We start from the raw sequence: 114,503 nt of genomic DNA on the forward strand, positions 1-114,503 counted from the left end.
CGGCGGTCAGGATCGCGTCATCGTCATGAAATCCCCCGGCGACGTCGCGCCACACCTGGTCGCGCAGCGCCGCGAGCGGATCATAGGGGGGAAGGGCGGGTTCTTGCTCGGGGGCGTTGGTCTTGCCGAAGATTCGATTCCACAATGCGCCGAACATGCGTTTGTCTGCCTCCCGCGATGCACTTTACTCCGCCCCAACATGGCGTGGCTTCGGGCAAAGGAAAAGGGGGCATTTCACCCATGAATCGCGACAGCTTCACGGTCCGCCGCAGCGATGCCTCATCTGCATAAGGCGTGTCAGGGTTTTTGCAGAAAATCGAAACGGCCAGCCCGATCCTCCAGTCGACCGCCCAACGTCAGTATTCTATGGGTGGTCGGGTGGGGGTTCAAACGAGTCACGTGCCTCGTTTGAAGGCTGGTGCGGCACAGAAAATGCGTTCCCGCATTTTCTAAAATTAAGGCGCGGGTTCCAGCACCACGTCCCAATGATCTTCCGTCACCGCCATGCGCTTCGCCTCCTCGGCATCGAACGCCGCCTTGTCGGGGAACATCCGTGCCTTGGCCGCCGACATCGCTGCCTTGTACGCTTCACCCGCGCCCACGCCGTCGGCGCCATGCGTGTAGACGATGGTGGTGCGTACGTCCCACCGCGTGCTGCCGCCCATATGGGTGAAGGGCATCTCGACCGTGACTTCGCTGATATAGCCCTGCCGCATCATCTCGCGCAGCAACGCCTCATGCTGCTTGTGATAGGTGGTCAGGAACTGGCCCATCCCGCCCCATTTGACGCGGTAGTAATTTTCCACCTTCAACGGGCCGTCGGCGGGTGCCGCGGTCTGGGCGGTGGCGGGCGCGGTGGCCAGGCTGGCGAGCAGGATCAGGGCAGGGGGGAAACGCATCGGGCAAGGGGCCTTTCGCAATCGAAGATCATCTGCCCCTACAGACGGATCAGCCGCCAATTTCCGCGCCCGTGGCGCAATCGCGCTTGCTCGCTGCCGCGTCCCGCCCCACCATGGGGGCATTCTCCTCCCGCAAAGGACCGCCGATGACCCGCCACCGCCTCTGGACCGTCCTGACCCTGCCCATCCTCCTGTCTGCCGCGCTGGCCGCCTGCAGCGGCGAGAAGAACAGCCCGGCCGACAACGCCGCCGACAATGCGGTCAACGCGGTCGAAAATGCCATGGCGAACGCCGCCAGCGCGACCAATGCCGCCGCGCCCAGAGCCGACGCCTTCAGCCCCTATGTCGGCAAATATCCCTTCGACAAGGTCGGCGCCCATAGCTGGAACGATGATCCCGCCGTGGTCGCGGCGGTAAAGGCGGCGGTGGCGGACAAGGCGGTGCGCAAATGGGTGCTGGAGGATGGCGGCCCGTCCTCGCCGATCGCGACCGTCGACGGCAAGATCGCGGCCTGGTCGTGCGAAACCCATAATTGCGGTCCGCACCAATGGCTGACCCTGGTCGATCCGGCCAGCGGCACGGCCGAGGTCTGCTATTATGACGAGGCCGTCGATGCCCAGTCGACCCGCTGGTTCAAGGCCGGCAAGGAAGAAAAGCGTCCGGGCCAATGCCCTGACGTGTCGAGCTGACGGGACAGGGGCGCCGCATGATGCGGCGCCGCCTCTGCCGCTATTGGACGACGACCCGCACCCGACCCAGATTCTGGATGCGGGCATAGGGGGTGGCGGCGTCGCCCCTGCGTTCCGACGCGATGCGCAGCGCGGGGAAATAGGTGCCGGGCGCGGCGAAGCTGTGGCGTGTGGTCAGGGTCAGGCTATTTCCAGAGCCGCCAGGAAGCTTGGCCTTCTCCGCAAAGGCGCCGCTGCCGTCGAAATCCCATTCCGCCGACACGATCCGGCCGGCGCCCGGCGGCACGCTGATGGTCGCGCGGAAGGTCACGGGCGTGCCCGGCTTCACCACCGCCTTGGCCGCGCCATTGGCGGTGACGCTGGCGACCGGCTGGATGCCGCCGCGCGCCGCCGCATCGGCCGGCACGATCACCTGGCCATGATCGATGCGATAGGCAGTATTGGCGGGCGGGGCGACGCCCTTTTCCACCCAGGCGGACAGGTCGCGCAGCGCCTGTTCCAGCACGCCCAGATAGCTGACCGTGCGGGTCGGGTCTTCCTGATGGCTGCTGTCGCCATGCAGCGCATGGTCGGTGAACCAGATGCGGAAATTCTGGTCGGCGCCCGCGCCCTGCGCAGCGATCACCCGCTGGCGATACCAGTCGCCCTGCCAGGGCATGGCTTCGCGATCCCACAGATTTTCGACCAGGATCATCTTGCCCTGGAACTGCCCGGTCATCGGCGGCTGGCCCATCGGCTTGCCGGTGGTCGCGGCGGTGAAGAGCGGGCCGAGCAGGAAAGGACGCTGCGGATAAAGCGGCTTGCCATCGCCCCCGCGAAACTGGTCCCAGACCGGATAGCCGGCATTAGCCTGCGGCACCTGATGCCAGTGATAGGTTTCGGCGGCGAGGAAATTGCTATTGTCGACCCGCACCTGGTCGCCAGCCTTCAGCAGGTCGACCACGGCATCATCCACCACGCCCAGGATCACGACATCGCCAGCGATGCGGTTGATCGTCAGCCGCTTGCCCTGTGCCGCGCCCGACCCGACGATCAGGTCGCCGCCGACGAAATAGGTGGCGGGCGGCGGGCTCGACAGGCGGAAGGCGACGATACGCTGTGCCGCCCGGCCCTGCAGCGCGGCAAAGGCGTTGTCGACATTGGCCGCGCCATCGGTGATGCGGGTATCGAGCTTCAGTTCGGCTGCCTGCGCCGCGCTGATCGGTGCAGCGATGGTCGCGTCATGCTGCAACCGATAGCCGTCGAAACTCTTGGGGTCGTCATGGCCGAGATAGCCCGGCTTGGTCCAGAAATCGGTGAAATAGCCGGCATCGGCCATCACCATCCCACCATAAAGGGCGGCAAAGCCATGGATGCCCATCGTCTTCCAGCCGAACCAGCTGGGCGTCGGGAAGCCCATCGCCGTCGCCTCGCGCAGCACAGATGCCTGTTGCGGCGTCAGCCCGGCATAGGGATCACCCGAGCCGCCCGGTTCGACCGCGTCCAATATCTGCGGGAACTTGTCATTGAGAACCCGCATCGCGCGCATCCGCACGGAGAACATGTTGGGCGGCGCCATCGGCGATCCCAGCACATAGGGGACGACGCCGTCCCATACGCCGGTGGTATTCTCGATCGAGCCGACGGTGCGGAAGCCGCCGCCGCTGCCGCCAAAGGCATAGCCATAGGGGCGCTTGCCGCCGTACATCTGCTGCGCGACGACCCGCGAATAGCGCGCTGAAGCGGCATTGGCGCGATAGGCGGCGATGGTGAAATCGTTGGGCTTGCCCGGCATGCCCACCTGGTCACGGCCGCCGCCATTGGTCTCGACATAATAGCCGCCCGACGCGATCGAAAAGCCGATATAATTTTCCTCGCCGTCGGTCAGCTTCTGCGCCAGATTTTCGTCATCCGGGACCGGGGTGATGTGCTGGAAGAAGCGGCCCTGATAATGCGCCTTGTCGGGAAAATAGAAGGAGAAGCGGGTTTCCGTCCCCTTGAACCCGCCATGGACATAGCGGTGTCGCACCGGCGCATCGCGCCATTCGTCGATATCGATATAGGGCTGGGTGAAGAGCGGATCTTCGGCGGCGCTTGCAGGCCCGGCAGGTGCGCTGCCCTGCTGCGCCCCCGCCATGCCGGCCATGAGCACCGCTGACAGGGCTGTCACGCCCATTGCAATTGATCGACGCATCGCTTCCTCTCCCTTTTTGCCGGTTCAGGCTGCTGCCTCCAGCGCGGCCCTGCCGGTCCGTTCGTCCCAATGATCCGCATCGCCGCCGAGCGCGCCATTCAGCATCGCGCGCTTCAGGAACAGGTGACAGGGATGTTCCATGGTGAGGCCAATGCCGCCATGGAGCTGGATCGCCTCTTCCGCGACCAGCCGATAGACGGCGCAGGCCAGCGCCTTGAGCGCGCCCAGAGCGATGATATCGACGTCGGCCTGCTGCGCCCGGCTCCAGAACAGGGCGTCGGCGGCGGTCAGTTGCGTCCGCATGTCGGCGACGCGATGCTTGAGCGCCTGGAACAGCGCCAGCGGCCGGTCGAACTGTTGCCGCGTTTCGAGATAGGCGACGGTCATGGCCAGCGCCGCCTCCGCGCCGCCCAGGCTGTCGCCCGCCAGACAGAAGAGGCGCAGCGCCTCGATCCGATCGGCCAGCGCGCGGGCGGCATCGCCCTGCGCCAGCGTGAGGCCGGGGCCTTCAAGGACGACATCGAACAGGCGACGGCTCTTGTCCCAGCCTTCCCGATAGGTGACGGAAACCTGCTCGGCCGGCACCAGCGCCACTCGATCGGCCGTGACGTGCAAAACATGGCTGGCGGTATCGGCATCAGGCACGCAGGTCAGGCGCTCAGCGCCATCCAGCCCGCCCGCCAGCGATGCGGTCATCACCTCGCCCGCCATGGCGTCGGCGATCAGCGCGTCGCGCTCGGCCAGGCCATCGGCGGCCGTCAGCGCCTCGATCGTCAGCATCTGCGCCAGCACGGGGCCGGGCACCAGCGCCTTGCCCACGCCCTGATGGATGACGCCCGTCGCCTCGCGGCCGAGGCCCAGGCCGCTCAGTTCCTCCGGCACGCCCATCATCAGCCAACCCATTTCGGCGATCAGCGCCCAACTCTGCGCCGCATCCGGGGCCAGATCGCTCTGGCCGAAGGCCTTGTCGGCCGCATCCTGCACTTCCGCGCGGGTCATGGTCATGCCGCGCCCTCCTTCAAGGTCCAGCTTTTGGGTTCACGCGGCATGCCGACCAGTCGTTCCGCGATGATGTTGCGCTGCACCTCGTCGCTGCCGCCGGCGATGGTCCAGGCATAGCTGTTCATGAAATCGGCCATCCAGTTGCCGGTCTCCATGCCGCCGCCAAAGGTGATCGGGCTGTGATATTGCGCGTCGATGCCGCCCAGCCGAATCCCGAGCGATGTGAATTCCCGCAGCGTGCGGGAGTAGGACAGCTTGACGATCGACGCGTCGCCGACCCGCTCGATCCCGGCGATGCGGTTGGCGAGGAACTGGTCGGCGACGGCGCAGGTCGCATCCACCTTGGCGCTCAACCGGCCGAAGTCGCGGACTATGCCCTGATCGTCCTGCCGGCCCTGCGCGCGGATCAGGTCGCCGAGCCGCCACAAGGCGCCACGCAGCCGGGCGCTGAGTTCCAGCAGGGTCAGGCCGCGTTCGGACGAGAGGGTGGATTGCGCCACGGCCCAGCCCTGCCCCTCTTCGCCCAGCCGGTCGCTGACGGGAATCTCGACATTGTCGAGGAACAGCTCGGCAAATTCCTCGTCACCATGAATCTGGTGGATCGGCCGCGCGGTGACGCCCGGCGCCTTGAGGTCGAGCAGCAGATAGGTGAGGCCGGCCTGTTTCGGCCCGTCATTGCTGGTGCGCACCAGCAACAGGCATTTGTCGGCGAACTGGCCCATGGTCGACCAGAGCTTCTGGCCGTTCACCACATATGTGTCGCCAACCCGCTCGGCGCGGGTGCGGACATTGGCAAGGTCGGACCCGGCATTGGGCTCGGAAAAGCCCTGGCACCAGATTTCCCCGGCCAGGATGCGCGGGATCAGCAGCGCCTGCTGCGCCTCGCTCGCCCATTCGAACAGGGTGCAGGCGGCATGATAGGTCGACATGAAGGACAGCAGCAGCCGCGGCGTATCGGCTCGGGCCAGTTCCTCGTAGAGGATCTTCTGTTCGGCAAGCGAGCGACCGCCGCCCGGCCATTGGGCCGGCCAGTGCGGCACGGCATAGCCGCCCTCGACCAGCTTGGCGAACCAGTCGCGCTGGATTTGCAGGAACGCGGCCTCGCTGCTGCTGCGCTCGCGCCAGCCCTGCGGCGCATTGTCGGCCAGCCACTGGCGCACTTCCTGCCGCAGCCTGTCGAGCGCGTCGGTCAAAGCCTGCCCCTCCATCCCATTCCGGTTCCTCTCATCCCCGACGCTAGGCCCAATTGCGCCGCCCCCCGCAAGATAGCGGCCGGTGATATCCCCAAGGCGATGGGGCTAGATCGCCACCTCGATCATGTCGTCGACGATGCGGACGGGATAGGTGGCGATCGGTTCGCTCGCCGGGCCGGTCAGCGGTGCGCCGGTCTCCAGGTCGAAGCGGGCGCCATGGGCCGGGCAGGCGATCCAGCCGAGACGAATGCGGCCGCAGGCGAGCGGTTCGTCGGCATGGGAACAGAGCGCGGCGATGGCGTGGATCTGGCCGTCGCTGTTGCACAACAGGATGGTCTGGCCGTCGATGGTCACGCTTTTGGTCTTGCCCAGCGGCACCGCATCCAGGGAGGCTGCCATTTTGAAATCGCTCTCGCTCATGACCGAAAGCTGCCCAAGCGCGCTGGTCGCGGCAAGGGCCTGCCCAAGCCCATCACCGGGGCGTTCTCTTGCCCGCCGCCCTGTCGCGGCGCGCTGCTCTTAAGTATCGCATCCCTGTTCGGCAGGGGATGCGTGGACCGATGGATTTTGAATGGACGCAGGATGAAGAGGCTTTTCGCCAGCGGTTGCGCGACTTTCTCGCCGCGACGCTGCCGGAGGATTGGGAGCGTTTCTCGCAGCATGGCCCGGCCTCCCCGGCGCTGACCGACTATGCCCGCACCTTTTGCGGGCGGCTCGCCGACGAAGGACTGCTGACGCCGCATTGGGCGAAGGAGATTGGCGGCCAGGGGCTCGATCCCTGGCATCAGACCATATTGGCCGAGGAAATGTGGATCGCGGGCGAACCGCGCGGCGGCCAATATATGAACGTCAATTGGGTCGGGCCGACGCTGATCCGCTATGGGTCGGATGCGCAGAAGGCACGCTATCTGCCCGCCATCACCGAGGGCCGGGCGCTCTGGTGCCAGGGCTTTTCCGAACCCGGTTCCGGCTCCGACCTCGCCTCGCTGCGCACCCGCGCGACCCGTGACGGCGATGCCTATCGCGTGTCGGGGCAGAAGATCTGGACCAGCTATGCCGGGCTTGCCGACACCTGTTTCCTGGTCTGCCGCACCAGCGACGATCGCAAGAAGGGCATTTCCATCCTGCTGGTGCCGATGGACACGCCCGGCATCACCGTGCGGCAAATCCCGTCGCTGATCGGCGAAGGCGATATTCACGAAGTCTTCTTCGACGAAGTCGTCGTGCCGGTGGAGGCGCGGCTGGGCGAGGAAGGTCAGGCCTGGGAGATTATCGGCTATTCGCTCACCAATGAGCGGCTCGGCATTCCGCGCTATGCGCTCGCCCGCGCGGCGCTCGACCGGGCGGTGGCGTTGCTCCAGGCGCAGGGCGAATTTGCCGGCGAGGCGGTGCGGATCGAGGCCGCCCATGCCGCCGCCCTGTGCGAAGCCGCGCGGATGGCCAGCTATGCGCTCGTCGATCGCCGTTGCCGCGGCGAGGCGATCGGCGCTGAATCCAGTTCCGCCCGCTTCGCCACGGTGATGGCAGAACGGCGGGTATGCGAATTCATCGTCGAATATCTGCAGCAGGCTCTGGCCGACGCGCATCCCTATCTCAAGATGCATCATCAGCGCGGGATCGTCGCGGGCATCGCCGCCGGCGCGGCGGAGATTCAACTCAACATCATCGCGACCGATGTGCTCAAATTGCCGCGGGAGCCGCGCTGATGGACCTGTCCCTGACCGATGACCAGATCGCGATTCTCGACGCGATCGACACGCTGACCCGGCCCTATGCCGGCGCGACGCTGCATGAGGCGGGCTTTGCCCTGACCAGCGAGGCGCTCGACCGCGATCTCGCCGAAGGCGGCTTCCTCGACATCGGCTTCGATCCCGATCTGGGTGCTATCAGCGCGGCTCTGGTGGTCGAACGGCTGGCGCGTCTGCCCCAGACGGTGGAGGCGGCAGCCAGCGCCCTCATCCGCCCATTGCTGGGTGATGCGACGCCGCGTCCGCTCTGCCTGGTGGAGGAAGGGAAGGCGCACCGCCCAATCCGCTTCCTTGCCCCCGGCGCGACGGTGTTGCTGGTCGGGCCGGATCGGGTGCGCAGCTTCGTCGCAGCGCCGGAGCATGTCCGGGCCCAACCCGAGGCCCTTTATGCCTATCCGATGGCCAGCCTGATCGCCCAGCCGGACGACCTCATCGATCACGCCGTGTCGGCCGACGATGTCCGCACCCGCTGGCGCGTGGCGCTGGCAGCGGAGGCGGCGGGTCTGCTCGCCGCCGCGCTCGACAGCACGGCCACCTATGTCACCGATCGCCAGCAGTTCGGCCGCCCGCTCGCCACCTTCCAGGCGCTGCGCCATCGCCTGGCCGAGGCGCAGGTGCGCGCCAACGGCCTCTACTGGCTGGCGATGAAGGCGGCGGCCACGCTCGATGCCGGGGACGCAGCGCTGGCGGCGCTGCACGCGCAGGAATCGGCGCGCAGCTGCGTCTATGATTTCCACCAGTTTCTGGGCGCCATGGGCATGACGCTGGAGCATCCGCTGCACCTGTGGACCTATCGGCTCAAGGCGCTGATCGGCGACCTGGGCGGACGCGGCGGCCAAGCGCTGGCGGCGGCCGATGCGCTCTGGGGGTAAAATCCTTGAGAGAGCCTGATTCACGCCATCGGTGAAAGCGCGGCGCGCTTCCACCTCAGACGATCAGGCTCTAGGCCAGCTTGGGCTTGATCTCCTCGATCACCCAGCGGGCATAATCCTCATATTCGCTGATGCTGCGCACCGCCGGGATCGGCACCGAACTCATGGTGACGCCCAGCGTCCCGAACCAGCCCAGGCGGTCGATGATCTCCGGCGCGGTCATGCCCGGCCGGGCGCGCGGATCATCGACCACGGCATGCCCCTCACCCACCCGGCTGGTGGCAAAGCCGTACATCACGTCGAACGGACGGCCGTCATAGCCCGGCTGTGACTTGATGAAGTCGATCTTCGCCGGAATATCCTCAGGTCTGGTGAGATAGGGCCACCAGCCGCTGGCATGGCGCGCGGCGCGCTTCAGCACCGCGTCGGCCTCCCCGCCCATCCAGATCGGCAAATGTGGCTGCTGCACCGGGCGGGGCGCAAAGGCGACATCGCGGAAGGAGACGAACTCGCCCTCAAACTGCGGATCGTCGCTGGTCCACAGCTCGACGATCGCGGCGAGATATTCGTCGCACATTCGCCCGCGCTGGTGGAAGGGGACGCCGAGCAGGTCGAACTCCTGCTCCAGCCAGCCCGCGCCGAAGGTCACCATCGCCCGGCCGCCCGACAGCCAGTCGATCGTCGACAGCGCCTTGGCGGTGATCGCGGGATGCTGCAGCGGCAGGATCGAGATCGAGCTGTTGATGCGGATGCGGCTGGTCGCGCCAGCATAATAGCCCATCGCCGCATAGGCATGGAAATGATGCGGCCCCGACAGGTCGACATGGGCGCGCGGGATCAGGAAATGTTCCGGCACGCTGATCATGTCGTAACCCAGATCATCGGCCAGCTTGGCCAGCCGCGTCTGGTCCGCGCCCGTGACCGACAATTCCCAGGGCTGCATCGTCGCCTTCAGCTCGATCAGCCGCGGCATGCCGAAGGCGAATTTCATGACCCCGCCTCCCGTCGGCTCAGAAGCCCAGGTCGAGCACCGGCCCGTCGAAATTGCCGGCCAGCTTCTGCGTCGCCGCGCTCAGCTTGTCCATGGGTTCATGCCGGATATAGCCGTCGATGATCCGCTGATAATTGCTGATCAGCCCTTCGATCACCTTGGACAGGCGCATGAAGTCGAAGCCCTCGGCATGCAGCCCCTTCTGCTGCAGCGGGATGTTGGAATAATCCTGGCGCGGGATCATCGGGAACTGATCGCTGTCATAGGGCAGCATCACCGGTTCCATCACCACCGGCGGCTCCTGTCCTTCGGGGAAATGGGTCAGCGACCAGAGTTCGAACATGCAGCTTTCCGGGCCGAGCGGGCGGATGCGATAGGCCGCCATGCTGGAAAGGAAGGGCAGCAGGAAATAGTTGGGGAAGATGAATTCCACCGACTTGACCGGGGTTTCCACCGCCAGTCTGTTGAGATCGGGCGTGGGTTCGCCGCGCGCCTGCCCGGCCTGGGTCACGCAATGATTGACCATGCCGAACCAGTGCATGATCGCCTGTTGCGGGTCTTCGGGCAGTTCGACGTCGATCAGCGTGCGGGCGACGGCGACATCCTTGGCATGGCACATGCCGGCCATGCCCTCGCTCAGCAGCTGCATATGGTCGACTTGGTCGACGATATTTTCCTTCATCGACCGGTTGGGATTGATCGGCACGCCGATCCCGCCCGTGTCCATGCCGTACATCATGTTGTAGAGGATCGGCACCTTCTGCTGCAGCTGCGGATGGGTGCGCATGACATGATAGCCTTCCATGAAGGCTTCCATCGCGACCTTCCAATTGGCCGGCAGCACCGTGCCGAAACACCATTCGGCGCGCATCTTGTCGGCATTATAGGCGTCGAGCCCCACCGCGAGCGGGCCGAGCTGTTCGCGCAGCGAGGGCGCGTCATCGTCGAAATTGATGAAGACGCAGCCCATCTCGATCTCGGTGCGGCACGGGCGCAGGGCCAGATCCTGCTCGTCCAGCTGATGCTCGGAGAACATGTGCCGGCCATAGACGAAGGTATTCTTGCCCTCGATATTCCAGCGCCAGCCATGGAAAGGACAGATGAAGCCCTTGCCCTTGCAATTGCCATGGCTGCCCTCGGTCAGCGGCACGCCGCGATGGCGGCAGGCATTATGATAGGCGCTGATCCCGTCCTTGGTCCGCACGATGATGACGGACTTGCCCAGATTGCTATATTCGATCCAGTCGCCGACCTCGGGCACCTGCTCCACGCGGCAGGCCATCTGCCAGACATGGGGCCACAGCTCCTCGCATTCGCGGCGATAGAAATCCGCGTCATAATAGCGTGCCGTGGGAATGCGCTCGGGATCGCTGATTTCCAGCGGGAAGCCCGCGCGCGTCATTTCAGCAGCCTCAACCATGCCATGCCTCACCCAGATTTCTTGCTTGGATGAAGTGGTAAAGGCTGGGTCGGGGAGCGCCAAGGCAGCGCCCCAACCCATCGCCCTACCGATGGACGGCCGCGCCCAGTTCGTCCAGCACCTCCCGGCTATGCGCGCCCAGTTCCGGCGCGCCGCCCGCGACCCGGCCCGGCGTCTGCGAGAACCAGGTCGGCACGCCGGGGAAGCGCACCGGCCCCTGCGGCGTCTCGACCGTCTCGAAAAAGCCGATGGCGTTGAGATGCGCATTGTCGAACAGTTCATCCGTGGTGCGCAGCGGCGCGGCCGGGATATGCAGTTCCTCCAGCAGCTCCAGCCATTCCTGCGTCGTCCGCTCGACAAAGGTTTCGCCCAGCAGGCCATAGACCCGGTCGATCTGCTTCGCGCGCTTGGCCAGCGTGTCGAACTCGTCGGTCGCCCAGGGCGGGTTCACCGCCGCGACGAAGGCGTTCCAATGCTTGTCATTATAGACCAGCGCGGCGACATGGCCGTCCTTGGTCGCATAGGGCTTGCGATTGCGGGCGACGACGCGGTGATAATGGGCCGGCCCCAGCGGCGGCTCGAACAGCATGCCGCTCGCATGTTCGGTCAGCATGAAGGACGCCATGGTCTCGAACATGGAGACTTCCACCTCCTGCCCCTCGCCGGTGCGCTCGCGGTGGAACAGCGCCATCATCGTCGCATAAAGGCCAGTGAGGCCCGCCACCTTGTCGGCGATGATCGTTGCCATGAAATCGGGCTTGCCGGTCATCAGCTGCTGCAAATGCGGGATGCCGCATTCCGCCTGGATCGTGTCGTCATAGGCAGGCTTGTCACCGTCCGGCCCGCGCCGGCTATAGCCATAGCAATTGGTGTAGACGATGTCGGGCCTGATCGCCTTCACCGCCTGATAGTCGAAGCCCAGCTTGGCGATCGCCTTGCCGCGCATCGAATGGATGAAGACGTCGGCGGTGGCGATCAGCGCGCGGAGCGTCGCCTTGTCGCCCTCCTGCCGCAGGTCCAGCACCAGGCTGCGCTTGCCGCGATTGACGTTGGTGAAGACGCCACCCAGCTCGGGCGTCGGCCCGGCATTGATATAGCGCGTCGCATCGCCCGCCGGCGGCTCGATCTTGATCACATCGGCGCCCATGTCGGCCATGATCTGGGTCGCATAGGGGCCGAATACCATCGCCGTCAGGTCCACCACGCGGATCCCGGCCAGCGGCCCTTTCGGCATGTGCGTCGCGTCCATCATCCTCTCCCCTTCACTGCCTTGGGGCTAGGCCAAGGGCGCGGCGAAATCCACGCGCAACCCCTTCGCCCCACCGATATGTGGGGCCGCCCGATTGTGCGCGCGGGAGGCCGGATGATACCCGCAGGCGATCATCCAGACGCCAGCAGAAGGCCCCCAGAGACGTGGATTTTGCCCTGACCGAAGACCAGAGGAACATCCGCGACGCGGTGTTCCAGCTCTGTGCCCAGTTCCCCGACGATTATTGGCTGGAACGGGACAAGGATGCCGTCTTCCCGTTCGATTTCCACCGGGCGATGGCCGACGCCGGCTGGCTGGGCATCGCCATGCCCGAAGCCACCGGCGGCGCGGGTCTGGGCATTACCGAAGCGGCGATCATGGTGCAGGCGGTGGCGGAGGCCGGCGGCGGCATGACCGCCGCATCCGGCATCCACGGCCCGGTCTTCAGCCTGGAGCCGATCGCCCTGTTCGGCACGGACGAACAGCAACAGCGCATGATCCCGCCGATCATCTCCGGCGCGGAGAAGATGTGCTTTGCCGTGACCGAACCCAATACAGGGCTCGACACGACCAAACTCAAGACCCGCGCCGAGCGGGTCGAGGGCGGCTACCGCGTCAATGGCGAGAAGATCTGGATCACCAACGCCCATGTCGCCGACCGGATGATGTTGCTTGCTCGCACCACGCCGCTCGATGAAGTGAAGAACAAGACGCAGGGCCTGTCGCTCTTCTTCACCAAACTGGATCGCAGCAAGATCGAGCATCAGTTGATCCCCAAGATGGGCCGCCACGCGGTCGGCTCCAACATGCTGTTCATCAACGACCTCTTCATCCCCGAAGAGGATCGGATCGGCGAGGAGGGACAGGGCTTCAGGATCATCCTCAAGGGGCTGAACCCGGAGCGCATATTGCTCGGCGCCGAAGCGATCGGCATCGGCCGCAACGCGATCCAGCGCGCCGCCCGCTATGCCCGCGAACGCATCGTCTTCGACCGGCCGATCGGCATGAATCAGGGCATCCAGCATCCGCTCGCCAAATGCTGGATGCAGCTGGAGGCGGCCAACCTGATGGTGATGAAGGCCGCTACCCTGTTCGACAAGGGCGAGGATTGCGGCGTGGAGGCGAACAGCGGCAAATATCTCGCCGCCGAATCCGCGTTCGAGGCCTGCCATACGGCGATGCTGACCCTGGGCGGCATGGGCTATGCCCAGGAATATCATGTCGAACGGCTGCTGCGCGAAGTGCTGATCCCGCGCACCGCCCCGGTCAGCCCCCACATGATCCTCAATTTCATCGCCGAAAAGGTGCTGGAATTGCCCAAATCCTATTGAGGCGAAAACGATGACGCTGCCGATCAAGATGCGGTCCTGGCTGTTCGCGCCGGGCGACAGCGAGAAGAAGATGGCCAAGGCGGCGGACAGCGCCGCCGACATCGCGCTGTTCGACCTGGAGGATGCGGTCGTCACCGAGAACAAGCCGCTCGCCCGCCAGATGGTGCATGATTTCCTCGCCGCCAGGCCGGAAGGGCGCGAGCGGCTCTGGGTCCGGGTCAATCCGCTCGATGGCCCCTATACGCTCGATGATCTCGCCGCAATCATGCCGGCGCGGCCGGGCGGCATCATGCTGCCCAAAGTCTATGGCCGGCAGGATGTCGAATTGCTCGACCATTATCTGACCGCGTTCGAGGCGGCGCATGGCATCGAACGGGGATCGACCCCGCTGATCGTGCTGGTCACCGAAACGGCAGAAGCCATGTTCCATACCGGCGATTACAAGGGCGCGCCGCGCGTGGTGGCGCTGACCTGGGGCGCGGAGGATCTGGCCGACTCGATCGGCGCCAGTTCCAACCGCAATGCCGATGGCAGCTATGGCTTCACCTATGAACTGGCGCGCTCCATGTGCCTGCTGGGCGCGGCCACCGCCGGCGTCACCGCGATCGAGACGATCCAGGGCGACTTCCGCGATCTCGACGGGCTGAAGGCGCGGGCCGAGAAGGTGCGGCGCGACGGCTATCGCGGCATGCTGGCGATCCACCCGGCGCAGGTCGATGTCATCAACGCCGCCTTCACCCCGACCGAAGAGGAAATCGCCGAAGCGCAGGCGATCGTCGACATCTTCGCCGCCAATCCCGGCGTCGGCGCGATCGGCTACAAGGGCGGGATGCTCGACCGGCCCTATCTCAGCCGCGCCGAGCAGTTGCTGCGCCAGGCCGGGGCGTCGTGATCGACCTCACCCCCTATCTGCGGCGCGGCGACCGCATCGTCTTTGGCCAGGCCTGCGGCGAGCCGGTCAGCCTGGTCAGCGCGCTGATCGAACAGGGGGCGCGGATCGGCGACCTGTCCGCCTTCATCGCCACCAGCTTTTCAGGCCTGTTCACGCCGGAGAGCGCCGACAGTTTCCGCCTTTCCTCCATGGGCGCGATCGGCGCGCTGCGATCGATGACGAAAGCCGGCAAGCTGCAGGTCATCCCCATCCATGTCAGCCAGGTCGCGCCGATGATCACGGCCGGCATCATCGGCTGCGACGTGGCGATGATCCAGCTCAGCCCGGCCGACGCCGATGGCAATCATAGCTGCGGCCTGATCGGCGACTATGTCCGCGCCGCCGTGGACAAGGCGCGGGTGGTGATCGCGGAGATCAACGAAGCGGTGCCCTATGTGCCGGGCGAACTGATCCCGGCCTCGGCGATCGACGTCGCCATCCCCGTGTCGCGCCCGCCGGTCGAGGTGGCGCCCGCGACAATCAGCGAGACCGACGAGGCGATCGCCCGCCATTGCGCCGCCTATATTGGCGACGGATCGGTGATCCAGACCGGGGTCGGCGCGGTGCCCGACGCGATATTGCGACTGCTGGGCGACCGGCGCGACCTGGGCGTGCATTCGGGCATGCTGGGCGACGGGCTGGTCGAACTGGCGGAGGCCGGCGTGCTGACCAACGCCCGCAAGGAAATCGACACCGGCGTCTCGATCAACGGCGCGCTGATCGGCACCCGCCGCCTCTATGACTGGGCGCACAACAACCCGGCGATCCGCATGTGCGCGACCAGCTACACCCATGATGCCGCCGTGCTGGGGCGCTTATCCCGCCTCGTCACCATCAACAGCGCGCTGGAGGTGGACCTGACCGGCCAGGTCAATGCCGAACAGTCTGGCGCGGCCTATCTGGGCGGCACCGGTGGCCAGGTCGATTTCGTCCGCGCCGGCGCCCGCTCGCCCGGCGGCTGCTCGATCATCGCGCTCTCCGCCTCGGCCAAGGGCGGCAGCCTCAGCAAGATCGTGCCAGCCTTGTCCGGCCCGGTCACCACCGCACGCAGCGATGTCGACATCATCGTCACCGAATATGGCGCGGCGGAACTGAAAGGGCAGACACTCGCCGAACGCACCCGCCGCCTGATCGCCATCGCCGACCCGGCCTTCCGCGAGGAACTGGAGCGGTCGGCCCATATCATCCAGCAGAGGGGGTATTGATGCCCGACGCTTCAACCGACGCAGTCCTGTTCGAGGCGCGGCCCGACGGCATCGCTATCCTCACCATCAACCGCCCCGACCAGCGCAATGCCCTGGGCCGCGACGTGCGCGAGGGGCTGCGCGCCGCCTGGGACCGGTTCGAGCATGATCCCGCGCTGCGCGTCGCCATCCTGACCGGCGCGGGGGACAAGGCCTTCTGCGCGGGCGGCGACCTCAAGGAAATGGTCGACACCGGCATGGCCGTGCCGCCGCGCGCCATGTTCCCGCTGCCCTATGACAGTATCGAACTCAGCAAGCCGACGATCGCGGCGGTGAACGGCGTCGCCTTTGCCGGCGGCTGGATGATCGCCCAGGCCTGCGACCTGTGCGTTGCCAGCACGGCCGCGCGCTTCGCCATTACCGAGGTGAAGGTCGGGCGCAGTTCGCCCTGGGCCGCGCCGCTCATTCACATGATCCCGCAGCGGATCATGATGGAGATCATCCTGACCGGAAAGCCGATCACCGCCCAGCGCGCTTACGAGATCGGCCTGGTCAATCGCCTGGCCGAGCCGGAAGCGCTGATGCAGGCGGCGCTCGATCTGGCGGCGGAGATTTTGGAGGGTGCGCCCTTGTCGGTGAAGGCCGGGCGCGACACGGTGATGCTGGCGACCGAGATGGGCCGCGCCGCCGCGCTGCAGGCCGCCCGCGCCGCCTCCGAACATACCTATAACAGCCAGGACGCGCAGGAAGGACCGCGCGCCTTTGCCGAAAAACGCACGCCGCAATGGACCGGGCGCTGAGCCCGACTGTCTGAAATCGTCAAGTCCGGGTGACGCGGGCATGGCAAAAGGGTGAAATGGAGAAGGAATAGGCCATGAACGAGATCAGCAGCATCGGCACGCCCGGCGAGGATCTGATCGAGCCAGTCATCGTCCCGGTCGAAGCCTATGTGTCGAAACACTATGCCCGCGCCGAGCAGGACCGGCTGTGGCGCAAGGTCTGGCTGCAGGCGGCCCGGCTGGAGGATATCCCCCATGTCGGCGATTTCGTCACCTATGACATTCTCGAAGATTCGGTCATCATCATGCGCACCGGGCCGGATGAGCTGAGCGCCTATCATAATGTCTGCCCGCATCGCGGCCGCCGCCTGATCGACACGCCCGCAGGCCAGCGCAACGCGCGTGGCAACCGCAAGTCGATCATCTGCGGCTTCCATGGCTGGACCTTCGACCGCCAGGGCCAATGCACCTTCGCCAATCATGCCGATGACTGGCAGGGCAAGCTGACGGCGCAGCGCACCGCGCTCGGCAAGGTCAGTGTCGATAGTTGGGGCGGCTGGGCGTGGATCAATCTCGATCCCGATTGCGGCCCGCTCACCGAGTATCTGGGCGTGGTGCCCGACATGCTCGATCCCTTCGGCCTTCAGAATATGCGCTATCGCTGGCGCAAATGGATCATCTTCGACTGCAACTGGAAGGTCGCGATGGAGGCGTTCAGCGAGACCTATCATGTCCAGACCACCCACCCCGAATTCAACGCCTTTGGCGAATTTCGCGGCTGGGCGCGCAAACATGGGCTGCACACCAATATCGGCTATGAAGCGCCCAAGAATATGGACGAGAACCAGGCCAAGCTGCGCATCGGTTCAGGCGAAGACCCGCGCCTGTCGACCGCCGAGATGCAGCTTTTCACCTGGGAAAATGCAAACACCAACACCACCATGACATTGGTCGCCGCCGCCCAGCGGCTGAAGGACGAACTGCCCGAGGGCACCCCTGCGCCGCAGGTGCTGCAGCATTGGCTCGCCACGGCGCGGGCCGATGACGAGAAGCGCGGCGTCTTCTGGCCGCTGGTCGAACCCGCCCATACCGCCAAGAGCGGCACCGCCTGGCAGATCTTCCCCAATTTCCAGATCGGCCATGCCGTCAACAACATGCTCTGCTATTCGGCCCGCCCCTATGGCGCGGACCCGGACAAGTGCATTTTCGAGGCGGCAGTGTATGAACTGTTCCCGGAAGCGGAAACGCCCGCCACCGAATGGGAATATACCAGCGCGGAGCAATGGCCGCCGGTGCTGCAACAGGACTTCACCAATATGCAGGCGGTGCAGCAGGGCATGAAGAATGTCGGCTTCCGCGGCACCCAGCCCAACCCCTATATGGAGCGGGCGGTGGCCAGTCTCCATTACAACCTGTCCCGCTACATGGGGACGGGCGCACCAAAGCCGCTGGACTGACCGACATTGCCGCGATCATGGCCCTTCGCCGCCGATCATCTGTCTGGCGGCGGAGCGCTTTCGCGTCTCCATTTTCACCAATGACTGTCTTCGACGACCGCCCTCCAATGGAAAGGGGCGCTCCCGGCAGGAGCGCCCCTTTCCGTTTTCATCCGGATTGCGCCCCTCAGAAAGGCAGCTTGTAGAGGTTCACCGCATTGTCCTGCAGCACCTTCTTCTTCACTGCAAAGTCATAGCCGCCCAGCACATCGGTCAGATGCGCCTGCACGCCCGGATAGAGCGAGGTCGGGTGCGGGAAGTCGGTTTCGAACATGACCTTGTCGACGCCGATCGTTTCCAGCAGCAGCTTGGGCGCGACCTTCTCGAACCAGAAGGTGACCCAGAAATGGTCGCGGAAATATTCCCACGGCCGCTTGTTGAGCAGGCCCTTCTTGCTAGGCAGCATCTCGTCAAACTGATGCTCCAGCGCCTCGATCGCGAAGGGTACCCAGCCCGCGCCGCTTTCGATCAGGCCGATCTTCAGCTTGGGATGGCGGTCCAGCCGGCCCGACACCATCCAGTTGCCCAGCGTCGCGGCATTGCCGATCGAGAACATGGTCGCGACCACCGACAGCGTCTGTTCAAAGCCGAAGCCGTCCCAGGTGAGCGTATTGGGATCGATCGCCGCATTGAGGTGGAAATTGAGCGGCAGGCCTTCGGCTTCGCACATTTCCAGGAAGGGGGTCCAATAATCATTGAGGAAGCTCGGCACGCCGACGCGCTCGGGCGTGTCGGGCAGCACGAAGCCGCGCAGGCCCATGTCGACGCAGCGCCGCGCTTCGGTCTCCATCGCCTTCTGGTCCCAGAAGGGCAGATGGGCCATGTTGAAGATGCGCTCGCCCGACACCTGCTGATATTCGGCCGACGCGTCATTATACATCTGGATGATCGCGACCGCGAGGTCGGGATCGCCCAGCGACATCAGCGATCCGGCCTGGGTCACGCCCGAATTCTGGAAGCCGATCTGGGCATAGATGCCCATGTCGTCCATCGCTTGCAGCCGCTCCTTGATCAGGTGACCGCCTGGATGCGCTTGCGCCAGCTTGGGGAAGGCAAGACGGCCGAGCAGCTTGTTATTGTCGGCGCGAATGACGTTGCCGCCCATCGATCCGAAATTGCGGTCGCCCACATACCAGCGTTCGACCCCGTCGGCGTCCTGCTTCACATAGGGCACCTTGGCCTTGTACTTGGCCGGCGCGCGCGAAGTGAAGAGGTCGGGCGCCTCGGTGATATGGGTGTCGGTGTCGACAATCTTGATGCCGGCCAGCGACGGGTCGAGCCCGCCCGACTGGGTGCTGTAATCGACCTCGCGGATGACGCCGCCTTCGGTATAGCCTTCGGCCGACCAATATTTACGCGCGGCCTGGGCGTCGGCGACGTCCTTGTCCTTCACGTCAGCCATGCTTCACCTCCAGCGCGCCCTGCCAGCTGGCGGATTCGAAGATCGGCTGGACGGAGGCGGCCGGCGACTGTTCCTCGACCGAGCGGCGGACCGCTTCGCTGAGCGTGCGCTGCAGGCCGGCGGCGTCGATCTGGTCGGACGGTTCATAGACGAAGCCGATCGCCAGCGGCTGGCCGTCGGGCATGTGGGGCAGCAGCATGGCGGTGACGTCGGCGATCGAACCGAAGCCGGCAAAGCCGCTGATATGGCCCTCGTCCCGGCAGCGCTGCACCTGGCCGGCGACATCGGCGAAGACGAACTTGCGCTCCTGCGGCGCTTCGGCATTGAGGCGGCGGATCAGGCCGTCGCGGCGCGGCTGCTGCACGGTCGACAGCATCAGCAGACCGGCGGCGGAGTCGGTCAGCCGTTCCTGGCGGCCACCGGCCAGGCCGTTATTGGCCGAGGTGCGCAGCGCCTTCTTGCCGGCGCGCCAGTGAACGATCTGGATGTTGAGGCCGACCATGCCGAACACGGCAATGCCAAGGCCGGTCTGGGCCGACAGGCGATCGATCAGGCCGTTGAGGACGCCATCGCGCACCATGCGCGGCTGGATCGCGGCACCCAGCATCGCGGCGCGCGGGGTCGGCGAATAGGCGCGCGAACCCGGATCCTTGTGGAGCAGGCCCAGATCGACCAGGCTCGACAGCAATTCGGACGTGCTCGACTGCGGGCGGTCGAAGCGACGGACAATGTCCATCACCGTCGCCTGCGGATGATCCTCGTCGAAAAATTCCAGCACCTCGACCACGCGCTTGGCGATCTTCGCCTTGTTAGACTCGGTCTTGGCTACCCTCGGCTTATGGGACTCGATCAGAGCCATGGTTCCTCTCCTTCGTTATTGAACATGGTTGTTCACTAACGCCGGGAGGCTGTCAACAAAAAATGAGATGCCCTCGTTTATGTGATATTCTCTGTCTCATTCTCCGCTTCCGGCGACATATTCGCAAACAGCGTCTGAAGCGCGCGACGATCGGTCTTGAGCGACGGGGTGCGCGGCAAGTCACTGACGAACAGCCATTTTACCGGAATATGGGTGGCAGGAAGATGCTGGCGCACATGCGTTTCCAATGCTGCGATCGCAGGTGCAGCAAAATCGGCGTGAAGCCGGATCGCGGCCGCCGGCACTTGCCCCAGCCGGTGATCCGCCATGCCTGTCACCGCCGCTTCGGCGACGGCGGGGTGCAGCATTAGCGCGCGTTCGATCGACTCGGGCAGCAATTTGAAGCCGCCGCGGATGATCGCCCCGTCCGCCCGGCCGCGCAGGAACAGGAAATCATCGGCATCGATCAGGGCGATGTCGGACGTGCGAATCCAGTCCGGGCCGATTCGCGGCGCAATGACTTCCAACAGACCTTCGATGTCGGGTGGTAGCGGGACGCCACTATCTGGATCGACGACGCGTAGCTCAACACCCGGCATGGCGCGGCCAACCGACCCGATCTTGCGGGCGCCCCATTCGGTATGGAGCGCGGCGGTCATCGACGCTACCGGGCCGGCGAACTCGGTGGCGCCATAGGAGAGCAGGATGGGAATGCCGTAGCGCGCCTCGAACGCCTGTTGCACGCCGGGATCGAGCGGCGCCGCGCCGCAGCCGATTGCGCGCAGGGAAGCGAGGTCATCGACCGGTAAGTCGGCATCCAGCACCGCCTGCACGCTGGCCGGCGGCAGGCCGCCATGGCTGGGCCGCCAGCGCCGCACATGGGCATGCCAGGCGGTGAGCGAGAAGCGCTCCAGCAGCTCGACCCGCTGCCCGCGCAGCAGCATCGGCAGCGTCGAATAGAGGCCGGTGATGTTGCCGAGCGGGAAATAGAGGAGGAAGGGCGGTGCGGCCTGGGGATCGTCCGCCTGCTGCCGGGTCAGCGGGGTTGAGAGGAAATGCCGTTCCAGCAGCGCATAGGGCACGGCAAAGCTTTTCGGCGGTCCGGTGGTGCCGCTGGTCAATATTTCGATCTGCGGCGCGGCGAGGCCGTGGCGCTGCTGAACTTCTGGCGAGGCATATTCATGACCCGGCAGGGCGGTGGCGGCCATGCCGTCGATTGCAACCGCGACCATGCCTTCCGTCGCCAGCACGGCCCGGATCTCCGGCCCGATATCCTCGACAAAGGCGACCAGCGCAGCGGGGGCCATCCGCGTCAGGTCGCGGGCGATCGCGGCGTCCGACTGAAAGGCATAGATCATGCGGATCGTCCGCCCCTGCGCGATCAGCCCCAGCAGCGCGGCGAGCGCCGCCGGCCGATTGCGCGCGACGAAGGCGACCGCGGCATCCGCCGCAATGCCGCTCGCATCCAGTGCCGCATCGATCTCTTCGGCTACTGCGCGCAGCGCTCCCCAAGCGATCCATTCGCCCTCATAAAGGATCGCTGCCTGATCGGCGGGCCGTTGCAGGGCGTCGGCGGCGAGCGCGCGCAGACTAGGGTGATCCGTCTCCATGGCGCGATATTGCGGCAGGGCGCCGCGCTGGTCAGCCATCGTCTGCAACGCCCTGGCGATCAGTGCTGCGTCCGCCTTTGCCGCGCTTCGGCCCGGTCCTACCCTGCCACCCATGCCCGGCCATGCCGCCCTGATCGACCCCGATGGCCTGACCCTTCCCTGGGCCGGGGAGGTGCAAGCCTATGGCCTGATCGATCTCGACCGGGCGCCGCGCACCGATGTGCCGTTGCACCTGCCACCCTTTCCGCTGCTGGGGATCGGTGACCCGACCCACCCGCTCGCGCCCCGGCTTGATGCGCTGGTCGAACTGCCGATGTCGCTCGGTGCGATCACGCAGCAGATCATGGCCCAGCCCGAAGCGGCGCGCGTGCTGGTGCAATTGTTGCGGCTGATCGAAGGGCTCGACCCGGCCCAGGCGCTGGTCGCGGAATCGCTTGCTTATGGCCTGCTTCAGCGCAGCGCCGGCCATGCTCGCTGGCTGGCCGCGCAAGTTCCCGCACCGGTGCAGGCACCCGGAACGATCGGCGTGGATCGGGACGGCGACCGGCTGTCGATCCTGATCGATCGGCCCGGTGCCCATAATGCCATCGACCGCGATCTGCGCGACGGGCTGCGCGCGGCGTTCGACATTGCCGCGCTTGATCCCGATATCAGCCATGTCAGCCTGCGCGGCGCGGGCCGCAGCTTCTGCACCGGGGCGGACCTCAGCGAATTTGGCACCACGCGCGATCCGGGAACCGCGCATGATATCAGGATGCAGACATTGCCGGCCCATGCGCTGCTGCGCTGCGCCGATCGGCTGACGGTTCATGTGCAGGGCGGCTGCGTCGGCTCTGGCCTGGAAATGGCGGCCTTTGCCGGGCAGATCACGGCCAGCGCCGACGCCTGGTTCCATCTGCCCGAACTGGCGATGGGGATCATTCCTGGCGCAGGCGGCTGCGTCTCGCTCAGCCGCCGGATCGGGCGTCAACGCGCGGCGCTGATGATCCTGTCGGGCAAGCGGATCAACGCCCGCACGGCGCTAGGCTGGGGTCTGGTCGATGCCATAATGGACGATTGATCCACCGATCCACGTCATCGCGACATCGTCGGTCCGCAGGCGGTTCCGCGCCTGCACCCAGGGGCGATCCAGCAGGCACAGGTCGGCCGGCGCGCCGACGGCGACCGCACGCTGCCGGCGCAAATCCAGCGGATCGGCGAGATAGAGGGCGAGCGCCGCCTCGGGCGTCAGCGCCTCGTCCTGCCCGATGATCGCGCCGTTCGGAGTTTCGCGCGACACCGCCGCGCGCATCGCCGCCCAGGGATCGGCGACGCCATAGGGGGCGTCGCTGCCCGCTGCCAGCACCAGCCCGGCGCGGGTGAAGGCGCCCAGCCGATAGAGCAAGGGCCGTTCACGCGGTTCGACATCGCGCAGATACTGATCGCCGCGCTCGGCGATGAAATGCGGCTGGCTCACCACCTGCACCTCCAATTCGATCATCTGCTCCAGCAGCACATCGGGGGTGACGCCGGCATGCTCGATCCGGTCGCCCGGTCGCGCGCCGGCCTGTGCCAGCGCGGCGAGGGTGAAGACCAGTTCGGTCTCGGTCGTGCAATGGCTGGCGATCGCTCGCCCCTGATCATGGGCAGCGCGCAGGAAAGCGACGCACTGGTCGAAGTCGGGCAGGGCATTTTCATGCAGGTGCAGCTTGGCCGGGCCGACCGCGATGCCGGGCGGGGGAGGCGTGTCGGCCAGCGCCAGCGTGCCGGCGGCGACCAGATGCTGCGGCAGGTGCCCGGCCCTTCGCTCGACGGCGAACCAGGCAAGGCTCGCGCCATCATTGCCGGGCGACATGTCGGTAACGCCGGTGACGCCATGGCGGGCCAGTTCGGCCCCGACCGCGTCCAGCGCCGGCGGCGTGCCGCCCAGTACCCCGCGCAGCCAGCCATCCTCGTCGAACAGCCGTCCGGTCCAGCGCCCGTCGATCCGCTCCAGCCCCGGCGGCGGCGCATCCAGCGCCAGCAGCAGGTCCAATGCCCGGCTGTTGAGCAGCCACATGCGCCCCGACCGATGCTGGATGCGCACCGGCCGTTCCGCCTGCCACCGGTCGATCGCCATCGCATCGGGCAGGCCGGCGACGCTCTCATGATAGCCGATGCCGCGCAGCCAGCCTTCGCCCGGCTGTGCCAGCGCGGCGGCCAGATCGGCTTCACTGGTCACGGCCGGCGGTCCGCAGGGCAGCGAGGCGCGGGCGACCGCATAGGCCGCAAGATGGATATGATGGTCGTGCAGGCCGGGCAGCAAGGCGCCGCCGCCCGCATCCATCACCGCTTCGCCGGGCAGAGGGGCCAGCGCGCCGATCGCCGCGATCCGCCCATCGGCGATACGCAGGTCGGCCCGGCCCACGCCCCATAGTTCGGCGTCGCGGATCAGCATAGCCAGGCCTCATTATCCTGCCCCAGCGCCGCAACCGGTCCCATGGTTCGCGACTCTACGACAGGAAAGGCATCGCCCTCGGCCGCGGCCCAGCGTTGCAGCGTCGCGGTGAAGCCCGCGTCGTCGCGCGCCCGTTCCCAGCCGATCGCCTCGGCCACCACGGCGCTCATCGACAGCAGCAGATGCGCGCCTGTACCGCCATGCCACTGTGCCAGCCCTAGGTGTGCAGCATGGATCCCGGTGATCGGGTCGGCGCAGGCATCGCCGCCAAAGCCGATCCGCCCGCTCGCCTGTCGCAGTGCGGCGCTCAGTCCCCCGGCGACACTGCAATCATCGCCAAAGCCGATCCAGTGGGCGGCGTCGCCCTCCGCGCCATGGCCGGTGATCGTCACCCAGACCAGCCCCGGCACCGCGCGCACCAGCGCGTCGGCATCGATCCCCAGTTGCGTCAGCGCGCGCGGCCGGGCGGCGGCGATCACCATGTCGGCGCGGCGGATCAGCGCGATCAGCGCCGCCCGATCCTCCGCATCGCGCAGGTCGATCGCGACATTGGCCTTGTGCTGGTTCAGCCGCCCGAACAGCAGCGGATCGCCCGCGCGCATCCGGTCGGGCCGGTTGCGGCTCTCCACCTTGATGACTTGCGCGCCGGTCAGTCCCAGCAGATGCCCGGCCAGCGGCCCGGCCCAGAGCGCCGACAGGTCGATCACCAGCGGCTGACGTTCGCGCTTCGGCCGCGCACCTCCTGTCATCATCACGCGACAGGCCGGGCTGGCCGGCACCTCGTCGATCGCCGCGATCGCAAGGCCCAGTTGCCGTCCCTGTGTCACGATCGCGCTGGTCTGCGCAGTAGCGAAGCCTGCGACAATATCGCTGTCACTTTCGATGCCGACATCGCCAAACAGAGCCGGCATCAAGTCGCGGTCGTCGGCCCGCGCCAGGGTCAGCGCGACCTGTCCGTCGATCGCGTCATAAAGCCGGCATCCACCCCCGGCCGAGCGCCGACCCGGTATGGAAAAACCGTTCAGCGCCGCCCGCTCGCCCAGCAGTTGCGCGCCGCTCAAACCCGCCAGCGCCGGCGTTCCCGCCAGCGCCCGGATCGCCTGCAATTGCGCCTCGGCCCAGCCGGCAAGCGGCAGGGCGAGAGCCACGTCAGGCTGCGAACAGCTTCTTGATTTCCCGGCGGAGGAGCTTGCCCATTTCATTATAGGGCAGGCTCTTAGCAAAGAGCACGCGTTCGGGCACTCGCGAAGAGCGAAGCCGGGCACGGATGACCTGCTTCAGCTCCTCGTCGGCCGGCGCGTGATGGCCGTCGCGCACGACCACGATCAGGCCGACCGCCTCGCCCCATTCGGCCGAGGGGATGGCGACCGCCGCCGCTTCGGCAATGGCGGGCAGGGCCAGCATCACATCCTCGATCTCGCCGGGCGAGATATTCTCGCCACCGCGCACGATCACATCGTCGGCACGGCCCGACAGGAACAGATAGCCCTCGGCATCGATATAGCCGGCGTCGCGGGTCGGGAACCAGCCCTCGGCATCGAGCGCGCTGCGCTCGCGATATTCGCCCGACACCTGGTCGCCGCGGACATAGATTTCGCCCGGCTCGCCGGCGGGCAGGCAGCGGCCATCCTCGTCGCGAATCTCGATCTCGACCGTCGGCAGCGGCCGGCCGACCGACGCCAGCCGAGCACGGGCGGCGGGATCGGTCGCGACATGGGCGGCCCGATGTTCGTCCGGCCCCAGCAGGGCGACCGTCGAACTGGTCTCGGTCAGGCCATAGGCATTGGTGAAGCCGGTATCGGGAAACAGGTCGAGCGCGCGCTGGATCAGTTCCAGCGGCATCTTGCCGCCACCATAGGCGACCGCGCGCAGATTGCTGAGGTCGGGGCGGACACCCTTGTCGACCGTCTCGATGATGCGCGACAACATGGTCGGCACGACGAAAGCATTGCTCGCCCGCTCGCCTGCCGCCAGGTCCAGCCAGGCGGCCGGATCGAAGGCCGGCAGCAGCAGGATGCGGCGCAGCGCATAGATGGAGCTGAGCAGGGCGGCGATGCCGGCGATATGATAGGGCGGCACGCTGACCAGCGCGGCATCCTCTTCCGGCGCGGCGCCGAACTCGACCGTACCCAATATATAGGAAACCAGATTGGCGTGGCGCAGGATCGCTGCCTTGGGCGCGGCGGTCGTGCCGCTGGTGAAGAGCTGGATGGCGACGCCATCGCCTTCGTCCGCTTCTGCCGGCGCATCGGCCGCAGCGTCCAGCGCGGCGGTCACGAAATCGGCGCGCGCCAGCACCTTGTTGTCGGCCGAGGGGCAGAGCCGTTCGACCCGCGCGACATCGCCGACGATCAGCGCCGGGGTGATCCGCGTCAGCAGCGCGGCGAGGTCGGCGTCGGCCAGCCGATAGTTGAGCGGCACATAGGGCACGCCGGCGATCGCCGCGCCGAACAGCGCCATCGCCGCCGCCTCGCTGCTCTCGTCGAGCAGCGCGACATGGCTGCAGCCACTGTCCCGGATCAGTGCGGCAGCACCCCGCGCGCCGGCCAGCAGCCGGGCATAGCTCCAGCGCTGGCCGTCACAGACCAGGCCGATACGGTCGGGCGCGGCATCAGCCGCCATTTCGAGGAACAGGGCGATGTTCATGGGATGGGCGTCAGTCCGAAGCGGGCAGGGGCTTGGCGTCCTTGGGGCTCAGGGCGACGCCGTCGACCGACAGCGAACCCTTGCCCGGCTTGACGCACAGCAATTCGAAATTGCCGGCCGCATCGACATAGCGCTTGCCCATCAGTGTGCCGGCGCTGAAATCGGCGGCGGGCGTGCCCACGGTCTCAGGTTTGGCCTCGCCCATGGCGCTGCCGCCGCATTCGATCGTGCCGGCGCCGCTGCGGATCACCATCACTTCGGTGTCGCACACCGCGCTCTTCAGTTTCGTACCCGGTTTCATATCATTCCTGCCTTCCAGCCCCCCGACGTCGCCCCTTCAGGCGATAGCGCCGCTGGCCTTCCATTGTTCAATCTGGTCCCACTCGACGCCCAGTTCCATCAGCACCAGTTCGGTATGTTCGGATGCCTGGGGCGAGCGCGTGGTCTGCACCGGCTGGCCGTCAAACTGCACCGGCCCGCGCACCAGCCGCAGCGGCGCGCCGCCATCGGCGCCCTCGACCTCGATGATCATGTCGTTGGCGATCGCCTGCTCGTCAGTCAGCAGATCCTTGAAGCTCTGGATCGGTGCCCATTGCCCCTTCATCGTCTTCAAATGCTCGCGCCAATAGGCGAAGGGCTTCTGACCGAAGGCCTTGACCAATATGTCGCTCGCCGCGCCGGCATTCTCGATCAGCGCCAGCACATCCTTGAAACGCGGATCGTCTGCCGCCTCGGGCACGCCGACATGGGCGAAGGTGTCGGCGATCAGGCCGGTTGGGCTGACCATGCACAGGTTGATCGTGCCGCCGTCCGAGGTGCGGAAATTGCCCATGAAGGGGTTGCGCAGCGACCCGCCGGACGACGGCATGCCGTTGCGGGTGAGGATGTCGGTCTCCATCACCTGCGCAATCAGCGCGCCCGATGCCCACCAGGCGCTCGACAGCAGCGACACGTCCAACTCGACCGCCTCGCCGGTCCTTTCGCGGTGGAACAGCGCGCCGGAAATGCCGCCGGCAATGAACATGCCGCCGATGGAATCGCCAAAGGCAGGAATGCCCTGGGTCAGCGGGCCGGGCAGTTCCTCGGGCGTCATCGCATGGGCGACGCCGCTGCGCGACCAGAAGCAGGTGCCGTCGAAGCCGCCGACCTCGCGCTCCGGCCCCTTGTTGCCCAGCGCGCTGCCACGGGCATAGATGATGTTCGGATTGACCGCGCGGATATGCTCGATGTCGAACTTGTTCTTCTGCCGCACCTGGGGAAGATAATTGGTGAGGAATACGTCGGCGCTCTTGGCCAGCTCATAGAGCACGGCCTGGCCTTCTTCGGTCGACAGGTCGATGCCGACACTGCGCTTGCCGCGATTGGGATGCTCGAACAGGGTATGGCGCAGTGGATCGAGCTGCACCCCGCCCATGTTCAGGAACCCGCGCTGCGTGTCACCGCGCACCGGATGTTCAATCTTGATGACGTCCGCGCCCCAGTCGGCCAGGATCGCGCCGGCAGCCGGCACATAGGTGAACTGCGCCACTTCCAGAACGCGCACCCCCTTCATCACCTGGGTCATAAAATCAGCCATCCCCTCATTCGCCGCATGATGCGACCTGTTGGGGAAAGGGTAGAAGCTGCGCCGGTCGCCGCAAGTCCGCCGGGCCTGCTATCGCTATCGCGATGCGCCCCGGCCCCCTAGCGCCGCGGCGATATTGCCGGCGTCGGCCGGGCCATGGCTTGAGCCGCCTTGCCGCTGTGCCATAGCCGGTCCGAAAACAGATGTGGGAGACATGCCATGAAACTCGACTCTTCCCTGTCCGCAGTGGTGACCGGCGGCGCGTCGGGCCTGGGGCTGGCGACGGTGCGGGCGCTGCGCGAAGCCGGCGTGAAGGTCGCGATCTTCGATATCAACGAGGATAGCGGCCAGGCGATCGCGGCGGAGGTCGGCGCCACCTTCTGCCAGGTCGACATCATGTCGGAAGACAGCGTGCTCGCTGGTTTTGAGGCGGCGCGGGCGGCGCAGGGGCAGGAACGCATCCTGGTCCATTGCGCGGTCGTGTCGAAGGGCGGCAAGACCGTGTCGAAGGACAAGGAGACGGGCGGCTTCAAGCGCATGTCGACGCAGGACTATGCGATTTCGGCTGAAGGCGTGCTGGTCGCCAGCTATCGCATCGCCTCGATCGCGGCGCTCGGCATGGCGGCGCTTGACCCGCTGGAGGATGGCGAGCGGGGTAGCATCCTGTTGACCTCCAGTGCTGCGGCGCAGGATGGGCAGGTCGGCCAAGTCGCCTATGGCTCGCTGAAAGCCGGGGTCAACGGCATGGTATTGCCGATGGCGCGCGACCTGATGGAGCTGGGGATTCGCGTCAATGCGATCATGCCGGGGATCTTTGCGACGCCGCCCATGCTGCGCTTCAAGGACATGAACCCGGCCATGTACGAAAGCCTGAACAACAGCGTTCCCTTCCCCAAGCGCCTTGGAAAGCCCGAGGAATTTGCCGGGCTGGCGCTGGAGATCACGCGCAACAGCTACATCAACGCCCAGCTGTTCCGCATTGACGGCGCGATTCGCTTTCCGCCGCGCTGAAGCAACGGCGCTGCATCCATTGGGCGAAGAGGCCGCGTTCCATATGGACGCGGCCTTTTGTCTGCCCGCTCAAGCTGCTGTTCGCACATGCAAAAATAAATACTAAGCTAGGTTGACATTATTCTCGGCAATAGCTAACCTAGCTTAGTGTTAAGGGGATATATCTCCCCGACCCGTTTTTAGTTGAAGAGGTTGTGCCATGACTCGTTTCGCCAAGATCGCCCTGTCGCTCTCCCTCGCCGCTGCCGCCCTGCCGCAGGTCGCTGCCGCTGGCGAAGCCGTCCAGATCAGCGCGGCCACCGCTGCCGCCGACTACAAGGGCAAGATGCTCTACACCGCCAGCGGCGATCGTCTGGCCGCCATCTATCGCGTCGCTGCCGACGGCAACGCCCAGATCATCCTCAACGGCAAGATGGTGAACGTGCCGGCGTCCAGCCTGACCGCCGCCGACGGCAAGCTGACCACCAGCCTGTCGAAGAAGGATCTGCTGACCGCGCACTAAGAGATCGCCGGGCGCGGCCTCCCCTGCGCCGGCCGATAGCGAATGGGCCGCTCCTCGCCGGAGCGGCCCTTATGGGATGGCCCGCCCCTTTTCACCAGCATCAGGTATGATGCTGGTGCTTGAAAGGGAAAGGAGCGGACCGATGTCTATTGTGATCCTTGGCGTTGATTTGGGCAAGAATGCCTGCAGTGTCGTAGGCGTTGATGCAGCAGGCGCTGTCATCGTGCGTAAGTCGATGCGCCGACAGACACTTATCGATTACGTGACCAAGCTTCCGGCTTGCGTGATTGCAATGGAGGCGTGCTGTGGTGCCCACCACCTTGGTCGACTTTTCGCCGCGCAGGGGCACGAAATCAGATTGATGTCGCCGGAGTACGTGCGCCCGTATGTTAAAGCGCAGAAGAATGATGATCGTGATGCGGAGGGGATTGCCGAGGCCGCCTCGCGCCCGACGATGCGCTTCGTCGAACTCAAGACTCAGGAGCAGTTGGACATCCAGACCCTCCACCGCGTCAGGTCCCGCCTGGTAGCCGAGCGCACAAACCTCATCAACCAACTGCGGGCGATCCTGCTGGAGCGGGGGACCATTTGCCCGGCCGGACGGCGCAAGCTGGAGCTGGGCATTGATGCCATGCTGGCCGCCGAAGATACGACCCTATCACCACGCTTGAAGCAACTGGTGGGTGAACTGCGTGCCGAATGGCACGAACTTGATACCAAGGTCGAGGCACTGAACGGCGAGTTTGTCGAACTGGCTCGCAATGATGCAGCTGCCCGGCGGCTCACGTCCATCCCCGGCATCGGTACATTGAACGCAACCGCTTTGATTGCAGCCGTGGGCGATGCCAGCAGCTTTGCCAAAGCGCGAGACTTGGGTGCCTGGCTCGGCCTGGTACCCAGGCAACATACTACCGGCGGCAAGCCCCGGCTGCTCGGCATCTCCAAGCGTGGCAACACCTATTTGCGCACTTTGCTCATCCATGGCGCCCGGGCAGCATTACCGTCACTGGCGCGCAGCGAAACCCCGCTGGGACGTTGGTTAACAGGAATGATCGAGCGAGGAGTTCATCGCAACGCAATCGTCGTCGCATTGGCGAATAAACTGGCGCGGATCGCTTGGGCAGCCCTCCGCAAAGAAGTGAGCTTCGAACGCGGCTATCCAGCAGCGGCATAACGGATCGGCTGCGTGCTTCTGCACGCGTAGCCCAACGATGTTTGCAGGAAGGATCGTGAAGATGGCCTGACAGTCGATCGGCGTCTGGAAAGCCCGGGCAAAAAAATGGCACCTGTTGCCGGTTCCCTTATTGTGGCTCCAGACGTGCGGATGTCCATCTTGGCCACGGGATGCTCCCGTGAGACCGCATACGTTGACGCAGACTGATCAGAACACCGTAAAATCCTACTTGCAAACGGGGCGGGCCATACGTTTTTTTATGTCCGGTAATGGGCGCGCCTGGGCACCGGCGGCCTTCAGGGCTTGACGATATTTTCCGAAATCGTGTCGAGCAGGCTGTTGAGGCGCTTCAAATCCTCGGCCGAGAAGCCGGCAAAGGCGACCTCCTCATTCTCCTGCGCGATGCCGGATAGCTGCATCGTGATCGCCTGGCCGCGCTCGGTCAGGAACACGGCATGGGCGCGCCGATCATCATCCTTCTGCCGCCGTTCCAGCAGGCCGTCGGCACAAAGCCGGTCGATCAGCCGCCCGGCCGATGCCTCGGCCATTTCCAGCAGATTGGCGATATGGCGCTGGGTCGTGCCGGGATAGCGCGCGACCGCCGCGATCACCGTCCATTGCGAGCGGGTGACGCCCAGCCGCACCACGCTCTGGTCGAAATGCGCGCGCAACTGACGCGCGATGATCGTCAGCTTCATCGTCGCGTTGCGCATCAGCGCCGGCGGGTTGTCAGCGAGTGTCTTGTCCTGCAGGCTTTCCATTGTGCGCGCAGCATAGCGCCATCGCGGCGAAACGAAAGCAGCCTCCTCCTGTTCGGCGCAGCGCGGCGGCCGGACGATCCGATCAGACACGTTCGATGATGATCGCGGGCGCCATGCCCCCGGCCGCGCACATGGTGATCAGGGCATAGCGGCCGCCACTGCGCTCCAGCTCGTCGAGCGCGGTGCCGATCAGCACCGCCCCGGTCGCGCCGATCGGGTGGCCGAGCGCGATGGCGCCGCCATTGGGATTGAGCTTGGCGCGGTCGACGCCCAGATCGCGGATGAATTTCTCCGTCACCACGGCGAAGGCTTCATTGACCTCGAATATGTCGATGTCGGCCACACTCAGCCCGGCCTTGGCCAGCACCTTGCGCGCGGCCGGGACCGGGGCATTCAGCATCAGCGTCGGATCGTCGCCGACATTGGCGGTCGCGACGATGCGGGCGCGGGGCTTGAGCCCATGGGCGCCGGCATAGGCTTTCGAGGCTAGCAGGATCGCGGCGGCGCCATCGACCACGCCCGACGAGGTGCCGGCATGATGCAGCGGCTCGATCGCCAGATCGGGATATTTCTGGTTGATGAGCTGGCGGAAGGTCGGCCCGTCCTGGCGCGAGGGCATGTCCATGAAGGCGGCGAAGGCGGGTTTCAGCCCGGCAAGCTGCTCGGCCGTGGTGTCGGGGCGGGGATATTCCTCATGGTCCAGCACCACGCTGCCATCCTCGTCATGCACCGGCACGGTCGACCGGGCGAAGCGACCTTCCCTGAGCGCGATGCCGGCGCGGCGCTGGCTTTCGGCGCCGAACGCATCCAGATCTTCACGCGTGATCCCTTCCATCGCGGCGATCGCATCGGCGGCGACGCCCTGGTTCGACTGGGGGTGCTTTTCCTGCAAGCGCATATTGCCGGTGCCGAGGCCGCCAGCGGCCTTCACCCCCGCCTCGCGCAGCGACTGGCCATACCAGGTGACATAGGACATCATCTCGGTGCCGCCGGCGATCACCAGATCCTCCATGCCCGACATGATCTGCGCCGCGGCCAGGTTGGTGGCGGTCAGGCCGCTGCCGCAGAAGCGATCCAGCGTCACGCCCGAAGCCTTGACGTCATAGCCCGCGTCGAGCGCCGCCATCCGGCCAAGGTCGCCGCCCTGTAGCCCCATTTGCGCACTGGTGCCCCAGATGATGTCGTCGACATCGGCGGTGTTCAGATTGTTGCGATCCTTGAGCGCCTTCAGCACCGCCACCGCAATATGCTGCGGGTGCATGTGCGACAGCGCGCCCTTGCCCATCTTGCCGATGCTGCGCGGGGTGCGGACGGCATCAATGATATAGGCGTCGGTCAAGCATCTTCTCCCGGTCTCTTTTCCCGCAGGCGCGGCTCTCGCATCCTATCGCATGGAAGCGGGATGGTCCCCAATCGCACCGGCGATTGATCGCGCGCCGATTGGCCTGCGCCGCCCGGCTGGTGCAGGCTGGGCGGGCAGATGATGAGGAGGGAGACGGATGGCGCAAGGCGAAGTCGCGCAGGCGACGGGGGGCAGCTTCGCGCCGCTGCGCGAACCGGTGTTCCGCCGCATCTGGACCGCCAGCCTTCTCTCCAATTTCGGCCAGCTGATCCTGGGCGTCGGCGCGGCATGGGAAATGACGCGGATGAGCGCGTCGCCCAGCATGGTCGCGCTGGTCCAGACCGCGCTGATGTTGCCGCTGATGCTGGTGACATTGCCCGCCGGCGCCTTTGCCGACATGTTCGACCGCCGGCGGATCGCGATGAGCGGCCTGGCCTTCTCCATGGCCTGCGCTGCGCTGCTGACCTTCCTGGCCTGGACCGGGCATAGTTCGCCCTGGATGCTGCTCGCCTTCTGTTCGCTGATCGGTGCGGGCGTCGCGCTCTATTCGCCGGCCTGGCAGGCGTCGATCAGCGAACAGGTCGGGCCGCGCCTGCTGCCCGCCGCCGTCGCGCTCGGCACGATCAGCTATAATGTCGCGCGCAGCTTCGGCCCGGCGCTGGGTGGCATCATCGTGCTGGCGGCCGGCGCCCATGCCGCCTTTGCGATCAACGCCATCTGCTATCTGCCGCTGTTCCTCGCCTTCTTCGTCTGGCAGCGGCGTCATGTGCCCGCGCGCCTGCCGCCCGAACAATTCCACCGGGCGATGGTGTCGGGCATGCGCTATGCGCTGCATGCCGGGGCGATCCGCACGGTGCTGCTGCGCGCCTTCCTGTTCGGGCTGGCCGGGGCGTCGGCGTCGGCGTTGGCCCCGCTGGTGGCGAAGGATCTGCTGGGTGGCGATGCCAGTGTCTATGGCCTGTTACTGGGCGCCAGCGGGGTGGGCGCCGTGCTGGGGGCCTTGCTGGTCGGGCCATGCCGCGACCGGTTCGGAACGCAGCGGACGACCGCCGTGCTGGCGCTGGTCAGCGGGATCGCGCTGGCACTGGTTGGGTTCAGCCGCCATGTGCCGCTCACCTGCCTGGCGTTGCTGGTCGCGGGGGGCGCCAATATCCTGACCATCGCCCTGTTGAACGTCGCGGTGCAGCTGTCGGCGCCGCGCTGGGTGACGGCGCGGGCCTTGTCGCTTTTCTCCTCGGCGCTGACCGGCGGCATCGCGATTGGCGCGCTGCTTTGGGGGCTGGTGGCGCAAAGCTGGTCGGTCGACATCGCCCTCTATGGATCGGGGCTGGCACTGGCCATATTGCCGTTGCTGGGCTGGCTGCTGCCACTGCCCGAAACCAGCGAGGCGGATGTCGAGCCCTTCATCATTGCGGGCGAACCGGAAGTCGGGATGGCGCTCACCCGTCGTTCCGGCCCGGTCATCATCGAGATCGACTATGATGTCGATCCCGACCAGGCGCGCGATTTCTATGCGGCGATGGTGGAGGTGCAGCGCACCCGGATGCGCAATGGCGGCTTCAACTGGTCGATCGCGCGCGACATCGCCGATCCCGCGCTGTGGACCGAGCGCTATCAATGTCCGACCTGGGGCGATTATCTCCATATGCGCGATCGTTTCACCCAGGCCGACAAGCTGGCGCAGCAGGTGGCGCGCGCCTTTGACCGCAAGGCGGGCGAGGTGCGGGTGCGGCGGCGGCTGGAGCGGCCCTTCGGATCGGTCCGCTGGCGCGCGGACTCGCCCGATCCGCGACAGGATACGATCGGATATCTTGGCCCCTGAACGGCGCGCGGCAACGCCGAGGCGATGAGTCAGCCGCCGGCCGCTTATCTGCGCGCGAGACCGCGGTTCTCGGCCTTATCATGCCGCCCATAGGGAGGGCCGGACCACCGGCACCGATCATGGGAGGCAAGGATGATCCATCGGAAGACGCTTATTCGTTCGTCGGGCATTGGCGCGGCCATGCTGCTGGCCACCGTGTCGCACCTGGCCGTCGCGCAGGAGGCGGCGCCGCCGCCGGCCCAGAATGACCAGGATCTGATCATCGTCACCGCCCAGCGCCGCGCCGAATTGTCGCGCGACGTGCCGATCAGCATCACCACCGTCACCCAGGATCAGCTGACCAGCGCCGGCGCCAGCCAGCTCACCGACATCGCCACCGTCACCCCGGCGCTGCGCTTCGACAGCGCGGCCGCCTTCGTCCAACCGACCATTCGCGGTGTCGGCACGGCGGTCGCCAGCTCGGGCGGCGGCGCCAATGTCGGCATCTATGTCGACGGCTTCTATTCGCCCAACCCGCTGGCGGCCGATTTCCAGTTGATGAGCCTGAAAAGCGTGCAGGTGCTGAAAGGACCGCAGGGCACGCTGTTCGGCCGCAACACCACCGGCGGCGCGATCCTGCTGACCACGGCCGATCCCAGCAGCGACGGCTCGGGCGAGTTCGAGGTCAGCTATGGTCGCTTCAACAGCCTGGCGGTGCAGGGCTATGCCACCTTCGGCGTGGTCCAGGATGTGGCGATGGATGTCGAAGGGCTGTTCCGGCGCGGCAATGGCTTCGTCCATAATATCACCACCGGCAGCGACCGGGACGGGCGCTACAGCAACTGGTCGGTGCGAACGGGGATCAAGGCGGACCTGAGCGATTCCGTGTCGCTGCTGCTGCGCTACACCCATAGCGACACCGATGATCCGACCCTGCTCAACACCAATATCTATGTCGGCGACGATATTGGCGGCGCGGGCACCAACCTGCCGCCCAGCCTCTACGCGACCAAACATGATGAAGTGGCGACCGGCGGCCCGACCGAATTCCTGTCGAACAATGACGTGATCCAGGCCACGCTGAAGGCGGACCTGGGCTTTGCCGACCTCACCTCCTACACCCAGTATCGCGACGAAAATTCGCTGATCGTCGAGGATCTGGACAGCACGGCGGCGAATATCTTCCTGCTGCACATTCCAGTGCGCAGCCAGACCGTTTCGCAGGAATTGCTGCTCACCTCGAAGCCGGGCGGACCGCTGCAATGGACCGCCGGCCTCTTCTACTTCAACAACAAGGACCGATGGGGCACGCGGGTCGGCACGCCGACCGCCGGCGATCCGCTCGCCAGCATTGCGCTGGGCGGTTCGGGCACCAACAGCAAATCCTATGCCGCCTTTGCCGACCTCACCTATGCCTTCACGCCCGACCTGTTCCTGACGGTGGGCGGGCGCTACAGCCACGACAGGATCGGCGACGCCTATTACATCATCCCCTTCTCCGGCGTGCGCACCTATGTGCCCGACCTCAAGGGCAACAAGTTCACGCCGCGCGCGGTGCTGCGCTACAAGCCCAGCGAGGAATCGAGCGTCTACGCCTCCTATAGCAAGGGCTATAAGTCGGGCATTCTCGACGTTGGCGGCAATACCGGCAACAAGGTCGCGCCGGAGGATATCGACGCCTTTGAAGCGGGCTTCAAATATGATGACCGGCGCCTGTCGGTCGACCTGTCGGCCTATTATTATGATTACAAGAATCTGCAGGTGTCGCTCTATCGCGGCAACCCGCCCTCGGCCCAGATCATCAACGCCGCCTCGTCGGAAATCTATGGTCTGGAAGGCCAGCTCTCCTATCGGCTGACCGACCGGTTCCAGTTCAATGTCGGCGCCGCCTATACCCATGCGCGCTACACCAATTTCGAGGATGCGCCGATCTATACGCGCTGCACGCTCGCCAGTTGCGCGGCGCAGGGGATCAGCTTCGTCGTCGTGCCGACCCAGCTCAACGACGTGCATATGCAGCGCACGCCCGACTTCACCGGCAATGTCGGCGCGCGCTATACGCTGGACCTGGCCGGCGGGTCGCTCGCCTTGTCGGGCAATCTCTATTACACCTCGAAATTCTATTTCGGCCCGTCCGGCACCCAGTTCGCGCAGAAGGGCTATGAGGTGCTGGCGCTGCGCGCGGAATGGACCGACGCCAGCGACCGTTTCTCGCTGGCCGTCTTCGGCGATAATGTCACCGACAGCCGCTACCGCACCCAGGTGCTCAGCAATAATTTCGGCATCGGCAATGTCTGGAGTGCGCCCGCGACCTGGGGTGTCCAGGCCGGCGTCAAATTCTGATCGGCACGGCAAGGGAGAGGATGGCGATGGGCAAGCACTATCGGGTGATCCAGTGGGCCACCGGCAATATCGGCGGCCGCGCCCTGCGAGCGGTGATCGAGCATCCGGGGCTGGACCTTGTCGGTCTGTGGGTCAGTTCGGCGGCCAAGGCGGGGCAGGATGCCGGCACGCTCGCCGGCACCGCGCCGCAGGGCATCGTTGCGACCAGCGATGTCGACGCACTGGTCGCAACCCCGGCCGATTGCGTCCTCTATATGCGGCAGGGGACCGACATGGACGAACTGTGCCGGCTGCTGGCATCGGGCAAGAATGTCGTCACCACGCGCGGCGATTTCCATCATCCCGCCTCCATGGACCCGGATGTTCGCGCCCGGATCGAGGCGGCCTGCCAGGCCGGCAACAGCTCGATCTACAGCACCGGCTCCAGCCCCGGTTTCGTGACCGAGGCGCTGACCATTCCCTTGCTCTCGCTCTCGCGCCGGCATGACTGCCTGACGATCGACGAGTTTGCCGACATGGAAAGCCGGGATTCGCCCGACCTGCTGTTCAACATCATGGGCTATGGCGTTGCGCCGACCGCGTTCGACCAGCGCAAGGTCGATTATGTGAAGCATGATTTTGCCGGCTCGCTCGCCCAGCTGGCCGACGCCGCCGGCATCGCGGTCGACCGGTGGGAAGCGTTCGGCGAAATGGCGGCGGCGACCCGCAATGTGACGATCGCGGCCGGCACGATCGCCGCCGGCACCGTCGGCGCCCAGCGCATCACCATATCGGGGATGCAGGGCGACAAGGCCGTGCTGCGCTTCCGCGCCAACTGGTATTGCACCCGCGACATCGACCGCCCCGACTGGGAATTGCGCGAGTCCGGCTGGCGTATCCGGGTTGAGGGCGACACGCCGCTCGACGTCCACATCACATTCCCGGTCGCGCCGGAGGATTATGCCGCCTTCACGCCGGGCCTGACCGCCCATCGCGCGGTGAATGCCATTGCGGCCGTGTGCGATGCGCCACCGGGCATCCGCACCACCGCCGACCTGCCGCAGATCATCGCGCAACTGGGATGAGCATGGACAGGATCGACTTTACCGGCCGCACCATTCTCATCACCGGCGCTGGCGGGGGCCTGGGCCGTGCCTATGCGCTGGACATCGCCGCGCGGGGCGGTGCCGTCATCGTCAATGATCTGGGCGGATCGGTGACGGGGGAGGGAGCGTCCGCGACCATGGCCGATGCCGTCGTGGCGGAAATCGTCGCGGCGGGCGGCATCGCGCTCGCCAATGGCGATGATGTGTCGTCGCCCGACGGCGCGCAGGCAATGATCGACCTCGCCATCGCCCGCTTCGGCCGGATCGACGCGGTGATCGCCAATGCCGGCAATATGCGCTTTGCGCCGGTCGAGGATCTGACGGCGGCTGATCTCGATGCGCTGCTCGCCGTCCATGTGCGCGGCTCCTTCAATGTCGCGCGCGCTGCCTGGCCGCATATGCGGGCGCAGGGCGGGGGTCGGCTGGTGCTCACCACATCGGGCGGCGGCATGCTGGGGATGGGGCAATTGTCCGCCTATGGCGCGGCGAAGGGCGGCGTCATGGGGCTGATGCATAATCTGGCGGAGGAAGGGCGTCCCCTTGGCATCCTCTGCAACGCGGTGATGCCCAATGCCGCCAGCCGCATGTCGGCGGGCATGAGCGAGGGGACGCTGGGGCATAATCCCTGGGGCCGGGCGCTCGGCCCCAGTTTCGATCCACGCTTCACCGCCGGCCTGGTCGCATATCTGGCCCATGAGCGCTGCACCTCGACCCACAGCATCTATTCCGCGCTCGGCGGCCGGATCGCACGGGTGTTCGTCGGCGCGACCACGGGATGGGACCATGGGCTGGACGCGCCGCCGACCGCCGAGGATGTCGCCGCCCATATCGACAGGATCCGTGACGATGGCGCCGGCTATGCCATCCCGACCGATATCTTCGACGAGTTCCGCATCGTGGCCGAGGGGCGGGGCTAGAGCATTCTGAAGTCGGCTGGAACAGCCGACGACTCGCAGAATGCGGCAAACAAAAGGAAATTAGAGCATCCTCCGATCCAACCTCATCGGAGGATGCTCTAGAAACCCGCCACCATCGCTTCGCTCAGCTGCCACAGTTTCAGCGCCTGCGCATCATCCTGCGCGGCCGCCGATGGCGTCAGTTCGGCGCGCTGATGGAAATAGCCGCCGCTGCTGCGCCCCGGTTCCTCGGCACTGGCCAGCCAGACCAATGTGTCGGCGGCCTGCGCCGGCGTGACCGATCGGTCGAGGATCGATTCCATATAGGCCTGCATCGGCGCGTCGCAGTGGCTGGCGAAATTGCTGGCGACGACGCCGGGATGCATGGCGTGAGCGACGATGCCGTCATCGGCGACGCGGCGGGCCAGTTCGCGGGTGAAGAGGATATTGGCGAGCTTGGCATGGCAATAGGCTGCGCCACCGACGAAATTATTGGCGAAGCTCAGGTCATCCCACTGGATGCCCTGGCTTTGTTCATGCCCGGTCGAGGACACGGCGATCACGCGCACCGCGCCCGGCCCCCGCCTGGCGGCGGCGGCGCGCAGATTGGGCAGCAACTTCTGCGTCAGCAGGAAGGGGGCGAGATGGTTGGAGGCAAAGGTCGCCTCGAACCCTTCGGGCGTGATCGTCCGCTCCGCCACCACGCCGCCGGCATTGTTGAGCAGCGCATCGATCTCCGGCGCAAGCGTCGCGACCTCCCGCGCGACCCGTGCGGTATCGGCCATGGAGGAAAGATCGGCGCGCAGCATCGTGAAATCGCCGCCGGCCTCGGCCCTGAGATCGGCCTCTGCGGCGACGCAGCGGGTGGCGTCGCGGCCGATGCCGATCACCCGCCAGCCCCGTTGCAGCAGGGCGCGGGCGGCTTCCTTGCCGACGCCGGCGCTGGCGCCGGTGACGATCGCGGTGCGTTGGGTGTCGCTCATGCGTAGACGGGCTCCATAGTGGGGGGACGGCGTCCCAGGGTCAGGAACAGGGCAGCGCCGGCCAAAGTGACGCAGGCGCTGAGCGCCAGGAACGGCGCATAGCTGCCCCAGATGCTCAAGGTGAGGCTCAGCGTCAGCGAACCCAGCGCCGCGCCGCCCGCGATCGCCGCGCCGACGAAACCCATGACCAGGCTGAACACGCCCAGGCCAAAGCGGCGCGAGACGAGATAGGCGGCGATGTCGCCCTCCGCGCCCTGCGCCAGCCCCATCATCGCGACGGAGAGGGCGAGGACGATGGTCGCATCCAGCGGCGATGCCATCAGCGCCATGCCGATCGCCGGCATCGCCAGCGCCAGCGCGGCGACATGGTGCGGCGGCATCCGGTCGAGCGACAGGCCGCAGGCGAAGCGACCGAGCAGCACGCCGATCGCATAGATGGAAATCAGCCAGGTCGCGGTCTGCGATACGGCGCCGCTGTCCATCAGCACCAGCTTCATCTGGGCCGAGGCGAGTCCCTGTGGGAAATTGACCAGCACCATGCCGACGATCAGCACCCAGAAGGCGGGATTGCGAAAGATGACGGGGCTGCCGACGGGCGCGGGCGTCCCTGCTTCCTCGGCCTCCTCATGGGGATGCACGCCGATATGGGCGGGCGTCAGCAGCACGGCGATCAGGCCGAAGACCAGGGTGACGCCGCCCATCAGCAGATAGCCGTTGCGCCAGCCCTGGCTCTCGATGAAGCCGCCGAGCAGCGGAGCGATCACCGCGCCGACCAGCGGCGGACCGGTCATCACGATCGAGAAGGCCAGGCCGCGTGCCCGCTCGAACCGTTCGGCGACGATGCGGGTATAGACCGGCGATGTGGTGAGCGTGCCAAGGATGATCTGCAGCACGGCGACGGCGAAGAAGGCGCGGATGCTGCCGGACTGGAAGGCGAAGCCCAGATAGGCGAGTGGCCCGGCCAGCACGCCCACGGCGGATACCGCGCGCACGCCGAAGCGGTCGGTCAGCCGCCCGGTGATCGGCTGCATGATCAGCATCAGCAGGCCGAAACTGCCGAGCAGGGCGAATTGGGATTTCTCCCAGCCAAACTCGCCGATCATCTTCGGCGCGAACAGGCTCATCGTGTAGGCGGACAGGCCGATGCCGAAGCCCAGTCCCATCGTCGCGGCGAGCAGAGGTCGCCAATGCGTCCGCAACTCACCCCAATAGGCCGATCCCATATCCCTCTCCTCATCTGGTGCCGGCCCCCTCTTGCGGGTGGTCCGGGTTGCTAGTCCGATCTGGTCCTTATGCCGTTCAGGAACAGGCGCACGGCGGCCCGCACCCAGTCGTCCACCTCGGCGGCGCTCATCGGCTGGGGCGATCCCACCAGCCGGATCGGTCCACCCAGCACCATCGTCATGAACAGGCTGGCTGCCATGTCCGGCCGGTCCACGCAAATCGCCCCGGCGCTATCATGGTGGCGCAGCAGGTCGGCCAGATGGTCGTGCACCGGCTGGGCGCCCTGGCTGTAGGACAGCATCAGCAGGTCGGGGAAGCGATAGGATTCGGTGGTGATGATCCGCCGCAGCCGAACGCCCTCGGGTGTCGACAGGTCGGCGATGCGCAGCCGGGCGATCGCGACCAGCGTGGTTTCCAGATCGTCGCCAGCGATCGCCTCCAGCGCGGCGCGCGGCGTGGCGGTGCGCGCGATCGCCCGGCCGACCGCCGCCATGAACAGGGCCGCCTTGTCGGGATAGCGGGCATAGATGGTGCGCTTGGTCATGCCTACGGCGGCGGCCACCGCCTCCATCGTCGTCAGCTCGAACCCCTTGTCGAGGAACATGTCGAGCGCGGCGTCGAGCATTTCGGCCTGGCGCGCCTGCGCCTGCTCGCGGGTCGGGCGCCCGGCGGCGGGGCGCGGGTCTGAAATCGGTGTGTCCATGACCAGCATCATTATGGCCCTTGCCGCATTTTGCGAATCATGCATAATGAAACGAATCAGGTGCTATTAATGCACCGGAGCCACAAGGGCAAGGAGCAGGATATGGGCGCGCAGGCCGATCGCCTCACCGGACTGGTCAGTTCGGATTATCGATTCAACATTCCCCACGCCGAATTGCGCGACGCGCAGATCGCTGCGCTGAACGAGCGGTTCCAGGAAAAGAAGGACGGCATCCGTCTGCTTGGCCACCGCGCGCGGGAAGCGGGGATCAGCGAGGTGACCTCGCTCGACGACGCGGTGAAGCTGCTGTTCCCGCACACGGCGTACAAGAGCTATCCCGAAAACTGGCTGATGCAGCAGCGCTGGGACAAGCTGACCCAGTGGCTCAACACCATTTCCGCCCATCCCGTGACCGACATCGATCTGGACGGCATCACCGATGTCGATGACTGGATCGCCCGGCTGCAGGCGGCCGGCCATTATGTATCCTGCTCCAGCGGCACCACCGGCAAGTCGGCGATGCTGATCGCGTCGCAGGCGGACATGGACTGGTCGAAGGTCGATACCGTCAATGTCTTTGCCTGGGGATCGGGCGTGCAGCCGGCGCAGGATCGCCGCATCATGGGCCTGGCCCCGGTCGCCAAGGTGCCCAAGAACGAGATTATCGGCGAAGCCCAGCGCGAGGCCTTTGGCGATCCCGCCAAGGAGATGTTCCAATATCCGGTGCCGCCGATTACCGTCGGGTCGCTGACCCGCATGGTGGTGCTGCGCAAGGCGATGGCGGACGGCAGCGCGCTGCCCGGCGACATTGCCGAGTTCGAGGAAACGTCCCGTTTCCGGCAGGAGGCGATGGACGCCGCCGTCCATATCGCCGCCGATGCGATGATCGAGCATCGCGCCGACAAGCTCTATATCGCGGGCATGTGGAACGCGCTCTACCATGTCGCCAAGGCGGTGCGGGAGCGGGGCTATAGCGCCAAGGATTTCAACCCGGACAACTGCATCTATATCGGCGGTGGCCTCAAGCGCGCGCAACTGCCGGACGATTATCAGCAGTTCGTGCATGAAACCTTCAACATTCCCGAAGGCCGGCACTTCCAGAATTATTCGATGCAGGAACTCAATAGCGGCATGCCCAAATGCCGCGAGGGCGGGCGTTATCATGTGCCGCCCTGGATCGTGCCGATGATCCTGGACAAGGATGGTGATGCGCTGATCGCCCATGATCATGACGGCGAGGTTGAGGGGCGGGCCGCCTTCTTCGACCTGTCGCTCGACGGCCGCTGGGGCGGCGTCATCACCGGCGACCGGATATCGGTCGACTACAGTCCCTGCGCCTGCGGCAATAGCGGGCCATCCATTCGCGACACTATTGCCCGCTATGCCGATCTGGAAGGCGACGACAAGATCGGCTGCGCGGGCACCGTCGATGCCTATGTACGAGGTGTGGCATGAGCGTGCTTGAACAGACGGCGCCGGTCGAAACGGCGGCCGAACCGATCCGCGTCGATCATTTCGTGCGTGGCAGACTGGTCGAGGGCGGGGCGGTGCGCCATCGCTCGCGCGACCTGGGCGTCGATTTCGCGACGCCGCAGATCGACCTCAATGCGCTGGTCGCGCCGCGATCCGAACTGCCGCCGCTGCTCGACGTGCCGGTCAGCGAGATCATCGATTTCCTGGTCGAGGCCGGGCAGCGAATGGATTTCGAGACCAATCCCTATTTGCAGGCGGCGCTGGAGCATACGGTCAAGGTCAATCCGCTGCCGCGCCGGGTGGTGGAAAATCTGTTCCGCCGAGCCAAACATTTCCTGACGCCCGAGGGGCTGCGTTGCAGCATCGAATCGAGCTTCCTCAATCCCGCCGCGCTTGACCGCTGGGTGGAGCGCACCGACATGCACGGCAATCGCGGCGCGCTGCGCGCTTTCCCGCCGCGCATGGTGCATATGCTGGCCGGCAATTCGCCCACCAGCTGCATCTCCTCGATCGCGCAGGGCGCGCTGGTGAAGGCGGTCAATGTCTTCAAGATGCCGTCGAGCGACCCGTTCACCTGCGTCGCGATGCTGCGCACCATGGCCGATGTCGATCCTAATCATCCGGTCGTCCGGTCGATGTCGGCGGTCTATTGGCGGGGCGGCGACGAGCGGATCGAAGGCACGCTCTATCGCCCGCAATATTTCGACAAGATCGTCGCCTGGGGCGGCGGCGACGCGATCAAGAATGTCATCAAATATCTGGGGCCGGGCATCCAGATGGTGTCGTTCGATCCCAAGACGTCGATCTCGATGATCGGGCCGGAAGGGTTCGATCCCGCCGTCATCGACGATGTCGCCGATGCCGCCGCCACCGACGTCGCGACGATGAACCAGGAAGCCTGCCTCGCCAGCCGCTTCATCTTCGTCGAGGGCGACCGGGCCGGGGTAGAGGCCTTCTGCGCGAAGCTGCAGGAGAAGCTTGGCCTCGATCGCGAAACGGCGTCCGCGGTCGCACATCCGCTGCCGGTCGAGGTGCGCGACGAGATCGAGATGCTGACCCTGATGGGCGACGATACCAAAGTCTGGGGCAAGCCCGATGGCCGGGGCCTGGTCATCCTGACCGATGAGCCGGTCGATTTCCATCCGAGCAACAAGACCGCCAATGTCGTCCATGTCGCCTCGCTCGATGCGGCGGTCCGCCATGTGAATGTCGCGACCCAGACGATCGGCATCTATCCGCCCGAGCGCAAACTGGCGCTGCGCGATCGCCTCGCCAGCGCCGGGGCGCAACGCGTCGTGCGGCTCGGCGGCGCGGCCAAGCATGTGATGGGCGGCGCTCATGACGGCATGTTGCCGCTGCAGCGCTTCGTCCACTGGATGAGCGACGAGGACGCCTGATCCTCTCTGGCCGGGCGGGGAGGGGCCATCGCGCAAGCGATCCTTTCCCGCCCGCATTGCCTCCCGCGTCGAACCGGTTTCAAATCCTGCCCGGACAAGACGGCTCCAGCCGCATGATCGTCGCGCGCCACGACCGCGCCGCAACAGGTGAGGACAAGCGCATGGCAGACAGCGACCCGCATTTCGACACGGCTTCCGCCGTCACGCCGCCCGAAGCGCTGCCCTCCATGGCCTATCGCGCCTATTTCCTGCTGCTGATGGTGCTGGTGTCGGCTTCGGTCCAGGGCGAACGCTATCTGATGGTGGTGATGGTGGAGCCGATCCGCCACGAACTGGGCCTGTCCGACGCCGCGATCGGCATGGCCAAGGACATGATCATCGCGATCGTCTATATCCTCGCCATCATCCCGCTGGCGCGGCTGGCCGATGGCTGGTCGAAGCGCAAGATCGTCGCCATCGCCGCCACGGTGTGGAGCGCCGCCGTCATCGTCTGCGGCCTGGCGAAGAGCTTCTGGATATTGCTGATCGGTCGGGCCGGCATCGGCCTTGGCGAAGGCGGCTTCACCCCGCCGTCCCAGGCCTGGATCGCCGATCTTTTCCCGATCCGCCAGCGCGCGACCGCGCTGTCCATCTTCTTGCTGGGCGCCTCGCTCGGCACCTTCCTTGGCCCGGCCGTCGGTGGCTGGGCGGTGCAGGCCTATGGCTGGCGGGAGACGCTGATCTTCGCCTCCATCCCCGGCTTCATCCTGGCGCCGATTGTCTGGTTCACCCTGCGCGACAGCCGATCCGGTCTGGCCGACGGTGCCTCGGCCGAACAGGCGCGGCCCGTGCCCTTCCTTCAGACCGCGCGCGAATTGCTGGCGATCCGCACCCTGCCGCCGCTGATTGCCGCCGCCTCGCTCAATGCGCTGCTGACCATGGGCTTCATCAGCTGGGCGCCGGCCTTCATGGAACGGACCCATGGCATGCCGGCCAGCCAGGCCGGGTTGCAGATGGGCGGGGCGCTCTTCTTCGGCTCGGCGATCGGCCATACGCTGGGCGGACCGCTGGCCGACTATCTCGGCCGCCGCGACATGCGCTGGTATGTCTGGATATTGATGCTGTCGGGCGCCTGCGCCACCGCGATCGGCTGGATGATCCTGACCGGGCCGGGCGATCGGGTCTTTCCGCTCTATGGCCTCAACATGCTGCTGGGCGGCCTGTCTGCGGCGCCGCTGATGGCGGTGGTGGCGGGGCTGGTGCCCTCCCGCTCGCGCGCCACGGCGATCGCGGTGCTGATGGTGTCGATCCAGGTCGTCGGCCTGGGTGGCGGACCGGTGCTGGTGGGCGCGCTCAGCGATGCGCTGCGCCCGGTCTATGGCGAGGATTCGCTCGGCATGGCGATGCGCTGGGCGCTGCTGGTCGGCATTCCCAGCACCATCCTCGCCTGGTTCGCCAGCCGCAGCTGCCGCAAGGATTTCGCCGCGGCCGGCGGCTGGGACCGCAGCACCATGCCCGCCGCCATCCACTGACGCGAGGAACGCTGCCGATGCCCGCTTATATGATCGTCACCCGCGAAGGCCCGATCGCCGATCAGGAAGCGATGGACACCTATAGCGCGATGAACCGCGCCAATGCCGCGACCTTCGTCGCCCATTACGGCATCCGTCCACTCGCCGTTTATGGCGCGCAGCAATTGCTGGAAGGCGACGGCGCGGACGGCGCGATCATCCTGGAATTTCCCGACGCCGCCAAGGCCCGCGCCTGGTATGACAGCCCCGAATATCAGGCGGCCTTGCCCTATCGGATGAAGGCAGCGCCCTATCGCGTGCTGCTGGTCGAGGGACTTTGAGATTCTCCATCAAGGACGCATCATGACCGACATTACGCCCCGAATTTCCCATCTGCCGCGCGACCAGTGGACCGACGACGCGCGCGAGGTGTTCGCCTTCTGGGGCGAGCCCAATGCCTGGGAGGAGGGGTCCAAGACCAATGTCATGATGGTGATGGCCAACCATCCGCCGCTGGGGAAGGTCTATAATATCTGGGGCAAGCATCTGCTGATGGCGAACAGCCTGTCAACGCGTGCGCTCGAACTGCTGATCCTGCGCGTCGCCTGGCGGGTGAACTCGGCCTATGAGTGGCATAATCATGTCGGCTATGCGCTCAACGCCGGCATCACCCTGGAGGAAATCGGCGCGATCCGCGATTTTCCCGAAGGCGGCGACTGGGCGGAGCAAGACGCACTGGTGCTGCGCTCGGTCGACGAACTGATCGAGGATGGCAAGATCAGCGACGCCACCTGGGACGGGCTGGGCGCCCATTTCGACACGCGGCAGAAGATGGACCTAGTCTTTTCGATCGGCCATTATGTCATGACCAGCTGGGCGCTCTCCTCCTTCGGCGTCGGTATCGAGGGTGGCGCCGATCCGATCGGCTTCGACCTCAAAACCGGATCGGGCAGGACGCCGGGCAAGACTTTCAAGCCGGGCGAAAGTGACAATTGGACCGACACGCGCGGTTACTGATCCCCGCCCTTCTATCGCGCCGGTGATATGGCGGCAGCGGGCCGCTTTTGCGCATTGTCCGCCGCCAAAGGCGCGATAGCAGGGGAACAGATATTCGCTGTTTCAAAGGGGACATACCATGGCCACCGACATCCTGCTGCCCAAGATCGGCTTTTCCATGACCGAGGCGCAGATTGCCGAATGGCTGGCCGAAGACGGCGCGACCGTTACCGAGGGCCAGCCGCTCTATCTGCTGGAAGCCGACAAGTCGGCGAACGAGGTCGAGGCCCCGGCCAGCGGCACGCTGCGCATCATCGCCCAGCCGGGCGAAACCTATGAGGTCGGCACCGTTCTGGGCACGATCGAATAAGATGGTGCTGCGCGTCGGCATCGTCAGCGCCGCCTGGGGCGCCTTCGCGCATCTGCCTGCCTGGCGCGCCATTCCCGGCGTCGAGGTAACGGCGATATGCACCTCGCGCGAGGAAACGGCCCGCGCCGCGCAGCAGCGGCTCGGCCTGCCGCGCGCCTTCTGGAATGCGGAGGAGATGTGCGCGGATCCCGACATCGATATTGTCGACCTCGGCACCCGACCCAGCGTCCGCCTGCCGATGGTGCTGGCCGCGCTCGCCCATGGCAAACATGTCTATAATGCCAGCCCCCACGCCCCCGACTGGGCCGGGGCCAAGGCGATCGATACGGCCTGGCAGGGCGGCGCCAGCATCGGCGTCGTCGACGCCTTCTCGCACTATCTGCCCGCCCTGCGCCAGATGAAGGCGATGCTGGACGACGGCCATATCGGCGCGCCGCTCGGCGGCACCTGTCATTTCAACATCTCGCTGTTCAACCAGCCCAACAAGCTGTTCCCCTATAACTGGTTCGCACAGGCCGGGCAGGGTGTGTCGGCGGTGCGCAACAATGGCAGCCATGCGCTCTATCTGCTGCTCCACCTCCTCGGTCCGATCGCCGAGCTGGTCGCCGACGACAGTCAGATACTCAAGCGCTGGACCTTCCCGGACGGCGACACCATCACGCCCGAAACCACCGATCTCGCCAATGTCATCCTGCGCTTCGAAAGCGGGCTGGTGCTGCAGATGCAGATCAGCTGGAGCATGGCGCTGCATGACGGTTTCCTGCTCGACCTGTTCGGCGACAAAGGGCGGATGGTCTCGACCTCGCCCACTTTCCCGACCGCGCGCGACGGCACGCTGCGCGCGGGGCAACTGGGCGGCACGCTGGAGGATGTCGCGCTGCCTGACGCGTTCAAGACGACGCCCGGCATCGCCCTCGACTGGCAGAGCGAGCCCCAGCCCAGCTATCCGATGGCGCTGTCGATGCAGGCCATGGTGGATGCGATCCATGAACGCGGCACCGCAGCCCCTGACTTCGCCCGCGCGCTGGAGGTCGAACGCATCCAGGAAGCGATCCGCATCTCCAGTGCCGAACGCCGCTGGGTGCGCGTGGCGGATATTATCTGACGCGCCACCACCGTTCGTCATGCCAGCGAAGGCTGGCATCTCTCTTCTTTTGGCGATGGGCTTGAAAGAAAAGAGAGATCCCAGCCTTCGCTGGGATGACGGTATGAAGAAGGCTGTCGCCTACGCATCTATCAGTGGCCTTCTATCGCCCTGTAAACTTCGCTGTCCGCTTCTCCTTGAGCGCGGCGATGCCCTCGCGATGATCGGCGGTGCGGACGCTGAGCGATTCATAGGCGATGCCGGTTTCCATCACCGCGCCGGCGATCCGCTTCAATTCCATGTTGGTCAATATCTTGGTCCAGCGGATCGCATTGGGCGCGCCGGCCAGCAGCTTGGCGCAGAAGGCATCGACCGCCCCGTCCAGCTGATCGGCCGGCAGGCAATGGTTGATGAGGCCAATCTCCACTGCCCTGGCCGCACTCAGCAGTTCGCCGGTCAGCAGATATTCCTTCGCCTTGGCAAGGCCGATCCGCTGTGCCCAGATGACCGCGCCGCCATCGCCCGCGACCAGGCCGATGCCGACATGCGGATCGCCGATCTTCGCGCCCTCGGCGGCAAAGATGATGTCGCACAGCAAGGCGATCGACGCGCCCAGCCCGACCGCATGGCCGTTCATCCGGCACACCACCGGCTTTTCGATATCGAGCAGGGCGGACACGATCCGCTTCGCCTGCCGCGCCTCATGATCGAACAGATGCGGATTGGCGGCATTATGCTCCATATGGGCGATGTCGCCACCGGCGGAAAAGGCGCGGCCCGCGCCGGTCAGCAGCACGACGTCCGACCCATTGTCGCGGCCGGCAAAGGCGAGTGCCTCGGGCAATTCGTCATGCAGGTCGAGATTGACCGCGTTCAACGCTTCCGGCCGGTTGAGCGTCATCACCAACAGCCGCCCCCGCCGCTCCAGCAGGATGGTGCGATAATCGGGCAGGTCATGGCTCATGCGTCTCTCCTTGCGGCCTGCTCTAGCATGGCGCCGCGTGGCGCGAACGTCGCCGTGGCGATGAGCGTGGCTGCGCCCTCCCCATCATCGCCCCGGCACGATAGCCCGGACGCACAGAAAAGGGAGAGCGGCGCATGGACGGGTTCGACGAGATATTCGACTGGGTGGTCGTGGGCAGCGGCGCCGGTTCGATGAGTTCGGCCCTGGTCATGCGCCAGGCCGGCAAGTCGGTCGCCATCCTGGAAAAAACCGACAAGATCGGCGGTACCACCGCCAAGTCGGGCGGCGTCATGTGGATTCCCGCCAATCGCTTCATGCTGGCCGATGGCGAGGCGGACAGTGCCGAGGCGGCGATGACCTATCTCGACGCGCTGCAGGCGCTCGACGGCCATCCGGCCCCCGGCACCTCGCGCGAGAAGCGCCTCGCCTATGTGACTCAGGCGCCGCGCGCGGTCGATTTCCTGGTGGATCAGGGGGTGGCGCTGCAACGCGGTTCGACCTTCTGGCCGGATTATTATGATGAGCAGCCCGGCGGCTGCAAGACGTCGCGCACCGTGGTGGCCAGGCCCTTCAACCGCAAGGAACTGGGCGACTGGGCCGACCGGCTGCGTCAGGGCTTTGCCGAATTCAACGTCACGCTGGTCGAGGGGATGGAGGCGCAGGGCCATCGCCGCACCAACAAGGCGTCGGGCAAGCTGATGGCCAAGATCGCGCTGCGCACCATTCGCGACAAGCTGCTGGGCCGCAAATATACCACCGCCGGGGCCGCGCTGCAGGGGCGGATGCTGAAAGCCGTGCTGGCCGCCGGCGCCGATGTCCGCACCGACACGCCGGTAAGCGAGATCGTCGTGCAGGAAGGGATCGCCACCGGCGTGGTCACGGTGAAGGACGGCAAGCCCTGGCGGATCGGCGCGCGGCTGGGCGTGCTGGTCAATGCCGGCGGCTTTGCCCGCAACCAGGCGATGCGCGACCGCTACATGCCCGGCACCCGCGCCGAATGGTCGCAGACGCCCGAGGGCGATACCGGCGAGATGCAGCAGGAACTGGAGCGGATCGGCGGCCGGCTGGCACAGATGGACCAGATGGTCGGCTATCAGCTCACCCCCGCGCCCGGCTGGGACAAGGGCTATGTCGCGCCCGGCGCCCAGTCGATGACCGGCAAGCCGCACGCCATATTGGTCGATCAGGGCGGCACCCGCTTCATGAATGAAGGGGGCAGCTACGAGCTCTATTGCGAGACGATGGTCCGGCGGAACGCGGTGGTGCCGGCGGTGCCCAGCTGGGCGATCCTGGACCGTCAATATGTCGAACTCTATGCCGTTGCCGGCCGCTTCATCGACAAGGCGATTCCCGAAGGCTGGGTGGAAAGCGGCTATTTGCACAGCGCCGACACGATCGAGGGGCTGGCATCCAGCATCGGTGCCGATCCCGCCACCCTGGCCGCGACGGTGGCGCGCTGGAACGGCTTCGTCGCCGCCGGCAAGGATGGGGACTTTGATCGCGGCGCGCGCGCCTATGACAATTGCGGCTTCGTGGGCGATCCCTTTTCCGCGGAACGCTCCATGGGATCGATCGAGAAGGGGCCTTTCTACGCCGTGCCGGTCGTGCCGGGCGATGTCAGCACCTATGGCGGCATCGTCACCGATGAACGCGGGCGGGTGGTCGATGGCGCGGGCGCGCCGATCCCCGGCCTCTATGCCACCGGCGTCACCACCGCATCGGTGATGGGCAATGTCTATGTCGCGGCGGGCGCCAGCATCGGGCCGTCGATGGTGTTCGGCTATATCGCGGCACGCCATGCGGCCGGGCTGGAAAATCAGCCCTAGCGCGGATTCGATATTTCGTCAGTCGACGGTTCAGGTTGGGAACGAGCACGCTTTGCCGATCGCCGCACCCACAGCCCCAGAAGCACGATTGGGAGGGGCGATACCGGGATGGATGCCCAGATCGGGAGAATGGCCGAGGCGAACTTTATCCAAAGGAAGAGCCCGAGGCTAAAAGCGATGCTCCAAACGGCGTTCCACATGCCTTCAGTCTATATCTGCTGCAATCCACTATCAAGAAACTGCCGGCACATAGTGGAATAGCCCCGGAAAACCATTGCCCCCGACGCGGGGGGAGTGCGCCGGGGGCCTGGTAAGATGTCTCGGCCTGAGGGGGCTGGCCGGGACCATTCACAGATAGGAAGCCGCTGGCCGCTTTCAACCCGCGTCGGGCGGAGAATTTTCATCCTGCGCATCGAACCGGGCCGGACGCGAGAGCAGGAAGGGCAGGCTGGGCGAGGCGATCTTGGTCTGGCCGCCATCGGCGTGGATCAGCGTCACGCGACCGACCCCTGGCGAGGCCACGACCGCGACCACCGTATCGACCCATTGGTGCAGCACTGCGCGCGAATGGGCGAGTTCGTCGCCACCGGTGCGGGCATCGCCCTCCGCCTCCAACTCGGCCTCCAGTTGCAGCACGCGCTCGGCCGCCTCGCGCGCCTTTTCATTCTTGTCCATGCGTCCGTTCCAGAATTTAGAGTAGGTTTATCCCGATCTTGCCGAAAAATTGGCCGCTTTCCAGATGGCGGCAGGCATCGGCCAGACGGGTGAGATCATAGACCGCATCGACCACCGGCCTGATGCGATGTTGCGCGCAAAAGGCCTGCATCGCCGCATGCTCGGCGCGGTTGCCGACCGAGATGCGGGCGACCGGATTGCCGCCAACATCGGCCAGGTGCCAGCTGAACTCGGACCCCAGCATGCCGATCGCGGCGATCACCCCGCCGGGGTTGAGCAGCGATGCGGCGGTTTCCACCTGGCTGGCGCCGACCACATCGACGACGATGTCGACACCGCGCCCGCCCAGCGCCTGGCGGATCGCCGCTGGCCAGTCGGGATCGGTGCGATAATTGACGCTGATGTCGGCGCCCAGCGCGCGGGCGCGCGCCAGCTTCGCGTCGGAGGAGGAGGTGATGGCGACATGGGCCCCGGCCGCCTTGGCGAATTGCAGCGCCGCGATCGAGACGCCGCCCGTGCCCTGGCATAATATCCATTCGCCCCGCTGGATCGGGCGGGGCAGGAACAGCGCGTTCCAGGCAGTGAGGCCGGCGCAGGTCAAAGTCGCCGCCTCCAGATCGCCGAGCGCATCCGGCACGATGCACAGGCTCTCCGCCGGAAAGACCGCATATTGGCGGGCGACCCCGTCGGCGCTGCCGCCCAGCATCGCCATGCTCGGCTGTCGTCCCTCCAGCCAGCCCAGCGCGAAGATCGGGTTGACCCGGTCGCCCGGCTTCACGCGCGATACGCCCTCGCCGACCGCGACCACCTCGCCGGTGGCGCAGGACAGCGGGACATAATCGGGTTCCTTGGCGAGCCCCGCCATCATGCCGCGGGCGATGATCAGGTCGCGGAAATTGAGCGTCGCCGCCTTGAGCCGCACCAGTGCCTCGCCCGGCCCCGCAACCGGGATCGGCACGCTGTGGATCGCGATCCCCTCAATCCCTTCGCCGCCCCTGGCGATGGCGGTCAGCATGTTCGTCATCGCGCGCTCTCCCTGCTGCCAGCTTGGGCCGATCGGACCGCATTGCAAGCATCGCCGGCCGCATATCGGTGGAGCGAAATCGCGCGGAAAAGCGACGCATTTTCACGCCTTTTGGGGCGCGAAGCCACATATCGCCGGGGCGAGTTGACCCCCGATGCCCGACGGCCAATGCAGGGGGCACATTCCATAGCCATCGAGGAACCCATGGCAGAGTTGAGCAACGCCCCGGCGCCGAGCCAGGAAGCGCTGGTGGACATCTACCGCCGCATGATCCGGATCGAGCGCAACGACGACGCGATCCGCAAGACCATCCGCCTGGGGCGGCTGGTCATGCCCTATTATTCGGCGCGCGGGCAGGAAGTGATCCCCGCGACGATCTCGTCGCTGCTGACCGACGACGACAAGATCTGCACCATCTATCGCGGCATCCACGACATGGTGGCCAAGGACATGCCGCTGCGCCCGCTCTGGGCGGAGATTGCCGGGCGCGTCGACGGCACCTGCAAGGGCAAGGGCGGGCCGATGCACCTCACCCATCCCGAAACCGGGGTGATGGTGACGACCGGCATCGTCGGCTCCTCCATGCCGATCGCCAATGGCCTTGCCTGGGCGGCGAAGCTGGATGGATCGAAGCGGGTGACGATCGCCTATTTCGGCGATGGCGCATCGAACATCGGCGCCTTCCACGAAGCGCTGAACCTGGCGTCGGTGTGGAAGCTGCCGGTGATCTTCGTGTGCCAGAATAACGGCTTTGCCGAACATACGCGCTACGAAAATGGCACCTCGGTCGACTTCATCGCCAAGCGGGCGATCGGCTACGGCATGCCCGGCCATACGGTCGACGGCAATGATCCGCTCGCCATGTATGCCGCCGCGCATGAAGCGATCATCCGCGCCCGCGAGGGCGAGGGGCCGACCCTGCTGGAGTGCAAGACCTTCCGTTTCCTCGGCCATGTGCTGGGCGACGACGACAAGTACATGACCAAGGAAGAAAAGGCCGCGGCGATCGCCAAGGATCCGCTGCCCGCCTTCAAGGCATGGCTGGTGGCACAGGGTCACGCGACCGAGGATCAGCTGGCCGAGATGCAGGCGAAGATCGAGGCCGAGGTCGAGGATGCCCAGGAATTCGGGCTGGCCAGCCCGCTGCCGTCGGTCGACGAACTGCGCCGTGATGTGTTTGCCCAGGAGATGCCCGCATGACGGCCAAGAAGATGAACTCGCTCCAGGCCGTCAATTCGGCCCTCGCCCAGGCGATGGCGGAGGATGACAAGGTGCTGGTGCTGGGCGAGGATGTCGCCGACCGTGAAGGCGGCGGCGTCACCGGCGCGACAGCCGGCCTCTCGACCCGCTTCGGCGACGATCGCGTCAAATCGACGCCGATCTCCGAACAGGCGATCATCGGCGCGGCGATCGGCGCGGCGCTGGCCGGCTACAAGCCGGTGGCGGAGATCATGCTGATGAACTTCACCACCGTCGCCATGGACATGATCTTCAACCATGCCGCCAAGCTGCGCTTCATGTCCGGTGGGCAGAGCACGGTGCCGATCACCATCCGCACCCTGACCGGCGCGGGCTGGCAGACGGCGGGCCAGCATGCCGACCATCTGGAAGGCTGGTTCGCCCACACCGCCGGCATCAAGGTGGTCGCGCCCTCGACCCCGGCCGATTACAAGGGGCTGCTGCTCTCCTGCATCCAGGATCCCGATCCCTGCATCTTCATCGAATCCGCCGGCAGCCTGTTCATTCCGGGCGAGGTGGACGAGGTCGCGAAGCCGATCCCGCTGGGCAAGGCGCGGATCGTGCAGGAAGGCACCGACATCACCATCATCTCCTGGTCGTCGCAGGTGCTGCGCTGCCAGGCCGCGCTACCGGCCTTGGCGGAGGCAGGCATCTCGGCCGAACTGGTCGATTTGCGCACCGTATCGCCCTGGGATCGCGAAGCGGTGCTGGCCTCGGTCGCCAAGACCGGCCGCGCGCTGGTGGTGCATGAAGCCGTGCGCGATTTCGGTCCGGGCGGCGAAATCGCCTCGACCATTGCGGAGGAACTGTTCGGCCAGCTCAAGGCCCCGGTCCGGCGTCTGGGCGCCCCCAAGTCGCCGGTGCCCTTCGCCAAGGTGCTGGAGGATGCCTATATCGTCTCGCCCGAGCGCGTGGCCGAAACCGTCAAGGCGCTGATGGCCTGAAGATCGGAAGGCGGTCGGGGCAGCAATTGCTCCGGCCGTTTTCTTCCTACCGTCCCGCTTCCCCCACCGGCAACACGGTGGTGAATTTCGTCACCGACAGGGCGAAGTGGGAGGAGGCGCCGCCGACCGAGGGGTGTTTGAGCAGGTTGCGCATCAGGAAATGCTCATAATCGGCGACGTCGGAGGCCACGACCCGCATCAGATAATCCCATTCGCCCGACATGAGGTAGCATTCCATGATCTGCGGATGCGCCTCGACAAAGGCGTGGAAGGCGTCGACGCTTTCGCTGGTGTGGCTCTTCATCCGCACGCTGCACAAGATGTTGACGGCGTGGCCCAGCTTCTCCGCATCGGCGAGGCGCACCGCGCCCTTGAGCACGCCCATCTCCTCCAGCGCCCTGATCCGTCGCCAGCAGGAGGGAGCGGTGCTGCCGACCCGTTCGGCCAGGTCCGCATTGCTGAGCGAGGCGTCACGCTGAAGCTCTGCGACGATGCGGCGGTCGAGCGCATCGAGATTGACGGATTTGTTCATGATATCGCCGATCCGTGAATTGATTTCCCAAAATCCTTCATAAATCCTGCCCGATTGAAAGGCAATTACGCCGACTCTGTGAGAGATTGGCGTGATGGTAGAGGAGCTTGATCCGCCCGCAGGCGCTGCGGCCGACTGGACGATCCCGCAGGCGTGGGACCGCTACAGCCCGGCCGAGCATGCGATGTGGGACAGGCTGTTCGCGCGCCAGTCCGCCATGCTGCCCGACCGGGTGGTGCCCGAATTCATGGCCGGGCTCGACATATTGCGCATCAACCGCCCCGGCATCCCCAATTTCGAGGAATTGTCCGATCGGCTGATGCAGGCGACCGGCTGGCAGGTGGTGGCCGTGCCGGGGCTGGTGCCGGATCGGGTCTTCTTCGAGCATCTGGCCAATCGCCGCTTCGTGGCCGGCCGCTTCATTCGCACGCCTGAGCAGATCGATTATCTGCAGGAGCCGGACATCTTCCATGATGTCTTCGGCCATGTGCCGCTGCTCGCGAACCCGGTCTTCGCCGACTATATGCAGGCCTATGGTGAGGGGGGGCTGCGCGCCGCCGATCTGGGCGCGATCGAGCAGCTGGCCCGGCTCTACTGGTATACGGTCGAATTCGGCCTGATCCGCCGGCCCGAGGGGCTGCGCCTCTATGGTGCGGGCATCGTCTCCTCCTATGGCGAATCCGTCTTTGCGCTCGACGATCCCTCGCCCCATCGTCTTGGCTTCGACCTCAAGCGGCTGATGCGCACCCGCTATCGCATCGACGATTATCAGCAGAGCTATTTCGTCATCGACAGTTTCGAGGATCTGCTGCGCCAGACGGTCGAGACCGACTTCGCCCCGCTTTATGCGCAACTGGCGGGGCAGCCCGATTTCGCGACCGACGCGATCGCCGACACCGACATCATCTACACCCGTGGCACCCAGGCCTATGCCCGTGCCCGCGCTCCTGAGGTACTATGACAGACACGACCCTTCTTGCCCCGGCGCCCGGCCGGTCCCTGTTCGGTGCGCTCGATCGCCAGGCGCCCGACGCGCTGCTGGGGCTGATCGCGCAATATCGCGCCGATCCGCGCGCCGACAAGATTGACCTGGGCGTCGGCGTCTATCGCGACGAAGCGGGCGCGACCCCGGTGATGCGCGCGGTGAAGGCGGCCGAAACGGTGCTGCTGGCCGAGCAGGGCAGCAAATCCTATCTCGGGCCGGAGGGCGACACGGGCTTTGTCGATCTGCTCGCCGCCATCGTCTTTGGTCCGCTCGCCGGTTCGGACCGGATTGCCGGGGTGCAGACGCCGGGCGGCACCGGCGCGCTGCGGCTGGGCGCCGACCTCATCGCCCGCGCCCGTCCCAGCGCCACCGTGTGGATCGGCGATCCGACCTGGCCCAATCATGCGCCAATCTTTCGCGAGGCCGGACTGACGCTGGCCTCGCACCGTTTCCTGGATGGCGCCGGCGCGGTCGATTTCGACACAATGCTGGCCGATCTGGCCGCCGCGCAGGCCGGCGACGTGCTGCTGCTCCATGGCTGCTGCCACAATCCGACCGGCGTCGATTTCAGCGCCGATCAATGGGCGGCGATCGCCAATCTGTGCGCGGCGCGCGGCCTGATCCCGTTCATCGACCTCGCCTATCAGGGCTTGGGCGACGGGCTGGAGGCGGACGCCGCTGCCACGCACCAGATGCTGGCCGCCGTGCCCGATGCGCTGGTCGCCTATAGCTGCGACAAGAATTTCGGCCTCTATCGCGAGCGGGTGGGGGCGCTGTGGGTACAGGGGGCGAATGCCGCGCTGACCACGCTCGCCTTTTCCAACATCGTCGCGCTGGCGCGCGGCATCTGGTCGATGCCGCCCGATCATGGCGCGGCGATCGTGCGCACCATCCTGGAACGGCCGGCGATGCGCGCCGAGTGGATGGGCGAGCTGGACCAGATGCGCACCCGCATCAATGCGCTGCGCGCTGCGCTGGCGGCGGCCCATCCGCAGCTGGCCGCCATTGCCGGCCAGCGCGGCATGTTCGCGATGCTGCCGGTCAGCACTGCCGACGCCGCCGTCATGCGCGCCGACCATGGCATCTACATGGCCGGCAATGGCCGCATCAACATCGCCGGGCTGCGGCTCGACACCATCCCCGCCTTCGTTGCCGGCCTTTCGCCGCATCTGCCTTCTGCCTGAGGAACCCGTTATGACCATCGATCCCGCCAACCCGCTGGGCCTCAACGGCTTCGAGTTCGTTGAATTCACCTCGCCCGAGCCCGAGAAGATGGCCGCCCAGTTCGAGCAGCTGGGCTTCACCGCGACCCACCGACACCCGACCAAGAATATCACCCGCTACAAGCAGGGGCGGATCAACCTGATGCTCAATCGCGACGATGCCGGACGCGTCGCTGCCTTTCGTGGCGAACATGGCCCCTCGGCCAGCGCCATGGCCTTTCGCGTTGCCGATCCCGATGCGGCGCTGCGCTGGGCGCTCGACCATGGCGGCAAGCCGACCGACGAGAATGATACCGTGATCCAGGGGATTGGCGGCTCCTACCTCTATTTCATGCCCGATGGCGGCGATCCCTATGCCGACTGGGCGGAATATCCCGGCTGGCGGGAAGCGGAAGCGCGCAACAATGTCGGCCTCGACCTGCTCGACCATCTGACCCACAATGTGAAGCGTGGCCAGATGCGGGTGTGGAGCGAATTCTACCGCACCCTCTTCGGCTTCGAGGAGCAGAAATATTTCGATATCAAGGGCAAGGCGACCGGCCTGTTCAGCCAGGCGATGATCGCGCCGGACAAGGCGATCCGCATTCCCCTGAACGAGAGCCAGGACGACAAGAGCCAGATCGAGGAGTTCATCCGCGACTATAATGGCGAGGGCATCCAGCATATCGCGCTGACCACCGCCAATATCTATGACACGGTCGAGCGGCTGCGCGCGCGCGGGGTGCGGCTGCAGGACACGATCGAGACCTATTATGAACTGGTCGACCAGCGCGTGCCGGGCCATGGCGAGGATCTGGAACGTCTGAAGCGCAACCGCATTCTGATCGACGGCAATGTCGGCGAGGAGGGCATCTTGCTGCAGATCTTTACCGAGACGATGTTCGGCCCGATCTTCTTCGAGATCATCCAGCGCAAGGGCAATGAAGGCTTTGGCAATGGCAATTTCCAGGCCCTCTATGAATCGATCGAGCTGGACCAGATCCGTCGCGGCGTGATCACCGTCGATGAGTGACGCGCCGCCCCGGATGATGAGCGGCTTCGGCAATCATTTTTCGACCGAGGCGGTGGCCGGCGCGCTACCGGTGGGGCGCAATTCGCCCCAGCGCGTGCCCTATGGCCTCTATGCCGAACAATTGTCCGGCACGGCCTTCACCGCGCCACGGGCGGAGAACAGGCGCAGCTGGCTCTATCGCATGCGGCCAGCGGCGGCGCATCCGCCCTTCGCGCCCTATGATGCTGCAGCCTTGCTGCGCAGCGCGCCGTTCGACGAAGTGCCGCCCTCACCCAACCGGGTGCGCTGGAACCCGCTGCCGCTGCCTGCGGATGACGTCGATTTCATCGACAGCCTCACCAGCTATGCCGGCAATGGCGATGTCGCGGCCGGGCAAGGCTGCGCCGTGCATCTCTATGCCGCGACGGCCTCTATGATCGACCGCGCCTTCGTCTGTGCCGATGGCGAGATGCTGATCGTGCCGCAGCAGGGCGCGCTGCGCATCGTCACCGAACTGGGCGTGATCGATGTCGCGCCATTGCAGATCGCGCTGATCCCGCGCGGCGTGCGCTTCCGGGTCGAACTGATCGAGGGCGCGGCGCGCGGCTATGTCTGCGAAAATTACGGCGCGCCCTTTCGCCTGCCCGATCTCGGCCCGATCGGCGCCAACGGCCTGGCCAACCCCCGCGATTTCGAGGCGCCGGTTGCCGCCTATGAGGATGTCGAGCGGCCATTCGCCCTGATACAGAAGTTCATGGGCCGCCTGTGGATAACCATGCTGGACCATAGCCCGTTCGATGTCGTCGCCTGGCACGGCAATCTGACGCCGCTGCGCTATGATCTCACCCGCTTCAACACGATCAACACGGTCAGTTTCGACCATCCCGACCCGTCGATCTTCACGGTGCTGACATCGCCCAGCGAGACGCCGGGCACCGCCAATATCGACTTCGTCATCTTCCCGCCGCGCTGGATGGTGGCGGAGGACACATTCCGGCCGCCCTGGTTCCACCGCAATGTGATGAGCGAGCTGATGGGGCTGATCCATGGCGAATATGATGCCAAGGCGGGCGGTTTCGCGCCCGGCGGCGCGTCGCTGCACAATGGCATGGCCGGCCATGGCCCCGACCGGGCGAGCTATGACAAGGCGATCGCCGCCGACCTTGCGCCCCAGCGCATCGTCGACACCATGGCCTTCATGTTCGAAAGCCGGATGGTGCTGCGCCCGACGCGCTGGGCGATGGAAAGCCCGCTACTGCAACCCGATTATGATGAATGCTGGTCCGGCTTTCGCAAGGCCCAGCTTCCCCCGATGAACGAGACCCCATGAGCTATTGGCAAACCGACGAAACCCATGATCCCGCCCGCACCAGCTGGGTTGCGAGCGCGCAGGATCATGGCGACTTTCCGATCCAGAATCTGCCCTATGGGCTGTTTTCGCCCGCAGGAGCTTCGCCGCGCGCGGGTGTCGCGATCGGCGACGCGATATTGGACCTGGCCGCCTGTGTCGGCGCCGGGCTGATCGATTGCGCACCGCTGCTGGAAGACCAGCTCAATGGGCTGATGGCGCTGCCGGTGGCGGAGCGGGTCGCCCTGCGCCGCCGGATCAGCGCGCTGCTGTCGAACCCGGCCCATCGCCCTGCGGTCGAGCCGCTGCTGCACCGGGCGGCGGACTGCACGCTGCACCTGCCGGCGCGGATCGGCGACTATAGCGACTTCTATGTCGGCATTCATCACGCCAACAATATCGGCCGCCAGTTCCGGCCCGACAATCCGCTGCTGCCCAATTATAAATATGTGCCGATCGGCTATCATGGCCGGGCATCCTCGATCCGTCCGTCGGGGGATCCGTTGGTCCGCCCGCGCGGCCAGCGCAAGCCGCCCGAGGCCGAGGTTCCGGTGGTCGGCCCGACTGCCCGGCTCGACTATGAGCTGGAACTGGGCGTGTGGATTGGCACCGGCAATGATCTGGGCAGCCCGATCCCCATCGGCGAGGCGGCCGATCATGTCGCCGGCTTCTGCCTGCTCAACGACTGGTCGGCGCGCGACTTCCAGGCGTGGGAATATCAGCCGCTGGGGCCTTTCCTCGCCAAGAATTTCCATTCGACCATTTCACCCTGGGTGGTGACGCCCGAGGCGCTGGCGCCGTTCCGCATCGCCCAGCCGCCCCGGCCGCAGGGCGATCCCGCGCCGCTGCCTTACCTCAGTGATGCCGACGACCAGGCCCATGGCGCGCTGGCGCTGACGCTGGAAGTCTATCTCTCCACCCGGGCGATGCGCGACGCGGGCCAGCCACCGATGCGGCTGAGCCAGGGGCCGGCGAGCAACATGTACTGGACCGTCAGCCAGATCGTCACCCATCATGCGTCCAATGGCTGCAACCTGATGCCCGGCGACTTGCTGGGCAGCGGCACCATTTCCGCTCCGACGCGCGACGGCTATGGCAGCCTGATGGAGATCAGCAGTGGCGGCCGCGAGCCGATCAGCCTGCCATCGGGCGAGACGCGCTGCTTCCTGGAGGATGGCGACGAGGTGACATTACGCGCCACCGCGTCCGCCCCCGGCCATGTGTCGATCGGCTTTGGCGAATGCCGCGCGATGATCGTGCCGGCGCGATGAGCGACCTCACCCTTCATGGCTATTGGCGGTCGAGCGCGAGTTATCGTGTGCGGATCGCGCTGGCCCTGAAGGGCGTCGACTATGCACAGGTCACCCATGACCTGCGCAGTGGCGCGCAGCGGGCGCCCGACTATCGGGCGCTCGCGCCGCAGGGGCTGGTGCCCGCGCTGGTGGCGGGCGAGACCGTGCTGACGCAAAGCGGCGCGATCCTCGAATGGATCGAGGCACGCTGGCCGCAGCCGCCCTTGCTGCCCGCCGACCCCGGCGAGGCGGCGATCGTCCGCGCCATGGCCGCCATCATCGCCTGCGACGTCCATCCGCTCGGCAATCTGCGCATATTGCAGGCGCTGCGGCAGGATTTTGGCGCCGATGAGGATCAGGTCCGCGCCTGGATCGCCCGCTGGACCGGCGAGGGGCTGGCCGCGCTCGAAACATTGGTCGCGCGCCATGGTGGCACCCATGCCTTCGGGGACAGCCCGAGCTTCGCCGACTGCTATATTGTGCCCCAGCTCTACAATGCCCGGCGCTTCGGCGTCGACCTGACGCCCTTTCCGCGGCTGTGCGCCGTGGACGCGGTGGCATGCGCGCTCCCCGCCTTTGCCGCCGCGCACCCCGATCGCCAGCCCGACGCCGACATATGAGCGACGCCGACACGCGCCTGTTCGCGACGCCGGCGGGCGTGCGCCTGTGCCCGATCGACCAGATTGCCGACGGCAAGGCACGCAATTTCGTGCTGCAGATGCGCGCCGGTCGCTTCCATGGCTTTGCCGTGCGGGATGGCGATCAGGTCGCCGGCTTTGTCGATCAATGCCCCCATGCCGGCCTGCCGCTGGCGCAGCAGCTCGATGATTATCTGACCCCGGATGGCAGCCATATCCGCTGTAGCTGGCACGGCGCCATTTTCCGCCGCGACGATGGTGTCTGCGTCGGCGGGCCGTGCGTCGGTCAGCGCCTTACGCCCTGGCCACTCGCCATCGCCGATGGCTGGATTGTCACCGCTGCCCAAAGCGACTAGGAACCGGCCCAGGGACGGCGCTTCGCATCGTCCCGACATGATCGCGCCGGTGCCCCCACGGGGGCTTAAAATGGGAAGGCGGTGCGGATGCCATGGCATCCAAGTCCGCAGCTGTCCCTGCAACTGTGAGCGGCGAGCGTGATGAACAGCGCCCTCCCCAGCCGGGAGGGCAGCCACTGGGCCGGACGCTAAATCATGCGAGGCCTGGGAAGGCCGTTCCTCCCGCTATGACCCGCAAGCCAGGAGACCTGCCGGCGTTTAGGTCGCTCTTGCTTTGGTCCAGGGGATGGCCGGGGCACGGTGTTCCGTCTGAGCGACAGGTTGGCGGCTGGAGCCGCGCGGTCACGCATCTGCGGGCGAACAAGCGCCCGTCCGCGATGCCGGCCGGCCGTGCGCGCGCGCCCGGTTCGCTCCCGCCCCGGTTGCTCCGGCGCGCGAGTATTTGTCATGGCCAACACTGCATCTGCCAAGATTCCGACCACCGTCATCACCGGCTTTCTGGGCGCGGGCAAGACCACGCTGATCCGCCATCTGCTGGAAAATGCGAAGGGGCGCCGCCTCGCCCTCATCATCAACGAATTTGGCGATGTCGGCGTCGACGGCGAACTGGTGAAGGGCTGCAACGATGCCGCCTGTCCTGAAGAGGATATTGTCGAACTGGCCAATGGCTGCATCTGCTGCACCGTGGCCGACGATTTCCTGCCGACCATGACCGCGCTGCTCGACCGGCCGAGCCCGCCCGACCATATCATCATCGAAACCTCGGGGCTGGCCCTGCCCAAGCCGTTGGTCAAGGCGTTCCAGTGGCCCGACATCCGCACCCGCGCCACCGTGGACGGCGTCGTCGCGCTGATCGACGCCGATGCGGTCGCCGCCGGTCGCTTCGCCACCGACGAGGCGGCGCTGGCCGCCGCGCGTGCCGCCGACCCCAATCTGGACCATGACAGCCCGCTGGAGGAGTTGTTCGAGGATCAGCTCGCCTGCGCCGACATGGTGGTGCTGAACAAGAGCGACCTGGTCGATGCCGACACGCTGGCCGCAGTCGAGGCGCAGGTCGATGCCGAGACGCGGCCCGGCGTGAAGATCGTCCGCGCCGCCCATGGCGCGGTTGACATCGGCGCGCTGCTCGGCATTGTCGCGGCGGCGGAGGATGATCTTGACGCCCGCCCCTCCCACCATGAGGCGGAGGGAGAGGATCATGACCATGATGATTTCGACAGCTTCGTCGTTAGCGGCGATGCGGTCGCCGATCCCGACACGCTGGTGCAGGCGCTGTCCGCGCTGATCGCCCGGCATGATGTGCTGCGCGTCAAGGGCATGGTCGCGGTCGCCGGCAAGCCGATGCGCCTCGTCGTGCAGGCGGTCGGCCCGCGCATCCAGCATTTCTTCGACCGCCCCTGGCAGCCGCAAGAAGCGCGTCGTACCCAGCTGGTGGTGATCGGCCAGAAGGGGCTGGACCGCGCCGCGATCGAGGCCGACATTCAGGCCGTGCTCGGCTGATGCATCTTCTGTCCGCCACGCCGGGAACGATCAGCGACGGCGAGGAGGCGATCGACCTCGATCAGCCGCCCGGCGACATCGTCATCCTGACCGTGGCGGACAGCGACCTGGCCTGTTTCGCCGCTGCCGCCGCGCGCCTGCCCGATGACGCGCCGAGCGTGCGGCTGGCCAATCTGCTGCAGCTCAAACATCCCTATTCGGTCGACCTCTATGTCGAGAAGGTGATCGCCAAGGCGCGCTTCGTCTGCGTCATCCTGCTCGGTGGCAAGAGCTACTGGCCCTATGGCGTGGACGAGATTGCGCAGGTCGCGCGCGAGCGGGGCATCGCCTTCGCCGCGATCGCCGACGGGCGGGAGGGTGATCCGGCGCTGGATCGTGCCTCCACTGTGCCGGCAGTGATGCGCGAGCAGCTGCGCGACTATCTGCGCCAGGGCGGCACCGCCAATGCTTTGTCCTTCCTGCGCTGCGCCGCCCGGCTGACCGGCGCGGATGCGGGCGAGCCCGACCATCCGCTGCCGATCGCTGACGCCGGCCTCTACCTACCCGGCCATGACCGGCCCGGCGTGGCCGAACTGCGCGCGACCTGGGTCGAGGGGCGGCCGGTGGCGCTGCTGATCTTCTATCGCGCTTTGGTGGTGGCCGGCACGCTGAGCGCGGTCGATGCGATGGTGGCGGCGCTTGGCGCGCGCGGCTTCAATGTCGCCGCCGTGCATGTGCGTGCGTTGCGCGAACCCTTCGTGCGCGACTGGCTTGGCGGGCTGCTGGCCGACATCGCGCCCGACATCATCGTCAATGCGACCAGCTTTGCCGCCTCCTCTTCGTCCGAGCCGCGCGTGCCGGGCATATTGGAACAGGCCGACTGCCCGATCCTGCAGACTGCCTTTGCCGGGGTCGAGGAAGGCAGCTGGCGCGGGTCCGCCCGTGGCCTTGGCCCGCGCGACCTGGCGATGAATGTCGCCCTGCCCGAAGTGGACGGCCGCCTCTTCACCCGCGCCGTCGCCTTCAAGGCGGCCGAGCGGTTCGACGCGCGGACCCAGTGCGGCATCGTCGTGCCGCGCGTGGCGCCCGACCGGGTCGCCTTCGTCGCCGATCTTGCGCGCAACTGGGCGGGGTTGCGCCGCACCGCGTCGGCGCAGCGCCGGGTCGCGCTGGTGCTGGCCAATTATCCCAATCGCGATGGCCGCATCGGCAATGGCGTGGGTCTCGACACGCCGGCCAGCGCCGCCGCCATCCTGCGCCGACTGGGCGAGGCCGGCTATGCGATCGGCGACGCCCCGCGCGACGGCGCCGCGCTGATGCGGCTGATGACCGGCGGCGTCACCAATGACCGGGCGTCGATCGACCGGCCGGGCGAGGTCAGCCTGTCGCTCGACGTCTATCGCGCCGCCTTTGCCGCTCTGCCGGTCAGCGCGCGCGACGCCATGGTCGATCGCTGGGGACCGCCGGAGGATGATCCCTTTGTGCGCGACGGCGCCTTTCGCCTCGCCGTCCATCGCTTAGGCCATGTCGCGATCGCGGTGCAGCCGGCGCGCGGCTATAATATCGATCCCAAGAGCAGCTATCATGACCCCGCGCTGCCGCCGCCGCACGCCTATCTCGCTTTCCATGTCTGGCTGGCGCAGGATTTCGGCGCGCAGGCGCTGGTCCATGTCGGCAAGCATGGCAATCTGGAATGGCTGCCGGGCAAGGCGGTGTCGCTTTCGGCCGACTGCTTCCCCGAAATCTGCGCCGGGCCGGTGCCGCAACTCTATCCCTTCATCGTCAATGATCCCGGCGAGGGGACGCAGGCCAAGCGCCGCATCGGCGCGGTCATCCTCGACCATCTGACCCCGCCGCTGACCCGCGCGGAAAGCTATGGGCCGCTCAAGCAGCTCGAAGCGCTGGTGGACGAATATTATCTCGCCGCCGGCATGGACCCGCGCCGGCTCGACCGGCTGCGCCGCGATATCATCGACCTTGCCCGCAGCCAGGGGCTGGACAAGGATGCGGGTGCCGCCGGCGACGATGACGACGCGCTTGCCGCGATCGACAATTATCTGTGCGAGCTGAAGGAATTGCAGATCCGCGACGGGCTGCATGTCTTCACCGCCTCGCCGGATGGGCGGCTGCGCCGCGACCTGCTGATCGCGCTGGCGCGCACGCCGCGCGGCCTGGATCATCCGGGGCAGGCGTCGCTGTTGCGGGCGCTGGCCGACGATCTGGGGCTGGGTTTCGATCCGCTCGACTGCGTGCTGGGCGCGCCATGGCATGGGCCGCGTCCAGCGGCGCTGGCGGACTTATCCACAGACCCTTGGCGCACCCATGGCGACATGGTCGAGCGGCTGGAACTGCTGGCGGCGGCGCTGGTCGACGGCGCGGCGCCGGTCGGCCCGGCCAGCACCGCCGTGCTGGCGGCGATCGCCGATGATCTGGCGCCGCGCGTCGACGCCTGTGGTCCGCGCGAGGCGGCGGCGCTGCTGGCCGGGCTCGACGGGCGGTTCGTGCTGCCCGGACCTTCGGGCGCACCGACGCGCGGCCGACCCGACGTGCTGCCGACCGGGCGCAATTTCTTTTCGGTCGATACCCGCGCGGTGCCGACCGCCGTCGCCTGGGATTTGGGGCAGCGATCGGCGCAATTGCTGGTCGACGATTATCTCCAGCGCGAGGGCGACTATCCCCGCGCCATCGCCCTGTCCGCCTGGGGCACGGCGAACATGCGCACCGGCGGCGACGATATTGCGCAGGCGCTGGCGCTGATGGGGGTGCGGCCGCGCTGGGAATGGAGTTCGGGGCGGGTCGTCGGCTTCGAGATGATGACCCTGGCCGAGCTGGGCCGGCCGCGCGTGGACGTGACATTGCGCGTCTCCGGCTTCTTTCGCGACGCCTTCCCCGAACAGATCGACCTGATCGACAGCGCCGCCCGCGCGGTGATGGCGCTCGATGAGCCGGACGAGGATAATCCCGCCGCCGCCCGGCATCGCGCTGAACAGGCGGCGCTGGTGGCGGATGGTGCCGATGCCGCCGACGCCGCGCGCCGCGCCGGTGCCCGCGTGTTCGGATCGAAGCCCGGTGCCTATGGCGCGGGACTGCAGGCGATGATCGACGAGAAGATCTGGCACAGCCGCGCCGACCTGGCGGACGTCTATCTCGACTGGGGCGGCTATGCCTATGGCGCGGGGGTGGAGGGCGACAGCGAACGCAGCCTGTTCGCCACCCGTCTGGCCCAGGCCGATGCGGTCGTCCAGAACCAGGATAATCGCGAGCATGACCTGCTCGACAGCGACGATTATTATCAGTTCGAAGGGGGCATCGCCGCCGCCATCGAGCATCTTAAAGGTGCCAAGCCGCTCAGCTATCATAATGACCATAGCCGCCCGGAGCGGCCGGTGATCCGCACCTTGGAGGACGAGATCGGCCGCATCGTCCGCGCCCGCGTCACCAACCCCAAATGGATCGCTGGCGTCATGCGCCATGGCTATAAGGGTGCGTTCGAGATCGCCGCCTCGGTCGACTATCTCTTTGCCTTCGCCGCCACCACCCATGCGGTGCGCGACCATCATTTCGACGCCGTCCACGCTGCCTTCATCGAGGATGAAGCCGTGCGCGCCTTCATGGCCGACGCCAATCCCGCTGCCCTGCGCGAGACCGCTGCCCGGCTGGCCGAGGCGCTGGAACGCGGCCTGTGGAAACCCAGATCGAACAGCGCGGGCATGCTGCTCGCCCAGCTTGCAGGAGAGTGACGATGGTCGAACGCACCGACGAACAGCATGCGGAAAAGATGAAGAAGAAGCAGGCCGCCCATGACAAGATCATGGCGACCAAGACCCAGGAAAAGGGCCTGCTGATCGTCCATACCGGCAAGGGCAAGGGCAAGACCACGGCGGCGCTGGGCATGGTCGTGCGCATGATCGGCCATGGTAAGAAGGTCGGCGTGGTCCAGTTCGTCAAGGGCGCGATGACCACCGGCGAGAAGGCGGTGTTCGATGCCTTCCCCGAACAGGTCGAATTCAAGCCGATGGGCGAGGGCTTTACCTGGAACACGCAGGATCGCAGCCGCGACATCGCGCTGGCGCGTGAGGCGTGGGACGAGGTGAAGCGCATGGTCGCCGACCCCGACTATGCCCTGGTGCTGGCCGACGAGCTGAATATCGTGCTGCGCTACGACTATCTGCCGCTGGACGAGGTGCTGGCGGTGCTGACCGGCAAGGACGCGATGAAACATGTCGTCGTCACCGGCCGCAACGCGCCCGAGGCGCTGATCGAGGCGGCCGACCTGGTCACCGAAATGACCATGATCAAGCATCCCTTCCGCAGCGGGGTGAAGGCGCAGGCCGGCATCGAATATTGATGCAGGCCTTTGATCCCGATTTCTGCGCGACGCTGACGGAGCTGCTGACCTGGCGCCGCGACGTGCGCCATTTCCGCACCGATCCGCTGGACGAGGCGATGGTGCTGGAGCTGCTGACGCTGGCGCAACTGGCGCCGTCGGTCGGCAACAGCCAGCCCTGGCGCTTCGTCCGGGTAAAGACGCCGGCGCTGCGCGATGCGCTGGCCGATCATGTCGATGCCGAGCGGGAGCGGGCCACCAGCCAGATCACCGACGCGACCCGGCATGATGCCTATCGCGCGCTGAAGCTGCACGGGCTGGGCGAGGCGCCGGAGATCATCGCGGTCTTCTGCGACGATGCGACATCGGCCGGCGCGGGGCTGGGCGCGGCGACCATGCCGCAGACCCGGCTCCATTCGGTGGTGCTGGCGATCCACACGCTGTGGCTGGCGGCGCGGGCGCGCGGGCTGGCGCTCGGCTGGGTATCGATCCTCGACCCGGCCTTCGTCGCGCGGGCGCTGGCAGTGCCCGACGACTGGACCTTCGCCGCCCTGCTATGCCTGGGCCATCCCGAAGCGGTCGCCGACACGCCCGAGCTGGACCGGCTGGGCTGGCAGGCCCGGCTCGATCCGCTGGCGCAGATCAGCGAGCGCTGACCATTTATTGCGGGGCGACCTCGAACATGTCCTCGATCCCCGGCTCTTCGGGCATGTCGTCGCGCTCGGTCGCCTGGCGCGCCCACATGGTGGCGTAGAGACCGTCGGCGCGGACCAGATCGGCATGGCGGCCCCGCTCGACGATGCGGCCGGCGTCCAGCACGATGATCTCGTCGGCATCGACCACGGTCGACAGGCGATGGGCCACCACCAATGTCGTGCGCTTGCGGCTGATGTCGCGCAGCACGGTCTGGATTTCTGTCTCGGTGCGGCTGTCGAGCGCGCTGGTCGCTTCGTCCAGTACCAGCACGGGCGGGTCTTTCAGCAGCGTGCGGGCGATGGCGACGCGCTGTTTCTCGCCGCCCGACAGCTTGAGGCCACGCTCGCCGACGCGGGTGTCATAGCCCTGGGGCAGACTCATGATGAAATCATGGATCGACGCCGCCTTGGCCGCCGCCTCGATCTCATCCTGGCGTGCGCCTTCGCGGCCATAGCCGATATTATAGCCGACCGTGTCGTTGAACAACACCATGTCCTGCGGCACGATGCCGATCGCGGCGCGCAGCGATTGCTGCGTCACGGCGGAGATGTCATGCCCGTCGATCGACACGGTGCCGCCCTGGATATCGTAGAAGCGGAACAGGATGCGGGCGATGGTCGATTTGCCCGCGCCCGACGGGCCGACGATAGCGAGGGTCTTGCCCGCCGGCACCGCGAAGCTGACGCCATGGAGGATTTCGCGTTCGGGATCATAGCCGAAGCGGACAGCGTTGAAACGGACGGCGCCGCCCGCCACCTGCAGCGCCGGGGCGCCGGGGGCGTCCGCCACCTCCGTCTCGGTATCGATCAGCTTGTACATCGCCTCCATGTCGATCAGGCCCTGGCGGATGGTGCGATAGACCATGCCGAGCAGGTCGAGCGGGCGGAACAGCTGCGACAGGAGGGTGTTCACCAGCACCACGTCGCCGGTCGAGAACTGCCCTCGGCTCCAGCCCCAGACGGTATAGGCCATCGCCCCGCCCATCATGAGGTTGGTGATGAGCGACTGGCCGATATTGAGCCAGGCGAGGCTGTTTTCGGACTTTACCGTGGCCTTGGCATAGCGGCGCATGGCGGTGCCGTAGCGCCGCGCCTCGCGTTCCTCCGCGCCGAAATATTTGACCGTCTCGAAATTCAGCAGGCTGTCGACGGCATGGGCGACGGCGCTGGTATCCATGTCCACCATGTCGCGGCGCAACTGGTTGCGCCATTCGGTGACGAGCCGGGTGAACCAGATATAGAGGGCGACCATGGCCAGTGTCGCGGCGACCAGGCCGGGGCCGAACTTCACCAGGAAGATGGCGCAGACGGCGAGCAGTTCCAGCACCGTCGGCGCGATGTTGAACAGCAGGAAATAGAGCATCGTGTCGATGCTTTTCGTGCCGCGCTCGACGATCTTGGTGACGGCGCCGGTGCGCCGGTCGAGATGGAAGCGCAGCGACAGGCGGTGGAGATGGACGAAGACATCGTCGGCCAGGCGCCGGCCGGCTTCCTGCCCGACCTTCTCGAAAATGGCGTTGCGCAGATTGTCGAACAGCACGCCGCCAAAGCGCGCGCCGGCATAGGCGAAGACCAAAGCCATGGCGAGGCCGGCGGCCGGTTCCAGCCCCGGCGCCATCCGGTCGATCGCGCCCTTATAGGCGAAGGGCATGGCGAGGGTGACGACCTTGGCCAGCGCGACCAGCGCCAGCGCCACCGCGACCCGGCGGCGCAGCGCCGGCGCATCGGCCGGCCAGAGATAGGGGATGAAGCGCCGCAGCGTGGCCCAGGCGGGCGGAAGGGGCGTGGAATCGGGCGTGGCAGGGGGCATTTGTCGCTATTTAGGGCATGACGGGCGGCAATCCAGTGGCGCGACCATCCGGCCAGCCACGCAAAAGCGTCCCTTGTTGGACATCATCCGCTTAACTTCGCACATTTCCCGCACATTCTGACATTTTCTTGCGCCCCGCCGATCCTATCGAAAAGTCGGCAACCGGGTGGCAAGGATAGCAAAGCGGGCTGCTGTAGGACAGCATCTTGCCCCGATACGGCGGCCATGGCAGGCTTAGCCTCCGTCATCCTTCCCCGACAAGGAGCACGGCATGGAACCCTTCAGCGCAGCCCCCTTCAGCATGGCTTTGGCCCCCGAACGACTGTGGCAGGCGATCAATCCCCTGACCTGGACGCAGAGCGGCGGCCAGGTCGGCCTCATCAATATCGCGCTCGGCCAGACGGCACGCCCGGACATAGAGCGCACGGTGCTGAACGAGGTGGGGAGCTATGGCCGGCAGATCGGCCGGATCGGCGACGCGCTCGAAGTGCTGATCCGCCATTTCGAGACCAGGGATCTGCCACAGGCGGAGCGCGATGCGCTGACGATCCTGATGGGCCAGCTGGCCGAGGTCCGCAAGGTCAAGGCGCGCGAACGGGAGGGGTGATAGGGGTGGATTTTAGTCAGTCAGCTTTTGGAGACATTACCGGCGATAGCTGACGCTCCGCGAAGAAAAATCGACCGGCAGCAATCGCCCCAATAGCAGACTTGAAGCCACATCTGCTAAGGTTGCTGCATGTGGCCTCTTTCCGTTGCTCGCGCCGAGTTTGGCGATCACCCCCATGCGCTACGGACATGGGTGCGAGGTCGATTACCGTTCTTCCTTTTACGCATGGGTATCGCAGGTTTTGGGCGAGACTGCGATGGGCTTGGTGCAACTCATAACTGGCACAATCTCGACAACGTATACAGCCGCTGTATCTTTTGCGGACAAGAACGTGAGGGGCTGCTTTGGCAGGTCTCGCCCTATGCAGGCGCTACGGTCTGGCACGATCTGAACAACGTCATCTCGGCTCGCCGGAAGGGCGGTTAACATCAGATTCCGTCATTCGGCGTCCGGCATACCACACAAAAGTGTGGCCGGTTTCCAGGTCCAGGATTATCTGCAGGAGTGACCAAAAATGGTCTTTAGCCGCCCTATCCATATCCGTCATGCCGGGCTTGACCCGGCATCCCGCTTTTCTATGCAACAGATAAAGAAGCGGGACCCCGGCTCAAGGCCGGGGTGACGATGGCTGCATCTGGTCGAAGCCTGCCAATCCCCACAGGCGTCATCCTGACGACAGTCAGGAGCCATTCTGCACTGCGCCAGATAGGGATTGCTGAATGGATCCGGATCAAATCCGGGATGATGACGAGGGAGAGGGCAGTATGGGGCTGTTAGCCATCAATGACGGGAGATAGTCGCTTCCGCTCATCCCCAGCAATGTTGCGCCGGACGAGATCCGATCGCGCGCGCGGCCGTCATCGCCCACCGCTTTCCTATTCACCCTGGCTCTGCTCTACCCTTGGCGATGCGACAGCGCGTTCCTTCGTCACCCCGTCTTCTCCATCCGGCGCCTGCCCGGCGCGCAACCGGTGCGTGGGTGTGGCGTCGGCGGCGCGCGGCGGGGGCGATCCGGGCGCGGCGCGCGGACCCGCCCCCTGTTGGAGGTGACGCGTTTCCCGCGCGTGACCGGCGCGTCGCAGAGGCAAAACCGGCGCAAAAGGCCCCGAAAGCCCGTTTACACTGTGAACTTCGGGAGAGGCGTCTTCTATCGGCCCTGGCGCAGGATCGCCGGCGCCTCCCGCCAGGTGCCCGGCGCGATGTCGTCGATCGTCCAGTCGCCGATGCGCCAGCGGACCAGGCGCAGGGTCGGCAGGCCGACCGCCGCGGTCATGCGGCGGACCTGGCGATTGCGGCCTTCGCGGATGGTGAGGCGCAGCCAGCAATCGGGCACGCTCTTGCGAAACCGCACCGGCGGGTCGCGCGGCCAGAGCGCGGGATCGTCGATCCGTTCGATCTCGGCCGGCAGGGTCATGCCGTCCTTCAGTTGCACGCCGCGCCGCAGCGCCGCCAGCGGTGCATCGTCGGGGTCGCCCTCCACCTGGACCAGATAGGTTTTGGGCATCTTGAAGCGCGGGTCGGCGATGCGCGCCTGCAACCGGCCGTCATCGGTCAGCAGCAACAGCCCCTCGCTGTCGAGGTCGAGCCGGCCGGCGGGATAGACGCCGGACTGGTCGACATAGTCGGCCAGGGTCGGGCGCGGCGGACCGGTGCGCTCGTCGCTGAACTGGCACAGCACGCCATAGGGTTTGTTGAGGAGGATCAGTCGTCCCATGCGTCGTCCTCCTCGTCATCCTCAAACGCGATGCTGCCCTGATTGTGGAGCAGCACCAGCAGCGCGATCACGGCATCGTCGTCGACCAGCGCCGGATCGAGGTCCAGCGCGTCGTCCGCGCACAATTGCTGCGCCAGCGCCGCGCTGGCACCGGTGCAATCATGCGACGCGCCATCGACGAACAGCATGATGGCGTCTTCCGCCCGGACGAAGGCGAAGCGGCTGGCCGGATTGCGGCGCAGGGGTGCACCTTCCGCCACCAGCGCCTGCATGGATGCGGCGTCGATCGCCTCCTCGGGCGCCCAGTCAATCTCGGGATATTTGCGGGTGCTGCTATATTCGCCGAACCAGCGGGCAAAGCCGGCCGGATCGCCCAGTTGCTCCAGCACCATCGCCTGCAACCGGGCCAGCGCGGCCGGCGCGATCTCGCCGGGATTGGCCTGGCGCGCCAAGGCGGGGTCGGCATAGCGGTCATCCTCGCCCAGCCCTTCGAGCAGCCGGTCGGTCCAGCCCTCGATCAGTTCGCTGCGCGCCGGTGCGCGGAAGCCGACCGAATAGGTCATGCAATCATCGCCCACCGCGACGCCATCATGGGCGATGCCGGGCGGGACATAGAGGATGTCGCCGGGCTCCAGCACCCATTCGTCGGTGGCGTCGAACGTGGCGAGTAGGCGCAGATCGGCATGGGGGCGCTGCGGGCTGCTATCGTCGCACGCCTGGCCGATGCGCCAGCGGCGGCGGCCCGCGCCCTGGATCAGGAAGACGTCATATTGATCGAAATGCGGGCCGACGCCGCCGCCGTCGCTGGCATAGCTGACCATGACATCGTCGATCCGCCAGTCGGGGATGAAGCGGAACGGGGCGATCAGCGCCGCGACCTCGGGCACCTGATGATCGACCGCCTGCACCAGCAGGGTCCAGGGGCTGGCGCCGAGCGCGGCGAAGCGATCCTCCGCCAGCGGCCCCTGTTCCATTTTCCAGTCGCCGTCCGCCTGCACCACCAGCCGCGACTCGACGCCCTCCTCGCAGGCGAGGCCCGCCAGTTCCTCGGGCGCCAGCGGATTGCTCCATTGCGCCCAGGGATTGCGGATCAGCAGCGGCTTTTGCTGCCAATAGTCGCGCAGGAACAGGTCGATATCGAAATCATGCAGATGCATCGGGGTCTCGCCGGGAAGGGGCGGCGCGCGGCGCGCGCCTGCCATCGGCGCGAACCCTTGCCCCTGTGCCCTGCCAATGTCAAAGCGGATGGACCGGATCGGCAGGAGGGGCGGGCATGGCCAGGCTGTTGGGGGCGATAATGGCGGGCGGACGCGCGACCCGCTTCGGCAGCGACAAGGCGGCGGCGCTGCTCGACGGCCGGCGGCTGATCGACCATGCGATCGATGCGCTCTCTCCCCATGTCGCCGCGATCGCGATCTGTGGCCGGACCGAGGAAGCCTATCTCAGCCTGCCCGACCGGCCGGGGCCGGACATGGGGCCGCTGGGCGGCCTCAACGCCGCGCTGCATCATGCCCAGGCCCACGGCTTTGACGGCGTGCTGACCAGCGGCTGCGACATGCCCTTCTATCCGGCCGACCTGCCCGCGCTGCTGATCGGCGAGCGGGCGGCGATCCTCGACGGGCAGCAGCTGCTCGGCTGGTGGCCGGCCGCGCTGGCGCCCGAACTGGACGCGCATCTGGCGGAAGAGAATAACCGGTCGATCCGGGGATGGCTGGCGCGGACTGGTGCGCGCACCGTGACGCTGCCGGGGCTGGTCCTGCCCAATATCAACCGGCCCGATGATCTGGCCGCGATCCGGCGCGATCGGGGGTAGCGCTCCCATTTTTTGCGGCGGGATGCGAAAAACACTTGTCCCCCCGCGCCATCCTGCCATTGTCCGGCGCGTCGGATGCGGGGAACGGGGATTCCCATGCACCGGACAGGGGCAAGGAGGGGTGCATGGATCTGGTCCATGTCGGCGCGGCGTTGGCGGTGCAGATGGTCGTCATTCTTGGCGCCTGTCGCCTGTCCGGCTGGCTGGTCGGCCGGTTCCTGCGCCAGCCACGGGTGATCGGCGACATGATCGCGGGCATCCTGCTTGGTCCCTCGCTGCTCGGCTGGCTGGCGCCGCAGGCCCAGGCGCTGCTCTTCCCGATCGAGACCCGGCCGCTGCTGCAGTTCGTCGCGCAGGCCGGCATCGGCCTCTACATGTTCCTGGTCGGCCTCGGCTTTCGCCGCGCGCATTTCCATCTTCAGGCGGGCAGCGCCGTTGCGGTTTCGCTGTGCGGCATCATCGCGCCCTTCCTGGGCGCGGTGGCGCTGACGCCCTGGCTGTCGGCCATGGGGCTGTTCGGGCCGACGGTCACGCCGTTCGAGGCGACCCTGTTCATCGGCGTCGCCATTTCCACCACCGCCTTTCCCGTGCTGGCGCGGATCATCCGCGAACGGGGGCTGGGCGGCACGCCGCTGGCCGCGCTGGCGCTGTCGGCCGGGGCGATCGACGATGCGATCGCCTGGTCGATCCTGGCGATCCTGCTCGCCTGCATCGGCGCGGACGGGATGATCGCGGTCCGGGCGCTGGGCGGCGGCGGGCTGTTCGCGATCGTCATGCTGTTCCTGGGCAGCCGGCTGCTGGCGCCGCTCGCTCGCTGGGCGGAGCGGGAAGGGCGGGTTACGCCGGCCATGCTGCTGGTCGTGCTGCTGCTGTTCGGTGGTTGCGCCTGGGCGATGGACATGGCCGGGTTGCATGCGGTGTTCGGCGGCTTCCTGCTGGGGGTGGCGATGCCGCGCGGCATCCTGTCGCAGGGGTTGGCCCGCAGGCTGGAGCCGACGACCATTGGCCTGCTGGTGCCGATCTTCTTCACCGTTTCCGGGCTCAATACGCAGGTGACGATGGTCAGTAGCCTGTCGCTGGCGCTGGTCGCGCTGGCGATCCTGGCGGCATCGATCCTGGCCAAGGGGGGCGCCTGCTGGGCGGCGGCGCGGTTGACCGGGCAGGACAATGTCACCGCGCTCGCCGTCGGCGCGCTGATGAATGCGCGCGGGCTGATGGAATTGCTGGTCATCAATATCGGCCTGCAGCGCGGCATCATCGGGCCGGAACTGTTCGCGATGCTGGCGCTGATGACGATCGTGACGACGATGATGACGGTTCCGGCGATCGACCGGCTGGCGCGCCGGAAGGGGCTGGGCGGCCCGATTGCCGACGGGCCGGACGATGGCCCCACTGCGCGCGCCGTCGTCACGCCGGGCGCCGCCTGACCGATGCGGCGCCCCATCCTGTTTCCCCTTCCGCTGGAATGACCGACATGCATGCAGATTTTCCGACGTCCGACCGGGTGGTGAAGCGGGTTGTCGTCGCCGGCGGCGGCACGGCGGGCTGGGTGACGGCGACCGCGCTGGTGCGCCATCTGGGGCCGCTGATCGACATCACGCTCGTCGAATCCGACGCGATCGGCACGATCGGCGTGGGCGAATCCACCGTGCCGACCTTCCGCGGCTTCCACCAACTGATGAAAATCCGCGAAGACCGCTTCATGGCCGAGGCGCAGGCGACGGTGAAGCTGGGCATCGAGTTCAAAAATTGGGGGCAGGTCGGCGACCGCTATATCCACCCGTTCGGCACGATCGGGCTGCAATGGAGCTGGATGGCCGATTTCCACCATTTCTGGCTGCGTGCCAGGGCGCAGGGCTTTGGCGGCGAGCTGGGCGAATATTGTCTGGAATGGGTGGCGGGCGAGGCCAATCGCATGTCGCTCAGCAGCTCGGTCGCGCCCAGCTATGCCTATCATATCGACGCCGCGCGCTATGCCCGCTTCCTGCGCAGCCTGGCCGAGCCGGCGGGGGTGAAGCGGGTCGAAGGCAAGATCCGCAATGTCGAACTCGCGCCCGAGAGCGGTCATATCGCGGCATTGGTGCTGGAATCGGGCACGCGGATCGAGGGTGACCTGTTCATCGACTGCACCGGCTTTCGATCGCTGTTGCTGGGCGAGGCGCTGGGCGTTGGCTTCGAGGATTGGGGCCAGTGGATCCGCACCGACCGCGCGGTCGCGGTCCAGTCCACCTCCGACGGTCCGGCGCAGCCCTATACTTCGGCAATCGCGCATGAGGCGGGCTGGCGCTGGCGCATCCCGCTGCAGCATCGCGACGGCAACGGCTTCGTCTTTGCCAGCGATTTCATGTCCGACGACGAGGCGCATGCCCGGCTGCTGGCGGAGATTGAGGGGGAACCGATCGTCGACCCGTGGCTGGTGCGGTTCAAGACCGGCACCCGGACCAGGGCCTGGCACAAGAACTGCGTTGGCCTGGGACTGGCCGGCGGCTTCATCGAGCCGCTCGAATCGACCAGCATCCATCTGATGATGGCGGCGGTGACGCGGCTGATCGAGGATTTCCCCTTCCACGGGTTCGACGACGCGCTGCTCGACCATTTCAACCGCAAGTCACGGCTGGAGTTCGAGAATATCCGCGACTTCATCATCCTTCACTATCATGTGACCCAGCGCGATGATTCCCCCTTCTGGGATCATTGCCGGACGATGGAGATACCCGACAGCCTGAAGGAAAGGCTGGCGCTGTGGCAGGAAAATGGCCGCGCCTATCAACTGGGGCATGAGCTGTTCCGCGTCGACAGCTGGTCATCGGTGCTGCTGGGACAGGGCATGCACCCGCGCGGCTATCATCATGTCGCGGCGATGATGCCCGAACCGCAGTTGCGCGAAGAGCTGGCGCGGATGCGCAAGGACATTGCCGGGGTCGTCGCGGAGATGCCCAGCCATCGCGAATTCCTGCGCCGCTATTGTCCCGCAGAATTGGTCTAGTCAAAAATGCGCATCGGTAGAATATTTTTTGCAACGCACAATAAAACATAAAAAACCATTATTTTCAGTCAAATATAAATCTGTAAATCAAACCCTTAGGGACTTTAACCGATCATAGCATCATAATTGACAACGCTGGCCATTAGGCTAGCATGAACGTCCAATAAGGCTCGATGTGGGCGAGCTGTTATAAAAGGGAGGATTCTGAAATGGGTTTACCATATTCCAGATTCATGCGTTGCGCGTCTCTGATAGCGCTAACGTATAGCGTTACACCAACGGTAGCGCAGGCGCAGGATGCCGCCGTCCAGAATGCCGAAGCCGACATTATTGTCACCGGCGTGCGCGCCAGCCTTGATCGCGCGATCGACATCAAGCGCAATTCGAGCGGCGTGGTCGATGCCATTTCGGCCGAAGATATCGGCAAGTTCCCCGACACCAATCTGGCGGAATCGCTGCAGCGTATCACCGGCGTGTCGATCGACCGCGTCAATGGCGAAGGGTCTCAGGTCACGGTCCGCGGCTTTGGCGGCGGCTTCAATCTGGTGACGCTGAACGGGCGCGCGCTGCCATCGGCCAATGTCACCACCGTCGGCGGCGACTCCAATGCCGACTATTCGTCGGGCACCAGCCGCTCCTTCGACTTCGGCAATCTCGCGTCGGAAGGCGTCAGCACGCTGGAAGTCTACAAGACCGGTCGCGCGGCCATCCCGTCGGGCGGCATCGGCGCGTCGATCAACGTCATCACCCGCAAGCCGCTCGACGCGCGCGAGGCGGGCTTCAGCGGCACGATCGGCGTCAAGGCGCTCTATGACACCAGCGTCGAGAAGAGCCTGAGCGACCCGGCCAAGATCACGCCCGAAGCGTCGGGCCTGCTGAGCTGGCGCGACGAGAATGAAGTGTTCGGCGTGTCGATCTTCGGCAGCTACCAGAAGCGCAATTTCTCGACCCGCGGCGCGACGGTCAACGGCTGGAACATCCGCCGCTACAGCCAGTTTGCCGATCCGGCCAATGGCTTCGTCAATGACAGCACCCAGATCAGCAACGCGCCGACCGACCCAAACACTTTGGTGTCGGTGCCCAATGACAGCAGCTATTTTTATTCGCAGGGTTCGCGCGAACGCATCAACGGATCGGCTGTCGTACAATTCCGCCCGACCGAGACGCTGACCTTCACCGCCGATGCCTTGTTTGCGCAGAACAAGCAGAGCGAACAGCGCGCGAGCCAGGGCAACTGGTTCAATCGCCCCTTCGCGCAGGTGGAATTCGACGGCAATCCTGTCATTGCGACCACGACATTTCTGCAGGAGAATATTGCAGGCGTTAAGGATGCGGCCTTCGAGCAGGCATATCGCGGGGTACGCAACCGGCTGCAGGATTATGGCCTGAACGCGAAGTGGGAGATCAACGACCGCGTCACCTTGTCGATCGACGGCCATACCGGCCTGGCACAAAGCTCCCCGAACAATCCCAATGGCGTCAGTTCGACGCTGGTCGGTCTGGGCGCACCCGTCGTTGCGTCGCAGTCGGCGGATTTCAGCGGTGTCATTCCCGTCCAGTCGATTGTCATCAATGATGCGGTGCCGGGCCGTGGCCCCAATGGCAACGGCCAGCTCGATCTTGGCGACCTCGGATCGCAGATGGGGCGCACGGTTTCTTCTTCACAACGCCAGCGACTCAACGAAATCCGGGCCGATCTCGGCTGGGAACTGGATGATCTGGGTAGCCGGTTCGACGTCGGCGGCAATTATCGCACGTCCAAGATGCGACAGGCTCGCACCCAGACGCAGCAGACTCTGGGTGACTGGGGTATCGGCAATGTCGGCGACATTGAAAGCCAGGCGCCCGGCGTCCTGCAGACCTATTGCCTCGTCTGCAAATTCGACAATTTTGATGCCAAGGGGCAGGGGGCGACACTGGTCGCGTTCCAGGGCAATGCTGTCGATCTGTATAATGCGCTATCGCCTTATTATGCGGCGCTCGGGAACGCGGTGGGTGTCACCAACCGGGAGGATAATCGCGTCAAAGAAGACATCTGGTCTGCTTATGGCCAGTTGACCTGGAAGGGCGAACTGGCCGGCCGCAACGCTACGCTGGTTGTGGGCGCTCGCTATGAACGCACGAAGGTCAAGTCGACGTCGCTGATCGCCATACCCAACGGTATCACCTGGACGGCGGACAATGACTTCGTCGTGTCCGTCTCTGACCAAGTGGAGCCCATCTCCGACAGCGGCAGCTACAACAACTTCCTGCCCGCGATGGATTTCCAGATCGAGCTGGCGAAGAATTTCATCGGTCGCTTCTCGTTCAGCAAGACCATCGCCCGGCCCGATTATGGCAATCTGTTCGTCGCCACGTCGGTCGGCACGCCGCCGCGTCCGATCGCGCTCGGCGGCGTCGCCAGTGGGTCGACTGGCAACGCCCGTCTGGCGCCGCTGATTTCGGACAATCTCGATCTGTCGTTCGAATGGTATTACAAGCCGTCCAGCTATATTTCGGCGGGCGTGTTCGAAAAGCGGGTGCAGAATTTCGTCGGCACCGGCCAAACGACGCGCAACCTGTTCGGGCTGCGCGACGCCAGTTCGGGTGCGGCGGGATCGCGTTCCGGCACCGCCTTGGCGGAGTTGCAGCGGCTTCGCTACGATCCGACCGACGTCAATCTGTTCACCATGACGGCATTGTTGCAGGAGGCCGGCGGCAATATCCAGGCGGCGTCGCAACAGTTCCAGGCGAATGTCGTCAATGGCGCGCTGGACCAGGATTTTGCAGATCAGATTTTGCGCCGAGTGGATTTGGTCGCCGACGCCAATGACCCGCTCTACGATTTCGAGGTCACGCAGCCGATCAACAACCGGCAGGGCAAGATCTGGGGCTTCGAACTCGCGGCCCAGCATTTCTTCGGCAATACCGGTTTCGGTGTGTCGGCGGCCTATACGCTGGTTCGGGGTGACGTGGGCATCGATGTCGGCGCCGATCCGAGCGAGGATCAGTTCGCGCTGGTCGGCCTGTCGGATACCGCCAACGCCACGCTGATCTATGACAAGAACGGCCTGTCGGCCCGTCTCGCCTATAACTGGCGCGACAAGTTCCTGCAGTCGGCCAACCGTGGCGGCGGCGATCGCAACCCGGTGTTCGTGCGCCCGTTCGGTCAGCTCGATCTCAACATCAGTTGGGACGTGTCGGAACAGTTTGCCGTCTCGTTCGAGGCGATCAACCTGACCGAGAGCGACATCCGCACCTATGGCCGCGACAAGAGCAACCTGTGGTATGCGCAGGAGCTGGACCGTCGCTTCCTGCTGGGTGGTCGCTTCCGCTTCTAAGGGGGTGAGCCGGGGCCGTCCTGCCGGGCGGCCCCGACTTTCACAATTGCGTCGGGCGGACTGCATCGGGGCGGGCCTCGCAAAGGGCTTTTCCTGCGCCGCCGACGCCCTACTATGGCCGCCCGTTCATGCGGCACGCCGGATATTCCATGACCAGCACGATGATACTCGATCCCATCACCCATGCCGCGCTTCGGGTCGCACCGGGCAATGGCGCCGCCTTCGGGGATGCCGTCAACCAGACCCTGATCTTCCCGACCGAGATCGACGCGATCCAGCGGGAATATCCGATCCTGATCCAGCGCGATGGCCAGGGTGCCTGGCAGCTCACCGCGCTGCTGGGTTTCGATCGCGACGAAAATCTGTTTCTCGACGCCGGGGGCTGGACCGCACGCTATGTGCCCGCCGTCCATCGGCGTGGCCCTTTCCTGATCGGCATGCAGCAGCGCGACGGCGAAGACCATCCGGTGATCCATGTCGACCTGGACGATCCGCGCGTCGGCGCGGCGGGCGAAGCGTTGTTCCTGCCCCATGGCGGCAACGCGCCCTATCTGGACCATGTCGCCGATGCGCTGCGCACCATTCATGAGGGGCATGGCCTGAGCGCGCCGATGTTCACCGCGTTCGAACAGGCCGGGCTGCTGGCGCCGATCGCACTGGACATCGCGATCGATGACGCGCAGCGCTATGACATTGCCGGTCGCTTCACCATCGATGCCGATCGGCTGGAGGCGCTGGATGGTCCGACGCTGCAGGCGCTGCATCAGGCGGGCCTGTTGCAACTGGCCTATGCGATCCGCTCCTCGCTCGCCAATATCGAGGATCTGATCGTGCGCAAGCGGACGCGGCAGGCGGCGTGACGCTGCACCAGACCCGGCGGATTGCCGGCAGCGACCTGACGCCTGGCTGGCTCGACGATCTGATGGCGGCGCAGAGGCCGGTCGTGATCGGCGGACTGGTCGATGGCTGGCCACTGGTCGCTGCCGGGCGGCTATCGGCGCAGGCGGCGATGGACCGATTGCTGGCCAATTATGGCGGCGCGCCGGTCACCGGCTATGTCGGGGCGCAGGAGGCCGGGGGCCGCTTCTTCTACAATGATGAGCTGACCGGCTTCAATTTCGATCGGGGGCAGGCGCCCCTGCCCCATTATCTCGACAGAATCCGGGCGGATGCCAGTGGCGAGGGCCCGGCCATCTATATCGGGTCGACCGATGTCGACCGCTATTTCCCCGGTCTGCGCGCCGACCATGATCTGCCCGGCCTGTTCGGCGAGGCAGTGCCGACCGTCAGCCTGTGGATCGGCAACCGCACGGTCGCCGCGACCCATTATGACAGCTCGCACAATCTGGCCTGTTGCCTGGTCGGGCGGCGGCGCTTCACCCTGTTTCCGCCCGATCAGGTGGGCAATCTCTATCCCGGCCCGCTGTCGCCGACGCCGGGCGGTCAGGTGGTCAGCATGGTCGATCCGGCCGCGCCCGACCTGGCGCGCTATCCGCGCTTTGCGCAGGCATTGGCGGCCGGCGAGGTAGCCGAACTGGAGCCGGGCGACGCGCTCTTCTACCCGGCGCTGTGGTGGCATCAGGTCGAGGCGCGCGACGGCTTCAACATCATGATGAACTATTGGTGGGACGTCGTCCCCGACTTCATCGACACGCCGATGGCGACGCTGCTGCACGGGCTGCTCAGCATCCGCGAGCGGCCGGAGCCCGAGCGCATGGCCTGGCGCGCGCTGTTCGACCATTATCTGTTCGGACCGATAGAGCATGCGCGCGACCATCTGCCCGATCATGCACAGGGGCCATTGGCGCCGCTGACGCCGCTGGAGGCGCGACGCCTGCGGGCGATGGTGATGCAGCGCCTCAACCGCTGAAAGGGCGGCGCCAATCGAGCGTTGCGCGCGATTTATGATAACGCTATCAATTGCGCAAATCGCAAGGAGAGGATGATATGACGATCAAGCGCGGAATGTGCCTGCACGCATGGCCGCTGGCCCTGGGACTGGCGCTCGCCGCCTGCCAGCAGGCGCCGGAACAGAAGGGCGAACAGAAGACCGAGCAGGCGGCCGACAATGCCGCGAGCGGCAAGCGCGATGCGTCCGAATATCTGTCCCAGCCGCTGGTCAGCGACATCTACACAGCCGATCCGTCCGCCCATGTGTGGAACGGCAAGATCTATGTCTATCCCAGCCACGACATTGACGGGCCGACGCCCGAGGATGATCTGGGCAGCCATTTCGAAATGCGCGACTATCATGTCCTGTCGATGGACAAGATCGGCGGGCCGGTGACGGTCGGCCCTGTGGCGCTGGACGTGAAGGATGTGCCCTGGGCCGACAAGCAGATGTGGGCGCCCGACGCAGCCTACAAGAATGGCACCTATTATCTCTACTTCCCGGCCAAGGACAAGGAAGGCGCCTTCCGCATCGGCGTGGCGACCTCAAAGGATCCGATGGGGCCGTTCAAGGCGCAGCCGCAGCCGATCAAGGGCAGCTATTCGATCGATCCGGCCGTCTTCACCGACGCCGACGGGCAGAGCTATATCTATTTCGGCGGGATCTGGGGCGGCCAGTTGCAGCGCAATATCGGCGGGAAATATGATCCGAGCGGGTCGAAGACCGACCTGAAGCAGGATGACAAGCCGGCGATCGCGCCGCGCGTCGCCAGGCTGAACGGCGACATGCTGGAATTTGCCGAAACCCCGCGCGAGATCCAGATCCTGGACGACAAGGGCAAGCCGCTGCTGGGCGGCGACCATGACCGCCGCTTCTTCGAGGCGTCATGGATGCACAAGCATGATGGCAAATATTATTTCAGCTATTCGACCGGCGACACCCATTATCTGGTCTATGCCGTGGGCGATTCTCCTTATGGCCCCTTCACCTACAAGGGCCGCATCCTGGAACCGGTCGAAGGCTGGACCACCCATCATTCGATCGTCGAATGGGGCGGCAAGTCCTGGCTCTTCTATGCCGACAGCCAGTTGTCGGGGCAGACCCGCCTGCGCAACGTCAAGGTGACGGAACTGCGCTACAATGCCGATGGCAGCATCCAGACGATCAATCCGCTGCTGCCCAAGAAGGGCGCGGCGCACTGAGGGCGAGGGGAAGCGCGGCGATCATGTCGCGCTTCCCCTTTCATGTCATGCGCCGGGCAGCGCGGTCCATTTGGCGTCGCCCGCCGCATTGGCGATGACGGTTTCGACAAAGCCCATGGTTTGCAGGCCGTCGCCGACCGACGGGAACCAGGCTTCGCCGCCCCGGATGCGCGTGGCGAAGGCGCGGTAGAGATTGGCGAACGCCTCGATATAGCCTTCGGGATGGCCGCTGGGCGTGCGCATCAGCGGCAGGGTGGAGGGCAGCAGGCCGGGGCCTGCCGCGCGTAGCACTTCGGTGGGCCGATCCAGCCAGCGCAGCGTCAGCGTGTTGGGTTCCATCTGCGCCCATTCCAGCCCGCCATGTTCGCCATGGATGCGCAGCTTCAGGCCATTTTCGTCGCCGGCCGCGACCTGCGTCGCCTTGAGGATGCCGCGCGCGCCATTGTCGAGGCGCAGCAGCACATTGACGTCGTCGTCGAGTCGACGCCCCTCGACGTGGATGCTGAGGTCGGCGCAGATTTCGCTGACGCGCAGACCCGACACATGTTCGGCGAGGTGAAAGGCATGGGTGCCGATGTCGCCCAGGCAGCCGCCCAGGCCCGCACGGGCGGGATCGGTGCGCCATTCGGCCTGCTTGTTGCCGTCGCGGTCGATCGCCTGGCTGAGCCAGCCTTGCGAATATTCGACCTGCACCAGCCTGATCTTGCCGAGATCACCGCGCGCGACACGCGCCCGCGCCTCTTCCACCAGCGGATAGCCGCTATAGGTGAAGGCGAGGCCGAAATGCCGGCCCGAGCGTTCGGCGGCGGCGGCGATCTGGCGCGCCTCGGCCAGATCGAGCGCCATCGGTTTTTCGCAGAAGACATGAAAACCCGCGTCGAGCGCGGCGATCGCCATCGGCGCATGGAGATGATTGGGCGTTACGATCGACAGGGCATCGATCCGCTCGTCCGCCGGCAGCGCCTGTTCGCCCGCCAGCAGCGCGTCGAGCGAATCATAGGTGCGCGCCGGGTCGATTCCCAGCGCCTCGCCCGAGCGCCGGTTGCGATCCGTGTCGCCGCTGAAGGCGCCGGCCACCAGTCGCCAATCACCATCCAGTGCCGCCGCAGCGCGGTGGATCGCCCCGATAAAGGCGCCTTCGCCACCGCCGACCATGCCCAGGCGCAACGCTTTTCCCGCCATCCTCTTCTCCTTCGTAATTAGTCGACAGACCGTTCATTCTGCCTCTTGATCTTCCGATCATATTGGAACAGTTTACCGGTAAATAACACCAATAGACAAGACGGAGAGTCGAGGGTGCAAAGGGTAATGGGCTTCGGCCTGGTAGCGCTCGCAACGGGCGCAGTGATGATCCCCGCCATGTCGAGCCAGGCGCAGACCGCACCAGCGGTGCCGCCGGCCTTCAACGCCTGCCGCGCCTGTCACAGCGTGCAGCCCGGCGGCAAGAGCGGCCTTGGCCCCAATCTGGTCGGCGTTGTCGGCCGCACCGCCGGCACTCTGGCCGGCTTCAACTATTCCCCCGCGCTCAAGGCATCGAAGCTGAAATGGGACGAAAAGGCGCTGGACGAATATCTCGCCGCGCCGACCAAGAAGGTGCCCGGCAGCCGCATGCCCATTTCCACGCCCGATCCGGCCAAGCGCGCCGCGATCATCACCTATCTCAAGAGCGTGAAATGACGGCGGCGAAGGGCGCGATGCGCGGCCCGGCCATCTTCCTGGCGCAGTTCATGGGCGACGCCGCCCCGTTCGACAATCTGGACAATGCCGCGCGCTGGATGGCGCAGGCGGGCTATAAGGGCATTCAGGTGCCCAGCAACGATCCGCGCTGCATGGACCTCAAGCTGGCGGCGGAAAGCCAGGATTATTGCGACGATCTGATCGGCCGCTGCCGTGAGGCCGGGGTCGAAATTTCGGAACTGTCGACCCATTTGCAGGGCCAGCTGGTTGCGGTCCACCCGGCCTATGATGCCGCCTTCGACGCGTTCGCGCCGGCCGAGCTGCACGGCAAGCCGGCCGAGCGGCAAGCCTGGGCGGTCGAGCAGCTGAAGCTGGCGGCCGTGGCCAGCCGGCGACTGGGGCTGAAGGCGCATGCGACCTTCTCCGGCGCTCTGGCCTGGCCCTTCGTCTATCCCTGGCCGCAGCGGCCGGCGGGTCTGGTGGAAGAGGCCTTTGCCGAACTGGGGAAGCGCTGGCGCCCGATCCTGGACGCGTTCGACGAACAGGGGATCGACCTCTGCTACGAACTGCATCCGGGCGAGGATCTGCATGACGGCCTGACCTTCGAGCGCTTCCTGGATGCGGTCGGCGGCCACAAGCGCGCCAACATCCTCTATGATCCCAGCCATTTCGTGCTGCAGGCGATGGACTATCTGCAGTTCATCGACATCTATCATGACCGCATCCGGATGTTTCACGTCAAGGATGCGGAGTTCAACCCGACCGGTCGCGCCGGTGTCTATGGCGGCTATGCCGACTGGGTCGACCGGCCCGGCCGCTTCCGCTCGCTGGGCGACGGCCAGGTCGACTTCACCGGCATATTCTCGCGCCTGACCCAATATGGCTATGACGGCTGGGCCGTGCTGGAATGGGAATGCTGCCTGAAGCATCCCGAGGATGGCGCACGCGAAGGCGCCCCCTTCATCGAGGCGCACATGATCCGCCGGCCCGAACGGGCCTTCGACGATTTCGCAGGGGGCGGTGATCCCGCCAACAACCGGCGCTGGCTGGGGCTCAGCTGACGCCGCAACCGACGATCGACACATGTCCTGACCGGAAGGCCGGCGGGACCAAAGGGAGAGGAGCCGACATGACGGCGATTAACCGGCACAGACTTTTCTGGCTGAGCGTCCTGGCGCTGTTCACCGCCTCGATGAGCGCATCGCTCCGCGCGGCGGTGGCGAGCAGCCTGAAGGCGGAATGGATCGACCCGATCGCCCCGATCGCGGCCGGCGAGATGATCGGCGCGGCGCTGGGATCGGCTTTCCTGGGCTTTTCCATCACCGTCTTCGTCGTCAGCGCCTTTCTCGACACGATCGGCATCCGCCGCGTGCTGATCGGCTGCGGCATCGCCTTCCTGATCGGCACGACGCTGATCGTGGGGGCGGGCAGCATGGCCACCGGCATGACCGTCTATCACCTCGTATGGCTGGGCATGCTGCTGTCGGGCATCGGCTGGGGCTTTGCCGAAGCGTCGATCAATCCGCTGACCGCCCGCCTCTATCCCGAGGATACGACCCATCGCCTCAACGTGCTGCACGCCTGGTATCCCGGCGGGCTGATCGTCGGCGGCCTTGCCGGCGTCTTCCTCGCCTCGGCGCTTCCCTGGCAGGCGATCATGGCGCTGGCCTATATCCCGGCCATCGGCGTCGTATTGATCGCCTCCACCACCCGCTTCCCCGCGCCGCCCGCCACCGCCGGCAGCCGGGCGATGAAGGACATGATGCTGGAGGTGGTCCGCCGCCCCAGCTTCTTCATCTGGTTCGGCGCGATGTTCCTGACCGCCTCGTCCGAACTGGCGCCGGGCCAGTGGCTCGACGTCGCGCTCAGCAACCGGGTCGGCATGCGCGGCATATTGCTGCTGGTCTATGTCAGCGCGCTGATGTTCGTGTTCCGCCATTTTGCCGGACGGATCGCCGGCCGCCTGTCCAACCCCGGCCTGCTCTGGGTGTCCAGCCTGCTCGCCGCGATCGGCCTGTTCATGCTGTCGCAGGCGCAGTCGCCCGCCTCCGCCATCCTCGCCTCGACCGTCTGGGGCCTGGGCGTATGCGCGATGTGGCCGACGATGCTGGCATCGGTGGCCGAACGTTATCCGCGCGGTGACGCCTGGGCGCTGGGGCTGGTCGGCTCGGCCGGCGCGCTTGCCAGCTTCTTCGTGCTGCCGCGGCTGGGCGAGATGTTTGACCAGGCCAAGGTGGAACTGGCCGGTGGGCCGGAAGCCTTCACCCGCCTGACCGGACCGGCGCTGCGCGCGGTGGAGGATGCGGCGGCGTCGCAATCCTTCGCCCGCCTCGCCTTCGTGCCGCTGATCCTGCTGGTCGTGTTCGGGCTGATCTGGCTGTCCGACCGGCGCGCCGGTCGCCGGGCGGAGGCCGTGGCATGAAGCTGTCGCGCAGAAACCTGATCGCCGCCGGCATCGCCGCAGCCGCCAGCCCCGCCATCGCCGCTGCGGCCGGCAAGGGATCCTCCAATGCCGCCCGCTTCTCGCTCGGCTACGCCCCGCATGAAGGCAGCTTTGCCAGCCGGGGCGGATTGCTGGAGCAGATCGCCTATGCCGCCGACCAGGGCTTTCGCGCCTGGGAGGATAATGAAGCGCGCAAGCGTCCGGTCGAGCAGCAGGAAGCCATGGCCAGGGCGCTGGCACAGCGCGGCATGACCATGGGCGTGTTCGTCGCCAGCATGCCCAAATGGGCGGAGTTCCGTCCGCTGCTCGGCAGCAATGACGATGCCGAACGCGAAGCCTTCCTGGCCGATATCCGCACATCGGTGGAAGTCGCCAAGCGCCTCAACGCGAAACATGCGACCGTCGTCACCGGCTTCATGGACCGCAAGGTGCCGGTCGATATCCAGACCGGCCGGATCATCGATTGCATGCGCCGCGCCGGCGACATCGTCGCGCCGCACGGCCTGACGCTGGTCATGGAGCCGCTCAATACGCGGACCAACCATCCCGGCGTCTATATGCAGTCGATCGCCCAGGGCTATGCGGTGGCGCGCGGCGCCAACAGTCCGGGCGTCAAGATATTGGCGGACCTCTATCATGAGCAGATCCAGTCCGGGAACCTGATCCCGACGCTGGAAGCCTGCTGGGCGGAGGTCGGCTATATCCAGTTCGGCGACAATCCCGGCCGTAAGGAACCGGGCACCGGCGAGATCAACTACGCCAATATCGTCCGCTGGCTGCGGGGCCGCAATTATGGCGGCGTGATCGGCATGGAACATGGCAATTCGCTGGCCGGACGCGAGGGCGAGGACCGGCTGGTGGCCGCCTATCGCGCCATCGACCAAATATAGGATGAGAGGAGGACGAGGATGAAAATCATCCCGACTGGCTTTGCAGGGACGGGTATCGCGCTGGCCACGGCTCTGCTGGTGGGCACAGCGGCGCAGGCGCAAGACAAGCCTGGCAAGCTGGGTTTCAAGGACACGCCGATCCTGCCCGGTAGCAACTGGCACGTCCATGATCCCGATCGCCCCGCCCCCACCGTCGTCACCCCGGCGGCACAGGCCGGCGGCGCACCGTCCGACGCAACCATCCTGTTCGACGGCAAGTCGCTCGACGCATGGCGCGGCGAGCGCGGTCCCTGGACGCTAGAAAAGGGGATCATGACCATCCCGCCGCGCAGCCAGAGCGGCGGCGAGAACAACCTGATATCGAAGCAGGAATTTGGCGACGTCCAGCTGCATCTGGAATTTCGGTCACCCAATCCGCCGACCAAAAGCTCGCAGGATCGCGGCAATAGCGGCATCTGGTTCATGCAGCGCTATGAAGTGCAGATCCTGGATGGCTATCAGAACCCGACCTATGCCGACGGTACGGTCGGCGCGGTCTATGCCTGGAAGCCGCCGCTGGTGAACCCGTCGCGCCAGCCGGGCGAATGGCAGAGCTATGACATCATCTTCGAACGGCCGCGCTTTGCCGCCGATGGCAGCCTGGTCCGGCCGGCCTATGTCACCGCGCTGCTGAACGGCGTGCTGGTGCAGAATCATCAGGCGATGCTGGGCACCACCAAATGGCGCTCGATCGCCCAATATCAGGCCCATGGGGACAAGGCGCCGATCCAGTTGCAGGATCATGACAGCCCCGTGTCGTTCCGCAACATCTGGGTCCGGCCGCTGCCGGACGAGGCCATCGCACAGGATCTGAAGGGAGCAGGACAATGATGGACCGCAGACATGCGCTGGCGGGCATGGTCGCCATGTTCGGCGCCGGGCTGTTCGCGCCGCTGGCGCGCGCCGCCGGGGTGATGCCGGCCGCTGGCGTGATCGACCAGGGCGCGCCCAGCCTGCAACTGTTCACGCCCGATCAGCGGGCGCTGATGACCGCGCTGTGCGAACGCATATTGCCGGCGACCGACACGCCCGGCGCGATCGAGGCCGGCGTCCCCGCCTATATCGAGAAATTGCTGGCCGACTGGTCGGTGGCGGAGGATCGCGACCCGATCATCGCTGGTCTTGCCGAAATCGATGCGCGCAGCTGGCAGGATTACAAGATCCCCGCGACCAAGGCATCGGCGGCGCAGCATGACGCGCTGCTGACCCTGGCGATGAACGACCAGATTCCCAAGGGCGAGGAGTTTTTCGAGGCGTTCCGGCAGATGGTGATCGTGGGCTATTACACGTCCGAGATCGGGATAACCCAGGAACGCGAATATCTGCCGGTGCCGGGCGAATATAACGGCGCCTTCCCCTATTCCCAGGTCAACAAGGTCTATTCCGCATGAACCTCAACCGTCGTTCCATGATGCTGGGCGCCGGCGGCCTGGCCGCCCTCGCCGCCTCCCCCTTCGCCGCGCAGGCCGCCAAGGCCTCCGGCAAGATCGCCAGCATCGGCCTGCAACTCTACACCGTGCGCGAGTTGTTCGCCGCCGATCCGGTCGCAACCTTGGAGAAGGTTGCCAAGGTCGGCTATCGCGAGGTCGAATTTGGCGGTGGCGGCTATGACGCCATGGACCACAAGCTGCTGCGCAGCACGATGGACCGGCTGGGCCTCACCTGCCCGTCGCTCCACATCGGCTATGACGCGCTGCTCGACAAGTTCGACGCCAGCGTGGCGATGGCAAAAACGCTGGGCGCGGGCACCGTCGTCCTGCCCTATATGGTCGACAAATATCGCAATGCGGAGGCGTGGAAGGCCGCGCTGGTCAACATCAACCGCTTCGGCGCGCAGCTCAAGGCCGCGGGCCTGGGCTTTGCCTATCATAATCATGATTTCGAATTCACCACCAAGCCGGACGGCGTCAGCCTGTTCGACCAGCTGGTGAAGGCGTGCGACCCAGACCTCGTGAAGATCGAACTGGATCTCTACTGGGCGATCTATGCCGGGCAGAATCCGCAGGCGCTGATCCGCAGCCTGGCCGGCCGCATCTATTCCTATCATGTGAAGGATATGCGCGCCGACCGCAGCATGACCTCGGTCGGCAGCGGCACGGTCGATTTCGGCGCGATCTTCAAGCTCAACGCCATCGCCGGCGTCCAGCATTTCTACGTCGAGAATGACCAGGCGCCCGCGCCCTATATTCCCGACATCACCAAGAGCTTCCAGACGCTGCGCGCGCTGCGCTTCTGACCTTCCAACCTGCCTCAAGACAGAAAACTCCAGGAGAGGACATCATGGCTTCGACAGACAGGTACGATGCGATCGTCATCGGTTCGGGCATCAGCGGCGGCTGGGCCGCCAAGGAATTGACGGAAAAGGGGCTGCGGGTGCTGATGCTCGACCGCGGCCATATGGTCGAACATGGCGAGGATTATACCTATGACGGCAAGCCCGCCTATGAGGTGCCCGCTCGCAACATCATGCCCGACCCGCTCAAGCAGAGCGATTATTTCATCGCCCAGCATGGCTATGTCGCGCCCAGCAACCAGGCCTTCTACAATAATGACCGCCTGAACCCCTATGATTATGGCGCGGGTAGCAAATTCTACTGGATCCGCCCCGCGGCGGTCGGCGGCAAGTCGCTGATCTGGGGCCGCTGGAGCTTCCGCTGGAGCCCGGCCGATTTCGAGGCGAACAAGCGCGAGGGCATCGGTGGCGACTGGCCGATCCGCTATGAAGATCTGGTCCCCTGGTACAGCTATGTCGAAAAATATATCGGCGTATCGGGATCACGCGAGAATCTGGCCTATCTGCCCGACAGCGAATTCCAGCCGCCGATGCCGATGAACATCGCGGAAAAATGGATGAAGCAGCGGCTGGAAACGCAATTCCCCGGCCGCAAGATGATCAATGCGCGCCTGTCCAACATGACCGAGGACAAGCCCGAGCAGAACCGCACCAAATGCCAGCTGCGCAACCAGTGCGGCAATGGCTGCTCCTTCGGCGCCTATTTCTCGACCCAGGCGGTCACCCTGCCCGCCGCGCGCGCGACCGGGCGGCTGACCTTGCGGTCCGACGCGGTCGTCACCAACCTCGATTATGATCCGGCGACCAAGAAGGTCAGCGGCGTGCGCTTCGTCGATGCCAAGACCGGACAGGCCGAAACCGTGACCGCGCGGCTGGTGTTCCTGTGCGCGTCAGCCCTGGCCTCGACCCAGATCCTGATGAACTCGCGTCCGGCGGGCAGCGGCAAGAGCCATTTCGACAGCAGCGGGACGCTGGGCCGCTATGTCATGGACCATATCTTCCGCGTCGGCGTGAAGGGCGACATTCCCGGCATGGAGGAGTTCATCGAATATGGCCGCCGCCCCGGCGCCATCTATGTCCCGCGCTTCCGCAACAATGGCGACAGCGAGGATGTCGGCTTCAAGCGCGGCTATGGCTATCAGGGCGGCGCCTATCGCGAACCGTCCAAGCCGGTCGGCTTCGGCGCATCGATGAAGCAGGGCATGCGCAAATATGGCGGCTGGAAATTCCAGATGGGCGCCTTTGGCGAATGCCTGCCCTATGAGGATAATTATGTCGCGCTGAGCCCCGACAAGACCGACCGGTTCGGCATGCCGCTGATGCAGTTCAACGTCACCTTCCGCGACAATGAGATGCGGATGATGGCGGACGCGCGCGAACAGGGCGAAAAGATGCTGCGTGCGGCGGGCCTGACCAACGTCACCAGTTCGGTCCGCGAACATGTGCCGGGCGACGCCATCCACGAAATGGGCGGCGCACGCATGGGTGCCGATCCGCGCGCATCGGTGCTCAACCAGTGGAGCCAGGCGCATGATGCCAGCAATCTGTTCGTCACCGACGGCGCGCAGATGGCGTCCATCTCCTGCGTCAATCCGTCGCTGACCTTCATGGCGCTGACCGCCCGCGCGGTCGACCATGCAGTCAAGGAAATGAAGGCAGGCCGGGTCTGACAGCGTCGGCCCACTCCCGACGCTGTGCTGCGCCGCAAAACCGGCTATCAGGGGCCATGAGGATGAGCTTCTGATGGCCCGGCGGCGGGAAAATGGCGTGACGATCCGCGCCGTGGCGGAACGGGCCGGCGTGTCGGCGATGACGGTATCCAACGTCATCAACGGCGCCGGCCGCGCCAGCGCGACCACGATCGCGACGGTGCAGGCGGCGATCGCGGAACTGGGCTATGTGCCCAATCTGGCCGCCCGTCGCCTGGCCAAGGCGCGGGCGACGACGGTGGGCCTCATCTACAGCAATCGGCGCACGCCCTTTCTCGATGCCGTTCTGGTCGGATCGCTGCGCGCGACCAATGCCAATGGGCTGCAACTGATCCTGCGCGACGGCGATGGCGTGACGCTGGACGAGGCCGAACGCATCGCCCAGGAACTGGTGCGCAGCGGCGCCGACGCACTGCTGCTGATCCCGCCCTTTGCCGAGCAGTTGAGCGGATCGGCGATATTGCCGGCGCTTGGCGTGCCCTTTGCCGCGATCGCCACCGGCACGCCGCTATCGGGCATATCGACGGTGCGGATCGACAATCAGGCGGCGATGGACGCGCTGACCCGGCGCGTCATTGCCGATGGCCATCGCCGCATCGCCTATGTCGCCGGCCCCGATCATTACAGCGTGGTCGCGGCCCGGCTCGACGGCTTCTACGCCGCCCTCCAGGACGCTGGCTTGCGCGTGGACGACAGTTTGATCGTCGAGCACAGCGCGTTCGACCATGCGTCCGGCATGGCGGCGGCGCAGGCGCTGCTCGCCCGGCCCGACCGGCCGACCGCGATCCTGTGCAGCAGCGACGATCTGGCGGCGGGCGTCATCGCCCAGGCCGGACAGATGGGGCTGACCCTGCCCCATGATCTGAGCGTCACCGGGTTCGACGATACCATCCTCGCCTCGCGCGTCTGGCCGCCGCTGACCGTGATCCGCCAGCCGGTCGAGGACATGGCCTTTCGCGCCACCCAATGCCTGATCGGCGCGCTCGGCAAGGGCGGGATGCGCGTCAGCGACGAGATATTCGACCATCAACTGGTGCAGCGCGCGTCGATCGCGCCGGCCAGCACTTAGGGTTTCACCGGGTGGCGCGGATCGCCGCCCTTTCAGCGACAGGGGACAGAGCATCATGGAAACGAGCAGAAGGGAATTGGCGGCGATGATGGCATTGGGCGGCGCAGGCATGGCCCTGTCCTCGACACAGGCCTCCGCACAGGCCGCGACCCCGGTTCAGGCCAAGCTGGTCCATCATGTCTTCTTCTGGCTGAAGCGGCCGGGCAACCAGGCCGATCGCGACCAGTTGATCGCCGGCCTGCGCACGTTGCGCGCGATCCCCGTGATCCGCGATCTGCAGATCGGCGTGCCCGCCAGCACCGAAAAGCGCGATGTGGTCGATTCTTCCTTCGACGTGTCGGAACTGATGGTCTTCGACAATGCGGTCGAGCAGAAAGTCTATCAGGACCACGAAATCCATCAGGCCTTCGTCAAATCCTGCGAGCATCTGTGGGCGAAAGTCGTGGTCTACGACATGCAGGTCGTGCCGGATCGCTGAGCCAAGCATCGCAAGGCGGCCCGATCGGCGCTAGGGTCGATCATCAGCCTGAACGAAAGAAGATCATGATTCTGCCGGATATTCTTGCCCCCACCTATGTCCAGATGCTGGGCGCTTTGTCGGCCTGGCTGGCCAAGGCCGAGGCCGGGAAACAGGATGGCATGGCCGATACATTGCCGGGCGCGCGGCTGGCGCCGGACATGTTCCCGCTGTCGACCCAGATCCGCTTCGCCTGCGTCCAGGCGCAGGAGGGCATGTACCGGTTGCGCGGCGAAGCCTTCCCTCCGCTGGTCGGGCAATTGCTCGATGAAGGCCGCAACGCGGGCGAGAATCCCGGATCGATCGCCGATGCGCAGGCGAGAATAGCCGAGACGATTGCGATCGTGGAAAGCCTGGCGGCGGATGTGCCGTCCATCGATCCGGCTGCGCCGATCGCCCATGCACTGCCGCAGGGCATGATCTTCGACCTCACCGCCGGCCAATTCGTCCGCGACTGGGCGCTGCCGCAATTCTACTTCCACATCATGACCGCCTACGCGATCCTGCGGGCGCAGGGCGTGGACCTGGGCAAGGTCGATTATGTGGCCCACATGTTCCCCTATTTGCGGCCCGGCACCCTGCCTGCGCAATGAGGTGACATAGCGGCGGCGGCGCATGCTGTGGTTCATGGCCATGGAGCCGCGTCGTGGCCCGTTTTCAGCATTGCCGTTCATCACCGGCCCGGCGCCAATCCTATGTCTCGGCAGACAGGGCATGGATCGGCAGCAGGGCCGCGCCGAAGGTGATCGGCGATCCATGCAGGTTCGATATTCTGACCGGCGGGCGGCGATGATGGACCGTGGTGACGAGGTCCGCCTGATGCAGGCGATCGGCCAGCCCCTGCAGGATGGTCGATGGCAAGGTGCCGGCCAGCACGATCGCCCCTGGATCGAGCCAGGCGAAGGCGGTGTTGCTGACCATCTGCAATTGCTCGGCCGCCCGGTCCAGCCAGATGTCGATCGTCGGTGCCTGGTCGGCAGCATGGAAATCAATGTCCGCGACCGAGGATAGGTCGCAACCATTGCTGCGGAGCATCGCCAGCAGATCCAGCGGGCTGGGACGCGGCAGATGCCCTGGAAACAGGCAGCCAATCTCGCCCGCGACGCCATATTGACCGCGCATCAGGCGCCCGTCGACAATGACGCCGGCGCCGATGCCGAAGCCCAGCAGCAGCACGACGATCGTGCCGAAATCGCGCAGCAGGCCACCCAGATAATATTCGGCGATCGCTGCGGCATTGGCATCATTCTCGATCCACAGCGGCCAGCCCATTTCGGCGGACAATATGTCGCGCAGCGGCGCATCCCGCCAGTTGGGCAGGACGTCGACGACGCTCCACCGATCGCCGGCCGGCGACAGGGATGGTCCCGGCACCGCGACGCCCAGACCCAGCATGCGGCGTCCCAGCAGGCCGTGCCGGTCCACCAGTTCATGCGTCATGCGCCGCACCTTGCGTGCAAAACCCTGGGGATCGATCGGCGCGACGGCCTCATGATGGGTGGCGATGGTGGCGCCGGTGAAATCGACCAGGGCGATGTCGATGAAGCCCTTGTGCGCCGTCGCGCCGACCGCATAGCCGCCATGGCCGGCCAGCCGCAGGGGAATGGCCGGGCGCCCGCGGCCCTGTGCTTCCGCGCCAGGCACTTCCTCCACCAGATTGAGCCCGATCAGGTCGCGCGACAGGCGGGTGAGGGCGGTCCCGCTGATCTCCAGCGCGGATGCTAGCGCGGAACGGGACAGTGGCCCCGACTTGCGCAGCATCTGCAGGATACGACGCTGGTCCTTGTCCAGAGTGGGAAATAGCATGATCGATCCCGCTATCGGTGAAAAGCGACGACCGGTTATGGGGATTTATTTATTTTCACAACAATAATTAAAAATGTCATATCGCACGGCCAGAGGCGCCCCGACCAATTCAGAGGGGACGCATCATGCTCAAGACTTTCCTTGCCTCCGGCACGGCGCTTGCCGCGCTTTGCACCATCACCACGCCCGCCCTGGCGCAGGTCGCCGCCGACGCTGCGCCCGCCGCCGAAGCGGCTGCCGATGCCGGCAACGGCCCCAACGACATCATCGTCACCGGCTCCACCCGCGCCCAGCGCCGCTTCGACGTATCCTATGCGATCAACACCATCTCGGCCGAGGATGTGGAGAAGATCGCGCCTGTCAATTTCGCCGACCTGATCGGCCAGCTGCCCGGCTTCCAGACCGAAATCACCGGCGGCGAAGTGCAGAATATCTACCGCATCCGCGGCCTGCCCAACGACGGCGGCTTCGTCAGCTTCCAGCAGGACGGCCTGCCGCTGTTCCATGAGAATGACGGCGTCTTCTTCCGCGGCGATGCGATCCTGAAACAGGATCTGATGACCGACCATGTGGAGGTCGTGCGCGGCGGCCCGGCCCCGGTCTATGCCAGCTATTCGGGCGCGATCATCAACGCCATCACCGTGACCGGCAGCGACGAAGCGCGCGGCAAGGCACAGGTTACGCTCGGCGACACCGGCCTCTATCGCCTCGACGCCTATCAGGCCGGGCCGCTCGGCAACGACACCTATTATGCGATCGGCGGCTTCATCCGCTATCATGACGGCTATCGCGACAATGGCTTCGCCAATGACAAGGGCGGCCAGCTGCGCGCCAATATCAAGCATGATTTCGACAATGGCTCGATCAAGCTGAACCTCAACTATGTGAACGACCACAACGTCTTCTATCTGCCGATCCCGATCTCCGACCCGCGCGATCCCAGCGTCTCGCTCGACAAATATATCGACTATTTCGACGGCACGATGAATTCGCCGGCGCTGCGCCACGTGAACCTCAAATATCGCGACGGCACCGGCCAGATCCAGAGCCGCACCGGCGACCTGTCGGATGGCCGCCATATGCAGATGGTCAATTTCGGCGCGCAATATGATGGCGATTTCGACGGCTGGCTGGTCTCGGCCAAGGCCGGCTACACCCAGGGCAAGCTCGATTTCAGCGCCTTCTACTCGACCACCAACCCGGCCGATGGCAACGCCTTTGCCGCCGGCTATCTCGCCCGCGCCACGGCGGCTTTCGGTGCGGTCGACCATTTCGGCTATACGCTGGCGGGCACCAACACCGTCTATGATCCCTATGCGGCGTCGGGCTTGGTGATGCAGGGCCAGTATCGCGACATCCACTCGAAATTCTATTCGGCCCAGGCCAATCTGTCGGTCGCCAAGAAGTTCGAGACCGGCTTTGGCACCCATGACCTCAAGCTCGGCCTCTATGGCAGCTTCTATGGCGAGGACAGCCGCACCCTCTATCAGAATTACCTGATCGAAGTGGCCGGCAAGCCGCGCACGCTGGACCTGGTCGCCTATAATGCCGCCGGCGCGGAAATCGGCCGCGTCACCGACAATGGCGTGCTCAACTATGCCGCCACCCTCAATCAGGGCGACAGCGACGCCCAGATGTTCGCCGTCTTCGCCAACGACACCTGGGAAATCGTGCCGGGCCTGCGCATCGACGCCGGCATCCGTCACGAACGCTACAGCTACAAGGGCTGGGCCGCGCTGACCGAGGCGGCTAATCTGGGCGACGCCAGCACCCTGGCGGACGACAGCACCCGCGCCTTCACCGGCGTGATCCTCAACCAGAAACTCAAGCCCAACGTCACCAACTGGACGGTCGGCGCCAATTACGACTTTTCCAGCCATGTCGGCATCTATGGCCGCGCCTCGCACCTCGAAACGCCGCCCAACGTCCAGACGGTGATGAGCATCAACCCGACCATCATCACGACCAAGGCCGACCAGTTCGAGGCCGGGCTGAAGCTCGCCTTCGGCCGCTCCTATCTCTACGTCACCGGTTTCTACACCAATTTCGATCCCTTGAACGCCAGCTTCCTGGCCTATGATCCGACCACGGGCCGCAACGATGTCAACGTGCCCTTCATCGGCGAGGCGCAGGTGAAGGGCGTCGAATTCGACGGCAAGCTGGCGCTGACCAACTGGTTCTCGCTCAATGGCGCGCTCACCATCAGTGACCCCAAATACAAGAATTTCGAAAGCTCGACCGGCGCCGATCCGGAGCAGGCCGAAGGCAACCAGATCGTCCGCCAGCCCAAGGTCTACGGCAATATCCGGCCCAGCTTCGACTTCCAGACGGGCGACACCGACGTGTCGGTCTATGGGCGCTACACCTATATGGGCAAGCGCTATGTCGACCTCTACAACAACACTGCGCTGCCGGCCTATGGCACGATCGGCGCCGGCATCACGGCGCGCCATGGCAGCTGGCAGGCTCAGATTGTGGGCGACAATCTGTTCAACGCCCATGGCCTGACCGAAGGCAATACCCGCACCGACTCGCTCAGCGGTCAGGGCAGTGCCGAGGCGATCTATGGTCGCCCGATCTTCGGCCGCAACTTCCGCCTCGTCATCAGCAAGTCCTGGTGATGGCCCGCCGCCTCGGCCGCGTCGCGGCGTCGTTGATGACGATGGCGGCGGTGGCGATCACGCCCGCCCCGGCTCTGGCCGGGGCGGCGCGCGACGCCGTGACGGAGGCGCTGTCGCGGCGCCTCTTTCCCGTGCTGGATGCCCTTGGACACGATCCGGCCGCCCTTGCCGCCTTCCGCGCCCGGCCGGACATGGACGCGCTGCTCCATGCCCGCGAAGATCGCCGCACGGCATGTGCCGGCGATGTCGATTGCGTAGCACAGGCCCATATCTGGACCCCGACCGAAATCGCCCTGATGGTGCAGGCTGCGCTATCGCTGCGTGACGTGCCGGTCGCGGACGATGGTGCCGGTGCGCAGATCCGCCGCGAGGTGGAGGGGATCAACGCCATCCTGCGCAGCTATGCGCTGGGGCAGGTGCCGGCCTATCCCGATATCGACGGCGCCGGCACGATCGACCCGCGCGAGCGCCAGGCCCGTCTGCGCGCCGCCGCCTGGATCGCGCAGACGCCGCGCAAGGGATCGGCCCAGGCGCTGGATTCCAGCATCGACTATGCCCTGGCCCTGCTCGACGTCAGCGACCGCACCGACGCGATCGGCTTCGAACCGCTGACCGGCGGCCTCAACGCCCCGGCCATGGCGCGGGCCAAAAATATCGACTGGAAACGCTATCGCTACAGCGCGCTGATCGTCACCGGCGTCGGCCCGGAAGTCGACGGCATGCCGCTGAGCCCGTTCGGCAAATATCATCTGCGCCTTGCCGCCAACCGCTTTGCCGACGGCGACGCACCCTTCCTGATCCTGACCGGCGGCCGCGCCCATCCGCGCGCGACCCGCTTTGCGGAGGCGCAGGAGATGCGCCAGGCGCTGATCGAGCGCTATGGCGTGCCGGCCGATGCCATCATCATCGAACCCTATGCCCGGCACACCACCACCAATTTGCGCAACGCCACCCGCCTGCTGATGGCGATGGCGGCGCCGCTGGACAAGGATACGCTGATCGTCTGCAATCCGGGGCAGAGCGCAATGATCGAAAATCCGCTGTTCGCGCAGCGCAACGACAAGGAACTGGGCTATCAGCCCGGTGCCATCGGCGCGCGCCTGACCCCCACCGAATTGCTGTTCCGCCCGTCGCGCCTGTCCGCGCGGGTCGATCCGCGCGATCCGCTCGACCCCTGAAGGGAGGCATGATGACACGTAAACTGACCTTGGCCCTGGCGCTCGGTGCGCTGGCGTTCAGCCCCGGCGCCGCCATGGCCTGGGGCGGCACCGCCCATGAAGTGATCGATCGCGCCGCGCTCGACGCCATCCCGCAGGACGGTCCCGTCTTCCTCAAGGCCTATACCGACTATATCGCCGCCTCCGCCTCGCTGCCCGACAGCTGGCGCGGGGATTCGGAGAATTTCTCCAAGATGGAGGAAGACCCCAATCATGGCTGGTTCCGCGAGCAGTTTCGCTTCGTGAAGCCGATCCCGCGCTCGCGCTACGAATTCATCCTGGCGCTCTACAAGCGCTATGAGACGATCAAGGACAGCGATCCGGCAACGGCCGCGCGCACCAATGTCCGCTGGACCGGCACTTTGCCCTATGCCGCGATCGAGGCCTATGACCGGCTCGTCGTCTGCATGCGCCATGTCCGCAAGGCGCAGGCCGAAGGGGGCGACATATCCATCCCGGCCCAACATTGCGCCTTCCAGACGATCCGCCTTGGCCATTATATCGGTGACGGCGCCCAGCCCCTGCATGACTCGATCCATTCGGATGGCTGGCGCGGCGGCAATCCCAGCGGCTACACCCGCGATCGCAGCATCCACGGCCGCTTCGAAAGCCAGTTCGTCGATGGCATGAAGCTGACCGTGGCGGATATCGCGCCGCGCATCGGTGCGCCCGGTCATCGCGACGGCGACATGTTCGACGCGATCCTCGCCTTCCTGGATCAGGCCGGCGATCGGATGGAATATGTCTATCAGCTGGAAAAGCGGGACGGCTTTGCCGACTTCGCCGACAAGGATGTGCGCGCCCTCGTCTATGAACGGACTGCTGCCGGCGCCGCCATGCTGCGCGACATGCTCTGCCGCGCCTGGGCCGAAAGCGCCAGTCCGCCGGCCAGGGTCGTGCCCGCGCCGCTCGATTTCTCCAACCCGCGCTTCAATCCGGAAACTGGATCGGCGCCCGACTGATCGCGTGCCTCCCGCCGTGCCAGCGCTGCAAGCAGCCGGGCATGGCGGGCATGGCCAAGGTCGAAGCGCCGCATCAGGAGGATCGCGCAAAGACTGCCAAGGACGGGAACGCCCAGTCCCAGGCCGAGCATGCCGGCCTGGACTGCCGCAGTCTGTGCCTGCCCCGGCACATAGCCCATCAGGCCAAGTGTCCAGCCGGTCAGACTTGAGAAGGCGGCACCGCTTGCCTTGACCACGACGAGGTAGAAGGCGAACAGGCCTGTCTCGAAGCGCCTGCCATGGCGCCATTCCACCACATCGACGGCATCGGCCAGCAACCCCCATGGCAGCATGAACATGCTGGCGAGGCCGACGCCGATCACCGCCGCACAGATGGCCAGGGCAGGTGGCCAGGACAGGCAGGCGGCAAAACCCGCCAGCCCGATGATGCTGACCCCATGCCCCATGGCGAGCAGGGCGCTCTTGCTGAAACGTCTGGTCATGGCGGTCCACAGGACCACGCCTGCGAATTGGCCGATCGTCACGGCCAGCAGCAAGGTCGCGACAAGATCGGGGCGGCGGACGACATAGCTGCCGATATAGAGCAGGGAGCGTCCGAACGCCGGTGCGGCAAATCCGGTGAGCAGGGCCAGAAGAGCCAGTGCCCCGACCATCGGGTCGCGAAACGGGATGTCGATGCCGTCCTGCCTTGCGCTTTGCCGGGCGGTGCGGGCCGCACCACCGCTTGGCTCGCCGCCGCAGGTCCATGCGCACAGGATCATCGTCAGGGCAAAGACGGCGCCCGTCGCCGCGCCGGTGAGCGCCAGCCGATCGAAGGACCGGGTATTGCCCGCATCTTGCACCAGCGGCGTCAACAAGGTCGCGACAATCAGCGCGCTCGCCGTACTGAACAGCAGTCGATAGCCCGAAACACGGCCGCGCGCGCTGCTGTCGCTGGTCACTTGCGCCATCAGCGCATTGTGCGGCACGTCGATGATGGCATAGGCGCCCCGAAATATCAGCAAGGCCATGGCCAGCATCCATAGCTGTCGGGCGCCAAGCAACGGCATGGCATAGAGCAGGGCGAAGGCGATCGCGCAGGGCGTTGCTGCGACCGCCACCATCCAGCGATAGCCCTTGCCGACATGCCGCAGGCGGATCGTCAGCCGCGCCGCCAGCAGATCGAAGATCAGGTCGCCGCACAGCGCGGCGAGCATCAGCCATCCCGCCGTCGTCGCGCCAAGGTTCAGCACGTCGCTCAGCAGGAACAATATCGTCAGATCCGCGCCGCTGAAAACCAGTGCCTTGCCGAAATTGCCGGAGGCATAGGCCAGCATGCGGCCATCGTCCCGTGTCCAGATCACCTCGATCGCCCCTGATGGTCGTGACCGCACGGGGAATTGCGGAATGCGTCGCGCCTAGAAGCGCATTCTTTCATTTGTGCGACAAGGGCGTTGGGAATGGGGCCGGTGGCTTATCGCCATTGGCAGCCCTGGACCACGCGACAGGGCGGGCCACAGGCGGATCAGGGCCGCGTGGCCGCAGCAGGAAAGCGCATGTGACAACGCGGCCTTGCTGCCCCCGAAGGGTGATTATCGCATCGATTTCTGGGAAAACTGGAGCGGGCGAAGGGATTCGAACCCTCGACCCCAACCTTGGCAATTCGCCCGAAGCGTATTTTCTGTCTTTTTCGATTTTATCCTAGAACGGCAAAAAGCACGCATTTCTGCCGTTTATTTGCGATCGGGACTCGTCAGTGTTATCCTGCCCTACGCTCGGATTTGACCTCCAGGACTTATAAAATAAGCAAAATCAGGTCGAAATCCGGAAAAAGTAAGCAGATTTTTGGGTCATTTGGCAGGCGACTGAAATCATGGCGAAAATCACAAAAACTCTCATCGAAGCTCAGAAACCTTCGAAAGATGGGGTCAAGGGTTCGAATCATCTTCTATGGGACAGCGAGCTGCGTGGCTTCGGTGTTTCTATCGGCCAGAGCCGGCGAAGTTTCGTCGTTCAGTACCGTTTGCCGAACGGACAGAGCCGTCGAAAGGTGATCGGTCGGTTCGGGTTGATGACCGTGGAGGAAGCCAGGCGGCAGGCTCGCATCATCCTTGGCGATGTCGCCAATGGGCGAGACCCTGTCGAGGATGCCCGGTCGAGCGGGCAGGGCTATACTGTAGACCAGATTTGTGACTGGTACCTTGAGCGAGCCTCAGCCGGCAAAATCATCGGCAGAAGCCGCAAACCGATCAAGGCATCCACTCTGACGATGGATCGAAGTCGTGTCGATGCCCACATCCGTCCGTTGCTAGGCCACAGAATAATTGCCACATTGAAGCTCGGTGATATCGAAGGCGCCCAAGCCGACATCGCTGCTGGTGCGACCTCCAAGCCCAGGGTGGGCAGTCGGGGGGGAGCCACCAAAGGCGGCGAAGGCGTAGCCTCGCGCTGCATGTCTACGCTTCACTCGATTTTCGAACATGCCGTGCGACTTGGCGAAATCGAAAAAAATCCCGCGAGGGGCATTCGCAGAATTGCGAGCACGCCCAAAATGAGGTGGCTCTCTCAGGCTGAGATCAGGAAACTCGGCATAGCGCTCAGAGAAGCTGAGGCAGATGACGAGCATCCTACCGGGATAGCCGTGATCCGATTGCTGTTGCTGACTGGCTTTCGTCGGCTCGAAGCACTCAGTCTTGAGCGCGACTGGCTCCTTGATGAGGAGAGCGCGATTCACTTCAGGACGACAAAAACGGGGGCGCAACGACGCGTGATAGGTCAGCCTGCTCTCCAGCTTCTTTCGGCGCAAGCCGATTCGGGTTCGCGATATTTCTTCCCAGCCGATTGGGGAGAAGGCCACTTCATCGGCATAGTGCGGGTCTTGGATAGAATTTGCCATCGAGCAGGACTCGAAGGCGTGACACCGCATGTCTTGCGCCACACTTTCGCAAGTGTCGCAGGCGGGCTTGGCTACTCCGAACTCACGATTGCGGCACTGCTGGGACACGCGTCCCGCGGCGTCACGCAGCGCTACATCCATATCGACGAGCCGCTGCGCGCGGCCGCAACGGCGGTAGCCGAGTATATCGATGAACTTTTGCGAGGGTGCAGATGATCGCCCTCCACCATCATGACATGGAGATGAGCCCCTTATACGAGGTCGGCCGTTTTTCAGCGAAGCCTCTCCGCCAGAGCGATGGCTCTTTTTCGCTACCAGACGTTATCAGCCTGCAACTATTCCGAAGAATGTGATGGTGGCCTCTTCGTGCCAAGGAGGCGAGCCGGATCATCCCAAGCGGTGAGACATATGAAAGAGGCAGATGCCCAGAAGCGCGATGCTTTGGTCCCGCAAAGCGCAGCCCTATTCAGCGGCAGGACGGAAACCGCCCAGTTAGCATCCCCAATCATCAATGGCTCTTCGATTACCTTCGTTTGTGCTTCGACGCGCGGAGCCGCGGCCCTCGACGCGAGCTCGCTCAGGGCGCGGCCCAGGAAAGCGCAGGACTGTGGCGGCGACAATATCCCCGATGCCACTCTCACAGCACAGATGATCCAGGCCTGGCGGGCTGGCACAGTCGACCGGGCTCGAAATGAATTTCATTCCTGCCGCCTCCACATTCGCATCGATCACAGGACGCGCGAACAATGAAGCGCGCGATAATCCTTGCCGTTTCTCTCCTCGCCGCATGCGATATATTGCCTCGCGATCCGGCCGGCACATCGAAGCGGATTGCTGAGCGACGAAGCTTCACGGTCGCACTCGCCGATCCCACTGTGCACGAAGCGGCACAAGTCCGGACGCTGGTACATGAAATCGAGCGGCGAACCCGCGCGAAGGCACAATGGCGGCCAGGCGCGGGCGAGGTACTTTTCCAGCAGCTTGACGACGGTACGATTGACCTGGTGATCGGACGTTTTTCGGCCGAGAGCCCCTGGGCGATGGATGTGGCATTTGGTCCGCCTCTCTCGACGACGGGAACGAAAGACGTGCCGCTGCAACTCAAGGCGGCCATGCGCAACGGCGAGAACCGGTGGATCATGACAGTCGAGCGTGCGAGCCGCGCGATTTCGCAGGAGGCGCGCGACGAATGAGCGATACAAGTCTTCCCGATGAGCTGCGCGAGACGATGGCGCGGGCGGTGCGCCTGGAATATTGGAACATCTTCTGGACTCTAACCATCATCGTGACGATGGGCCTAGTGCTTGGTCAGAGCCAGACGATGAAGACCGCGTGGATAGAGGACACGCTGGGCCTGGTTCCGCCTGTCATGTTCCTGATCGCCGCGCATATGGAGCGTCGCGCCCATCGATCGCGCCGCTTTCCTTTCGGTTTCGAGCGGGTCAACGGCCTTGGTTTCTTTGTGGCGGCTGTTGCACTGACTGCCGTCGGCGCGCTGCTTCTCTACAATGCGGTGATGGCGCTGGGCTCGCAGGAGCACGCAACCGTCGGATCGATCGTCATTCTGGGGCATGATATCTGGTTGGGATGGCTGATGATCGCCGCCCAGATCTACTCCCTCATCCCGCCGCTCTTCATCGGCCGGAAGGAACTTCCGCTGGCGCAGGCTCTCAACGACAAGCTGCTGCATACCGACGCACTCATGAACAAGGCCAATTGGCTGACCGGGGCGGCGGGGCTCGCCGGTGTCATTGGGCTGGGGCTTGGCTGGTGGTGGGCTGACGCGTTGGCAGCAGCAATCATTTCGCTCGATGTCCTTAATGACGGTATCAAGGCGTTGCGCTCTTCCACGGCAGAACTGGTCGATGGTGCGCCGAGGGCGCTTTCCAGCACTGATCTTTCGGATGATGCGCAAAGCCTGTGTGATCGCCTCAGCGCTGAATTTCCCGGTGCCACGATACGGCTGCGGGAAACCGGCCGCCTTATTCGCGCCGAAGTGCATGACACGCATCCACCGGGCGAATGCCGTCACCCGCGCCATTATTGGCCGGAGGGTGAGGACAGGGCGTGGCGGTTGGCACAGGTGAGCTTCATCCCGCCTGTTGGACGCGAGGAAGGAAATTAGGCCGGCGGTGTTTGTCGCACGGCATCCGACTGCTTTTCCGGCCGGATGTAAATGGACGTCAGATCGGGGACGCAAGCCTTCATTTCGCGTTCAATATCCTCGATCAGACGCTCTGCATCTCCCATCGGCAGATCGTCGACGAAATCAGCACTGATCGCTACGAAAACGGCATCAGGCGCGGTATGGATCGTACGGACATGATTGACCGCACTGATCTGCGACCGCTTGGCGAGAATGGTCCATAAAGCCGAAATGATCGCCGGGTCGGCGCTTTCACCGATCAACAGGCCCTTGGCTTCGCGCGCAAGCAGAATAGCGACGCCAGCCAGAATGAGACCAATGGCAATCGATGCAAAACCGTCAATCCGTGGATTTGCGAAATAGTGGCTGGCCCAGACGCCGATGCCTGCAATGGCGAGGCCGATCAGCGCAGCGCTGTCCTCGAACAGGACAATGAACCCGGCGGGATCCTTGGATCGGCGGATCGATTGCCACCAACTGCTGGCACCGCGCTTGCCGTTGAATTCTCGCACCGCAATGAACCAGCTTGTTCCTTCAAGCAGCACAGCGACACCCAACACCACATAATTGATCGTCGGATCACGCAAGGGCTCAGGATCGGCGATGTGCAACCAGCCCTCGTAGATCGAAACGCCCGCGCCGACGGCAAAGATCAGGATCGCGACGACGAAGGCCCAGAAATAGAGTTCGCGGCCATAGCCGAAGGGATGGGTGGCGTCGGCGGGACGTCTGGCCTTTGCCTGACCATAGAGCAGCAGAACCTGATTTCCGCTGTCGACCAGCGAGTGGACACCCTCGGTCAGCATGGAAGAAGAGCCACTGATCGCCGCCGCCACGAACTTGGCGACCGCTATCCCGACATTGGCGAAAAGCGCGCCGTAGAGGACGATATTCTCGCGGATTTTGCGTGACAAACCGGCCATCGCGTTCAGCCTGGATAAGGGCTAGACTGAAGCAGGCTTGCGAGATGCGCGGCATTGCCGGCGACCATTTTCGCCGTCTTCATTACCGCCTCCGGCGTCTCGCCGAGATCCTTGAAATCGACCGCCCCCATCGCTTCGCCGACCCAATAGCAGGCCGCAACAGCGGGGATCGTCCAGCCCACATCGTTCAAAGCCTGGAACAGCTGAGCGGAGCAGAAGTGGGCGCCATCTTCATTACCCACGATTGCTGCGACAGCGACCTTCCCATAGCTCGGCATCCGACCCTCATCGTCGGTCTCGGAGAGGAAAGCATCCATCCGTTCCAGGACGCGTTTGGCGATGCTGCTGATTTGCCCCATCCAGATCGGTCCTCCGAAGATCACAATGTCATGAGCGAGTATCTTCTCGCGCAGTCCAGGCCACGCATCGCCATCCCCTTCGTCGGAGCTAACGCCTGGGCTGATGTCAAGGGCTGCAACCCGGACCGTTTCGCTGACCGTCACATCATTCTTGCTGAAGGCCCTCGTCAACACGGCGATCATCGCGTCGGTCGAACTCTCCTGGCGGGAGTCCGCCTTGAGCGTGCAGTTAAGCGCCAGCGCCTTGAGCGGCATGTGTCATCTCCTTGAGGGGCCAGGATCAGCAGAACGCGCCCATCCCTTCTTCGCGGAAAGAACACCTGGGCGCGTAATGGGTTCTGCGGATCGAGGGAGAATTGGCTGCGCGATGCCGCTGCTGTGCAACTTCCGCGTGCGCGAAAGTTCAGCGACACGCCCCGATCAGGTGCCGGTGCCAGATGGTAGCAACATGAAGATGAGTGATTTGCCTTGCCACCCCATGGGAATGGCGAAACTGTGCTGTCGGCTTTCTGTTGGAGGCTATCACGGAACCAACTTGCCGATTGCACGCTCTCATCGGGGAGGTCGCACATGGCTGCACGCGCATTTTGGCAGGGCCAGATCAAGCTGGCACTGGTGTCCATCCCGGTCGAAGTCTATCCCGCAACCAAATCGGGTGCGGCGGTCAGCTTTCGTCAGATTCACGAGCCAACCGGCAAACCCATTCATTATGAAAAGGTCGTGAGCGGCGTGGGGCCCGTCGACCGAGATGAGATCCTCAAGGGGTTCGAGCTTTCAAAAGGCAATTATGTGCTGCTCGAACAGGAGGAAATCGAAGCGGTCAAGATTGAGAGCCGCAAGACCCTCGACCTCGTCCAGTTCGTCGAGGCCGATGCGATCGACGTTCTTTATTATGAGAAGCCCTATTTCGTCGTACCCGCCGATGACCTCGCAGAAGAGGCCTATGCCGTGCTGCGGGATGCGCTGCGAAAGGCAAAGAAGGTCGGACTTGGCCAATTGTCGGTCCGTGGACGGGAACAGCTGGTATCGATCAAACCCTGTGGACGGGGGCTGGTCATGGAAGTTCTGCGCTATGCCGACGAGGTAACCAAGGCGCAGACATATTTCCGAGGTTTGCCTGCCGATACGGTGGATGAGGACATGCTCGATCTTGCTACCAGCATCATCGACAAGCGAACGGCGCCCTTCAAGCCGGAAGAGTTTCGCGATCGCTATGTCGATGCGCTCCATCGCCTGATCGAAAAGAAGAAAAAGGCCAAGGGGAAGCGGATAATAGAAGAGGTGGACGATGAGCCGGCGCGCAAGGGCGGCAATGTCATCGACCTGATGGCGGCGCTCAAGAAGTCAGCAGGAGAAACGGCTCGCACCCCAGCGACGAAGAAGAGGTCGAAAAGCGGTTCGGCGACAGACACTGGCAATAGACGTGCGACTGCAGCCAAGCGCAAAAGCGCGTGATGACGCTGAATCCCGATACCCCGCTCCACCTTATCGACGGGCCGGTCATGCTGCGCCTGAGCATTGCTGCTCTGCTCGGCCTGCTTTTGGGGCTCGACCGACAGATACGCGGCCATGCAGCGGGGCTACGCACCCATGGCCTCATCTGCTTCACCAGCGCCCTCATGACTGTCTGCGCAATCGCGCTGCACAATCAGTTGCAAGGCGAGGGAAATATAGATCCCCTGCGGGTCTTCGAAGCTTCTGCCGCATTTTCGGGCATCATAGCGACTGGCCTCATCATATTCAGCAAGGGTGAGATCAAGAATCTGACCACGGCAGCCCATATCTGGCTGGCGTCGATGATTGGAATCGCTTCCGGCGCTGCCCTCTGGCCCCTGGTCGCCAGTGCCACTCTCGTCGCGGTCCTCATGCTCAGCCTGCTGGGATTTGTGGAACGGCGCTGGCTCGCGTCCGAGGAGCGACAGGGCGAATGAGCCGGATCAATCCCCTTGCCTCCTATAATGCCAAACGGGACTTCAATCGCACCAGCGAGCCTGAAGGCAAGATGGCAAAGAAAGGCGGTAACAGTTTCGTTGTCCAGAAACATGCCGCCACAAGGCTGCACTGGGACTTCCGGTTGGAAGTCGATGGCGTGCTCAAGAGCTGGGCCGTCACCAAGGGGCCGAGCCTAGATCCCGATGACAAGCGGCTTGCTGTCCGCACCGAAGATCATCCTCTGAGCTATGGCAGTTTCGAGGGTAATATTCCCAAGGGCGAATATGGCGGCGGCAGTGTGATGCTCTGGGACCGCGGTTGGTGGGAACCGATCCCGGGAAAGAGCGCGAAGGATATAGAGGATGGCCATCTCCATTTCATCCTGCATGGCGAACGGATGAAGGGGGAATGGCTGCTGGTGCGGATGAAGGGGCGCGCGGGCGAAAAGCGCGAGAATTGGCTGCTCCGCAAGATTGAGGATGGCGAAGCCCGCCGGAATGGCGATCTGGTCGAGCGCGCGCTGACAAGTGTTCTGACTGACCGCTCGATGGCGCAAATCGCCGGGGACATCGCCGGCACGCAGTCATTGAAAGGCGCCAGGGGCAAGACATTCACGGATAGGATGCAGGCGGCAAACGCGCATAATGCAAAGATCGGCAGGACGAAGGTGAAGGCGATCGCCAAAACGGAGGCTATGCCGCGCTTCATCAAGCCGCAGCTTGCAACTTTGGTCGACCATGTACCGGTCGGCAACGAATGGCTGCACGAGATCAAATATGACGGATATCGCGCGCTCGTTGCAGTCAGTGGCGAAGCGATAAAAATATATACGCGCAGCGGCCTGGACTGGACGGACAAATTTGGTCCTTTGGCCGGAGCCATAAAAGCGCTCGACCTCCCGCCTGCATTGATCGACGGCGAGATCATCGCCTTTGACGCTGACGGCAATCCCAGTTTTTCGGCGCTGCAGGCGGTGTTGAAACGGGGCCATGGCGCGGAGCGAGCCGACACGCCGTTCCATTTCTTCGCTTTTGATCTTCTTTCATTTGACGGCATGGATTTGAAGTCTCTCCCCGCAATCGAGCGAAAGGAGCGGCTCGAAGCCTTATTGGCGGATGCAGAACAACCGATCCACGTTGCCGATCACCTGATCGGCTCGGGCGAGAAGCTCTACCGATCGCTTTGTCAGGCCGGGCAGGAAGGCATTATCGCAAAGCGCGTCGATGCGCCCTATCGCAGCGGACGGACACGCGCCTGGGTGAAGGTCAAATGCACTCGTCGGCAGGAATTCGTGATCGTCGGCTGGACCCGTAGCAAGGTAAAAGGGCGTGCCTTCTCCTCCCTGCTACTGGCGCAGCATGAAGGCGGTGCACTGGTCTATAAGGGCAAGGTCGGCACTGGTTTCGATGCCGCCACAATGACCGACCTGGCCGAGGCCATGAGTCCGATTGCGACCGGCACGTCGCAGATCATCATTTCCGCCGCCCAAGCGCGCGGCGTCCAATGGGTCAAACCCAAGCTCGTTGCGGAAGTCGGTTTTGCCGAGTTCACAAGGGAGGGTCTCGTGCGACATGGCAGTTTTCTGGGGCTACGAAGCGACAAGTTGGCAAAGACGGTCAAGCCCGAAAAAGCGGCCCCAACGCCTCCTTCGGCCACAGCCATCAGGATCAGCAATCGCGCGCGCGTGATTTTCCCGGAGAGCGGGCAGACCAAAGGGGAGTTGGCCGATTATTACGCGCGGATCGCCCCGCTGATGCTACCTTTCGCCGCCAATCGGCCGATCAGTCTTGTGCGATGCCCCCAGGGCCGCGCGAAGAAATGCTTTTTCCAGAAACATGACAGCGGCGCCTTTGGCGACCATGTCCGCCATGTTGCGATCCGCGAGAAAGACGGCGGCTCGGAAGATTATCTCTATGTCGACGATGCCGAAGGCCTGATCGCTTGCGTCCAGATGGGTACGATTGAATTTCATGGCTGGGCGAGCCGTGCCGATGCCGTCGAGAAGCCCGATCGCATGATCTTCGATCTTGATCCCGACGAGGGCATGGATTTTGCACGGGTGCGTGAAGCGGCAAAGGATATTCGCGATCATCTGCGCGACATCGGTCTGATCTCCTTCGCCATGCTGTCGGGAGGGAAGGGGGTCCATGTCGTCGTCCCCCTCAGCCCCACCCACGACTGGGACGCACATAAGGATTTCGCCGCCCGTTTCGCCCAGGCCTTGAGCGCGGCAGAACCCGATCGCTTTGTCGCCACGATGAGCAAGGCCAAGCGCAAGGATCGCATATTCATCGACTGGCTGCGCAATCAGCGCGGCAGCACCGCCATCCTCCCCTACTCGGCGCGGGCACGCGCCGGCGCGCCCGTAGCCATACCGGTCGACTGGGACGAATTGAACGATTTGCAGGACGCCCATCCCTACGAAATTGGAGATGCCGAAATATTGGGGGAGCGCGCGGGGAAGCTCAAAGGCTGGGGCTTCGCTGCGCAGACCCTGCCCGATCTATGATCCGTTTCGGGCACCATGAACCCCGCCATGCGTTGTTGGGAGAAGATCAGCATGAAAGGATCATAATGCCCCATCACAAGGAGCGTCCTGCCCGCAAAGCCACCAGTCGCCTTGCGCTCTACCTCGTCTTCGCATTCATCGTTGCAGCCATCCTGGCTTTCATCTGGGTCAACATGCACGCCTAATCGGGCGATAGCCCCTTAGTCCGAACCGGACTGCGCCACGGTCCGTGCCAGTTCATCGATCTGATCGACCGGGATACGTCTTGCTATCATCGCCATGGTGTCCGGCGGCAGGCGCGCGTCGATGACATTATCGTCTTGCTGCCAAAGCCGCAGGCGCGCAGCAAGATAGCCTGGCTTCTGCCCGGCAAGAATGGGCGCCGCCTTGCCGACTGCATGACAATTGCTGCAGGCGGGCAGGGGCTGACCGAAACGGTCCAGCCCCGGTGAACTGCGTGTGGTGGCAATATTCGCCAGCCCGGGCATCGCAGAGAAATAGGTCGCCAGCCTCGCCATGTCCTCGCGCCCGGTCGTTGCCAGCGCCGTCTGCATGACCGCACTGCTGCGCTTCCCCGACACATATTGGCGCATGCTGGCGACCAGATAGGCCGCGCTCTGCCCAGCCAGGACCGGAATATCGGATTGCTCCCTCCCCCGACCATCGACGCCATGGCAGCTTGTGCATGCCGACAAGGTTGCCGGAGCAACGCCGGGCAGACGTCCCTCCTCGCCAGCCTGGGTCAGCGCTTGATATTGCGCCGCCGTCATATGCGGCAAGCGCCGGACGAAAGCGGTCATGCGCCTTACTTCGTCCGGTCGATCAGCCGCCGCCCAGGCCGGCATGCCGGTGAATTTGACGCCATGCCGGATGATCCAGAATAATTCGCGATCCCGCCATTCCCCTGCCGTCCGGGCAAGATCAGGCGCTGGCGGCGTTGCCTGCTGCATCACGGGTGATGGACGCACACCCGGCGCGCCATGACAGACCTGGCAGGCCTGACGAAAATGCCCCGCTGCACTGACCAGGCCCTCATCGTCGAGCGGATCGGGCGGTGCGTCCAGCCAGGCATAAGTCCGCACGGAATTGCGCATCGTCCAGTGAAGGAACCAGTCGGTAATACGCCAATGGCCCGACGACGCGGAAATCTTCATGGCCCCGGACCAGGCGAACAGCATGCCGAGAACCCCAAGTCCGAGCAACGCGACAATTGCGCGCTTCAAGCTGATGCGAAGGATCATGCCGCCCCCCTCTGGCGCAGGAGGCTCGCCAACAGGACAAGACCACCGATGAAATAGCTGGCCCCGCCAACCAGCAGCATGAGGACACCGCTCAGTTGCTGGTCGATCAGCGGGTCCATGCCGGCCAGATGATGATGATCCGCCGCCGCGTAGAGAGGCCGTGGCGCCAGGCCTATCAGGACACCAAGCAGGGTCATATGCATCGATGTCAACAACAGGGCACCCATGCCAGCGGCCCGATGATCGGCGCGGAGCACCGATGACCAGAGCAGCAGACCTGCGCCAAGGAAACAGAACTGCTCGAG

Annotated in this window: 100 protein-coding genes, 1 pseudogene and 1 riboswitch (2 of these 102 running past the window's edge); of the genes and pseudogenes, 65 read left to right on the top strand and 36 right to left on the bottom strand. The window is 65.3% G+C overall.

The features are described from left to right. Nucleotides 1–157 carry the 5' end (the start) of a DUF6891 domain-containing protein gene (locus U0025_RS20690; RefSeq protein WP_004209437.1) on the bottom strand. Its footprint begins 503 nt before the window's first position, so only the first 157 of its 660 coding nucleotides appear in the window; its start codon is at nt 155–157; its stop codon lies beyond the left edge, outside the window. 298 nt (nt 158–455) lie between these two features. Continuing rightward, entirely contained in the window at nt 456–899 is a 444-nt protein-coding gene (locus tag U0025_RS20695; RefSeq protein ID WP_004209438.1) for a hypothetical protein, read from the bottom strand. A 146-nt stretch (nt 900–1,045) separates the two neighbouring features. On the opposite strand from U0025_RS20695, the gene U0025_RS20700 reads away from it, so the two are divergent. Next, nucleotides 1,046–1,588: an Ivy family c-type lysozyme inhibitor gene (locus U0025_RS20700; RefSeq protein ID WP_004209439.1), complete on the top strand. Its 543-nt coding sequence runs from the start codon at nt 1,046–1,048 to the stop codon at nt 1,586–1,588. Between the two features lie 40 nt (nt 1,589–1,628). On the opposite strand, the gene U0025_RS20705 is transcribed toward U0025_RS20700, so the two are convergent. The 4 genes from U0025_RS20705 to U0025_RS20720 form a co-directional block, all read right to left on the bottom strand. Continuing rightward, nucleotides 1,629–3,761, bottom strand: coding sequence for a PKD domain-containing protein (locus tag U0025_RS20705; protein ID WP_004209440.1), 2,133 nt, complete (start codon nt 3,759–3,761; stop codon nt 1,629–1,631). A gap of 24 nt (nt 3,762–3,785) precedes the next feature. Further along, nucleotides 3,786–4,766 (bottom strand): acyl-CoA dehydrogenase family protein, encoded by a 981-nt coding sequence (locus U0025_RS20710; protein ID WP_004209441.1) that lies wholly within the window; start codon nt 4,764–4,766, stop codon nt 3,786–3,788. Beyond that, complete coding sequence (locus U0025_RS20715) at nt 4,763–5,971, bottom strand: acyl-CoA dehydrogenase family protein (RefSeq protein ID WP_004209443.1); 1,209 nt, start codon at nt 5,969–5,971, stop codon at nt 4,763–4,765. Before U0025_RS20715 ends, U0025_RS20710 begins: the two co-directional genes overlap by 4 nt. A 90-nt stretch (nt 5,972–6,061) precedes the next feature. Further along, a complete protein-coding gene (locus U0025_RS20720) occupies nt 6,062–6,376 on the bottom strand; it encodes a Rieske (2Fe-2S) protein (RefSeq protein ID WP_004209444.1) in 315 nt (104 codons plus the stop codon). A gap of 140 nt (nt 6,377–6,516) precedes the next feature. Here U0025_RS20720 and U0025_RS20725 point away from each other — a divergent pair, with 140 nt between their 5' ends. Further along, the gene (locus U0025_RS20725; protein WP_004209445.1) at nt 6,517–7,662 is read left to right on the top strand and encodes an acyl-CoA dehydrogenase family protein; all 1,146 of its coding nucleotides are present in this window, start codon (nt 6,517–6,519) and stop codon (nt 7,660–7,662) included. After that, on the top strand, nt 7,662–8,576 hold the full coding sequence (locus tag U0025_RS20730; RefSeq protein ID WP_004209447.1) for an acyl-CoA dehydrogenase family protein: 915 nt from the start codon (nt 7,662–7,664) through the stop codon (nt 8,574–8,576). The genes U0025_RS20725 and U0025_RS20730 overlap by 1 nt, the downstream gene beginning before the upstream one ends. Before the next feature lie 70 nt (nt 8,577–8,646). Here the strand turns inward: U0025_RS20730 and U0025_RS20735 are convergent, their stop codons facing one another. From U0025_RS20735 to U0025_RS20745, 3 genes are all read right to left on the bottom strand, one after another. Then, nucleotides 8,647–9,567 carry a TIGR03619 family F420-dependent LLM class oxidoreductase gene (locus U0025_RS20735; protein ID WP_004209448.1) on the bottom strand — a complete coding sequence of 307 codons (921 nt, stop codon included), beginning with the start codon at nt 9,565–9,567 and terminating at the stop codon, nt 8,647–8,649. 19 nt (nt 9,568–9,586) lie between these two features. Continuing rightward, entirely contained in the window at nt 9,587–10,969 is a 1,383-nt protein-coding gene (locus tag U0025_RS20740; RefSeq protein ID WP_037490733.1) for an aromatic ring-hydroxylating oxygenase subunit alpha, read from the bottom strand. Nucleotides 10,970–11,072: 103 nt separating this feature from the next. After that, nucleotides 11,073–12,236, bottom strand: coding sequence for a CaiB/BaiF CoA transferase family protein (locus tag U0025_RS20745; protein ID WP_004209450.1), 1,164 nt, complete (start codon nt 12,234–12,236; stop codon nt 11,073–11,075). 164 nt (nt 12,237–12,400) lie between these two features. Here U0025_RS20745 and U0025_RS20750 point away from each other — a divergent pair, with 164 nt between their 5' ends. From U0025_RS20750 to U0025_RS20770, 5 genes are all read left to right on the top strand, one after another. Continuing rightward, the gene (locus U0025_RS20750) at nt 12,401–13,567 is read left to right on the top strand and encodes an acyl-CoA dehydrogenase family protein (RefSeq protein ID WP_004209451.1); all 1,167 of its coding nucleotides are present in this window, start codon (nt 12,401–12,403) and stop codon (nt 13,565–13,567) included. Nucleotides 13,568–13,577: 10 nt separating this feature from the next. Beyond that, entirely contained in the window at nt 13,578–14,459 is an 882-nt protein-coding gene (locus tag U0025_RS20755; RefSeq protein WP_004209452.1) for an HpcH/HpaI aldolase/citrate lyase family protein, read from the top strand. Next, nucleotides 14,456–15,703 (top strand): acetyl-CoA hydrolase/transferase family protein, encoded by a 1,248-nt coding sequence (locus tag U0025_RS20760; RefSeq protein ID WP_004209453.1) that lies wholly within the window; start codon nt 14,456–14,458, stop codon nt 15,701–15,703. Before U0025_RS20755 ends, U0025_RS20760 begins: the two co-directional genes overlap by 4 nt. Further along, nucleotides 15,703–16,482: an enoyl-CoA hydratase/isomerase family protein gene (locus U0025_RS20765; RefSeq protein WP_004209454.1), complete on the top strand. Its 780-nt coding sequence runs from the start codon at nt 15,703–15,705 to the stop codon at nt 16,480–16,482. Before U0025_RS20760 ends, U0025_RS20765 begins: the two co-directional genes overlap by 1 nt. 74 nt (nt 16,483–16,556) lie before the next feature. After that, complete coding sequence (locus U0025_RS20770; RefSeq protein ID WP_004209455.1) at nt 16,557–17,918, top strand: aromatic ring-hydroxylating oxygenase subunit alpha; 1,362 nt, start codon at nt 16,557–16,559, stop codon at nt 17,916–17,918. 166 nt (nt 17,919–18,084) lie between these two features. On the opposite strand, the gene U0025_RS20775 is transcribed toward U0025_RS20770, so the two are convergent. From U0025_RS20775 to U0025_RS20785, 3 genes are all read right to left on the bottom strand, one after another. After that, nucleotides 18,085–19,359 carry an amidohydrolase family protein gene (locus U0025_RS20775; protein WP_004209456.1) on the bottom strand — a complete coding sequence of 425 codons (1,275 nt, stop codon included), beginning with the start codon at nt 19,357–19,359 and terminating at the stop codon, nt 18,085–18,087. Further along, nucleotides 19,352–20,218, bottom strand: a complete 867-nt coding sequence (locus tag U0025_RS20780; RefSeq protein ID WP_004209457.1) for a helix-turn-helix domain-containing protein — start codon at nt 20,216–20,218, stop codon at nt 19,352–19,354. The genes U0025_RS20775 and U0025_RS20780 overlap by 8 nt, the downstream gene beginning before the upstream one ends. Before the next feature lie 77 nt (nt 20,219–20,295). Continuing rightward, nucleotides 20,296–21,867, bottom strand: a complete 1,572-nt coding sequence (locus U0025_RS20785) for a class I adenylate-forming enzyme family protein (protein WP_004209458.1) — start codon at nt 21,865–21,867, stop codon at nt 20,296–20,298. On the opposite strand from U0025_RS20785, the gene U0025_RS20790 reads away from it, so the two are divergent. Beyond that, nucleotides 21,827–22,888, top strand: a complete 1,062-nt coding sequence (locus U0025_RS20790; protein ID WP_257010961.1) for an enoyl-CoA hydratase/isomerase family protein — start codon at nt 21,827–21,829, stop codon at nt 22,886–22,888. The two genes, U0025_RS20785 and U0025_RS20790, sit on opposite strands and share 41 nt — an antisense overlap. Here the strand turns inward: U0025_RS20790 and U0025_RS20795 are convergent. Genes U0025_RS20795 through U0025_RS20815 form a run of 5 tightly spaced genes read right to left on the bottom strand, consistent with a single transcriptional unit; the run spans nt 22,850 to nt 28,454 of the window. Next, nucleotides 22,850–24,244: an amidohydrolase family protein gene (locus U0025_RS20795; RefSeq protein WP_004209460.1), complete on the bottom strand. Its 1,395-nt coding sequence runs from the start codon at nt 24,242–24,244 to the stop codon at nt 22,850–22,852. The two genes, U0025_RS20790 and U0025_RS20795, sit on opposite strands and share 39 nt — an antisense overlap. Beyond that, complete coding sequence (locus tag U0025_RS20800) at nt 24,238–25,392, bottom strand: CoA transferase (RefSeq protein ID WP_037490737.1); 1,155 nt, start codon at nt 25,390–25,392, stop codon at nt 24,238–24,240. The genes U0025_RS20795 and U0025_RS20800 overlap by 7 nt, the downstream gene beginning before the upstream one ends. A 1-nt stretch (nt 25,393) precedes the next feature. Next, nucleotides 25,394–26,890, bottom strand: coding sequence for a class I adenylate-forming enzyme family protein (locus U0025_RS20805; RefSeq protein WP_004209462.1), 1,497 nt, complete (start codon nt 26,888–26,890; stop codon nt 25,394–25,396). 10 nt (nt 26,891–26,900) lie between these two features. Beyond that, the gene (locus tag U0025_RS20810) at nt 26,901–27,191 is read right to left on the bottom strand and encodes a hypothetical protein (protein WP_004209463.1); all 291 of its coding nucleotides are present in this window, start codon (nt 27,189–27,191) and stop codon (nt 26,901–26,903) included. 36 nt (nt 27,192–27,227) lie between these two features. Beyond that, on the bottom strand, nt 27,228–28,454 hold the full coding sequence (locus U0025_RS20815) for a CaiB/BaiF CoA transferase family protein (protein WP_004209464.1): 1,227 nt from the start codon (nt 28,452–28,454) through the stop codon (nt 27,228–27,230). Nucleotides 28,455–28,673: 219 nt separating this feature from the next. Here U0025_RS20815 and U0025_RS20820 point away from each other — a divergent pair, with 219 nt between their 5' ends. The 3 genes from U0025_RS20820 to U0025_RS20830 all read left to right on the top strand — a co-directional run bounded on the left by U0025_RS20820 (nt 28,674) and on the right by U0025_RS20830 (nt 31,141). Next, a complete protein-coding gene (locus U0025_RS20820; protein ID WP_004209465.1) occupies nt 28,674–29,465 on the top strand; it encodes an SDR family oxidoreductase in 792 nt (263 codons plus the stop codon). 199 nt (nt 29,466–29,664) lie between these two features. Beyond that, on the top strand, nt 29,665–29,967 hold the full coding sequence (locus U0025_RS20825; RefSeq protein WP_004209466.1) for a hypothetical protein: 303 nt from the start codon (nt 29,665–29,667) through the stop codon (nt 29,965–29,967). Nucleotides 29,968–30,109: 142 nt separating this feature from the next. Then, nucleotides 30,110–31,141: an IS110 family RNA-guided transposase gene (locus tag U0025_RS20830; RefSeq protein WP_004209467.1), complete on the top strand. Its 1,032-nt coding sequence runs from the start codon at nt 30,110–30,112 to the stop codon at nt 31,139–31,141. A gap of 296 nt (nt 31,142–31,437) precedes the next feature. On the opposite strand, the gene U0025_RS20835 is transcribed toward U0025_RS20830, so the two are convergent. Continuing rightward, entirely contained in the window at nt 31,438–31,902 is a 465-nt protein-coding gene (locus U0025_RS20835; RefSeq protein ID WP_004209468.1) for a MarR family winged helix-turn-helix transcriptional regulator, read from the bottom strand. An 82-nt stretch (nt 31,903–31,984) separates the two neighbouring features. Then, nucleotides 31,985–33,241, bottom strand: coding sequence for an acetyl-CoA C-acetyltransferase (locus tag U0025_RS20840; protein WP_004209469.1), 1,257 nt, complete (start codon nt 33,239–33,241; stop codon nt 31,985–31,987). A 160-nt stretch (nt 33,242–33,401) separates the two neighbouring features. On the opposite strand from U0025_RS20840, the gene U0025_RS20845 reads away from it, so the two are divergent. The 4 genes from U0025_RS20845 (at nt 33,402) to U0025_RS20860 (ending at nt 39,390) form a co-directional block, all read left to right on the top strand. Next, nucleotides 33,402–35,066: an MFS transporter gene (locus U0025_RS20845; protein ID WP_004209470.1), complete on the top strand. Its 1,665-nt coding sequence runs from the start codon at nt 33,402–33,404 to the stop codon at nt 35,064–35,066. Nucleotides 35,067–35,198: 132 nt separating this feature from the next. After that, entirely contained in the window at nt 35,199–37,388 is a 2,190-nt protein-coding gene (locus tag U0025_RS20850; protein ID WP_004209471.1) for a TonB-dependent receptor, read from the top strand. Nucleotides 37,389–37,414: 26 nt separating this feature from the next. Next, complete coding sequence (locus U0025_RS20855; protein ID WP_004209472.1) at nt 37,415–38,452, top strand: NAD(P)H-dependent amine dehydrogenase family protein; 1,038 nt, start codon at nt 37,415–37,417, stop codon at nt 38,450–38,452. A gap of 2 nt (nt 38,453–38,454) precedes the next feature. Beyond that, nucleotides 38,455–39,390 carry an SDR family NAD(P)-dependent oxidoreductase gene (locus U0025_RS20860; protein WP_004209473.1) on the top strand — a complete coding sequence of 312 codons (936 nt, stop codon included), beginning with the start codon at nt 38,455–38,457 and terminating at the stop codon, nt 39,388–39,390. Nucleotides 39,391–39,488: 98 nt separating this feature from the next. Here U0025_RS20860 and U0025_RS20865 read toward each other — a convergent pair whose 3' ends face one another. The 3 genes from U0025_RS20865 to U0025_RS20875 are packed head-to-tail and all read right to left on the bottom strand — an operon-like array spanning nt 39,489 to nt 42,279. Continuing rightward, a complete protein-coding gene (locus U0025_RS20865; protein ID WP_004209474.1) occupies nt 39,489–40,352 on the bottom strand; it encodes an SDR family NAD(P)-dependent oxidoreductase in 864 nt (287 codons plus the stop codon). Further along, nucleotides 40,349–41,575, bottom strand: coding sequence for an MFS transporter (locus tag U0025_RS20870; RefSeq protein WP_004209475.1), 1,227 nt, complete (start codon nt 41,573–41,575; stop codon nt 40,349–40,351). Before U0025_RS20870 ends, U0025_RS20865 begins: the two co-directional genes overlap by 4 nt. 50 nt (nt 41,576–41,625) lie before the next feature. Then, the gene (locus U0025_RS20875; RefSeq protein WP_254792273.1) at nt 41,626–42,279 is read right to left on the bottom strand and encodes a TetR/AcrR family transcriptional regulator; all 654 of its coding nucleotides are present in this window, start codon (nt 42,277–42,279) and stop codon (nt 41,626–41,628) included. A 69-nt stretch (nt 42,280–42,348) separates the two neighbouring features. On the opposite strand from U0025_RS20875, the gene U0025_RS20880 reads away from it, so the two are divergent. From U0025_RS20880 to U0025_RS20910, 7 genes are all read left to right on the top strand, one after another. Beyond that, on the top strand, nt 42,349–43,734 hold the full coding sequence (locus U0025_RS20880) for a hypothetical protein (protein WP_254792274.1): 1,386 nt from the start codon (nt 42,349–42,351) through the stop codon (nt 43,732–43,734). Next, nucleotides 43,731–45,149 (top strand): acyl-CoA reductase, encoded by a 1,419-nt coding sequence (locus U0025_RS20885; protein WP_004209478.1) that lies wholly within the window; start codon nt 43,731–43,733, stop codon nt 45,147–45,149. The genes U0025_RS20880 and U0025_RS20885 overlap by 4 nt, the downstream gene beginning before the upstream one ends. 161 nt (nt 45,150–45,310) lie before the next feature. Beyond that, a complete protein-coding gene (locus U0025_RS20890; protein ID WP_004209479.1) occupies nt 45,311–46,660 on the top strand; it encodes an MFS transporter in 1,350 nt (449 codons plus the stop codon). 17 nt (nt 46,661–46,677) lie between these two features. Then, entirely contained in the window at nt 46,678–46,980 is a 303-nt protein-coding gene (locus U0025_RS20895; protein WP_004209480.1) for a DUF1330 domain-containing protein, read from the top strand. 22 nt (nt 46,981–47,002) lie between these two features. Next, nucleotides 47,003–47,656 carry a carboxymuconolactone decarboxylase family protein gene (locus U0025_RS20900; protein ID WP_004209481.1) on the top strand — a complete coding sequence of 218 codons (654 nt, stop codon included), beginning with the start codon at nt 47,003–47,005 and terminating at the stop codon, nt 47,654–47,656. Between the two features lie 118 nt (nt 47,657–47,774). Then, the gene (locus tag U0025_RS20905) at nt 47,775–48,005 is read left to right on the top strand and encodes a biotin/lipoyl-containing protein (protein ID WP_004209482.1); all 231 of its coding nucleotides are present in this window, start codon (nt 47,775–47,777) and stop codon (nt 48,003–48,005) included. A gap of 1 nt (nt 48,006) precedes the next feature. Beyond that, entirely contained in the window at nt 48,007–49,110 is a 1,104-nt protein-coding gene (locus U0025_RS20910) for a Gfo/Idh/MocA family protein (protein ID WP_004209483.1), read from the top strand. Nucleotides 49,111–49,252: 142 nt separating this feature from the next. On the opposite strand, the gene U0025_RS20915 is transcribed toward U0025_RS20910, so the two are convergent. Beyond that, complete coding sequence (locus tag U0025_RS20915) at nt 49,253–50,053, bottom strand: enoyl-CoA hydratase/isomerase family protein (RefSeq protein ID WP_004209485.1); 801 nt, start codon at nt 50,051–50,053, stop codon at nt 49,253–49,255. 134 nt (nt 50,054–50,187) lie between these two features. Between U0025_RS20915 and U0025_RS20920 the strand changes: the two genes are divergently transcribed. Continuing rightward, on the top strand, nt 50,188–51,879 hold the full coding sequence (locus U0025_RS20920) for an FAD-dependent oxidoreductase (protein ID WP_004209486.1): 1,692 nt from the start codon (nt 50,188–50,190) through the stop codon (nt 51,877–51,879). Between the two features lie 375 nt (nt 51,880–52,254). On the opposite strand, the gene U0025_RS20925 is transcribed toward U0025_RS20920, so the two are convergent. Both U0025_RS20925 and U0025_RS20930 read right to left on the bottom strand, forming a co-directional pair. Further along, entirely contained in the window at nt 52,255–52,554 is a 300-nt protein-coding gene (locus U0025_RS20925; RefSeq protein WP_004209488.1) for a hypothetical protein, read from the bottom strand. A 16-nt stretch (nt 52,555–52,570) separates the two neighbouring features. Then, complete coding sequence (locus U0025_RS20930) at nt 52,571–53,578, bottom strand: zinc-dependent alcohol dehydrogenase family protein (RefSeq protein WP_004209489.1); 1,008 nt, start codon at nt 53,576–53,578, stop codon at nt 52,571–52,573. 204 nt (nt 53,579–53,782) lie between these two features. Between U0025_RS20930 and U0025_RS20935 the strand changes: the two genes are divergently transcribed. Together U0025_RS20935 and U0025_RS20940 are read left to right on the top strand one after the other, a co-directional pair. Further along, entirely contained in the window at nt 53,783–54,778 is a 996-nt protein-coding gene (locus U0025_RS20935; RefSeq protein WP_004209490.1) for a thiamine pyrophosphate-dependent dehydrogenase E1 component subunit alpha, read from the top strand. Then, complete coding sequence (locus tag U0025_RS20940; protein WP_004209491.1) at nt 54,775–55,761, top strand: alpha-ketoacid dehydrogenase subunit beta; 987 nt, start codon at nt 54,775–54,777, stop codon at nt 55,759–55,761. Before U0025_RS20935 ends, U0025_RS20940 begins: the two co-directional genes overlap by 4 nt. Nucleotides 55,762–55,807: 46 nt before the next feature. Here the strand turns inward: U0025_RS20940 and U0025_RS20945 are convergent, their stop codons facing one another. Next, on the bottom strand, nt 55,808–56,293 hold the full coding sequence (locus tag U0025_RS20945) for an Lrp/AsnC family transcriptional regulator (protein ID WP_004209492.1): 486 nt from the start codon (nt 56,291–56,293) through the stop codon (nt 55,808–55,810). 94 nt (nt 56,294–56,387) lie between these two features. Here U0025_RS20945 and phhA point away from each other — a divergent pair, with 94 nt between their 5' ends. The 11 genes from phhA to bluB all read left to right on the top strand — a co-directional run bounded on the left by phhA (nt 56,388) and on the right by bluB (nt 69,588). Continuing rightward, nucleotides 56,388–57,254: a phenylalanine 4-monooxygenase gene (gene phhA / locus U0025_RS20950; protein WP_004209493.1), complete on the top strand. Its 867-nt coding sequence runs from the start codon at nt 56,388–56,390 to the stop codon at nt 57,252–57,254. Next, complete coding sequence (locus U0025_RS20955; protein ID WP_004209494.1) at nt 57,251–58,462, top strand: amino acid aminotransferase; 1,212 nt, start codon at nt 57,251–57,253, stop codon at nt 58,460–58,462. Before phhA ends, U0025_RS20955 begins: the two co-directional genes overlap by 4 nt. A gap of 10 nt (nt 58,463–58,472) precedes the next feature. Next, complete coding sequence (gene hppD, locus U0025_RS20960) at nt 58,473–59,513, top strand: 4-hydroxyphenylpyruvate dioxygenase (protein ID WP_004209495.1); 1,041 nt, start codon at nt 58,473–58,475, stop codon at nt 59,511–59,513. Further along, nucleotides 59,506–60,822, top strand: coding sequence for a homogentisate 1,2-dioxygenase (hmgA, locus tag U0025_RS20965; protein ID WP_004209497.1), 1,317 nt, complete (start codon nt 59,506–59,508; stop codon nt 60,820–60,822). Before hppD ends, hmgA begins: the two co-directional genes overlap by 8 nt. Beyond that, the gene (gene fahA / locus U0025_RS20970) at nt 60,819–62,111 is read left to right on the top strand and encodes a fumarylacetoacetase (protein ID WP_004209499.1); all 1,293 of its coding nucleotides are present in this window, start codon (nt 60,819–60,821) and stop codon (nt 62,109–62,111) included. Before hmgA ends, fahA begins: the two co-directional genes overlap by 4 nt. Beyond that, a complete protein-coding gene (maiA, locus tag U0025_RS20975) occupies nt 62,108–62,752 on the top strand; it encodes a maleylacetoacetate isomerase (protein ID WP_004209500.1) in 645 nt (214 codons plus the stop codon). The genes fahA and maiA overlap by 4 nt, the downstream gene beginning before the upstream one ends. After that, nucleotides 62,749–63,126 (top strand): Rieske (2Fe-2S) protein, encoded by a 378-nt coding sequence (locus U0025_RS20980; RefSeq protein ID WP_004209501.1) that lies wholly within the window; start codon nt 62,749–62,751, stop codon nt 63,124–63,126. Before maiA ends, U0025_RS20980 begins: the two co-directional genes overlap by 4 nt. Before the next feature lie 30 nt (nt 63,127–63,156). Beyond that, nucleotides 63,157–63,396: riboswitch (cobalamin riboswitch) on the top strand. 177 nt (nt 63,397–63,573) lie between these two features. Next, nucleotides 63,574–64,626 (top strand): cobalamin biosynthesis protein CobW, encoded by a 1,053-nt coding sequence (gene cobW / locus U0025_RS20985; protein WP_004209502.1) that lies wholly within the window; start codon nt 63,574–63,576, stop codon nt 64,624–64,626. Next, nucleotides 64,626–68,345: a cobaltochelatase subunit CobN gene (gene cobN, locus U0025_RS20990; RefSeq protein ID WP_004209503.1), complete on the top strand. Its 3,720-nt coding sequence runs from the start codon at nt 64,626–64,628 to the stop codon at nt 68,343–68,345. The genes cobW and cobN overlap by 1 nt, the downstream gene beginning before the upstream one ends. A 2-nt stretch (nt 68,346–68,347) precedes the next feature. Continuing rightward, complete coding sequence (gene cobO, locus U0025_RS20995; protein ID WP_004209504.1) at nt 68,348–68,953, top strand: cob(I)yrinic acid a,c-diamide adenosyltransferase; 606 nt, start codon at nt 68,348–68,350, stop codon at nt 68,951–68,953. Further along, nucleotides 68,953–69,588 carry a 5,6-dimethylbenzimidazole synthase gene (bluB, locus tag U0025_RS21000; protein ID WP_004209505.1) on the top strand — a complete coding sequence of 212 codons (636 nt, stop codon included), beginning with the start codon at nt 68,953–68,955 and terminating at the stop codon, nt 69,586–69,588. Before cobO ends, bluB begins: the two co-directional genes overlap by 1 nt. A gap of 4 nt (nt 69,589–69,592) precedes the next feature. Here the strand turns inward: bluB and U0025_RS21005 are convergent, their stop codons facing one another. Beyond that, nucleotides 69,593–71,437 carry an ABCB family ABC transporter ATP-binding protein/permease gene (locus U0025_RS21005; protein ID WP_004209507.1) on the bottom strand — a complete coding sequence of 615 codons (1,845 nt, stop codon included), beginning with the start codon at nt 71,435–71,437 and terminating at the stop codon, nt 69,593–69,595. Nucleotides 71,438–71,708: 271 nt separating this feature from the next. Here U0025_RS21005 and U0025_RS21010 point away from each other — a divergent pair, with 271 nt between their 5' ends. Beyond that, a complete protein-coding gene (locus tag U0025_RS21010; protein ID WP_004209508.1) occupies nt 71,709–72,044 on the top strand; it encodes a hypothetical protein in 336 nt (111 codons plus the stop codon). A gap of 1,147 nt (nt 72,045–73,191) precedes the next feature. On the opposite strand, the gene U0025_RS21015 is transcribed toward U0025_RS21010, so the two are convergent. Together U0025_RS21015 and U0025_RS21020 are read right to left on the bottom strand one after the other, a co-directional pair. Further along, nucleotides 73,192–73,758: a pseudouridine synthase gene (locus U0025_RS21015; protein ID WP_004209510.1), complete on the bottom strand. Its 567-nt coding sequence runs from the start codon at nt 73,756–73,758 to the stop codon at nt 73,192–73,194. Beyond that, nucleotides 73,746–74,960, bottom strand: coding sequence for a cupin domain-containing protein (locus U0025_RS21020; RefSeq protein WP_004209511.1), 1,215 nt, complete (start codon nt 74,958–74,960; stop codon nt 73,746–73,748). The genes U0025_RS21015 and U0025_RS21020 overlap by 13 nt, the downstream gene beginning before the upstream one ends. Before the next feature lie 71 nt (nt 74,961–75,031). Here U0025_RS21020 and mobA point away from each other — a divergent pair, with 71 nt between their 5' ends. The 7 genes from mobA to U0025_RS21055 all read left to right on the top strand — a co-directional run bounded on the left by mobA (nt 75,032) and on the right by U0025_RS21055 (nt 84,970). Further along, nucleotides 75,032–75,571: a molybdenum cofactor guanylyltransferase gene (mobA, locus tag U0025_RS21025; RefSeq protein ID WP_004209512.1), complete on the top strand. Its 540-nt coding sequence runs from the start codon at nt 75,032–75,034 to the stop codon at nt 75,569–75,571. Nucleotides 75,572–75,696: 125 nt separating this feature from the next. Then, complete coding sequence (locus U0025_RS21030) at nt 75,697–76,998, top strand: cation:proton antiporter (RefSeq protein ID WP_004209513.1); 1,302 nt, start codon at nt 75,697–75,699, stop codon at nt 76,996–76,998. A gap of 47 nt (nt 76,999–77,045) precedes the next feature. Beyond that, nucleotides 77,046–78,557, top strand: coding sequence for a tryptophan halogenase family protein (locus tag U0025_RS21035; protein WP_004209514.1), 1,512 nt, complete (start codon nt 77,046–77,048; stop codon nt 78,555–78,557). A 233-nt stretch (nt 78,558–78,790) separates the two neighbouring features. Next, nucleotides 78,791–81,877, top strand: a complete 3,087-nt coding sequence (locus U0025_RS21040; RefSeq protein WP_080604479.1) for a TonB-dependent receptor — start codon at nt 78,791–78,793, stop codon at nt 81,875–81,877. A 149-nt stretch (nt 81,878–82,026) separates the two neighbouring features. Beyond that, on the top strand, nt 82,027–82,737 hold the full coding sequence (locus tag U0025_RS21045; protein ID WP_004209516.1) for a SapC family protein: 711 nt from the start codon (nt 82,027–82,029) through the stop codon (nt 82,735–82,737). Then, nucleotides 82,734–83,747 carry a cupin-like domain-containing protein gene (locus U0025_RS21050; RefSeq protein WP_004209517.1) on the top strand — a complete coding sequence of 338 codons (1,014 nt, stop codon included), beginning with the start codon at nt 82,734–82,736 and terminating at the stop codon, nt 83,745–83,747. The genes U0025_RS21045 and U0025_RS21050 overlap by 4 nt, the downstream gene beginning before the upstream one ends. A 77-nt stretch (nt 83,748–83,824) precedes the next feature. Next, on the top strand, nt 83,825–84,970 hold the full coding sequence (locus U0025_RS21055) for a glycoside hydrolase family 43 protein (protein ID WP_004209518.1): 1,146 nt from the start codon (nt 83,825–83,827) through the stop codon (nt 84,968–84,970). A gap of 45 nt (nt 84,971–85,015) precedes the next feature. Here U0025_RS21055 and U0025_RS21060 read toward each other — a convergent pair whose 3' ends face one another. After that, complete coding sequence (locus U0025_RS21060) at nt 85,016–86,152, bottom strand: Gfo/Idh/MocA family protein (protein WP_004209519.1); 1,137 nt, start codon at nt 86,150–86,152, stop codon at nt 85,016–85,018. Between the two features lie 126 nt (nt 86,153–86,278). Here U0025_RS21060 and U0025_RS21065 point away from each other — a divergent pair, with 126 nt between their 5' ends. The 11 genes from U0025_RS21065 to U0025_RS21115 all read left to right on the top strand — a co-directional run bounded on the left by U0025_RS21065 (nt 86,279) and on the right by U0025_RS21115 (nt 96,200). Continuing rightward, entirely contained in the window at nt 86,279–86,647 is a 369-nt protein-coding gene (locus U0025_RS21065; protein WP_004209520.1) for a c-type cytochrome, read from the top strand. After that, on the top strand, nt 86,644–87,708 hold the full coding sequence (locus U0025_RS21070) for a sugar phosphate isomerase/epimerase family protein (RefSeq protein WP_004209521.1): 1,065 nt from the start codon (nt 86,644–86,646) through the stop codon (nt 87,706–87,708). Before U0025_RS21065 ends, U0025_RS21070 begins: the two co-directional genes overlap by 4 nt. 68 nt (nt 87,709–87,776) lie before the next feature. Continuing rightward, the gene (locus U0025_RS21075; RefSeq protein WP_004209522.1) at nt 87,777–89,069 is read left to right on the top strand and encodes an MFS transporter; all 1,293 of its coding nucleotides are present in this window, start codon (nt 87,777–87,779) and stop codon (nt 89,067–89,069) included. Beyond that, the gene (locus U0025_RS21080; protein WP_004209523.1) at nt 89,066–89,980 is read left to right on the top strand and encodes a hydroxypyruvate isomerase family protein; all 915 of its coding nucleotides are present in this window, start codon (nt 89,066–89,068) and stop codon (nt 89,978–89,980) included. Before U0025_RS21075 ends, U0025_RS21080 begins: the two co-directional genes overlap by 4 nt. An 18-nt stretch (nt 89,981–89,998) precedes the next feature. Beyond that, a complete protein-coding gene (locus U0025_RS21085) occupies nt 89,999–90,850 on the top strand; it encodes a 3-keto-disaccharide hydrolase (protein ID WP_004209524.1) in 852 nt (283 codons plus the stop codon). Continuing rightward, nucleotides 90,847–91,410: a gluconate 2-dehydrogenase subunit 3 family protein gene (locus U0025_RS21090; protein WP_004209525.1), complete on the top strand. Its 564-nt coding sequence runs from the start codon at nt 90,847–90,849 to the stop codon at nt 91,408–91,410. The genes U0025_RS21085 and U0025_RS21090 overlap by 4 nt, the downstream gene beginning before the upstream one ends. After that, entirely contained in the window at nt 91,407–92,255 is an 849-nt protein-coding gene (locus U0025_RS21095) for a sugar phosphate isomerase/epimerase family protein (protein WP_004209526.1), read from the top strand. The genes U0025_RS21090 and U0025_RS21095 overlap by 4 nt, the downstream gene beginning before the upstream one ends. 44 nt (nt 92,256–92,299) lie before the next feature. Further along, nucleotides 92,300–93,982 (top strand): GMC oxidoreductase, encoded by a 1,683-nt coding sequence (locus tag U0025_RS21100; protein WP_004209527.1) that lies wholly within the window; start codon nt 92,300–92,302, stop codon nt 93,980–93,982. Nucleotides 93,983–94,055: 73 nt separating this feature from the next. Then, the gene (locus tag U0025_RS21105; protein WP_004209528.1) at nt 94,056–95,090 is read left to right on the top strand and encodes a LacI family DNA-binding transcriptional regulator; all 1,035 of its coding nucleotides are present in this window, start codon (nt 94,056–94,058) and stop codon (nt 95,088–95,090) included. A gap of 55 nt (nt 95,091–95,145) precedes the next feature. After that, complete coding sequence (locus U0025_RS21110; RefSeq protein WP_004209529.1) at nt 95,146–95,568, top strand: Dabb family protein; 423 nt, start codon at nt 95,146–95,148, stop codon at nt 95,566–95,568. A gap of 65 nt (nt 95,569–95,633) precedes the next feature. Then, nucleotides 95,634–96,200, top strand: coding sequence for a DUF1993 domain-containing protein (locus U0025_RS21115; protein WP_004209530.1), 567 nt, complete (start codon nt 95,634–95,636; stop codon nt 96,198–96,200). A 100-nt stretch (nt 96,201–96,300) separates the two neighbouring features. Here U0025_RS21115 and U0025_RS21120 read toward each other — a convergent pair whose 3' ends face one another. Next, nucleotides 96,301–97,413, bottom strand: a complete 1,113-nt coding sequence (locus U0025_RS21120; RefSeq protein ID WP_004209531.1) for an ROK family transcriptional regulator — start codon at nt 97,411–97,413, stop codon at nt 96,301–96,303. A 125-nt stretch (nt 97,414–97,538) separates the two neighbouring features. On the opposite strand from U0025_RS21120, the gene U0025_RS21125 reads away from it, so the two are divergent. Genes U0025_RS21125 through U0025_RS26135 form a run of 3 tightly spaced genes read left to right on the top strand, consistent with a single transcriptional unit; the run spans nt 97,539 to nt 102,213 of the window. Further along, complete coding sequence (locus U0025_RS21125; protein WP_004209532.1) at nt 97,539–100,034, top strand: TonB-dependent receptor; 2,496 nt, start codon at nt 97,539–97,541, stop codon at nt 100,032–100,034. Continuing rightward, nucleotides 100,034–101,212: a YdcF family protein gene (locus tag U0025_RS21130; protein WP_004209534.1), complete on the top strand. Its 1,179-nt coding sequence runs from the start codon at nt 100,034–100,036 to the stop codon at nt 101,210–101,212. Before U0025_RS21125 ends, U0025_RS21130 begins: the two co-directional genes overlap by 1 nt. An 8-nt stretch (nt 101,213–101,220) precedes the next feature. After that, a complete protein-coding gene (locus tag U0025_RS26135; protein ID WP_312312714.1) occupies nt 101,221–102,213 on the top strand; it encodes a phospholipase C/P1 nuclease family protein in 993 nt (330 codons plus the stop codon). Nucleotides 102,214–102,281: 68 nt separating this feature from the next. Here the strand turns inward: U0025_RS26135 and U0025_RS21135 are convergent. Further along, nucleotides 102,282–103,529: pseudogene (locus U0025_RS21135) on the bottom strand (MFS transporter); the annotation flags it as partial. 536 nt (nt 103,530–104,065) lie between these two features. On the opposite strand from U0025_RS21135, the gene U0025_RS21140 reads away from it, so the two are divergent. The 3 genes from U0025_RS21140 to U0025_RS21150 all read left to right on the top strand — a co-directional run bounded on the left by U0025_RS21140 (nt 104,066) and on the right by U0025_RS21150 (nt 107,213). Then, complete coding sequence (locus U0025_RS21140) at nt 104,066–105,304, top strand: tyrosine-type recombinase/integrase (protein ID WP_004209538.1); 1,239 nt, start codon at nt 104,066–104,068, stop codon at nt 105,302–105,304. A 530-nt stretch (nt 105,305–105,834) separates the two neighbouring features. Further along, nucleotides 105,835–106,281, top strand: coding sequence for a hypothetical protein (locus U0025_RS21145; protein ID WP_004209539.1), 447 nt, complete (start codon nt 105,835–105,837; stop codon nt 106,279–106,281). A 35-nt stretch (nt 106,282–106,316) separates the two neighbouring features. Continuing rightward, nucleotides 106,317–107,213: a cation transporter gene (locus tag U0025_RS21150; protein WP_257010962.1), complete on the top strand. Its 897-nt coding sequence runs from the start codon at nt 106,317–106,319 to the stop codon at nt 107,211–107,213. Here U0025_RS21150 and U0025_RS21155 read toward each other — a convergent pair. Continuing rightward, complete coding sequence (locus U0025_RS21155; RefSeq protein ID WP_004209541.1) at nt 107,210–108,157, bottom strand: cation diffusion facilitator family transporter; 948 nt, start codon at nt 108,155–108,157, stop codon at nt 107,210–107,212. The two genes, U0025_RS21150 and U0025_RS21155, sit on opposite strands and share 4 nt — an antisense overlap. Before the next feature lie 5 nt (nt 108,158–108,162). After that, a complete protein-coding gene (locus tag U0025_RS21160) occupies nt 108,163–108,771 on the bottom strand; it encodes a flavodoxin family protein (RefSeq protein WP_004209542.1) in 609 nt (202 codons plus the stop codon). 315 nt (nt 108,772–109,086) lie between these two features. Between U0025_RS21160 and ku the strand changes: the two genes are divergently transcribed. From ku to ligD, 3 genes are read left to right on the top strand one after another with little or no spacing between them, the layout of a single operon-like run. Then, on the top strand, nt 109,087–109,971 hold the full coding sequence (ku, locus tag U0025_RS21165) for a non-homologous end joining protein Ku (RefSeq protein WP_004209543.1): 885 nt from the start codon (nt 109,087–109,089) through the stop codon (nt 109,969–109,971). Beyond that, nucleotides 109,971–110,447, top strand: coding sequence for an MgtC/SapB family protein (locus tag U0025_RS21170; protein WP_004209544.1), 477 nt, complete (start codon nt 109,971–109,973; stop codon nt 110,445–110,447). Before ku ends, U0025_RS21170 begins: the two co-directional genes overlap by 1 nt. Then, nucleotides 110,444–112,957: a DNA ligase D gene (gene ligD, locus U0025_RS21175; protein ID WP_004209545.1), complete on the top strand. Its 2,514-nt coding sequence runs from the start codon at nt 110,444–110,446 to the stop codon at nt 112,955–112,957. The genes U0025_RS21170 and ligD overlap by 4 nt, the downstream gene beginning before the upstream one ends. A 200-nt stretch (nt 112,958–113,157) precedes the next feature. On the opposite strand, the gene U0025_RS21180 is transcribed toward ligD, so the two are convergent. Both U0025_RS21180 and U0025_RS21185 read right to left on the bottom strand, forming a co-directional pair. Then, nucleotides 113,158–114,198, bottom strand: coding sequence for a c-type cytochrome (locus tag U0025_RS21180; protein WP_004209547.1), 1,041 nt, complete (start codon nt 114,196–114,198; stop codon nt 113,158–113,160). Beyond that, nucleotides 114,195–114,503 carry the 3' portion of a cytochrome c oxidase assembly protein gene (locus U0025_RS21185; protein ID WP_004209548.1) on the bottom strand. 288 nt of this gene lie beyond the right edge of the window, so the window shows 309 of its 597 coding nt (coding positions 289–597); its start codon lies off the right edge, out of view — the gene reads right to left on this strand; its stop codon occupies nt 114,195–114,197. Before U0025_RS21185 ends, U0025_RS21180 begins: the two co-directional genes overlap by 4 nt.

Origin of the sequence: Sphingobium yanoikuyae, assembly GCF_034424525.1 — a bacterium.
Classification (GTDB): Bacteria; Pseudomonadota; Alphaproteobacteria; order Sphingomonadales; family Sphingomonadaceae; genus Sphingobium; species Sphingobium yanoikuyae.

Bases quoted from the DNA above. Each gene is read 5' to 3' on its own strand.
- U0025_RS20730 (WP_004209447.1), top strand. From the start codon at position 7,662: ATGGACCTGTCCCTGACCGATGACCAGATCGCGATTCTCGACGCGATC.
- U0025_RS21170 (WP_004209544.1), top strand. From the start codon at position 109,971: ATGACGCTGAATCCCGATACCCCGCTCCACCTTATCGACGGGCCGGTC.
- U0025_RS20725 (WP_004209445.1), top strand. From the start codon at position 6,517: ATGGATTTTGAATGGACGCAGGATGAAGAGGCTTTTCGCCAGCGGTTG.
- U0025_RS20795 (WP_004209460.1), bottom strand. From the start codon at position 24,244: ATGCTGATCCGCGACGCCGAACTATGGGGCGTGGGCCGGGCCGACCTG.
- U0025_RS21045 (WP_004209516.1), top strand. From the start codon at position 82,027: ATGACCAGCACGATGATACTCGATCCCATCACCCATGCCGCGCTTCGG.
- U0025_RS21035 (WP_004209514.1), top strand. From the start codon at position 77,046: ATGCATGCAGATTTTCCGACGTCCGACCGGGTGGTGAAGCGGGTTGTC.
- U0025_RS21005 (WP_004209507.1), bottom strand. From the start codon at position 71,437: ATGCCCCCTGCCACGCCCGATTCCACGCCCCTTCCGCCCGCCTGGGCC.
- U0025_RS20775 (WP_004209456.1), bottom strand. From the start codon at position 19,359: ATGGCTGACGTGAAGGACAAGGACGTCGCCGACGCCCAGGCCGCGCGT.
- U0025_RS21180 (WP_004209547.1), bottom strand. From the start codon at position 114,198: ATGATCCTTCGCATCAGCTTGAAGCGCGCAATTGTCGCGTTGCTCGGA.
- cobN (WP_004209503.1), top strand. From the start codon at position 64,626: ATGCATCTTCTGTCCGCCACGCCGGGAACGATCAGCGACGGCGAGGAG.
- U0025_RS26135 (WP_312312714.1), top strand. From the start codon at position 101,221: ATGATGACACGTAAACTGACCTTGGCCCTGGCGCTCGGTGCGCTGGCG.
- U0025_RS21140 (WP_004209538.1), top strand. From the start codon at position 104,066: ATGGCGAAAATCACAAAAACTCTCATCGAAGCTCAGAAACCTTCGAAA.
- U0025_RS20920 (WP_004209486.1), top strand. From the start codon at position 50,188: ATGGACGGGTTCGACGAGATATTCGACTGGGTGGTCGTGGGCAGCGGC.
- U0025_RS21060 (WP_004209519.1), bottom strand. From the start codon at position 86,152: ATGGCGGGAAAAGCGTTGCGCCTGGGCATGGTCGGCGGTGGCGAAGGC.
- U0025_RS21110 (WP_004209529.1), top strand. From the start codon at position 95,146: ATGGAAACGAGCAGAAGGGAATTGGCGGCGATGATGGCATTGGGCGGC.
- U0025_RS20790 (WP_257010961.1), top strand. From the start codon at position 21,827: ATGGCGCGATATTGCGGCAGGGCGCCGCGCTGGTCAGCCATCGTCTGC.
- U0025_RS20915 (WP_004209485.1), bottom strand. From the start codon at position 50,053: ATGAGCCATGACCTGCCCGATTATCGCACCATCCTGCTGGAGCGGCGG.
- U0025_RS20735 (WP_004209448.1), bottom strand. From the start codon at position 9,567: ATGAAATTCGCCTTCGGCATGCCGCGGCTGATCGAGCTGAAGGCGACG.
- U0025_RS20860 (WP_004209473.1), top strand. From the start codon at position 38,455: ATGGACAGGATCGACTTTACCGGCCGCACCATTCTCATCACCGGCGCT.
- phhA (WP_004209493.1), top strand. From the start codon at position 56,388: ATGGTAGAGGAGCTTGATCCGCCCGCAGGCGCTGCGGCCGACTGGACG.
- U0025_RS20825 (WP_004209466.1), top strand. From the start codon at position 29,665: ATGACTCGTTTCGCCAAGATCGCCCTGTCGCTCTCCCTCGCCGCTGCC.
- U0025_RS21020 (WP_004209511.1), bottom strand. From the start codon at position 74,960: ATGGCAGGCGCGCGCCGCGCGCCGCCCCTTCCCGGCGAGACCCCGATG.
- U0025_RS20705 (WP_004209440.1), bottom strand. From the start codon at position 3,761: ATGCGTCGATCAATTGCAATGGGCGTGACAGCCCTGTCAGCGGTGCTC.
- U0025_RS21145 (WP_004209539.1), top strand. From the start codon at position 105,835: ATGAAGCGCGCGATAATCCTTGCCGTTTCTCTCCTCGCCGCATGCGAT.
- hmgA (WP_004209497.1), top strand. From the start codon at position 59,506: ATGAGTGACGCGCCGCCCCGGATGATGAGCGGCTTCGGCAATCATTTT.
- U0025_RS20770 (WP_004209455.1), top strand. From the start codon at position 16,557: ATGAACGAGATCAGCAGCATCGGCACGCCCGGCGAGGATCTGATCGAG.
- U0025_RS20740 (WP_037490733.1), bottom strand. From the start codon at position 10,969: ATGACGCGCGCGGGCTTCCCGCTGGAAATCAGCGATCCCGAGCGCATT.
- U0025_RS21090 (WP_004209525.1), top strand. From the start codon at position 90,847: ATGATGGACCGCAGACATGCGCTGGCGGGCATGGTCGCCATGTTCGGC.
- U0025_RS20940 (WP_004209491.1), top strand. From the start codon at position 54,775: ATGACGGCCAAGAAGATGAACTCGCTCCAGGCCGTCAATTCGGCCCTC.
- U0025_RS20715 (WP_004209443.1), bottom strand. From the start codon at position 5,971: ATGGAGGGGCAGGCTTTGACCGACGCGCTCGACAGGCTGCGGCAGGAA.
- U0025_RS20890 (WP_004209479.1), top strand. From the start codon at position 45,311: ATGGCAGACAGCGACCCGCATTTCGACACGGCTTCCGCCGTCACGCCG.
- U0025_RS20720 (WP_004209444.1), bottom strand. From the start codon at position 6,376: ATGAGCGAGAGCGATTTCAAAATGGCAGCCTCCCTGGATGCGGTGCCG.
- U0025_RS21105 (WP_004209528.1), top strand. From the start codon at position 94,056: ATGGCCCGGCGGCGGGAAAATGGCGTGACGATCCGCGCCGTGGCGGAA.
- U0025_RS20870 (WP_004209475.1), bottom strand. From the start codon at position 41,575: ATGGGATCGGCCTATTGGGGTGAGTTGCGGACGCATTGGCGACCTCTG.
- U0025_RS20780 (WP_004209457.1), bottom strand. From the start codon at position 20,218: ATGGCTCTGATCGAGTCCCATAAGCCGAGGGTAGCCAAGACCGAGTCT.
- maiA (WP_004209500.1), top strand. From the start codon at position 62,108: ATGAGCGACCTCACCCTTCATGGCTATTGGCGGTCGAGCGCGAGTTAT.
- U0025_RS21160 (WP_004209542.1), bottom strand. From the start codon at position 108,771: ATGCCGCTCAAGGCGCTGGCGCTTAACTGCACGCTCAAGGCGGACTCC.
- U0025_RS21130 (WP_004209534.1), top strand. From the start codon at position 100,034: ATGGCCCGCCGCCTCGGCCGCGTCGCGGCGTCGTTGATGACGATGGCG.
- U0025_RS20815 (WP_004209464.1), bottom strand. From the start codon at position 28,454: ATGACCCAGGTGATGAAGGGGGTGCGCGTTCTGGAAGTGGCGCAGTTC.
- cobW (WP_004209502.1), top strand. From the start codon at position 63,574: ATGGCCAACACTGCATCTGCCAAGATTCCGACCACCGTCATCACCGGC.
- U0025_RS20830 (WP_004209467.1), top strand. From the start codon at position 30,110: ATGTCTATTGTGATCCTTGGCGTTGATTTGGGCAAGAATGCCTGCAGT.
- U0025_RS20710 (WP_004209441.1), bottom strand. From the start codon at position 4,766: ATGACCATGACCCGCGCGGAAGTGCAGGATGCGGCCGACAAGGCCTTC.
- U0025_RS21065 (WP_004209520.1), top strand. From the start codon at position 86,279: ATGGGCTTCGGCCTGGTAGCGCTCGCAACGGGCGCAGTGATGATCCCC.
- U0025_RS20845 (WP_004209470.1), top strand. From the start codon at position 33,402: ATGGCGCAAGGCGAAGTCGCGCAGGCGACGGGGGGCAGCTTCGCGCCG.
- U0025_RS21075 (WP_004209522.1), top strand. From the start codon at position 87,777: ATGACGGCGATTAACCGGCACAGACTTTTCTGGCTGAGCGTCCTGGCG.
- U0025_RS21095 (WP_004209526.1), top strand. From the start codon at position 91,407: ATGAACCTCAACCGTCGTTCCATGATGCTGGGCGCCGGCGGCCTGGCC.
- U0025_RS21010 (WP_004209508.1), top strand. From the start codon at position 71,709: ATGGAACCCTTCAGCGCAGCCCCCTTCAGCATGGCTTTGGCCCCCGAA.
- fahA (WP_004209499.1), top strand. From the start codon at position 60,819: ATGAGCTATTGGCAAACCGACGAAACCCATGATCCCGCCCGCACCAGC.
- U0025_RS21150 (WP_257010962.1), top strand. From the start codon at position 106,317: ATGGCGCGGGCGGTGCGCCTGGAATATTGGAACATCTTCTGGACTCTA.
- U0025_RS20835 (WP_004209468.1), bottom strand. From the start codon at position 31,902: ATGGAAAGCCTGCAGGACAAGACACTCGCTGACAACCCGCCGGCGCTG.
- U0025_RS21120 (WP_004209531.1), bottom strand. From the start codon at position 97,413: ATGCTATTTCCCACTCTGGACAAGGACCAGCGTCGTATCCTGCAGATG.
- ku (WP_004209543.1), top strand. From the start codon at position 109,087: ATGGCTGCACGCGCATTTTGGCAGGGCCAGATCAAGCTGGCACTGGTG.
- U0025_RS20955 (WP_004209494.1), top strand. From the start codon at position 57,251: ATGACAGACACGACCCTTCTTGCCCCGGCGCCCGGCCGGTCCCTGTTC.
- U0025_RS20695 (WP_004209438.1), bottom strand. From the start codon at position 899: ATGCGTTTCCCCCCTGCCCTGATCCTGCTCGCCAGCCTGGCCACCGCG.
- cobO (WP_004209504.1), top strand. From the start codon at position 68,348: ATGGTCGAACGCACCGACGAACAGCATGCGGAAAAGATGAAGAAGAAG.
- U0025_RS20785 (WP_004209458.1), bottom strand. From the start codon at position 21,867: ATGGCTGACCAGCGCGGCGCCCTGCCGCAATATCGCGCCATGGAGACG.
- U0025_RS20880 (WP_254792274.1), top strand. From the start codon at position 42,349: ATGCACCGGAGCCACAAGGGCAAGGAGCAGGATATGGGCGCGCAGGCC.
- bluB (WP_004209505.1), top strand. From the start codon at position 68,953: ATGCAGGCCTTTGATCCCGATTTCTGCGCGACGCTGACGGAGCTGCTG.
- U0025_RS20885 (WP_004209478.1), top strand. From the start codon at position 43,731: ATGAGCGTGCTTGAACAGACGGCGCCGGTCGAAACGGCGGCCGAACCG.
- U0025_RS20745 (WP_004209450.1), bottom strand. From the start codon at position 12,236: ATGGACGCGACGCACATGCCGAAAGGGCCGCTGGCCGGGATCCGCGTG.
- U0025_RS21100 (WP_004209527.1), top strand. From the start codon at position 92,300: ATGGCTTCGACAGACAGGTACGATGCGATCGTCATCGGTTCGGGCATC.
- U0025_RS20895 (WP_004209480.1), top strand. From the start codon at position 46,678: ATGCCCGCTTATATGATCGTCACCCGCGAAGGCCCGATCGCCGATCAG.
- mobA (WP_004209512.1), top strand. From the start codon at position 75,032: ATGGCCAGGCTGTTGGGGGCGATAATGGCGGGCGGACGCGCGACCCGC.
- U0025_RS20875 (WP_254792273.1), bottom strand. From the start codon at position 42,279: ATGGACACACCGATTTCAGACCCGCGCCCCGCCGCCGGGCGCCCGACC.
- U0025_RS21015 (WP_004209510.1), bottom strand. From the start codon at position 73,758: ATGGGACGACTGATCCTCCTCAACAAACCCTATGGCGTGCTGTGCCAG.
- U0025_RS20755 (WP_004209452.1), top strand. From the start codon at position 13,578: ATGACGCTGCCGATCAAGATGCGGTCCTGGCTGTTCGCGCCGGGCGAC.
- ligD (WP_004209545.1), top strand. From the start codon at position 110,444: ATGAGCCGGATCAATCCCCTTGCCTCCTATAATGCCAAACGGGACTTC.
- U0025_RS21030 (WP_004209513.1), top strand. From the start codon at position 75,697: ATGGATCTGGTCCATGTCGGCGCGGCGTTGGCGGTGCAGATGGTCGTC.
- U0025_RS20925 (WP_004209488.1), bottom strand. From the start codon at position 52,554: ATGGACAAGAATGAAAAGGCGCGCGAGGCGGCCGAGCGCGTGCTGCAA.
- U0025_RS21115 (WP_004209530.1), top strand. From the start codon at position 95,634: ATGATTCTGCCGGATATTCTTGCCCCCACCTATGTCCAGATGCTGGGC.
- U0025_RS20930 (WP_004209489.1), bottom strand. From the start codon at position 53,578: ATGACGAACATGCTGACCGCCATCGCCAGGGGCGGCGAAGGGATTGAG.
- U0025_RS20905 (WP_004209482.1), top strand. From the start codon at position 47,775: ATGGCCACCGACATCCTGCTGCCCAAGATCGGCTTTTCCATGACCGAG.
- hppD (WP_004209495.1), top strand. From the start codon at position 58,473: ATGACCATCGATCCCGCCAACCCGCTGGGCCTCAACGGCTTCGAGTTC.
- U0025_RS21085 (WP_004209524.1), top strand. From the start codon at position 89,999: ATGAAAATCATCCCGACTGGCTTTGCAGGGACGGGTATCGCGCTGGCC.
- U0025_RS20980 (WP_004209501.1), top strand. From the start codon at position 62,749: ATGAGCGACGCCGACACGCGCCTGTTCGCGACGCCGGCGGGCGTGCGC.
- U0025_RS21125 (WP_004209532.1), top strand. From the start codon at position 97,539: ATGCTCAAGACTTTCCTTGCCTCCGGCACGGCGCTTGCCGCGCTTTGC.
- U0025_RS20900 (WP_004209481.1), top strand. From the start codon at position 47,003: ATGACCGACATTACGCCCCGAATTTCCCATCTGCCGCGCGACCAGTGG.
- U0025_RS20805 (WP_004209462.1), bottom strand. From the start codon at position 26,890: ATGAACATCGCCCTGTTCCTCGAAATGGCGGCTGATGCCGCGCCCGAC.
- U0025_RS20820 (WP_004209465.1), top strand. From the start codon at position 28,674: ATGAAACTCGACTCTTCCCTGTCCGCAGTGGTGACCGGCGGCGCGTCG.
- U0025_RS20945 (WP_004209492.1), bottom strand. From the start codon at position 56,293: ATGAACAAATCCGTCAATCTCGATGCGCTCGACCGCCGCATCGTCGCA.
- U0025_RS20850 (WP_004209471.1), top strand. From the start codon at position 35,199: ATGATCCATCGGAAGACGCTTATTCGTTCGTCGGGCATTGGCGCGGCC.
- U0025_RS20910 (WP_004209483.1), top strand. From the start codon at position 48,007: ATGGTGCTGCGCGTCGGCATCGTCAGCGCCGCCTGGGGCGCCTTCGCG.
- U0025_RS20935 (WP_004209490.1), top strand. From the start codon at position 53,783: ATGGCAGAGTTGAGCAACGCCCCGGCGCCGAGCCAGGAAGCGCTGGTG.
- U0025_RS20810 (WP_004209463.1), bottom strand. From the start codon at position 27,191: ATGAAACCGGGTACGAAACTGAAGAGCGCGGTGTGCGACACCGAAGTG.
- U0025_RS21155 (WP_004209541.1), bottom strand. From the start codon at position 108,157: ATGGCCGGTTTGTCACGCAAAATCCGCGAGAATATCGTCCTCTACGGC.
- U0025_RS20700 (WP_004209439.1), top strand. From the start codon at position 1,046: ATGACCCGCCACCGCCTCTGGACCGTCCTGACCCTGCCCATCCTCCTG.
- U0025_RS20855 (WP_004209472.1), top strand. From the start codon at position 37,415: ATGGGCAAGCACTATCGGGTGATCCAGTGGGCCACCGGCAATATCGGC.
- U0025_RS20865 (WP_004209474.1), bottom strand. From the start codon at position 40,352: ATGAGCGACACCCAACGCACCGCGATCGTCACCGGCGCCAGCGCCGGC.
- U0025_RS21080 (WP_004209523.1), top strand. From the start codon at position 89,066: ATGAAGCTGTCGCGCAGAAACCTGATCGCCGCCGGCATCGCCGCAGCC.
- U0025_RS21055 (WP_004209518.1), top strand. From the start codon at position 83,825: ATGACGATCAAGCGCGGAATGTGCCTGCACGCATGGCCGCTGGCCCTG.
- U0025_RS20765 (WP_004209454.1), top strand. From the start codon at position 15,703: ATGCCCGACGCTTCAACCGACGCAGTCCTGTTCGAGGCGCGGCCCGAC.
- U0025_RS21070 (WP_004209521.1), top strand. From the start codon at position 86,644: ATGACGGCGGCGAAGGGCGCGATGCGCGGCCCGGCCATCTTCCTGGCG.
- U0025_RS21040 (WP_080604479.1), top strand. From the start codon at position 78,791: ATGCGTTGCGCGTCTCTGATAGCGCTAACGTATAGCGTTACACCAACG.